At 64.3% G+C, this 114508-nt stretch carries 97 protein-coding genes and 2 tRNA genes (2 of these 99 only partly in view); 55 read left to right on the top strand and 44 right to left on the bottom strand.

Annotated features, from left to right (window positions below):
• Positions 1-60 carry the 5' end (the start) of a rhamnose ABC transporter substrate-binding protein gene (gene rhaS, locus PVE73_RS22685; RefSeq protein WP_277364422.1) on the bottom strand. Its footprint begins 936 nt before the window's first position, so only the first 60 of its 996 coding nucleotides appear in the window; it begins with the start codon at positions 58-60; its stop codon lies off the left edge, out of view.
• Between the two features lie 40 nt (positions 61-100).
• Complete coding sequence (locus PVE73_RS22680; RefSeq protein WP_277364421.1) at positions 101-910, bottom strand: DeoR/GlpR family DNA-binding transcription regulator; 810 nt, start codon at positions 908-910, stop codon at positions 101-103.
• A 187-nt stretch (positions 911-1097) separates the two neighbouring features.
• Between PVE73_RS22680 and PVE73_RS22675 the strand changes: the two genes are divergently transcribed.
• From PVE73_RS22675 to PVE73_RS22665, 3 genes are all read left to right on the top strand, one after another.
• On the top strand, positions 1098-3200 hold the full coding sequence (locus PVE73_RS22675) for a bifunctional rhamnulose-1-phosphate aldolase/short-chain dehydrogenase (RefSeq protein WP_277364420.1): 2103 nt from the start codon (positions 1098-1100) through the stop codon (positions 3198-3200).
• 44 nt (positions 3201-3244) lie between these two features.
• Positions 3245-4534 (top strand): L-rhamnose catabolism isomerase, encoded by a 1290-nt coding sequence (rhaI, locus tag PVE73_RS22670; protein WP_277364419.1) that lies wholly within the window; start codon positions 3245-3247, stop codon positions 4532-4534.
• Positions 4535-4690: 156 nt separating this feature from the next.
• Positions 4691-5245: an HdeD family acid-resistance protein gene (locus PVE73_RS22665; RefSeq protein ID WP_277364418.1), complete on the top strand. Its 555-nt coding sequence runs from the start codon at positions 4691-4693 to the stop codon at positions 5243-5245.
• A gap of 29 nt (positions 5246-5274) precedes the next feature.
• Here the strand turns inward: PVE73_RS22665 and PVE73_RS22660 are convergent, their stop codons facing one another.
• The gene (locus PVE73_RS22660) at positions 5275-6120 is read right to left on the bottom strand and encodes a purine-nucleoside phosphorylase (protein ID WP_277364417.1); all 846 of its coding nucleotides are present in this window, start codon (positions 6118-6120) and stop codon (positions 5275-5277) included.
• 52 nt (positions 6121-6172) lie between these two features.
• Positions 6173-6982, bottom strand: coding sequence for a pyrroline-5-carboxylate reductase (gene proC / locus PVE73_RS22655; RefSeq protein WP_277364416.1), 810 nt, complete (start codon positions 6980-6982; stop codon positions 6173-6175).
• A 212-nt stretch (positions 6983-7194) separates the two neighbouring features.
• On the opposite strand from proC, the gene folD reads away from it, so the two are divergent.
• Positions 7195-8091, top strand: a complete 897-nt coding sequence (gene folD / locus PVE73_RS22650; protein WP_277364415.1) for a bifunctional methylenetetrahydrofolate dehydrogenase/methenyltetrahydrofolate cyclohydrolase FolD — start codon at positions 7195-7197, stop codon at positions 8089-8091.
• A 13-nt stretch (positions 8092-8104) separates the two neighbouring features.
• On the opposite strand, the gene PVE73_RS22645 is transcribed toward folD, so the two are convergent.
• Entirely contained in the window at positions 8105-9775 is a 1671-nt protein-coding gene (locus PVE73_RS22645) for a sulfatase-like hydrolase/transferase (protein ID WP_277364414.1), read from the bottom strand.
• Between the two features lie 179 nt (positions 9776-9954).
• On the opposite strand from PVE73_RS22645, the gene PVE73_RS22640 reads away from it, so the two are divergent.
• Together PVE73_RS22640 and PVE73_RS22635 are read left to right on the top strand one after the other, a co-directional pair.
• A complete protein-coding gene (locus PVE73_RS22640; RefSeq protein ID WP_277364413.1) occupies positions 9955-10224 on the top strand; it encodes a hypothetical protein in 270 nt (89 codons plus the stop codon).
• Positions 10221-11714, top strand: coding sequence for a hypothetical protein (locus PVE73_RS22635; protein ID WP_277364412.1), 1494 nt, complete (start codon positions 10221-10223; stop codon positions 11712-11714). The genes PVE73_RS22640 and PVE73_RS22635 overlap by 4 nt, the downstream gene beginning before the upstream one ends.
• A 42-nt stretch (positions 11715-11756) precedes the next feature.
• Here the strand turns inward: PVE73_RS22635 and edd are convergent, their stop codons facing one another.
• From edd to zwf, 3 genes are read right to left on the bottom strand one after another with little or no spacing between them, the layout of a single operon-like run.
• Positions 11757-13571, bottom strand: coding sequence for a phosphogluconate dehydratase (gene edd, locus PVE73_RS22630; protein ID WP_277364411.1), 1815 nt, complete (start codon positions 13569-13571; stop codon positions 11757-11759).
• Positions 13572-13620: 49 nt separating this feature from the next.
• Positions 13621-14364, bottom strand: a complete 744-nt coding sequence (gene pgl, locus PVE73_RS22625; RefSeq protein WP_277364410.1) for a 6-phosphogluconolactonase — start codon at positions 14362-14364, stop codon at positions 13621-13623.
• The gene (zwf, locus tag PVE73_RS22620) at positions 14364-15836 is read right to left on the bottom strand and encodes a glucose-6-phosphate dehydrogenase (protein WP_277364409.1); all 1473 of its coding nucleotides are present in this window, start codon (positions 15834-15836) and stop codon (positions 14364-14366) included. Before zwf ends, pgl begins: the two co-directional genes overlap by 1 nt.
• 196 nt (positions 15837-16032) lie before the next feature.
• On the opposite strand from zwf, the gene PVE73_RS22615 reads away from it, so the two are divergent.
• Genes PVE73_RS22615 through PVE73_RS22605 form a run of 3 tightly spaced genes read left to right on the top strand, consistent with a single transcriptional unit; the run spans position 16033 to position 20114 of the window.
• Positions 16033-17508: an aldehyde dehydrogenase family protein gene (locus PVE73_RS22615; RefSeq protein ID WP_277364408.1), complete on the top strand. Its 1476-nt coding sequence runs from the start codon at positions 16033-16035 to the stop codon at positions 17506-17508.
• 38 nt (positions 17509-17546) lie between these two features.
• Entirely contained in the window at positions 17547-18293 is a 747-nt protein-coding gene (locus PVE73_RS22610; RefSeq protein ID WP_277364407.1) for an SDR family oxidoreductase, read from the top strand.
• 48 nt (positions 18294-18341) lie between these two features.
• A complete protein-coding gene (locus PVE73_RS22605; RefSeq protein ID WP_277364406.1) occupies positions 18342-20114 on the top strand; it encodes an SLC13 family permease in 1773 nt (590 codons plus the stop codon).
• 9 nt (positions 20115-20123) lie between these two features.
• On the opposite strand, the gene PVE73_RS22600 is transcribed toward PVE73_RS22605, so the two are convergent.
• The 3 genes from PVE73_RS22600 to PVE73_RS22590 all read right to left on the bottom strand — a co-directional run bounded on the left by PVE73_RS22600 (position 20124) and on the right by PVE73_RS22590 (position 23489).
• Positions 20124-21410, bottom strand: a complete 1287-nt coding sequence (locus PVE73_RS22600; protein ID WP_277364405.1) for an FAD-binding oxidoreductase — start codon at positions 21408-21410, stop codon at positions 20124-20126.
• Positions 21411-21514: 104 nt separating this feature from the next.
• The gene (locus PVE73_RS22595) at positions 21515-22942 is read right to left on the bottom strand and encodes a glutamine synthetase family protein (protein WP_277364404.1); all 1428 of its coding nucleotides are present in this window, start codon (positions 22940-22942) and stop codon (positions 21515-21517) included.
• A 112-nt stretch (positions 22943-23054) separates the two neighbouring features.
• Positions 23055-23489, bottom strand: a complete 435-nt coding sequence (locus PVE73_RS22590) for a response regulator (RefSeq protein ID WP_277364403.1) — start codon at positions 23487-23489, stop codon at positions 23055-23057.
• 166 nt (positions 23490-23655) lie between these two features.
• Here PVE73_RS22590 and PVE73_RS22585 point away from each other — a divergent pair, with 166 nt between their 5' ends.
• The 5 genes from PVE73_RS22585 (at position 23656) to PVE73_RS22565 (ending at position 28015) form a co-directional block, all read left to right on the top strand.
• On the top strand, positions 23656-23910 hold the full coding sequence (locus PVE73_RS22585; protein WP_277364402.1) for a hypothetical protein: 255 nt from the start codon (positions 23656-23658) through the stop codon (positions 23908-23910).
• 67 nt (positions 23911-23977) lie between these two features.
• On the top strand, positions 23978-25075 hold the full coding sequence (locus PVE73_RS22580; protein WP_277364401.1) for a polyamine ABC transporter substrate-binding protein: 1098 nt from the start codon (positions 23978-23980) through the stop codon (positions 25073-25075).
• Between the two features lie 66 nt (positions 25076-25141).
• Positions 25142-26281 (top strand): ABC transporter ATP-binding protein, encoded by a 1140-nt coding sequence (locus tag PVE73_RS22575; protein ID WP_277364400.1) that lies wholly within the window; start codon positions 25142-25144, stop codon positions 26279-26281.
• A 2-nt stretch (positions 26282-26283) separates the two neighbouring features.
• Positions 26284-27195, top strand: a complete 912-nt coding sequence (locus PVE73_RS22570) for an ABC transporter permease subunit (protein ID WP_277364399.1) — start codon at positions 26284-26286, stop codon at positions 27193-27195.
• Between the two features lies 1 nt (position 27196).
• Positions 27197-28015 carry an ABC transporter permease subunit gene (locus PVE73_RS22565; RefSeq protein ID WP_277364398.1) on the top strand — a complete coding sequence of 273 codons (819 nt, stop codon included), beginning with the start codon at positions 27197-27199 and terminating at the stop codon, positions 28013-28015.
• Positions 28016-28035: 20 nt separating this feature from the next.
• Here the strand turns inward: PVE73_RS22565 and PVE73_RS22560 are convergent, their stop codons facing one another.
• Entirely contained in the window at positions 28036-29862 is a 1827-nt protein-coding gene (locus tag PVE73_RS22560) for an AsmA-like C-terminal region-containing protein (protein ID WP_277364397.1), read from the bottom strand.
• A gap of 151 nt (positions 29863-30013) precedes the next feature.
• On the opposite strand from PVE73_RS22560, the gene PVE73_RS22555 reads away from it, so the two are divergent.
• Positions 30014-31972 carry an acetoacetate--CoA ligase gene (locus PVE73_RS22555; RefSeq protein WP_277364396.1) on the top strand — a complete coding sequence of 653 codons (1959 nt, stop codon included), beginning with the start codon at positions 30014-30016 and terminating at the stop codon, positions 31970-31972.
• Between the two features lie 247 nt (positions 31973-32219).
• Here PVE73_RS22555 and PVE73_RS22550 read toward each other — a convergent pair whose 3' ends face one another.
• The 3 genes from PVE73_RS22550 to PVE73_RS22540 form a co-directional block, all read right to left on the bottom strand.
• Positions 32220-33920, bottom strand: coding sequence for an iron ABC transporter permease (locus PVE73_RS22550; protein ID WP_277364395.1), 1701 nt, complete (start codon positions 33918-33920; stop codon positions 32220-32222).
• Between the two features lie 70 nt (positions 33921-33990).
• On the bottom strand, positions 33991-35046 hold the full coding sequence (locus PVE73_RS22545; protein WP_277364394.1) for a Fe(3+) ABC transporter substrate-binding protein: 1056 nt from the start codon (positions 35044-35046) through the stop codon (positions 33991-33993).
• A gap of 180 nt (positions 35047-35226) precedes the next feature.
• Positions 35227-38769 carry a PAS domain S-box protein gene (locus tag PVE73_RS22540; RefSeq protein ID WP_277364393.1) on the bottom strand — a complete coding sequence of 1181 codons (3543 nt, stop codon included), beginning with the start codon at positions 38767-38769 and terminating at the stop codon, positions 35227-35229.
• Between the two features lie 318 nt (positions 38770-39087).
• On the opposite strand from PVE73_RS22540, the gene PVE73_RS22535 reads away from it, so the two are divergent.
• Both PVE73_RS22535 and PVE73_RS22530 read left to right on the top strand, forming a co-directional pair.
• Positions 39088-39537: a phasin gene (locus tag PVE73_RS22535; protein ID WP_277364392.1), complete on the top strand. Its 450-nt coding sequence runs from the start codon at positions 39088-39090 to the stop codon at positions 39535-39537.
• Positions 39538-39753: 216 nt separating this feature from the next.
• Positions 39754-39830: transfer RNA gene (locus PVE73_RS22530), tRNA-His, on the top strand.
• 114 nt (positions 39831-39944) lie between these two features.
• Here the strand turns inward: PVE73_RS22530 and PVE73_RS22525 are convergent.
• From PVE73_RS22525 to PVE73_RS22510, 4 genes are all read right to left on the bottom strand, one after another.
• A complete protein-coding gene (locus tag PVE73_RS22525; RefSeq protein ID WP_277364391.1) occupies positions 39945-40388 on the bottom strand; it encodes a Dabb family protein in 444 nt (147 codons plus the stop codon).
• An 8-nt stretch (positions 40389-40396) separates the two neighbouring features.
• On the bottom strand, positions 40397-41959 hold the full coding sequence (gene xseA / locus PVE73_RS22520; RefSeq protein ID WP_277364390.1) for an exodeoxyribonuclease VII large subunit: 1563 nt from the start codon (positions 41957-41959) through the stop codon (positions 40397-40399).
• Between the two features lie 66 nt (positions 41960-42025).
• Positions 42026-42625, bottom strand: a complete 600-nt coding sequence (locus tag PVE73_RS22515) for a DUF2585 domain-containing protein (RefSeq protein WP_277364389.1) — start codon at positions 42623-42625, stop codon at positions 42026-42028.
• A 12-nt stretch (positions 42626-42637) separates the two neighbouring features.
• The gene (locus PVE73_RS22510) at positions 42638-43597 is read right to left on the bottom strand and encodes a LysR substrate-binding domain-containing protein (protein ID WP_277364388.1); all 960 of its coding nucleotides are present in this window, start codon (positions 43595-43597) and stop codon (positions 42638-42640) included.
• A 196-nt stretch (positions 43598-43793) separates the two neighbouring features.
• Between PVE73_RS22510 and PVE73_RS22505 the strand changes: the two genes are divergently transcribed.
• Positions 43794-44075: a DUF1127 domain-containing protein gene (locus PVE73_RS22505; protein WP_277364387.1), complete on the top strand. Its 282-nt coding sequence runs from the start codon at positions 43794-43796 to the stop codon at positions 44073-44075.
• A 94-nt stretch (positions 44076-44169) separates the two neighbouring features.
• Here PVE73_RS22505 and yacG read toward each other — a convergent pair whose 3' ends face one another.
• The 9 genes from yacG to PVE73_RS22460 form a co-directional block, all read right to left on the bottom strand.
• A complete protein-coding gene (gene yacG / locus PVE73_RS22500) occupies positions 44170-44382 on the bottom strand; it encodes a DNA gyrase inhibitor YacG (RefSeq protein ID WP_277364386.1) in 213 nt (70 codons plus the stop codon).
• Positions 44383-44385: 3 nt separating this feature from the next.
• Positions 44386-45015, bottom strand: a complete 630-nt coding sequence (locus PVE73_RS22495; RefSeq protein WP_277364385.1) for a Maf-like protein — start codon at positions 45013-45015, stop codon at positions 44386-44388.
• A 41-nt stretch (positions 45016-45056) separates the two neighbouring features.
• On the bottom strand, positions 45057-45275 hold the full coding sequence (gene infA, locus PVE73_RS22490; RefSeq protein ID WP_006200926.1) for a translation initiation factor IF-1: 219 nt from the start codon (positions 45273-45275) through the stop codon (positions 45057-45059).
• 133 nt (positions 45276-45408) lie between these two features.
• Complete coding sequence (locus PVE73_RS22485; protein ID WP_277364384.1) at positions 45409-45900, bottom strand: low molecular weight phosphatase family protein; 492 nt, start codon at positions 45898-45900, stop codon at positions 45409-45411.
• Between the two features lie 2 nt (positions 45901-45902).
• A complete protein-coding gene (locus PVE73_RS22480) occupies positions 45903-46388 on the bottom strand; it encodes a UPF0262 family protein (protein ID WP_277364383.1) in 486 nt (161 codons plus the stop codon).
• A gap of 8 nt (positions 46389-46396) precedes the next feature.
• Positions 46397-47689, bottom strand: coding sequence for a histidinol dehydrogenase (gene hisD, locus PVE73_RS22475; protein WP_277364382.1), 1293 nt, complete (start codon positions 47687-47689; stop codon positions 46397-46399).
• 13 nt (positions 47690-47702) lie between these two features.
• On the bottom strand, positions 47703-48146 hold the full coding sequence (locus tag PVE73_RS22470) for a DUF2948 family protein (protein ID WP_277364381.1): 444 nt from the start codon (positions 48144-48146) through the stop codon (positions 47703-47705).
• A gap of 67 nt (positions 48147-48213) precedes the next feature.
• Positions 48214-49503, bottom strand: a complete 1290-nt coding sequence (murA, locus tag PVE73_RS22465; RefSeq protein WP_277364380.1) for a UDP-N-acetylglucosamine 1-carboxyvinyltransferase — start codon at positions 49501-49503, stop codon at positions 48214-48216.
• A gap of 125 nt (positions 49504-49628) precedes the next feature.
• Positions 49629-49799: a hypothetical protein gene (locus PVE73_RS22460; RefSeq protein ID WP_277364379.1), complete on the bottom strand. Its 171-nt coding sequence runs from the start codon at positions 49797-49799 to the stop codon at positions 49629-49631.
• Between the two features lie 125 nt (positions 49800-49924).
• On the opposite strand from PVE73_RS22460, the gene PVE73_RS22455 reads away from it, so the two are divergent.
• The 8 genes from PVE73_RS22455 (at position 49925) to PVE73_RS22420 (ending at position 57548) form a co-directional block, all read left to right on the top strand.
• Positions 49925-49999 (top strand) — tRNA-Thr (locus PVE73_RS22455).
• Positions 50000-50273: 274 nt separating this feature from the next.
• Complete coding sequence (gene denD, locus PVE73_RS22450; RefSeq protein WP_277364378.1) at positions 50274-51263, top strand: D-erythronate dehydrogenase; 990 nt, start codon at positions 50274-50276, stop codon at positions 51261-51263.
• On the top strand, positions 51256-52029 hold the full coding sequence (locus tag PVE73_RS22445) for an SDR family oxidoreductase (protein WP_277364377.1): 774 nt from the start codon (positions 51256-51258) through the stop codon (positions 52027-52029). The genes denD and PVE73_RS22445 overlap by 8 nt, the downstream gene beginning before the upstream one ends.
• Positions 52030-52053: 24 nt before the next feature.
• A complete protein-coding gene (ugpC, locus tag PVE73_RS22440) occupies positions 52054-53121 on the top strand; it encodes a sn-glycerol-3-phosphate ABC transporter ATP-binding protein UgpC (protein ID WP_277364376.1) in 1068 nt (355 codons plus the stop codon).
• A gap of 115 nt (positions 53122-53236) precedes the next feature.
• Positions 53237-54550, top strand: a complete 1314-nt coding sequence (locus PVE73_RS22435) for an ABC transporter substrate-binding protein (RefSeq protein ID WP_277364375.1) — start codon at positions 53237-53239, stop codon at positions 54548-54550.
• 90 nt (positions 54551-54640) lie between these two features.
• Positions 54641-55573, top strand: coding sequence for a sugar ABC transporter permease (locus tag PVE73_RS22430; protein WP_277364374.1), 933 nt, complete (start codon positions 54641-54643; stop codon positions 55571-55573).
• Between the two features lie 10 nt (positions 55574-55583).
• A complete protein-coding gene (locus PVE73_RS22425; protein ID WP_277364373.1) occupies positions 55584-56474 on the top strand; it encodes a carbohydrate ABC transporter permease in 891 nt (296 codons plus the stop codon).
• 186 nt (positions 56475-56660) lie between these two features.
• Positions 56661-57548, top strand: coding sequence for a lipid kinase (locus tag PVE73_RS22420; RefSeq protein ID WP_277364372.1), 888 nt, complete (start codon positions 56661-56663; stop codon positions 57546-57548).
• Between the two features lie 9 nt (positions 57549-57557).
• Here PVE73_RS22420 and PVE73_RS22415 read toward each other — a convergent pair whose 3' ends face one another.
• Positions 57558-58955: a PLP-dependent aminotransferase family protein gene (locus PVE73_RS22415; RefSeq protein WP_277364371.1), complete on the bottom strand. Its 1398-nt coding sequence runs from the start codon at positions 58953-58955 to the stop codon at positions 57558-57560.
• 107 nt (positions 58956-59062) lie between these two features.
• Between PVE73_RS22415 and PVE73_RS22410 the strand changes: the two genes are divergently transcribed.
• The 4 genes from PVE73_RS22410 (at position 59063) to PVE73_RS22395 (ending at position 65112) form a co-directional block, all read left to right on the top strand.
• Positions 59063-59950 (top strand): DMT family transporter, encoded by an 888-nt coding sequence (locus PVE73_RS22410; protein ID WP_277364370.1) that lies wholly within the window; start codon positions 59063-59065, stop codon positions 59948-59950.
• A 326-nt stretch (positions 59951-60276) separates the two neighbouring features.
• Positions 60277-62226, top strand: coding sequence for a PrkA family serine protein kinase (locus tag PVE73_RS22405; protein ID WP_277364369.1), 1950 nt, complete (start codon positions 60277-60279; stop codon positions 62224-62226).
• A gap of 18 nt (positions 62227-62244) precedes the next feature.
• Entirely contained in the window at positions 62245-63558 is a 1314-nt protein-coding gene (locus tag PVE73_RS22400; protein ID WP_277364368.1) for a YeaH/YhbH family protein, read from the top strand.
• Positions 63559-63564: 6 nt separating this feature from the next.
• Entirely contained in the window at positions 63565-65112 is a 1548-nt protein-coding gene (locus tag PVE73_RS22395; protein WP_277364367.1) for a SpoVR family protein, read from the top strand.
• Positions 65113-65213: 101 nt separating this feature from the next.
• Here PVE73_RS22395 and pbpC read toward each other — a convergent pair whose 3' ends face one another.
• The 10 genes from pbpC to uxaC all read right to left on the bottom strand — a co-directional run bounded on the left by pbpC (position 65214) and on the right by uxaC (position 80069).
• Complete coding sequence (gene pbpC, locus PVE73_RS22390; protein ID WP_277367551.1) at positions 65214-67262, bottom strand: penicillin-binding protein 1C; 2049 nt, start codon at positions 67260-67262, stop codon at positions 65214-65216.
• 61 nt (positions 67263-67323) lie between these two features.
• Entirely contained in the window at positions 67324-72789 is a 5466-nt protein-coding gene (locus tag PVE73_RS22385; RefSeq protein ID WP_277364366.1) for an alpha-2-macroglobulin family protein, read from the bottom strand.
• Between the two features lie 148 nt (positions 72790-72937).
• A complete protein-coding gene (locus PVE73_RS22380) occupies positions 72938-73273 on the bottom strand; it encodes a cupin domain-containing protein (RefSeq protein WP_277364365.1) in 336 nt (111 codons plus the stop codon).
• Between the two features lie 9 nt (positions 73274-73282).
• A complete protein-coding gene (gene kduD / locus PVE73_RS22375; protein ID WP_277364364.1) occupies positions 73283-74038 on the bottom strand; it encodes a 2-dehydro-3-deoxy-D-gluconate 5-dehydrogenase KduD in 756 nt (251 codons plus the stop codon).
• Positions 74035-74883: a 5-dehydro-4-deoxy-D-glucuronate isomerase gene (kduI, locus tag PVE73_RS22370; protein ID WP_277364363.1), complete on the bottom strand. Its 849-nt coding sequence runs from the start codon at positions 74881-74883 to the stop codon at positions 74035-74037. The genes kduD and kduI overlap by 4 nt, the downstream gene beginning before the upstream one ends.
• Positions 74884-74900: 17 nt before the next feature.
• Positions 74901-75689: a FadR/GntR family transcriptional regulator gene (locus tag PVE73_RS22365; protein ID WP_277364362.1), complete on the bottom strand. Its 789-nt coding sequence runs from the start codon at positions 75687-75689 to the stop codon at positions 74901-74903.
• A gap of 8 nt (positions 75690-75697) precedes the next feature.
• The gene (locus PVE73_RS22360) at positions 75698-76978 is read right to left on the bottom strand and encodes a TRAP transporter large permease (protein ID WP_277364361.1); all 1281 of its coding nucleotides are present in this window, start codon (positions 76976-76978) and stop codon (positions 75698-75700) included.
• Positions 76978-77559, bottom strand: a complete 582-nt coding sequence (locus PVE73_RS22355; protein WP_277364360.1) for a TRAP transporter small permease — start codon at positions 77557-77559, stop codon at positions 76978-76980. Before PVE73_RS22355 ends, PVE73_RS22360 begins: the two co-directional genes overlap by 1 nt.
• An 82-nt stretch (positions 77560-77641) precedes the next feature.
• The gene (locus tag PVE73_RS22350; protein ID WP_277364359.1) at positions 77642-78622 is read right to left on the bottom strand and encodes a TRAP transporter substrate-binding protein; all 981 of its coding nucleotides are present in this window, start codon (positions 78620-78622) and stop codon (positions 77642-77644) included.
• Between the two features lie 37 nt (positions 78623-78659).
• Positions 78660-80069: a glucuronate isomerase gene (gene uxaC / locus PVE73_RS22345; protein WP_277364358.1), complete on the bottom strand. Its 1410-nt coding sequence runs from the start codon at positions 80067-80069 to the stop codon at positions 78660-78662.
• 175 nt (positions 80070-80244) lie between these two features.
• On the opposite strand from uxaC, the gene PVE73_RS22340 reads away from it, so the two are divergent.
• The 9 genes from PVE73_RS22340 (at position 80245) to PVE73_RS22300 (ending at position 91044) form a co-directional block, all read left to right on the top strand.
• On the top strand, positions 80245-81726 hold the full coding sequence (locus PVE73_RS22340) for a mannitol dehydrogenase family protein (RefSeq protein ID WP_277364357.1): 1482 nt from the start codon (positions 80245-80247) through the stop codon (positions 81724-81726).
• Positions 81727-82905, top strand: a complete 1179-nt coding sequence (uxuA, locus tag PVE73_RS22335) for a mannonate dehydratase (RefSeq protein WP_277364356.1) — start codon at positions 81727-81729, stop codon at positions 82903-82905.
• Between the two features lie 10 nt (positions 82906-82915).
• Positions 82916-83941 carry a Gfo/Idh/MocA family oxidoreductase gene (locus PVE73_RS22330; protein ID WP_277364355.1) on the top strand — a complete coding sequence of 342 codons (1026 nt, stop codon included), beginning with the start codon at positions 82916-82918 and terminating at the stop codon, positions 83939-83941.
• A gap of 238 nt (positions 83942-84179) precedes the next feature.
• Positions 84180-85205 (top strand): ABC transporter substrate-binding protein, encoded by a 1026-nt coding sequence (locus tag PVE73_RS22325; protein ID WP_277364354.1) that lies wholly within the window; start codon positions 84180-84182, stop codon positions 85203-85205.
• Between the two features lie 65 nt (positions 85206-85270).
• On the top strand, positions 85271-86776 hold the full coding sequence (locus PVE73_RS22320; protein WP_277364353.1) for a sugar ABC transporter ATP-binding protein: 1506 nt from the start codon (positions 85271-85273) through the stop codon (positions 86774-86776).
• The gene (locus PVE73_RS22315) at positions 86776-87768 is read left to right on the top strand and encodes an ABC transporter permease (protein WP_277364352.1); all 993 of its coding nucleotides are present in this window, start codon (positions 86776-86778) and stop codon (positions 87766-87768) included. The genes PVE73_RS22320 and PVE73_RS22315 overlap by 1 nt, the downstream gene beginning before the upstream one ends.
• Complete coding sequence (locus PVE73_RS22310) at positions 87765-88757, top strand: ABC transporter permease (RefSeq protein WP_277364351.1); 993 nt, start codon at positions 87765-87767, stop codon at positions 88755-88757. The genes PVE73_RS22315 and PVE73_RS22310 overlap by 4 nt, the downstream gene beginning before the upstream one ends.
• Positions 88754-89788 (top strand): LacI family DNA-binding transcriptional regulator, encoded by a 1035-nt coding sequence (locus tag PVE73_RS22305; RefSeq protein ID WP_277364350.1) that lies wholly within the window; start codon positions 88754-88756, stop codon positions 89786-89788. The genes PVE73_RS22310 and PVE73_RS22305 overlap by 4 nt, the downstream gene beginning before the upstream one ends.
• An 11-nt stretch (positions 89789-89799) precedes the next feature.
• Positions 89800-91044, top strand: coding sequence for a Gfo/Idh/MocA family oxidoreductase (locus tag PVE73_RS22300; RefSeq protein ID WP_277367550.1), 1245 nt, complete (start codon positions 89800-89802; stop codon positions 91042-91044).
• On the opposite strand, the gene PVE73_RS22295 is transcribed toward PVE73_RS22300, so the two are convergent.
• Positions 91011-92075: a LacI family DNA-binding transcriptional regulator gene (locus PVE73_RS22295; protein ID WP_277364349.1), complete on the bottom strand. Its 1065-nt coding sequence runs from the start codon at positions 92073-92075 to the stop codon at positions 91011-91013. The two genes, PVE73_RS22300 and PVE73_RS22295, sit on opposite strands and share 34 nt — an antisense overlap.
• A gap of 217 nt (positions 92076-92292) precedes the next feature.
• On the opposite strand from PVE73_RS22295, the gene PVE73_RS22290 reads away from it, so the two are divergent.
• The 10 genes from PVE73_RS22290 to PVE73_RS22245 all read left to right on the top strand — a co-directional run bounded on the left by PVE73_RS22290 (position 92293) and on the right by PVE73_RS22245 (position 102841).
• Positions 92293-93018, top strand: a complete 726-nt coding sequence (locus tag PVE73_RS22290; RefSeq protein WP_277364348.1) for a 6-phosphogluconolactonase — start codon at positions 92293-92295, stop codon at positions 93016-93018.
• Positions 93011-93784 carry an SIS domain-containing protein gene (locus tag PVE73_RS22285; protein WP_277364347.1) on the top strand — a complete coding sequence of 258 codons (774 nt, stop codon included), beginning with the start codon at positions 93011-93013 and terminating at the stop codon, positions 93782-93784. Before PVE73_RS22290 ends, PVE73_RS22285 begins: the two co-directional genes overlap by 8 nt.
• Positions 93781-94932, top strand: a complete 1152-nt coding sequence (locus PVE73_RS22280) for an amidohydrolase family protein (protein ID WP_277364346.1) — start codon at positions 93781-93783, stop codon at positions 94930-94932. Before PVE73_RS22285 ends, PVE73_RS22280 begins: the two co-directional genes overlap by 4 nt.
• On the top strand, positions 94929-96179 hold the full coding sequence (locus PVE73_RS22275; protein ID WP_277364345.1) for an alkaline ceramidase: 1251 nt from the start codon (positions 94929-94931) through the stop codon (positions 96177-96179). Before PVE73_RS22280 ends, PVE73_RS22275 begins: the two co-directional genes overlap by 4 nt.
• 111 nt (positions 96180-96290) lie before the next feature.
• On the top strand, positions 96291-97613 hold the full coding sequence (locus tag PVE73_RS22270; protein ID WP_277364344.1) for an extracellular solute-binding protein: 1323 nt from the start codon (positions 96291-96293) through the stop codon (positions 97611-97613).
• Positions 97614-97693: 80 nt separating this feature from the next.
• Positions 97694-98584, top strand: a complete 891-nt coding sequence (locus tag PVE73_RS22265; protein ID WP_277364343.1) for a sugar ABC transporter permease — start codon at positions 97694-97696, stop codon at positions 98582-98584.
• Positions 98585-98631: 47 nt separating this feature from the next.
• The gene (locus PVE73_RS22260; RefSeq protein ID WP_277367549.1) at positions 98632-99462 is read left to right on the top strand and encodes a carbohydrate ABC transporter permease; all 831 of its coding nucleotides are present in this window, start codon (positions 98632-98634) and stop codon (positions 99460-99462) included.
• Positions 99459-100694: a hypothetical protein gene (locus tag PVE73_RS22255; RefSeq protein WP_277364342.1), complete on the top strand. Its 1236-nt coding sequence runs from the start codon at positions 99459-99461 to the stop codon at positions 100692-100694. The genes PVE73_RS22260 and PVE73_RS22255 overlap by 4 nt, the downstream gene beginning before the upstream one ends.
• Before the next feature lie 2 nt (positions 100695-100696).
• The gene (gene ugpC, locus PVE73_RS22250; protein ID WP_277364341.1) at positions 100697-101758 is read left to right on the top strand and encodes a sn-glycerol-3-phosphate ABC transporter ATP-binding protein UgpC; all 1062 of its coding nucleotides are present in this window, start codon (positions 100697-100699) and stop codon (positions 101756-101758) included.
• Positions 101759-101863: 105 nt separating this feature from the next.
• Positions 101864-102841, top strand: a complete 978-nt coding sequence (locus PVE73_RS22245) for a threonine/serine dehydratase (RefSeq protein WP_277364340.1) — start codon at positions 101864-101866, stop codon at positions 102839-102841.
• Between the two features lie 4 nt (positions 102842-102845).
• On the opposite strand, the gene PVE73_RS22240 is transcribed toward PVE73_RS22245, so the two are convergent.
• Positions 102846-104267 (bottom strand): helix-turn-helix transcriptional regulator, encoded by a 1422-nt coding sequence (locus PVE73_RS22240; RefSeq protein WP_277364339.1) that lies wholly within the window; start codon positions 104265-104267, stop codon positions 102846-102848.
• Between the two features lie 242 nt (positions 104268-104509).
• On the opposite strand from PVE73_RS22240, the gene aceA reads away from it, so the two are divergent.
• A complete protein-coding gene (aceA, locus tag PVE73_RS22235) occupies positions 104510-105799 on the top strand; it encodes an isocitrate lyase (protein ID WP_277364338.1) in 1290 nt (429 codons plus the stop codon).
• A gap of 20 nt (positions 105800-105819) precedes the next feature.
• Positions 105820-106059 carry a hypothetical protein gene (locus PVE73_RS22230; protein WP_277364337.1) on the top strand — a complete coding sequence of 80 codons (240 nt, stop codon included), beginning with the start codon at positions 105820-105822 and terminating at the stop codon, positions 106057-106059.
• A gap of 260 nt (positions 106060-106319) precedes the next feature.
• Here the strand turns inward: PVE73_RS22230 and PVE73_RS22225 are convergent, their stop codons facing one another.
• Both PVE73_RS22225 and deoC read right to left on the bottom strand, forming a co-directional pair.
• Entirely contained in the window at positions 106320-108719 is a 2400-nt protein-coding gene (locus PVE73_RS22225) for an aldehyde dehydrogenase family protein (RefSeq protein ID WP_277364336.1), read from the bottom strand.
• 11 nt (positions 108720-108730) lie between these two features.
• Positions 108731-109735, bottom strand: a complete 1005-nt coding sequence (gene deoC / locus PVE73_RS22220) for a deoxyribose-phosphate aldolase (RefSeq protein WP_277364335.1) — start codon at positions 109733-109735, stop codon at positions 108731-108733.
• 221 nt (positions 109736-109956) lie between these two features.
• Between deoC and PVE73_RS22215 the strand changes: the two genes are divergently transcribed.
• Together PVE73_RS22215 and PVE73_RS22210 are read left to right on the top strand one after the other, a co-directional pair.
• Entirely contained in the window at positions 109957-110733 is a 777-nt protein-coding gene (locus tag PVE73_RS22215) for an SDR family NAD(P)-dependent oxidoreductase (RefSeq protein ID WP_277364334.1), read from the top strand.
• A 2-nt stretch (positions 110734-110735) separates the two neighbouring features.
• Complete coding sequence (locus tag PVE73_RS22210; protein ID WP_277364333.1) at positions 110736-111839, top strand: hypothetical protein; 1104 nt, start codon at positions 110736-110738, stop codon at positions 111837-111839.
• Positions 111840-111858: 19 nt separating this feature from the next.
• Here the strand turns inward: PVE73_RS22210 and PVE73_RS22205 are convergent, their stop codons facing one another.
• Entirely contained in the window at positions 111859-112770 is a 912-nt protein-coding gene (locus tag PVE73_RS22205; RefSeq protein ID WP_277364332.1) for a DMT family transporter, read from the bottom strand.
• A gap of 301 nt (positions 112771-113071) precedes the next feature.
• Between PVE73_RS22205 and PVE73_RS22200 the strand changes: the two genes are divergently transcribed.
• Positions 113072-113569: a gluconokinase gene (locus PVE73_RS22200; RefSeq protein WP_277364331.1), complete on the top strand. Its 498-nt coding sequence runs from the start codon at positions 113072-113074 to the stop codon at positions 113567-113569.
• 35 nt (positions 113570-113604) lie between these two features.
• Positions 113605-114508: the 5' portion of an SMP-30/gluconolactonase/LRE family protein gene (locus tag PVE73_RS22195; RefSeq protein WP_277364330.1), read on the top strand. 11 nt of this gene lie beyond the right edge of the window; 904 of the gene's 915 nt are visible here — the first part of the coding sequence; the start codon lies at positions 113605-113607; its stop codon lies off the right edge, out of view.

The raw sequence follows: 114508 nt of genomic DNA, 5'->3' as shown, positions 1-114508 counted from the left end.
CGTGGCGATGAGCGCAGCGGTGACGGCCGCCGCCGCGAGCAATTTCTTCACGATCGACATGAGTTTCCTCCCTTGCGTTGCAAAGATCAGCGCCCCCGCCTCATGCGGGCAGCGAAGATTCCTCTTGTTTCGTTTGATTGACGCGAGCGACGATGAGTGAGACGCCGGCATCTTCCAGCATCTTCGCCTCCCGGTCTTCAATTCCCTCGTCCGTGATCACGGTCGATATGCGCGCCAGACCGCACAGGATGAGGCTCGAGCGCTGGCGGAATTTCGAGGAGTCCACCAGTACCACCAGTTCGTCCGCCTGGTCGATCAGCTTCTGCTCGGCCTGGATCAGGAGCGGGTCGCCTTCCATGAGGCCGAGCGGCCCGAGCCCTTGCGCGCCCATGAACATGCGCTTGGCATAGAAATTGCGCGTCACGTCGTTGTCGAAGGGCGAGAGAATGATGTTCTGCTCCCGATAGATCGTGCCGCCCGAGAGCATCACCGTGTTCTTGGAGTGCTTGAGCAGATGCTCGGCGATCGGGAAGGAATTGGTGAAGATCGGCATGCGCCGGTTGGCAAGGAAGTGCACCATCTGGAACGTGGTGGTGCCACCATTGATGATGATCGGCTCGCCATCCGTGCAGAGCTCGACGGCCTCGCTGGCGATGGCGCGCTTCTCCGCCGTATGCAGGGCTTCGTTCACGCGGAAAGGGCGGCCGGCTAGCCCGACCACCTGCGGCGGGTTCAGTGCTTCGGCGCCGCCGCGCACGCGCCGGAGCCGCTTCTGCACGTGGAGAGCCGCAATGTCCCGCCTTATCGTCGCCTCGGAGGACGAGGTCATCTCGACCAATTCCTGCACCGTCACGACAGGCCTTTCCTGGACGGCGGACAGGATGATCCGATGGCGTTCCTTTTCGTGCATGGCTCCTCCCATTGCGCGTATTAAGGGCATCCTCCTCACGCATTGTCAATCAAATTCGATCACAAATTTTCAGATTGCAGCGCAGCATGACCGAAATTGATCGATTATGATTGACATTGTCCCTCGGCCGGTGTGAACTGGAACTCCATTTTTGCGCCGTTCCCCAGGCGCCACGGGAGGACTCCGAATGCTCGATAAACGCCCCGCCACACGGCTCGCCGATCTCTGGGACGAGGCAAAGGCCGCCTCCATGAACGAGCCGGAGCGGCTGCTCTACCGCTCGAACCTGCTTGGTTCCGACAAGCGTATCACCAATTATGGCGGCGGCAACACCTCCGCCAAGGTGATGGAGAAGGACCCGCTCACCGGCGAGATGGTCGAGGTGCTGTGGGTGAAGGGTTCGGGCGGCGACGTCGGTACGATCAAGCTCGATGGCTTCGCCACGCTCTACATGGAGAAGCTCGAAGGCTTGAAGACGCTCTATCGCGGCGTGGAGCACGAGGACGAAATGGTGGGGTACCTTCCTCACTGCACCTTCAACCTCAATCCGCGCGCGGCCTCCATCGACACGCCGCTGCACGCCTTCGTGCCGCGAAAGCATGTCGACCACATGCATCCCGACGCAGTGATCGCCATCGCGGCATCGAAGAACAGCAGGGAGTTGACGGCGGAGATCTACGGCGACGAGATCGGTTGGCTCCCCTGGAAGCGGCCGGGCTTCGAACTCGGGCTCTGGCTGGAGAAATTCTGCCGCGAGAACCCGGACGCCAAGGGTGTCGTGCTGGAGAGCCACGGGCTCTTCACCTGGGGTGACACGGCACAGGAGTGCTACGACACCACGATCCGCATCATCAACCGTGCCATCGAATGGTTCGAGGAGAAGACGGCCGGCAAGGCCGCCTTCGGCGGCGCGGTTCGGCCGGTGCTGCCGGAAGCGGAGCGGCACGCGGTCGCTGAAAAGCTGATGCCGGCAATCCGCGGCATGATCTCGGCCGCCGAGCGAAAGGTCGGCCATTTCGACGATCAGCCTGCGGTGCTGGAATTCGTTTCCTCGCGCGACATGGAAGCCCTCGCGGCCCTCGGCACGAGCTGCCCCGACCATTTCCTGCGCACCAAGATCAGGCCGCTGGTCATCGTCTTCGATCCGGCCAATCCGGATATCGACAGGACCCTCGAAGGCCTGAGCGGGGCCGTAGGGGAGTACCGCAAAGGCTATGCAGCCTACTACGAGCGCTGCAAGAGGCCCGGCAGCCCGGCGATGCGCGATCCGAACGCGGTGGTCTATCTCGTGCCGGGCGTCGGCATGATCACCTTCGCCAAGGACAAGGCGACGGCGCGCATCTCCGGCGAATTCTACGTCAACGCCATCAATGTGATGCGCGGGGCCTCCAGCGTCTCTTCCTATGTGGGCCTGCCGGAGCAGGAGGCATTCGACATCGAATACTGGCTGCTGGAGGAGGCGAAGCTCCAGCGTATGCCCAGGCCGAAGCCGCTGGCCGGCAAGGTGGCCCTCGTGACCGGCGGCGCCGGCGGCATCGGCAAGGCGACCGCCGAACGCCTGCTTCGCGACGGCGCCTGCGTGGTGCTGGCCGATATCGACGAGACGTCGCTCGAAGAAGCCAATGCGGATCTCGGTGGCCGGCACACGGCCGACATGGTATGCAGCGTTCGCCTGGATGTCACGAATGAGCAGGGGGTGGCGGACGCCTTCTCCTTCGCCGCGCGCGAATATGGCGGGCTCGACATCCTCGTCTCCAATGCCGGGATTTCGTCGGCCGCTCCGGTGGACGAGACGGAGCTCTCCATGTGGAACCGCAACATGGATATCCTGTCGACCGGCTATTTCCTCGTCTCCCGTGAAGCCTTCCGGCTGATGAAGCGGCAGAAGACGGGTGGCGCAATCGTCTTCATTGCCTCGAAGAACGGGCTTGCCGCCTCGCCCAATGCGTCCGCCTACTGCACGGCCAAGGCGGCGGAGATCCATCTGGCGCGCTGTCTGGCGCTCGAAGGGGCCGAGTTCGGCATCCGCGTCAACACCGTGAACCCGGACGCGGTGCTGCGCGGCTCGAAGATCTGGTCGGGCGAGTGGCGCGAGCAGCGCGCCGCCGCCTACAATATGAGCCCGGACGAGCTGGAGGAGCACTACCGCAAGCGTTCGCTCCTGAAGCTCAACGTCTTGCCGGAGGATATTGCGGAGGCGGTGTTCTTCTTCGTGTCGGATGTTTCGGCGAAATCGACCGGCAACATCCTCAACGTCGATGCGGGGAACGCGCAGAGCTTCACGCGGTAGAACTGGATACCGGAGTCCCTTCGCGCCAGCTTGGGAGGAGAAGAATGACTGAGTTGATCAACGCAGGTCTTTTGGAAAACCACAACGCTTCCCGCATGCCGGCGCTCAAGCGCGACTATGAAACGCTCGGCGAGCAACTCGATCGCCGAGGCGTCTCGATCGACACGATCAAGCAGAAGGTCGCCGCCTTCGGCGTGGCGATCCCTTCCTGGGGAGTCGGCACGGGCGGCACGCGCTTCGCACGCTTTCCCGGGCAAGGCGAGCCGCGCGGCATCTTTGACAAGCTGCAGGACTGCGCGGTGATCCAGCAGCTTACCCGCGCCACGCCGAGCGTGTCGCTCCATGTCCCTTGGGACAAGGCGGATCCGCAACGCCTGAAGGAAACTGCGGAGCGCTTCGGCCTTGGTTTCGACGCGATGAACTCCAATACGTTTCAGGATCACCCCGGCGACCGCCACTCCTACAAATTCGGCTCGCTGTCGCATACGGATGCCGCCACGCGCCGGCAGGCGGTCGAGCACAACATCGAGTGCATCGAGATCGGCCAGGCGATCGGTTCGAAGGCACTGACGGTCTGGATCGGGGACGGTTCGAACTTCCCTGGCCAGAGCAATTTCACGAAAGCCTTCGAGCGGTATCTCGCGTCCATGCGCGATGTCTACGCGGCGCTCCCCGAAGACTGGCGCGTGTTCACCGAGCACAAGATGTACGAGCCGGCATTCTATTCGACCGTCGTGCAGGACTGGGGCACCAACTACCTGATCGCCCAGGAACTGGGGCCGAAGGCTTTCTGCCTGGTCGATCTCGGCCACCACGCGCCGAACGTGAACATCGAGATGATCGTGGCCCGGCTCATCCAGTTCGGCAAGCTCGGCGGCTTCCACTTCAACGATTCCAAATATGGCGACGACGACCTGGACGCGGGCTCGATCGACCCCTACCGCCTGTTCCTCGTCTTCAATGAGCTGGTCGATGCCGAGCATCGCAACGCGCCGGGCTTCAACCCCGCGCATATGCTTGACCAGAGCCACAACGTGACCGACCCGATCGAGAGCCTGATGGTCTCGGCGACCGAAGTGGTTCGCGCCTATGCGCAGGCCCTTCTCGTCGACCGCACGGCGCTCGAAGGGTTTCAGGAGGCGAATGACGCGCTGATGGCGACGCAGGTGCTCAAGGCCGCCTTCCGCACGGACCTGGAGCCGATCCTTGCTCTGGCTCGCGTGGAGGAGGGCGGTGCGGCCGATCCCGTGGCGGCCTATCGCGAAAGCGGCTATCGCCGGCAGGTCGCGGAAGAGCGCCCGGCGGTTTCGGGCGGCGGCGGCGGGATCGTATGATCATGGCTGCGTGAAGCGGCAACGCTTGTAAAAGCTTCGGAAACCCTCCGCCCGTCTCTGGTTTGACAGTTCAAGGCCGAAGTGAGAGCTTCTTCCCGGTGGACTGCAACGCGTCGGTGCGGCGGTCGCATCCATTGTCGATGAAGGAGGCTGGGGATGGTTGGCACGACGGATCTGGCTTCGGGCGGTCCGGAGCTCAAGGCGCGCTGGGGCTGGGTGGTGGCTCTTGGTGTCGTTTTCCTGATTGCGGGCATTGTCGCGTTGGGCAGCGTCGTGACGGCGACGGTGGCGAGCGTCTTCGTGGTCGGCGTGATGATGACGCTTGCCGGTGTTGCCGAGATCATCCACGGCTTTCAGATGAGGACCTGGGGCCGCTTCTTCCTCTGGATCCTGATCGGCGCACTTTACGTGGTGGCGGGCTTCATCGCCTTTTCCAATCCGCTGCTTGCATCCGTGGTGCTGACCTTGCTGCTGGGCATCGGCTTGATCGCCGCCGGTATCGTGCGCGGCATCCTGGCCGCGCAACTGCGCGGTGCGCCGGGCTGGGGCTGGATCCTGTTCTCTGCGGTGATCACTGTGATCGTCGGGGTGATGATCGTCGCCGGCTGGCCGGCCACGAGCCTTTTCGTGCTCGGCACATTCCTGGGCATCGACCTGATCTTCGCAGGCGCTGGCTGGATCGCGGCGGGGCTGGCGCTGCGCAACGCCTGACCTTTGCCGCCGTCGGGCGCGGCTGGAGCTCAGTCCAGCCGGCGGGGCAGAAGGGGCAGCAGCTCCTGCAGGATGGAGTCTATCTTCTCGCCGCTGACGGCTGTGTGGGCGAACACTTCCTCCACGGTATCCGAATGCTCGTCGGCCCAGCCACTCGCCGCGTTGGTGATGGCCGAGATGCCGACGACGCGGAGCCCCGCGTGAGCGGCGGCAATGACTTCCGTCACCGTGGACATTCCCACCGCGTCGCCACCCGCCGCACGCAGGAAGCGGCGCTCGGCGAGCGTCTCGAGCGAGGGGCCGAGAATGCCAGCGTAGATGCCGCGATGCACGGGCTGCAACGTGCGATCCGCGGCGTCCGTCGCAAGCTCCAGAAGGTCTGGATCATAGGCGCGAGCCATATCCGGGAAACGCAGGCCGATTTCGCCGTCGTTGGGACCGACAAGCGGGTTGGTGCCGGTGAAGTTCAGATGGTCCTCGATGAGCATCACATCGCCCGGCCGGTAATCCGGGTTGAGGGCGCCGGCCGCGTTGGTCACGACGAGGGTGGTGCTGCCGAGCCGGTCGAGAAGATAGATGGCAAGCGCGATGTCGCGCGGGGTCCATCCTTCATAGAGATGAAGCCGCCCCTGCATCGCCGCCACCCGCCGACCGTGCAGGGTGCCGACGATGAGCTGGCCCTTGTGGCCGGGCGCGGTCGCCACCGGAAACCCCTGAATATCGGCATAGGGGATGATGGTGGCATCCTTGATCCCCCTGGCCAGGTCTCCGAGGCCGGAGCCCAGCACGATGGCGATCTCCACCGGCGCGCCGACACAGTCTGCGACGGACTTGTGGGCACGGTTCAGGCGCTCGATTTGGCTTGCTTCTGCCATGGTTTCCTCTCTCTTCGACCGAAACGGTTCCGCAGCACCCGCCTTGCTGCCGCTATTTCCCGAGCTCGATCGAGCGCTTCCTCGCCGCGTCCACCGCGTCGGTGACGAGCGCCTGAAGACGCTCATCCCCCATCAGCACCCCGAGCGCGGCGGCGGTGGTTCCGTTGGGGCTCGTCACCTGCTCCCTCAGTTTTCCCGGTTCCTCGCCGCTTTCCTTCGCGAGAACTGCGGCGCCATAGACCGTCTGCATGGCAAGGAGCCTGGCCGTGTCGGCCGGCAGGCCGGCCTTTTCGCCCGCCGCCGTCAGGCATTCTATGAAGTAAAACACATAGGCCGGGCCCGAGCCGGACACCGCCGTGACAGCGTCCATCAGCCGCTCATCGTCAATGGTGGCGACGGCACCGCTGGCGGAAAGAAGACCGCTTACGAAATTCCTCGCTTCGGGGCTGACATTCGGGTTGGCATAAACCACCAGCATCCCCCTGCCGATCGCTGCAGGCGTATTGGGCATGCAGCGGATGACGGCGGCGTTGCTCCCCAGCAATTCCTCGAATGTGGCAATGCCGGTGCCTGCGGCGACGCTCAGGAACGTCGCGCCCGGCGCAAAGGACCGATAGGCTGGAACGACGTCGCGGATCACCTGGGGCTTGACGGCGAAGACGACGAGATCGGCGGCCGTCCGGTCCAACTCGTCCGATCGTGCCGCGACAATCACGCCATGCTTTGCGGCGCGCGCCCGCAAATCCTCGTTCGGCTCGACGACACGGATGTCGTTGGCCGCCAGCTTCCCGGCGGCAAGCCAGCCCTTCAGCATCGCATATCCCATATTGCCGCAGCCGACGAGAACGACCTGCTTACCCATCCGTACCTCCTGATGCTCGCCAAAAGGAATGGCGCGTCGAGCGCCGTGATGCAACCGTTTCGCGGGACTTTCGGCTCTTCGGCTTCTCCGGTCCCGAGAAGGGCGGTCCGGATTGCGCCGGTTGCGGCAATAGGAGGCGCGATGGCGGCATTGCGCTCGCGCCTTTTGCGGCCTATGCGGAAATGCCTGCAATCCGGAGGAGCGAGAGGTCCATGGCGCAAATTATCGACGGAAAGGCGGCCGCAGCCAAGATCCTGGAGAAAGTGACGCGCGCGGCGGAAGAACTGAAGGCAGGCGGGATCACGCCCGGCCTGGCGGTGGTGATCGTGGGAGAGGATCCGGCGAGCCAGGTCTATGTCGCCTCCAAGTCGAAGAGGGCAACGGAATGCGGCTTCCATTCCGTACAGCACTCGCTGCCCGAGAGCACGACCGAGCAGGAGCTGGTGACGCTCGTGGAAGCGCTCAACCGCGACCCGTCCATCAACGGCATCCTGGTACAGCTTCCGCTTCCGCAGCACATCGATTCGGAGCGCATCATCCACACCATCGCGCCGGAAAAAGACGTCGACGGTTTTCACATCCTCAACGTCGGTCTCCTGGGCGCCGGCGCGGTCTCGAAAGCCCTGGTGCCCTGCACGCCGGCCGGCGCCATGCTGCTGATCGAAGGCGTGCGCGGCAAGGATCTCTCGGGGCTTTCGGCTGTCGTCATCGGGCGGTCCAACATCGTGGGCAAGCCGATGGCCAACCTGCTCATGGCCGCCAATGCTACGGTCACCATCGCCCACAGCCGCACCGCCGACCTTGCCGCCGTCTGCCGCGGGGCCGATATCCTGGTGGCGGCGGTCGGCCGGCCGGAAATGGTGAAGGGCGATTGGATCAAACCGGGCGCCGTGGTCATCGACGTCGGCATCAACCGCATTCCCGCGCCGGAGAAGGGCGAGGGCAAGACGCGGCTCGTGGGCGACGTGGCTTATGCTGAGGCCGAGAAGGCTGCAGGCGCCATCACCCCTGTTCCGGGCGGGGTGGGGCCGATGACCATCGCCATGCTCATGGCCAATACGCTGACGGCCGCTTGCAGGGCCGCCGGCCGCCAGCCGCCGGTTCTTTAGACTCTCGAGCCGCTCAAGGATGCTGCGGCAGGTTCTCGACAGGCCTGGTGGCGATGTCGGGGCCGCGGACCTTGTCCGTCACATCGTGATATTCGTAGAGCCTGGAATCGTAGGGGAAGAAGAATATCCGGTCCGGCAGGATCGGAAAATCCGTTCCGAAATAGGTGTTGAACAGGACGCGATAGCTGTTCACCGGCGTGATGTCGGGGCGCAGGGCGGAGTAATCTCCGTTGGGGAAATAATACGCATTGAGGATGCCGCTCTTGACCCGTAGCTCGTTGGGAGGAGCGTCCTGCCACGGGACCCTCCCGTCGCGCTCCGGAAAAGGGCCCTCGTCCGCCTGGATGAGGATGATCGGCGGTTCGCGGTCCGGGCTCTGGAGTGCGATGACCACCTCCTCGATGATGCGGTTCGCATAGGCGATCTGTTCCAGATAGCCCTGATCTTCGCCGCGCTTGCGCGACTCCTCGATCGTGAGGCAGCGCCCGTCGTTCGTGAAATTGAAGGGACCGTGCGGCACGAGGATATGCGCGAAGACATAGACCGGCTTGTCGCGCTGGCCGAGTGCCTTGATTTCCTCCACCTGTGGGGCGATCCGCTGGCACTGCGCGTTGTCCCAGTCGAGCCGCATCGTGAGCGGCCTGTCGGGCAGAACATGGAACAGCGGGCGCAGGGCCGTGCGCCGGAGATAGAGCATCTCGAATTCACTGAAGCCGTGCGGACGATTCTCGTCGGCGGTCGGGTTGTCGTAGGTGCCGACCCACCATGAGCCGAACTGGATGAAATCGTAGCCGCGGGACTTCAGGAAACGCGCAACACGATGATCGTCCAGCATTGCGTAGATCGGGTGCCAGTTGCTGCCCTGCACGCGCGGGTCGTCCGCGAGCAGGTCGAGATAGTCCATGTAGAAGGTCGAGGCGAGGGACGGGCCGGTCTTCTGGTAGTTCGAATTGCTGTCGCGGGCGATATAGAAGCCGCGCTCTTCCAGGAAACTGCCGATACTGCCGTTGTCGACGTCGAAATGATCGCGCAGCACCCCCTCCGACGCGTAGCGATCGAAGATGAAGTGGTAGATGTCGGGCGGGCGGCTTGAACCATTCGCCTTTGCGGGTGCGATGAAGGGTTCGATCTCCGCCATCGCCTTCTCTGGCTCGTAGACGTTGCGAGCGGCGCCGTTCTGCCATTCATAGCTTGCCGCCTGCCAGATGGGGCTGATCAGGAGCACGGCGGCAATCCCGGTGAGAACGCTGTGGATCACCGCCGCCGCTCTGCGCAGGAGAACCGCCAGCAGCGTTGCCGCTGCAAGCGCGGCGAGGGCCAAAGGCAGTGTTCTCGTCATGGAATAGCCGCCGTCCACCAGCCCGTTCAAGCGGTCGAACAGACCGGCATAGAAGAGGCAGCCGATTACCCAGATGCTGGCGATCACCGCCGACACGCGGTCGAAACGCCGCCGGATCGCCACCACCGCCAGATAGACCGTAAGCGCGAAGAGGAGTGCACCCGCAAGCGAGGGCGCGACATCGGCGATGGAGGTCTGGTCGAGATTGCGCGCCATCATCACGAGCACGGAGGCGATGGCGAACAGGAATGGGTGGAGGGGATAGGAGCCGTCCCAAACGCGCGTAGCCCGTGAAGTAGGAGAAGAACCTACCGCTTCGGGGCTCGACTCCTGTTCCTCGGCCATAGAGCGCACTCCTCGCAGCCAGCAGCCATTCGCTTAAAAATGAAAGGCTTCCTCTAGCGGGTGCCTTTGACTATGACAGATTTATGACATTTTTTTAAAGACACAAGGAACGTCTGTTTCGGATCCACGTTGAACCTTGCTGGGACACGTTCGCCATTCACCAGGGAAAGGCAGTTCTGATGCGACCAAAAATTGCAGCTAATCTGTTTCCGCTGACGCTCTCATTGTTGTTTGTCGGCGCTTCCGCTTCCAGCGCGCATGCTTATCTGGACGCCGGCACGGGGAGCATGATCCTGCAGGTTCTCCTGGGTGGGATCGCGGGCCTGGCGATTGCGGGAAAGCTCTATTGGCACAAATTCCTGACGGTTATCGGCGTTCGGCGTAACGCCCCGCACGAGGTCGACACCGATAAGGAGACCATCTCCGGTAATGCGCGGGCGGAGAGGTGAACGAGCCGCGCGCGCTCAAAACGGAACCCGGCACGATCGCCGACAGCCTCGCAGGCGTGGATCACACGCTGCGCCGGATAGAACGCGAGGCCGGCTCCTACCGCGACCGGAACGGCACGATCTTCTACCGCGATGGCAGGGTATTCCGGTATCTGAGCCGGAGGGCGCTCGCCAATTGGCAGGCGCTCGACAAGGCCCCGTTCTTCCAAGAACTTCGCGACCAGGGCCGCGTGGTGGAGACGCATACGGTCGATGCGCGTGCAGAGGGGTTGGACCTGGGAGACTGGGCCGGCATCGTGGAGCACGCCCGCATCCCCTTTGTCTCCTATCCTTACGAGTGGTCGTTCGGCATGCTGAAGGATGCCGCGCTTCTGCATCTCGAGCTGATGCGAAGCGCCCTTTCCGCCGATATGATCCTGAAGGATTCCTCCGCCTACAACATCCAGTGGAGCGGAGCACGACCGGTCTTCATCGACATTCCCTCTTTTGAGCCGCTGGGCGCGGGCGAGCCTTGGGTAGGCTACAGGCAGTTCTGCGAGCTCTTGCTTTATCCGCTGATGCTGCAGGCCTATAAGGGCGTGGATTTCCGGCCGTGGCTGCGCGGCCGGGTTGATGGGATTCCGGCGGAGGAGATGCGGGCGCTCATGTCCTCGCGCGACCTGTTGCGTCCGGGCGTGCTGCTGCATGTCGCGGCCCAGGCCGCTCTGCAGAAACGCTATTCCGGCGGCAGGCGGAATGTGCGTGGCGCACTGGCCGAGGCGGGCTTCGGCAAGGCGTTGATCGAGCGCAATGTGGAGAAGCTTGCAAGGCTCGTCTCGAAGCTCGAACCGGCGAACACCAGGACGACCTGGGCCGACTATGATCGAACGCATTCCTATGAGGAGGCGGAGCTAAACAGGAAGATCGACTTCGTGCGGCGCGCCGCCGCCACGCGCCGCTGGCGCCTCGCCTGGGATCTCGGCTGTAACACGGGGACGTTTTCGCACGTCGTGGCCGAACATACCGACTACGTGGTCGCCATGGACGGTGACTGGATGGCGATCGAACATCTCTACCGGCGCGAGAAGGACCGCGGTTCCGCAGGAAACATACTGCCGCTGGTGGTGAACCTTGCGGATGCCTCGCCGAGCCAGGGCTGGCGTTGCGCGGAAAGGAAGGCGATCACGGAGCGCGGGAAGCCGGAGCTCACGCTCTGTCTCGCGCTCGTTCATCACATCGTGATTTCCGCCAACATTCCCCTGGCTGACTTCATCAGCTGGCTTGCGGGGCTCGGGACCTCCCTGGTGATCGAGTTCGTGGGCCGGGAGGACGAGATGGTGCAGACGCTGCTCGCCAACCGCGATGACCAGTATGACGATTATCACCCGGGCGTGTTCCGCGAGCTTCTGTCGGTCCACTTCGATATCCAGGCCGAGGAGCCCCTGAAAGGCGGCAAGCGGCACATCTACTTCGCAACCGCGAAGCTGGACACAATTTCCCAAGGCTCTTGATCCGCGAGGGGCGACGCACCCCGCGGAACCGTGTCCGTGAGCCTAGAAGACAGCTGCGCCCTGGTCCGCCCGCGAGACGATCTGTCGGAAGCTTGCGAAGAGCTCTCGGCCCATGCCGAAATGCTCACGCGAAAGATCGGCCGAAGCGGGCTCCCGCCGGGCGAACGTTTCCGCATCCGTCAGCATTTCGAGCGTTCCCGCCTCGGCATCGAGCCGCAGCATGTCGCCGTCTTTCACTTTGGCGAGTGCGCCGCCCTCCGCTGCCTCCGGGGTGACGTGGATTGCGGCGGGAACCTTGCCCGACGCGCCGGACATGCGGCCGTCCGTCACCAGTGCCACCTTGTGGCCGCGGTCCTGCAGAACGCCGAGCACGGGCGTGAGCTTGTGAAGTTCCGGCATGCCGTTGGCCTTGGGGCCCTGGAAGCGGATCACCGCGATGAAGTCTCGGTCGAGCTCGCCCGCCTTGAAGGCATCCTGCAGCTCATGCTGGGTATGGAAGACCAGCGCGGGCGCCTCGATGATCCTGTGCTGCGGCTTCACGGCGGAGGTCTTGATAATGGCCTGACCGAGATTGCCCTTGAGAACACGGATGCCGCCGGTTGGCTGAAAGGCCTGCGAAACCGGCACGAGTACTTTCTCGTCGCCGCTCTTGGCCGGCGCGGGCTCGCGGGAAACACCGCCGTCTTCGTCGAGCCTGGCCTCGATCGCATAGTGGCGCAATCCCGGTCCCCAGACGGTCTGCACATCCTCGTGCAGGAGCCCCGCATCCAGAAGCTCGCGGATGAGGAAGCCGAGCCCGCCCGCAGCGTGGAAGTGGTTCACGTCTGCGAGACCGTTGGGATAAACACGCGCCAGGAGCGGCACCTGCTCGGAGATCTCGGCGATATCGGCCCAGGTGAGCCTGATTCCTGCAGCCGCCGCCATGGCGATCAGATGCATCGTGTGATTGGTCGAGCCGCCGGTCGCATTGAGACCCACCACGCCGTTGACGATGGAGCGCTCGTCGATCACGCGCCCCACGGGCGTGAATTCGTTGCCGAGCGCGGTGATGGCGAGTGCGCGCTTCGCCGCTTCCTTGGTCAGCGCATCGCGCAGCGGCGTGTTCGGATTGACGAAGGAGGAGCCGGGCGTGTGCAGGCCCATGATCTCCATCAGCATCTGGTTGGAATTGGCAGTCCCGTAGAAGGTGCAGGTGCCGGGTCCGTGATAGGACTTCGATTCTGCTTCCAGCAGCGCATCCCGTCCCACCTTGCCCTCGGCAAAGAGCTGGCGGATGCGCGACTTCTCGTCGTTCGGCAGGCCGCTGGTCATTGGCCCCGCGGGAATGAAGACGGCCGGCAGATGACCGAAGGTCAGCGCCGCGATGGTGAGGCCCGGCACGATCTTGTCGCAGATGCCGAGATAGACGGCGGCGTCGAACATGTTGTGCGAGAGGCCCACCGCTGTGGCGAGCGCGATCACGTCACGCGAGAAGAGCGAAAGCTGCATGCCCGGCTGGCCCTGGGTGACGCCGTCGCACATGGCCGGAACGCCGCTTGCCACCTGCGCGACGCCGCCGATCTCGCGCGCTGCTTCCTTGATGAGCTGCGGAAAGGTCTCGTAAGGCTGATGGGCGGAGAGCATGTCGTTGTAGGCGGTGATGATGCCGAGATTGGGCACCGTGCCGCCGGAAAGGGCGGCCTTGTCCTGCGGCCCGCATGCAGCGAATCCGTGTGCCAGGTTTCCGCAGGAAAGCGTGGCGCGGTGGACGCCGCTTTCAGCGGCCTCGTCCAGCCGGGCGAGATAGGCTTCACGGCTGTCGCGCGAGCGCTCTCGGATGCGGGCTGTGACGGCTTCGATCTCTCGCCTTGCGGTCATGGTTTCCTCGTCCTGTCTTGGTCGAGCCGGGCGTGGGCTCTCGATGCCTTCAGGATGCCGACTGATCGCCCGGTGACCGTTGGGTGTCCGCCCCTCCCGGTGCCCAATAGATACCGACGGGCGCGGCCGCTTGTTCCACGGCGATGCGCACGGGCAGCTTCGCGCCGTCTTCTTCGGTAAGTGCCGCCTGGAGCACTCGGCGCTTCTCTTCGCCTTCGACGTGCAGCACCAGCACCCTTGCCCTGCACAGGAGCGGTAATGAAAGAGTGAGACGCGACTCCCCCGCGCTTTTGGCATATATGGGGAGAACGCGCCGATCCTCCACCCGGAGCTTGAGGGCGATGTCCTCGGCGTCGGGAAAAAACGAGGCCGTATGGCCGTCAAGGCCCATGCCGAGCACGCCGACGTCGAGAGGCAGCGGGAGCCTCCCGATCTCCTCGTCCGCCTTCTCGGCGGCCTCCTCGATTGTTTCCGCCTGATGGTAAAGGCCGACGAACTGCGCCTGCGCCGCCTCGTTCTGCAGGAGATGGCGGGCGGCGAGCCCGGCATTGGACCGCTCCGAGGATGGCGGCACGAAACGCTCGTCCACGAGCGTGACGGTCACGCGCGGCCAGTCGATCTTCCTGCGCGAGAGCGCGCTGAAGAAAGGCGGCGGAGTGCTGCCGCCGGAGACGGCGATCGTCGCCATCCCGCGCTGCTCCACGGCCGCCGCCAAGTGCCGGGCCACCGTCTCGGCGAGCGCTTCGGCCAAGGGCTCGCTTGCCGGAAATTCGTGCCATATCGCCTCGGCCATCAGAAGCTCTCGTGCCAGGTGCGGCCGTCGCGCTCGATGAGGGCGATGGATGCAGAGGGCCCCCAGGTGCCGGCGGTGTAGGCCTGCACGCTCTGCGCGCGCTCCTCCCAGGCGGCCAGGATCGGGTCGATCCAGTGCCAGGCCGCTTCCACCTCGTCGCGGCGCATGAAGAGCGTCTGGTTGCCGCGGATCACATCCATGATCAGCCGCTCATAGGCGTCCGGATTGCGCTCCTGGAACGATTCCGCGAAGCTCATGTCGAGCGGAATCTGCCGGAGGCGCATGCCGCCCGGACCAGGATCCTTGATCATGATCCACTGCTTCACCCCTTCATCGGGCTGCAGTCGGATGACGAGTTGGTTTGCGAAGACGCGGCCCGCCGCATCGCCGAAGATGGAGTGGGGAATCGGCTTGAATTCGATGACGATTTCGGAGACGCGCGTGGCCATGCGCTTGCCGGTGCGCAGGTAGAAGGGCACGCCCGCCCAGCGCCAGTTGCCGATTTCCGCCTTGACGGCCACGAAGGTCTCTGTATCGCTGACACCACCGGAGAGTTCGTCGAGATAGCCCTTCACGGCACCGCCATTGGAGGCGCCGGCACGATACTGCCCGCGCACGGTGGCACGTTCCGCGCTGAGCGCGTCGATCGGCTTCAGTGCGCGCAGGACCTTGAGCTTCTCGTCGCGCACCGCGTCCGCATCGAGCGAGGAGGGCACTTCCATCGCCACGAGGCAGAGGAGCTGCAGGATGTGATTCTGCACCATGTCGCGCAGCGCGCCAGCCTTGTCGTAGTAGTCCGCGCGGCCCTCAAGGCCTACTGACTCGGCCACGGTGATCTGCACGTGATCCACGTGGGCCGAGTTCCAGAGCGGCTCGTAGAGCGCGTTGGCGAAGCGCAGCGCCATCAGGTTCTGCACGGTCTCCTTGCCGAGATAATGATCGATACGGAAAATGCGCGTCTCGTCGAATACGCGCCCGATCTGATCGTTGACCTCCCGGGCGGTCTCCAGGCTGCGTCCGATCGGCTTCTCGACGATCACGCGGGAAGTCGGCGTCGCAATGCCGTGTGCGTCGATCTGGTTGACGATGTCGCCGAAGAGCGAGGGCGCCACGGCGAGATAGAAGGCGCGCACATGCGGGCTGTCGCCCACGGCCTCCTTCAGCCCGTCAAAGCCCCTGCCGGTGGTGGCATCCGCCGAGATATAGGAAAGCCGGGCGAGGAACTGCTTGAGCTCGCCTGCGTCGATCTCCTCCTTCGCCACATGCGCCTCGATCGCCTCCTTGGCGTAACCGCGAAATTGCGTGTCGCTCAGCTCGGATCGCGATGAGCCGATGATTCGTGTCGGCTCGCTGAACTGCCCTGCACGCTGACGCTGATAGAGTGCCGGCAGCAGCTTTCGCTCGGCTAGGTCGCCCGTGGCTCCGAACACCACGAGATCGAAGGGCTCGACCGGTATCGTCTGGCTCGTCATGGTTTCGCGTCAGCTCCTCGCTATGGCCGCTTCATAGTCTAATCGATTTAATAAGGCCAGAGCCCTGCCTCCGCCTTTTTGCCGCAGCGCAGCAGAGAGGCGGGCTTCCCGCAACATCGTGCAGAGGATAGGCTTGCTGGCCGGCCATGCAAGCGCAATGGCCGAACGTGCTGTTCGGGTGAAGGAAAACGGGGAGATGGACAACGGTTTGTCGAGGACGGTGGCTGAAGGGCGCGCTTTCAAGCAGGTGATCGACGGCAGGATGGTCGACGGCGCTTCCGGCGAGCGGATCGATGTCGCCTGCCCGTCCGACGGCCGGGTTTTCGCCTCCATTCCCGCCTCGAATGCCACCGACGTCGACAGGGCGGTGCGCGCCGCGCGCCGCGCCTTCGATGAGGGCCCGTGGGGCCGCATGCCGGCGGTGGAACGCGGCCGGCGCATTACGCGGCTGGGGCGACTCGTGGCGGATCGCGCGGAAGAACTGGCAGCGCTCGAATCGCGTGATACCGGCAAGCCCTTGCGCCAGGGCAGGGCGGATGTCGCCGCGGCCATGCGCTACTATGAGTTCTATGGCGGCGCGGCCGACAAGATCCATGGCGATACCATCCCCTTTCTGGAGGGCTACACCGCGCTCACCTTGCGCGAGCCGCACGGCGTGGTGGCGGGCATCGTGCCCTGGAATTATCCGTTGCAGATCCTCGCGCGTGTCGTGGGGGCAGCGCTCGCCATGGGCAATACGCTGGTGGCGAAGCCGGCGGAGGACGCCTCGCTGACAGCGATCCGCATTGCGGAACTGGCGCTGGAGGCCGGGATACCCGAGGGCGTCGTAAACGTCGTCACCGGCTATGGGCGCGAGGCGGGAGCGGCACTCTCGGCGCATCCGATGGTCGACTATGTCACGTTCACCGGGTCTCCGGTGACAGGCACTGCGATCCAGCAGGCCGCCGCACTCAACAACCGCGGCGTGACCATGGAACTCGGAGGCAAGTCCCCGCAGATCCTCTTCGCCGATGCGGATATCGAGGCCGCGTTGCCCGTGTTGGTCAATGCCATCATCCAGAACGGCGGCCAGACCTGCTCCGCCGGCAGCCGCATCCTCATCGAAAAGCCGATCTATGAAAAGGTGGTCGCCGCGCTTGCAGAGCGCTTCTCGGCGCTCACCGCCGGACCGCACGATGCCGATCTGGATCTTGGCGCGCTGATCAATCCCGCACAGAAGGCGCGAGTGGAAAGCTATGTCCGCGCGGCGGAGGAGGCGGACACTCCGATATTGTCGCGCGGCCGCATTCACGAGGACGCGCCGGGGACGGGCTTCTACTATGCGCCGGTTCTCTTTGGAAATGTCGATCCGGAATCGGCCCTGGCGACGGAAGAGGTCTTCGGGCCGGTGCTGTCGCTGTTTCCGTTCGAGGATGAGGCAGGCGCCATCCGCCTCGCCAACGGGACCGAATACGGGCTCGTGGCCGGTGTCTGGACGCGCGATGGCGCCCGCCAGCATCGCGTCGCCAAGCGTGTGCGCGCCGGCCAGGTGTATGTCAACGGTTATGGAGCCGGCGGCGGGATCGAACTGCCCTTTGGCGGCTTCAGGAAATCCGGCCATGGCCGAGAAAAGGGTTTCGAGGCACTTTACGACATGTCCGCCACGAAGACGATTGTGTTCAATCATGGCTGAAAACCCATTGCGATCGAACGGTAGGAGAGGAACGAACATTGCGGCTGAAGGATAAAGTGGCAGTCATCACCGGGGCGGCATCCGGTTTCGGCGAGGGCATAGCGAGACGCTTCGCGGAAGAGGGCGCGAAAATTGTCGTTGCTGATCTCAATGCCAAGGGAGCGAAACGTGTCGCAGGAGAGATCGGGGGCGCGGCAATCCCCGTAGCGGTCGACGTGTCCCAGAAAAGCGATATCGAGGAAATGGTCGCGGCGGCGATGGAGGCGCATGGACGCATCGACATCATGGTCAACAATGCCGGCTTCACCCACCGCAATGGCGATATGCTTCAGGTGGATGAGCAGACCTTCGATCTCATCACCGCCGTCAACATGAAGGCGGTGTACTATGCCGCCCTCGCCGTGGTGCCGATCATGGAGGCGCAAGGCGGCGGATGCATCATCACCACGGCCTCGACGGCGGGCATCAGGCCGCGGCCGGGGCTCACCTGGTACAATGCCTCCAAGGGATGGGCCATCACGGCCACCAAGTCGATGGCGGTGGAACTCGCGCCGAAGAACATCCGCGTCAACTGTCTCTGTCCGGTCGCCGGCGAGACCGCGATGCTGAGCCAGTTCCTCGGCGAGGACACGCCGGAGAGGCGCGCCCAGTTCCGAGCGACGGTCCCGCTCGGTCGCCTTTCCAAGCCTCTCGACGTGGCCAATGCGGCGCTCTGGCTCGCTTCCGACGAGGCCGAGTTCATCACTGGCGTAGCGATGGAGGTGGATGGCGGGCGCTGTATCTGATAGGCAGGATCTCCGCTCCTCCGCCCGGTCGCCACAGCCTCGCAATTCATGACTTACGAACAGATATTCCTTTTCTGCCTGCTCGGCGTCGTCTTTGCGCTGCTGGTGTGGGGCCGGGTGCGATACGATCTGGTGGCCTTCTCCGGACTGGTGGTCGCCGTCGCCGGGGGCGTCGTCCCGGCGGAGGATGCCTTCGTCGGCTTCGGCCATGAGGCGGTCATGATCATCGCGCTGGTGCTGATCGTCTCGCGTGCCATGGTGAATGCAGGAGCGGTCGAGCTTGTCGCGCGCTTCGTCATATCGGCCGGCCGCCCTCTCTCCACCCATATCGGCGTCATGTCGGTGGTGGGTGCCGCCCTTTCGGCCGTCATCAACAATGTCGCCGCCCTCGTGATGCTGATGACGCTCGATATCGAGGCGGCGAAGAAGGCGAAGCGGCCCGTTTCCCAGACGCTGATGCCCTTGTCGTTCGCCACCATTCTCGGCGGCATGATCACGCTGATCGGCACACCGCCCAACATCGTCGTGGCCCAATTCCGCGAACGCGCTTTGGGTCAGCCGTTCTCCATGTTCGACTTCACGCCGGTCGGCATCATCTGCGCGCTGGTCGGTATCGCCTTCGTCACACTGGTGGGCTGGCGCCTGATCCCGGATATCGGCCAGCGCACTTCGCTGGGGGAGGACGGCGAGCCGTCGCTCTTCATCGCCGAGGCGCGGGTGAAGGAGAGTTCGAAGGCGGTCGGAAAACCGTTGAGCACGCTCTATCCGCTGGGCGATGAATGCGACGTATCTGTGCTCGGCCTGGTGCGGCGGGGGCGCCGTCTGCCGGGCTTTGCCGCCGGCGATGAAGTCCAGAAGGGCGATCATGTGGTATTGGAAGGCGATCCGAAATCCATCGAAGCCTTCATCGGAACCGCTGGCCTGGACACGCCGGGAACGGAGAAGCATGGCGGCCTCACCGGAAAATCGCTGACCCTCATCGAGGCGATCGTGCCCGACAATGCACGCATGGTCGGCCGCACGGCGCTGGATCTCAGGCTGCTTTACCGCCGTGGCGTCACCCTGCTCGGCGTCTCGCGGCAGGGGCAGCGTTTCCGCGAGCGCGTGCGCAGGCTCCCGATCAAGCCGGGGGACGTCGTGCTTCTGCTCGGCCCGGAAAGCCGCGTGAACGACGCCGCGGACTGGCTCGGCGTGCTGCCGCTGGCGGAGAGGAGCCACAATGTCGTCCAGCGTGGGAAGGCCTTGTTCACGATCGGCGTTTTCGCGGCGGCGGTCGCCACGGCCGTCGCGGGCCTTGTGCCTCTTGCAATAGCGCTTGCGGGCGCAGTCGCGGTCTACGCTTTCTCCAACATCATGAGAGCGCGCGAGGTCTATGAGGCTGTGGAGTGGCCGGTGATCGTGCTCCTCGGCTCGCTCATCCCGCTCGGCCTGGCGCTGGAGGAGACCGGAGGCACGCGCCTCATCGCCGAGGTCATCGTGGCGCAGACCGGTGCGCTGCCTGTCTGGGCGATCCTCGCCATTCTCATGGTCGTCACGATGACACTTTCGGACTTCCTGAACAATGTGGCGACGGCGCTGATCGCCGCGCCTGTCGGGCTTTCGGTGGCGCGGGCACTGGATGTCTCGCCCGATCCTTTCCTGATGGGCATTGCCGTCGCCGCGTCCTGTGCCTTCCTCACGCCGATCGGACACAAGAACAACACCATCATCATGGGGCCGGGCGGCTATCGTTTCGGCGATTATTGGCGCATGGGCCTGCCGCTGGAGATGATCATCATCGCCGTCGGGGTGCCCGCGATCCTCTTCGTTTGGCCGCTCTAGCGTCTCCGGCTAGATCCGGTCCCGAAGCGCATACCAGTTGAGGGCCAGGAAAAGGAGCACGTGGCGCAAGCGCGTGCCGCCGGGGAAAGGCGGGATTTTGAGCTCTTCGAAGAGCTTGAGGCGGTCGCGGTTGCCTCCGACGGCCTCGGCATAGAGACGACCCATGAAATTGGCCAGCATCACGCCGTGGCCGGAATAGCCCCCGGCGGCGATCACATTGGGCATCACCTCGCGCACGAAGGGGCGGCGCGGCACGGTGATGCCGACGAATCCGCCCCAGGCATGGGTGATCTCGACATCGCGGAGGAAGGGGTAGACTTCGGCGATCTGCCGCCCGATCTGCGCACGGATTTCCTTGGGATTGCCCTTGGAATAGACCTCGCGTCCGCCGAAGAGCAGCCGGCCGTCTATCGACTTTCGAAAATACCGCACCACGAAACGTGAATCGTCTACGCTCTCGCCGCCGGGCAGAACGGAGCTCTCCGCCCCGAGCGGCACCGTCGCGCCGACGAAGGAGCCGATGGGAAGCATGTGCGCTGCGCTCGCAGGCTCCAGATCCGCGCCATAGGCATCCGTCGCAACGAGGCATTTGTCGGCGGTGATCGTGCCGCGCGGCGTCGTTATCCGCACCTTGCCGGAGGCCGCCTCGATGCCGGTTGCCTTCGTCTCCTCGAAGAGATGAGCACCGGATGAGTCGGCCACCTGCGCTGTGCCCACGACCAGCTTCAGCGGGTGGATGTGCCCCGTTCCGGTGTCGCGGACGCCGCCGAAATAGAGGGTCGAACCCAGCCGCTCCGCGGTCTCCTTCTCATCCATGAAGGTGATATGCGGATAGGAGTAGCGCTCGCGCATGATATCCGCATGCGCGCGATACGCATCGAGATAGCGTCGCTTGTGGGCCACCGAGAGATGGCCGGGCACGTAGTCGATCTCGATCCCGTTCGTCTCCGCAAATTGAAGGAGGTGCGCCTTCGCCTCCTCGGCAAGCGCGAACAGCGCCTTCGAGCGGGTATAGCCGAGCTCGGCTTCAATCTCCTCCGGCCAGGCCCGCTGCCCGGTGCCGAGCTGTCCGCCATTGCGGCCGGAAGCGCCGTCGCCCATCCGGTGCGCCTCGATGAGGGCGACGTCGACGCCCATTCGCGCGAGATGGGCGGCTGCCGAGAGCCCGGTGAAGCCGCCGCCGATGATCGCCACGTCGGCGCGCCGGTCGCCGTCGAGGGGTGGGTATTCCGGCCGGTCTCCGACTGTTGCTTCGTACCAGGAGTAGCCGGGTGAAATGGGGGATTGGTAGGTCATTGGCACAGCGCATGGTAAGTGGTGACTAGCGAATAGAAGCTCGCGCAAAGTGCTAGGCTGGCGGTCCGAATGGGATCACTACTCGCTATTCCCTATTCGCCCACTCACACGTTCAGCAGCAGATATTCCCGCTCCCACGGGCTGATCACCTTCATGAAGGTCTCGAATTCCGCCCGTTTGATCGCCGCATAGGTGCTGGAGAAGATTTCGCCCAGGATGTCGCGGAGCGCCTCGTCCGCTTCGAAAAGGGCCACGGCTTCGAGCAGGCCGCGCGGCAGATCGATCACGTCCGTGTTCACCGCTGTGCCGGCTGGAGCGTCCGGCTCGATCTTTTCCAAGATGCCGACCAGTCCGCAGGCGAGCGAAGCGGCGAGCGCCAGGTAGGGATTGGCATCCGATGAGGGGATGCGGTTCTCGACGCGCCTCGAACTCGGGTCCGAACGCGGCACGCGGAAGGCCGTCGTGCGGTTGTCATATCCCCAGCGCGTGTTGACGGGCGCGGAGCCCCCCTGCGTCAGCCGTCGATAGGAATTCACATAGGGCGCCAGCATGATGAGCGCGTTCGGGATGTGCCGCTGGAGCCCACCGAGGAAATGGCGGAAGACATCCGTCTCATCGCCCCTCTCGTCGGAGAAGACGTTGCGCCCCCCCTTCAGCGTGACCACCGACTGGTGGATATGCATGGCCGATCCGGGCTGATCCTGGATCGGCTTGGCCATGAAGGTCGCATATGTATCGTGCTTGAGGGCGGCTTCCCGGATGGTGCGCTTGAAGAGGAAGACCTGATCGGCAAGCTCGATCGGGTCGCCATGGCGCAGGTTGATCTCGAGCTGCCCTGCGCCCTCCTCGTGGATGAGCGTGTCGATCTCCAACCCCTGCGTTTCGGAGAAATGGTAGATGTCGTCGATCAGCTCGTCGAATTCGTTGACGCCGGCGATGGAATAGCCTTGCCCGCCGCCGATCGGCCGGCCCGAACGCCCGACGGGCGGTGTCAGCGGATAGTCGGGATCCGGGTTCTTGTGTACGAGATAGAACTCGATCTCCGGCGCGACGATGGGCCGAAGGCCGTGCTCTGCATATTTGGCGAGCACCCGCTTCAGCACGTTGCGTGGACTGATTTCGACGTCGCGCCCGTCCTGGTGCACGATATCGCAAATCACCTGTGCTGTGGGGTCCGACTCCCACGGTACGACCGAGAGTGTCGAGAGATCTGGCACCAGCTTCAGGTCGCCGTCGTCTTCGGGATAGGTGAAGCCGTTGCCGCTCTCCGGATACTCTCCCGAGATTGTGGCCATGAAGACGGCCGACGGCAGCGCGAGCGACGTATTCGAAGTGAACTTCTTCGACGGCATCATCTTGCCGCGCGCCACGCCGGCCTGATCGGGCGCGATGCACTCGATATCTTCGATGCCACGCCACTCGAGCCAGGCCGAGGTCTCCTTCCAGCCCTTCACGCCACGCAGATTCTTCAGGAATGCCGGTGTCCGGCGTCCGCCCCTGCTGGTGCGGCTTGCCTTCCTATTTTCTAACATCAATCACCAGAGTAGCCTTGGGTGCCCGAGTATAGCGCCGGCTGAAACCGGAAGGAAAGGGCCGCGGGGCCTCGGCATCGCGGGAAACGTCAACTGTGCCTGCGCGCAGCGGTTAAATGGCGGCGCCCTTGGAGAGTCGATCCACGATAGGCTGCAGCACTTCCGGAGTGATGGGCTTCACCACCACCGCGTCCACGATTCCGTCACGTCGCGCTTCGTTTTGCCGCGAAGCCTCAACGATCAGGACGATGCGGGGAAGTCGGGCCGTGAAAGCGCTGCGCAGCCGTGCGATCTCTTCGATCAGCGGCTCGATCAGGTCCGGTTGTCGCCCCTCGTCGATGATCACCATCATCGGGCGCTTGGCGCGAAGCGCATCGAGCGCCGTTTCCGGCGTGATCGCCATGGCCTTCAGATAGATACGTTCGACCATTCGCGTAATGACGATGCGATTGATGGGCGAAGTGGCAACGACAAACACGCCGTCATAACTTGTGCTGTCGGAAGGGGTAGTGCCGCGGCCTGACCCCCCAAGGCCGTTACGTCCCATGCTCTTCCTCGTCTGGTTTTGGCCGACGGAGCCAAAGTTTCAATGCGTGGTTGCGCTGAGCGGCGGCATACTCGTGATCGACCGGCTTATGTCAACCCGCATATTCGTACGGGTAATTAGACGAAAGAATGAGGGCTTTCGGTGTCATGCCTACCACAAAAGTAAGATGCAAAAATCGGCGCTGCGCGCGCAAAAGCGCTTGATATGGAAAATCAGCCGAGGCTTTCCTGCAATTCGTGACAAGCTGAAAAGCATCGTGTTCACGAGCAAAAAATATCCTGCGCCGCCGCCGGGGCTACACCTTGGGAATCCTCCTCCTGCCGGTGCTGCCGCATTGGGTTTTCTCTCGCGTTTGAAGGCGCGAAAAAAGGGCAGTGATGCGGGACAATTCGCGCTTGTCGCATCTTTAAAACGACAATAGGTTGCCCCGTAGAACCCGGCTCCCGAGGGCGGGAGGCGGGCCGAATGGTCGATGATGGGAGATTTTCATGAACCCCCAGGCTCCTCTGCTTTCCGCCGTTTCCATTGCCGTGGCAATGCTCGCCACCGGTGCGCCGGCACAGGAGCGTACGGTCAATGTCTACAACTGGTCCGACTATATCGACGAGTCCATCCTGGAGGAGTTTACGGCCGAGACCGGCATCAGGGTCGTCTACGATGTTTTCGATTCCAACGAGATCGTGGAAACCAAGCTGCTTGCCGGCGGCACGGGCTATGATGTCGTCGTCCCCTCCGGCGAGTTCCTCGCTCGCCAGATCCAGGCCGGCGTCTTCCAGAAGCTCGACAAGTCCAAGCTGCCGAACCTCGAGAACATGTGGGACTTCGTCTCCAAGCGGACGGCGACCTATGACCCGGGCAATGAATACTCGGTGAACTATATGTGGGGCACCACCGGGATAGGCTACAACAAGGCCAAGGTGAGGGAGGCGCTGGGCACCGACACGATCGATTCGTGGGATGCAATCTTCAAGCCCGAGATCGCATCCAAACTCGCCGGCTGCGGTATTCACGTGCTCGACGCTTCATCCGAGATCATGCATGCGGCGCTGAACTATCTCGGGCTCGACCCGAACAGCGACAGGCCGGAGGACCTCCAGAAGGTCGAAGATCTGCTGCTGGCCGTGCGGCCCTATATCCGCAAGTTCCATTCCTCCGAATACATCAATGCCCTTGCCAATGGCGACATCTGTGTGGCCGTGGGATATTCGGGCGACGTGTTCCAGGCGCGCGACCGCGCCGCCGAAGCGGATCAGGGCGTCGAGATCGCCTATTCGATCCCCAAGGAAGGTGCGCAGATGTGGTTCGACCAGATGGCTATCCCCGCGGATGCGCCGCATGTTGAGGAGGCGCACGAGTTCATCAACTATATGATGCGCCCGGAGGTCATCGCGAAGGCATCGAATTACGTCTTCTATGCCAACGGCAACGAGGCGTCCCAGGAACTGCTTGATCCGGAGATCATCGATGATCCTGCCGTCTATCCCAACGAGGAAACGCTGCAGAAACTGTTCACGGCCCGGCCCTATGATGCACGTGCACAGCGTCTCATCACCCGTCTTTGGACGAGGGTCGTCACCGGCCAGTAGCGGCGGCAAAGGCCCGGTGCCTGGCCGGGCTCTTTCGGCTTGGGATGGGCCAGGACGGAGCAGGCGATGGTTTCGCTGGGCAGCATACGCAGAAGCTTTGCGCCGTGGGAGAATCCCGATGCAAAGCCCTATATCCGTTTCGAGAACGTAACCAAGCGCTTCGGTGATTTCGTCGCCGTCGACGACCTGTCGCTCAGCATTTACGAGCGGGAGTTCTTTGCGCTCCTCGGCGCTTCCGGCTGCGGCAAGACCACGCTTCTGCGCATGCTGGCCGGTTTCGAGCACCCGACATCCGGGCGCGTCCTGCTCGAGGGCCGCGACCTGCGCGGAGTGCCGCCTTATCGCCGGCCGGTCAACATGATGTTTCAGTCCTATGCGCTCTTTCCGCATATGAGCGTGGAGGCGAACATCGCTTTCGGTCTCAGGCAGGACGGCATGCCGAAGGCTGAGATCGCCGAGCGCGTGGCGCAGATGCTGAAGCTCGTGAAGCTCGAGCAGTTTGCCAGGCGAAAACCGCAGCAGCTTTCCGGCGGTCAGCGTCAGCGTGTGGCGCTCGCCCGCTCTCTGGCAAAGCGGCCGAAGGTGCTGCTCCTTGATGAGCCTCTCGGCGCGCTGGACAAGAAGCTTCGCGAGGAGACCCAGTTCGAGTTGATGGACCTGCAGCACGATCTCGGTCTTACCTTCCTGGTCGTCACCCACGACCAGGAGGAGGCGATGACCATGGCCGACCGCATCGCCATCATGGACAAGGGCCATGTGCTTCAGGTGGCCACGCCGGCCGAGATCTACGAGGCCCCGGTTTCCCGATTCGTCGCGGGTTTTGTCGGCTCCGTCAACATGTTCGAGGGTGTGCTGGCGAAGGAGGATGCCGGCATGGCCGAAATCCGCGACAGGGGCGGAGCGGAGTTCCGGGTGGCCGGCACATCGGGCGCCGCGCCGGGTGATGCCGTGTGGCTCGCCGTCCGTCCGGAGAAGATGCATGTCTCGCGCGAGCGTCCGACCGAGGCGCAGAACGCGCTCGACGGCGAGATTTGGGACATTGCCTATCTGGGGGATATGACCGTCTACAACGTGAAGCTGGACGATGGCCGCATCGTGAGGGCGAGCATCATCAACAGTTCGCGCAGGCTGGAGGATGTCCTGACCTGGCACGACCGGGCCTGGATCTCCTTCCGCGCCGATGCCGGCGTTGTGCTGGCGAATTGACGATGCGAAGGCTTGCTCCCTCTTTAGGCAGCCGCATCGTCGTTGCCGTGCCCTATCTGTGGCTGCTCGTTTTTTTCCTTGTCCCCTTCTTCATCGTTCTAAAGATCTCTCTGTCGGAAGCGGCGATCGCCATGCCGCCCTATCTGCCGGTGTTCGGCTGGGAGGACGGCATTGCCGGTTTCCTGGAGAAACTTGGCGGCTTCTCGCTGGGTAACTATCTCTGGCTGTTCAGCGATTCACTTTATCTGAACGCCTATCTTTCAAGCCTGCGGATCGCGGCGGTCTCGACTCTTCTCACCCTGCTGGTCGGCTATCCGATCGCCTATGGCATGGCTCGCGCGCCTCTCTCCGTACGGCCGATCCTCCTGATGCTGGTCATTCTGCCCTTCTGGACGAGCTTCCTCATCCGTGTCTATGCATGGATCGGCATCCTGAAGCCCGAGGGCCTGCTCAACCAGTTTCTGATGTTCCTCGGGTTGATCGATCAGCCGCTGATCATCATCAACACGACGACCGCCGTTTATATAGGCATCGTCTATTCCTATCTGCCCTTCATGGTGCTGCCCCTTTACGCGACGCTCGAGAAGATGGACTACTCGCTCATCGAGGCGGCGGAGGACCTCGGCTGTACGCCGCTTTCCGCCTTCTGGAAGATCACCTTTCCGCTCTCGCTTCCAGGCGTGGTGGCCGGCTCGATGCTGGTTTTCATCCCCGCGGTGGGGGAATTCGTGATCCCGGACCTGCTCGGCGGTTCGCGGACATTGATGATCGGCAAAACACTCTGGAACGAGTTCTTCGCCAATCGCGACTGGCCGGTGGCCTCGGCGGTGGCAATCCTCCTGCTTCTCATCCTCGTGCTGCCGATCGTCTATTTCCAGCGCTCCCAGGCTCGGGCGCAGGAAAGGACGCGCTGAGATGGCTGGCACGTGGGGACGGTTCAACATTACGGCCCTGGTTCTGGGATTCGCTTTTCTCTACCTGCCGATCATCCTGCTCGTGATCTATTCCTTCAACGAGTCGCAGTTGGTCACGGTTTGGGCCGGCTTCTCGACGCGGTGGTATGCCGCTCTTCTCACCAATCGCGGTCTCATGGACGCCGCCTGGGTGACGGCGCGGGTCGCCTTCATCTCCGCGACGGTGGCGACTGTACTGGGCACGATGGCCGCGGTGACGCTGACCCGCTACACCCGCTTCCGCGGCCGGCTTCTGTTTTCCGGCATGGTGTTTGCGCCACTGGTGATGCCGGAGGTGATCACCGGACTGTCGCTTCTGCTGCTGTTCGTGGCGATCGGCCTCGACCGCGGTTTTCTGACGGTCACGATTGCACACATCACCTTTTCGATGTGCTTCGTCGCGGTGGTGGTGCAATCGCGGCTGATGTCCTTCGACCGGTCGCTGGAGGAAGCCGCGATGGACCTCGGCGCGACACCGGCGCGGGCGTTCTTCCAGGTCACGCTCCCCATCATCATGCCCGCCGTCATTTCCGGTTGGATGCTGGCCTTTACCCTCTCGCTGGACGATCTCGTGATCGCGAGCTTCACCTCCGGCCCGGGTGCGACCACGCTGCCCATGAAGATCTACAGCCAAGTGCGGCTGGGGGTGACGCCGGAAATCAATGCCGTCTGCACCATCCTGATCGGCATCGTGACCATCGGGGTGATCACCGCCTCTATCGTGAACAAGCGGCGGGATCTGCGGCGGCGGCGTGAGGAGCAGGCTGCGGGCGCTGCATGAAGCGCCATCCTGCCGTCTTCTTACTGTTCGGCGGGTTTCGGCAAGAACGAGGCGATGAAAGGTGCGTTCCAGGACCCCCCCACGAAGAACGGGATCGGCGATTTGAAGCGCGGGTCTGCGCCTTCCGAAGCGGAAAGCGTGCCATAGAGCGCCAGCCCCCGCCCGGCCAGGGGAACGAACCCGTCCAGCCCGACCGTGTAGGGTCCCGAATGCGCCTCCAGCGCATCGAGTTGCACCACGCCTTTGGCTGCGACGGCCTTCAACTGAATATCGTCGATCGGGAGCGACCCTTCACCAAGCGCGGAGACCGGGAAGAAATCGCCCTCCGCGCTGTGTTCCACGAAGCCGTCGATGCTCAGGCCCGGCACGCTGCCTTTTCCGATCGTTGCGGAAAGGCTTCCGTCCGCCGATTGCAGGACCGCGTCCATATCTTTTCCTTTGCCTTTCAGCATCAGCGAAAAGCTGCCCTTCGCCTGCGGCATCAGCGTCCTGTAGTCGAAGGAGTCGGCAAGCTCCCCAAGCGCGATGTCCTCACCGATCATGCTGATCTCGACGGCGTCGTCCGCACCGGTGCGGTCGCGCCGCAGCCCCAACTGGAGCATGCCGCCGAAGGCCGTGGCATCCGAGATATCGAAACTGGACAAGCCCGCACGCATCATGGCCGCGGCCGCGACGTCCGTCAGCACCACCTTGTCATAGGTGGCCGAAGCCGCGGAAAAGCGCAGGTCGAAGTCGAACTCGCTGTCGGCCTTGGGCGCATTCTGCCCGCCGGAGGTCGTCGGAAGCGGACTGAAGGTGTTGACCAACGCGCGCAGGTTGAGTGTGTCGAAAGCAAGGGTGCCGGCGATCATAGGACGGCCTCCTTCGAAGTTCACGTCGAGGAGGCCCTGGCCGGTGCTCGTATCGAATTTGAGCGTCGCATCTTCGAATTTCAGGCGGTTCCTGTCGCCGACGAGTCTGGCCGTAATGGCAAGAGGGCCGATGCGGTTCGCAATCGGGGAGCGTGAATGGGTCCATTCCGCAAGCCGGCTGAGGGACGGGGCGGAAAGCTCGACATGCCCGTCGAGGAAACCGTTACCCGAAAGGCTTGCTACGCCTTCGAAGGAGAGGCTGGCGGGAGCCGCCTCAAGAGCGAAGGTCAGCGCTGCGCTCCCGCCTCCGAAGAGGAACAGCGGTTCGGCGACGGATGCCTGGATGGAGGCGCTTTCCCCGCGCCAGATGCCAGTGGCCGCGAGCGAAGCCTGCCGGTTCAGCGCCGGCCAGTCGAGCGTTCCCGAAAGGCTGGTCACGATGTCGGTCTGGCTCGCCTCGTCCCCTGCCACGATGCGGCCTTCCACGAATTCCACCTTGCCGAACGGGTCACTCGGAAGGAAGGTGCTGTCCGGGTTTCTGGGTTCCGCCGCGACGGCATGCTTGGCCACTTCGACGGAACGCGGGACCTTGCCCCAGTCCTGTGGTGCGATGGGCTGTAGCCTGCCGGCTTCCTGGCGCATGCGCAACACAGGGCGGATGAGCCGCATCCTGGTGAAGACGATGTCCCCCCTGAGGGCGGCGAGCGCGGAAAGATCCACCTCGATGCGCTCGGCATCGAGCACCGCCTGGGCATCGGCGCCGCCGGAATCGAGCAGGGTCACGTCGTTGAGCACCGCCTGCAGCGGCCAGACGCGGATCTCCGGCGAGTCGTCGAGCCGCACGTGATAGCCGCTCCATGCGCTCATCTGATAGGCGATGCTGTCGCGTACGATCTGTGTGGAGGCGACCAGAGGCAGCACGGCGACGACCAAAGCGACCAGCACCACGATGGCGGTGATGGCCCAGATGCCTCTTTTCGCCAGCGATACCGGCATATATCCTCGCCCGCGAACCCGAACCATGAATGGCGGGTTTAAACCATGCGCCTTCTATTTCAAGTCTTTGTAGCACACTCCGCGGAGTTGCGCTTCTTGCCCGTTCCGCGGCGTCCGTGCATAAGCGGGGAGATTGATCGGGAGCAACGACATGCATCAAGCCGCGCCACTGTGGAGACCGTCTGCTGAACAGATCGAAAGCGCACCGATGACGGCCTTCATGAAAGAGGCGGCGCATCTTTCCGGCCGGCCGATCGAGGACTTCTGGGCATTGCACGGATGGTCGGTCGAAAACCGCGAGGCGTTTTGGACGCTGGTCTGGGATTTTGGCGAGGTGATCGGCGAGCGCGGCGACCGGATCCTGGTTGATGGGGATAAGATGCCCGGTGCCTCCTTCTTCCCCGATGCCAGGCTGAATTTCGCCGAAAACCTGCTGCGGAAATCGGGCCCGCACGATGCGATCGTTTTTCGTGGCGAGGACAAGGTGGAGCGGCGGCTCTCCTGGGACGAGCTGAAGGCACTTGTCTCGCGCCTGCAGCAGGTCTTCAAGGCCGAAGGAGTGAAGCCGGGGGACCGCATCGCGGCCATGATGCCGAACATGCCGGAAACCGTGGCGGCCATGCTGGCGGCAGCCTCGTTGGGGGCGATCTGGTCCTCCTGTTCTCCGGATTTCGGCGTGCGCGGCGTGCTTGACCGCTTCGGCCAGATAGAGCCGGTGCTCTTCATCGCGCCCGACGGCTATTGGTACGGGGGCAAGGCGTTCGACGTCGGGCAGAAGACGGGCGAGATTCTTGGCCAGATGCCGAGCGTCAGGAAGGCGCTCATCGTTGATTATTTGGGCAAGGCGCGCGAAGTGGCGGCCGGCGTCGATCGCGCCGTTGCGCTCGAGGATGCAATTGCGCCCCTGGAGGCCGCGCCGCTCGTATATGAACCGCTGCCCTTCTCACACCCGCTCTACATCCTGTTTTCCTCTGGCACGACCGGCATTCCCAAATGTATCGTGCATTCCGCCGGCGGCACGCTTTTGCAGCACCTGAAGGAGCACCGCCTGCATGCAGGGCTTCGGGAGGGAGACCGGCTGTTCTATTTCACCACCTGCGGATGGATGATGTGGAACTGGCTGGTCTCGGGCCTCTCCTCGGGTGCCACCCTGCTGCTCTATGACGGCTCGCCCTTCTACCCGGACGGCAATGTGCTGTTTGATTTCGCGGCTGCGGAGCGCATGACCTATTTCGGCACTTCGGCAAAATTCATCGATGCGGTGCGCAAGGCGGGGCTGGAGCCCAGGAAGACGCATGATCTTTCGAGCGTGCGGGTGATCTCTTCCACCGGCTCGCCGCTGGCGCCGGAATGCTTCGAATTCGTCTATCGCTCGATCAAGGAGGATGTGCATCTGGCCTCGATCTCCGGCGGCACCGACATCGTCTCCTGCTTCGTGCTGGGAGTGCCGCTCCTGCCCGTGTGGATCGGCGAGATCCAGGGGCCGGGTCTCGGCATGGCGGTCGAGGTGTGGGACGACGAGGGTCGCCCGCTCAAAAGCGGGAAAGGCGAACTCGTCTGCACCAGGGCGTTCCCGTCGATGCCGATCGGGTTCTGGAACGATCCGTCGGGCGAGAAATACCGTTCCGCCTATTTCGACCGCTTCGACAATATCTGGTGTCATGGCGATTTTGCCGAGTGGACGGCACATGGGGGGATCGTCATCCACGGTCGTTCCGATGCGACGCTCAACCCCGGCGGCGTACGCATCGGTACGGCGGAGATCTATAACCAGGTGGAGCAGTTGCCGGAGGTGCTGGAGGCGATCTGCATCGGCCAGGACTGGGACGGTGATGTGCGCGTGGTGCTCTTCGTGCGCCTGGCGGAGGACGTGGAACTGGACGAGGCGCTGCAGAAGAGAATCCGCGACAGGATCAGGACCGGCGCGAGCCCTCGGCATGTGCCGGCGAAAATCGTCGCGGTAAAGGACATTCCGCGCACGAAATCCGGCAAGATCACCGAGCTTGCCGTGCGCGACGTGGTCCATGGCCGCGAGGTGAAGAACAAGGAAGCGCTGGCCAATCCGGAGGCGCTGGAGCTTTACCGCGACCTCTCGGACCTGAAGAGCTGAGGCGCGAGGGTTAACGGGATCTTTCGCCGGAATTTACCGCGTCTTCGTAACGCATCATGTGGTTACGGATTTATTCTTGCCGGTAAGGTCCTGTTGAGGATTGGCTCCCGATAGTCGCCGCCAGCCTGACGGACTGCTTTTGCGGCCGGAGGGAGAACTCGCCAACGCCCATACAGCACAGCAATTCCAGGCGCCCGGTGGGCGCCTTTTCTTTGATCGTCTGCGGCAGTGCAACCCTGCCGGATGCTCAGGCATCGCGGTCGCGCATCAGCGTTCCTGAAAGCAGGATGACCGGGACGATGGAGGTGACGATGATGACGAGCGCGGCCATTGCGCCGTCCTCCACCACGCCGCGCGAGGCATTCTCGTACACAAACGTGGCCAGCGTGTTGAAGCCGAAGGGGCGCAGGAGGATGGTTGCCGAAAGCTCCTTCACCGTGTCCACGAAGACCAGGATGCCGGCCGTGAGGATCGCCGGCTTCGTCAACGGCAGGAGGACCCTCGCAGCACTCGAGGCGGCGGAACGGCCAAGGCTCCGGGCCGCTTCGTCGAGATGAGGCGGCAGCTTTTCGAGTCCCGCCTGCACCGCGCCTTCGGCGAGGGCGAGAAAGCGGATGGAGCAGGCAAGAACGACGGCCGCGGCCGAGCCGGTGAAGATGAGGCCGGTCGAAACGCCGGCATAGTCACGCGCCAGCGCATCAACGAAATTGTCGAAGCGGGCAAGTGAGATGAGGAGCCCGAGCGCGAGAATCGTGCCTGGCAGTCCGTAGCCGACGGTGGCGATGCGCACGAGCAGCGCCATCCTGCGCGTGCGGACAAGCCGGGCCGCATAGAGGAGCACCAGCGCCATGCTCACGGTGAGAATGGCTGTCGCGAGCGCGGTGAACAGGCTGGTGAGGAACGATTCGGCAAGCTTGGGGTCGGCGATCTGGTCGAGCCTGTTCAGCGCATAACGGCCGAAGACGAGAAGCGGGATGCCGAAGCCGAAGATGATGGGGAGAAGACCGAGACCTGCCGCGCCTGCGGCGCGCCAGCCGGAAAGCTGAAGACGTGGCGGCCGGGCCTTCATCTGCGTGGCTCTGGGCGCGTGGAAGCGCTGTTTGCGCCGAGCGACACGTTCTGCGGCAAGAAGGGTCAGCACCAGGAACAGCATCACCAGCGCGATTTGTGCTGCGCCCTCCAGGCTGCCGCGGTTGAGCCAGGTGGAAAAGACAGAGAGCGTGAGCGTGCGCACGCCCAGATGCTGCACCGCGCCGATATCGTTCACGGTTTCCATCAGCACCAGCGCAATGCCCGCGGCAATGGCGGGCCGCGCCACGGGCAAAAGGACACGCCAGAAGACACGCGCCGGTGCGGCTCCAAGCGTCCGCGCCACGTCGGCGATGTTGCGCCCCTGCATGATGAAGACCACGCGCGCGGTGAGATACACATAGGGAAAGGTGACGGATGTCATCACCAGCGCCGCGCCGCCCGTCGAGCGGATCTCGGGAAACCAGTATTCACCACGCGTCTGAAAGCCGAAAACCGCACGGATCGCGCTCTGCAGCGGCCCGACATAGTCGAAGAACTCGGCGAAGGCGTAGGCCGCGAGATAGGGCGGAACCGCGAGCGGCAGGACGAGCGCCCAGGCGAGCATAGGGCGCAAGGGAAAATCATAGGCGACGACGAGCCATGCGCTCCCGACGCCGACAAAGCCCGTACCAAGCGCCACGAGGAAGAGCAGCACGGCTGTGGTGACGGAGGCCTGCGGTAGAACGTACCGCATGAGATGCGGCCAGTCCGCGCCCGAACTGGAAAGAGCGACCGCGACGATTGTGGCGATCGGCAGCAGGACGACCGTCGCGGTTAGGAGCGCAACGGCAAGGGCCGCCGGATGACGCGGTCGGCGCGTTCCGCGGGTCAGGACTTCCGGCGGCGGAACCGGTTCGCGGAGAGTGAAGCTGCTCATTTGCCGAAAGGAGGAAAGCCGGACCGGCATTGCACCGACCCGGCTTTCGAGGTGGTTATGTCAAAACGGATCAGCTCGCCGGACCGTCGTCGAGGCCCACGCGGTCCACCATTTCCGAGGCTGCCTTCCGGTATTCGGCGATCTCGGAAAGCGGCAGGGAATCCGGCTTGATCTCGCCGAAGGACTGCACGACCTCGGAGACCGGGACGCCCGGCATCACCGGATATTCGTTGTTCTGCTCCGCATAGATGGCCTGCGCCTCGTGGCCGGAGAGGAATTCCATAAGCTTCAGCGCATTCTCCTTGTTCGGCGCATGTTTGGCGAGGGCCATGCCCGAGATGTTCACATGCGTGCCGCGCTCATCGGCATTGGGGAACAGGACCTTGACGGCGTTCGCCCACTCCTTCTGCTCCGGCTCCTTGTCGTTGGTCATCATGAGGCCGACATAATAGGTGTTGCCGATGCCGATATCGCACTCGCCAGCATAGATGGCCTGGGCCTGGTCGCGATCGCCGCCGTCGGGCTTGCGTGCCAGATTGGCCTTCACGCCCTTCAGCCACTCTTCCGCCTTCTCCTCGCCGTGATGGGCGATCATGGAAGCGATCAGCGCGATATTGTACATGTGCTGGCCACTGCGCATGCAGATCTTGCCTTTCCACTTGGGATCGGCAAGCTCCTCATAGGTGATCTCGTCCTGCTGGACACGCTCCTTCGAGGCATAGACGACGCGGCCGCGTGTGGTGAGCCCGAACCAATGGCCCTCGGGATCGCGGAATTCCGCCGGAATATTGGCGTTGATGGTCTCGTCCTCGACGGGCTGGGTGACACCCTTGTCCTTCACGTTCACGAGCCGTCCGATATCCACGGTCAGAACGACGTCGGCGGGCGAGTTCTGGCCTTCGGCGGCCATGCGGTCCTCAAGCCCCTGGTTCAGGAACAGCACTTCCGTTGCGATCCCCGTCTCCTCGGTGAAGGCGTCGAGCAGAGGCTGGATCAACCCGGGCTCACGATAGGAATAGATATTCACCACGCCGTCGGCCTGCGCGACAGGAGCAAGAAAGGAGGCGCTGGCAGCAAGGGCAAGGGCAGTCAGGCTCGTCTTCAATCTCGGGGCATTGTCGAACATCGGTTTTCTCCACGTCACCGGGAGGCAAGGTCCCAGGGAGGTTCATCGGCGGGTCGTGGCTCGACCCCGCCTGTCTCTATTGGTGGAAAACAGCCGCGAGCGTCAAGAGATAACCTTTACAAATCAGCAGTTTAGAATAATTCTAAACTGCTGAAGTCAACTTTACCGCCGCCGCTATGCCTATTCGGCAAGCACGCGCGTCGGAGGGAACGTGATCTCCACCAGCGTTCCCTCGCCGGGGGTGGATGCGATGGAGAACTGGGCCCGATTGGCTTCCACCATGGCGCGCGTCAACGGCAGGCCGAGCCCCGTCCCGTCGCCGCGTTTGCGCCGCAAGGCATTGATTTGCCGGAACGGTTTCAGCGCTTCATCGAGTTCGGCGGAACTCATGCCGACGCCCGTATCGCGCACGCGCAGGATCACGGAGCCGTCCTGCTCATAGGCGGTGGAAACGATGACCTGGCCTCCGGCGGGCGTATAGCGCACGGCGTTGGACAGGAGATTGATCGCGATTTGCCGCACGCTCCTGAGATCCGCCACCACGTCCGGCAGGCGGGAGGCGAGGGAAGAGCGGATGATGACGCGTTCGCTGTTTGCCTGCGGCTGCATCATGGCGACGACCTGGGCGAGCGTGTCGTTGAGGGAGACGGCCTCGTATTGCATCTCCTGCTGGCCGGCCTCGATCTTCGAGATGTCGAGAAGGTCGTTGACGAGGTCGAGCACGTGATTGCCCGAACGATTGATGTCGCGCAGATAGTCACGGTAGCGCTCGTTGCCGATGGGGCCGAATTTCTCGTCGATCATCAGCTCGGAAAAACCGATGATGGCGTTCAGCGGTGTGCGGATCTCGTGGCTGACGCGTGCCAGGAACTCGCTTTTCTGGGAGGAAGCCCGTTCCGCCTGGGCCCGCGCCTGGGTGAGTTCCTCTTCGGCGCGTTTCCAGTGTGTGATGTCGCGCAGAACGGCGCAGTAGCCGCTGCCGTTGGGAAGGCGCCCGATAGTGATGAACAGCGGAATGAAGCGGCCCTGCGCTTCTCGCCCGATCACCTGGCGGCCATCATTGAGCACGCTGGCGACCCCATTGTCCAACAGGGCGGTAAGGTAGTCCTGCACCGTGCGCTGGCTTTCGATGGCGAAGAGCGAAGTGAACGGTTTTCCGGTGACATGCTCGGCATCGAAACCGAAGAGCGCTTCTGCCGGCCGGTTGATGGAGCGGATCGTGCCGTCATTGCCGATGACGGCAATGCCGTCCGTCGCCGTGTCGACGATGGCACGCATTTCCGAAAGCCGCCCTTCGAGTTCGGCTGCTTTCGCGGCTTCCTCCGGCGTCGGCTCGCCGGGTGCAGCCGGACGCAATGCCAGCATCAGCGCCTTGCCTCTCTCCCAGTGGATCGACTGAAGATGCGCTTCGACCGCCACTTCCGCCCCTTCGGCGGTCCGCAAACGCATCCGCTCCTTCGGCGCCTCGCTCGAGACCGCTGATTCCTCGAACAGCGCGCCGATACCGCCGGCAGTCTCCAGCGCAGCGAGGTCCGTATAGCCTGTCAGTCTCAGGAATTCCCGGTTGGCATAGTGAAGCCGGTCGCCGGAATGGACCAGAACGGGAAGCGGCAGATTGGCCAGAACCGCGATCTCCGCATCCGACGCCGCTCGTTCCGCGGCGGCATGGTAGAAGGCGGAGGGGAGATAGGCTACGCGCGAAGGAATTTCCGACTGGCCGCCGGTGTCCGGGAGGAGTTCCTCCGGGGCTGCTTCCTCCTCTACCTGCTGCACAGGGGAGGTCGGCGCTTCCTCGTCGTTCTCGGGCGTGAGTGCCTTCGGCACGGGCGCTTCTGCCGCCGGCTGAGCGGGTCCGGCGTCCGCTTCCGTCGGAGGGGTCGTTTCACGTCTCTCCTCGGGGGCGGTCTCCGCCTGGGCTTCCACGTCACTCAAGCCCTGAGGCGTTGTCGCTGTCTGATCGTCTTGGGTCTCGGGGGCCTCCGCAGAAGGATTGGGCTGCTCCGCCTCCGGCGCCGCCGCTGCTTCGTCGATCTTGCTCACGTCGTCCGCAACAGCTTCCTCGCTCGCCTCCTTCCGCTCGGGCTCTTCGCCGCCGACCTCCGCCAGTGAGGGCGTATCGCCGGCAAAGGCGGCCGCAACCGGCGTTTCGTTTTCGGGAGGGGGCGCATCGGGCTGCCGGTTCGCTGGCGGCAGCTCATCGGCCATCCGGCCGGATCTCTTCTCACCGGTGCCTGCAGGCTGCACATCTTTCGTCTGCCGCAATCTCTCGCCGATCTCGCGGAACGCGATACGCTCGCTTGCCGACAAGGTCCCGTTCCACCCGCCTTCGCGATGCTCCGCGAGCCGGATGACCTTGTCGCCTGAATGGACTTTCGGGCTGGAAATGCTGATAGCCGGCCTTTCCCCGAGGAAGGGGTCGGCCTCCGGCTCGGGCTCTGCCGTCCGGGCGTCTTCGGACGGAGCGGAGCTCTCTTCGGCTACTTCTCCGTTTTCGGGAGCAGGTTTCATCGCGGTCTCCGTCGAGGGCTGCGACGGCGCGAGCACAGTACCGATGGCTTCCGCGTCCACCTCGGCTTCGCCAAGACGGGCGATGCCGAAGCCGCGGAAGCCTTCGAAGACGCGCCCGCGACCATAGATGGGCAAGGCGGCGAGATCGACGGGCACCTTCAAATCGGTGCCTTCGAGCGGCCACATCACCGTCCGCCCGGACCAGGTGTCGCGGCGCTCGAGAAGGCGCGCGACGGAGCCGTCCGTATCGAGGCCGAAGGCATTGGAGACTTCGCGGAAAGTACGTCCGATCACATCGGCTGCGTTTTTTCCCATGGCTTCCGCGAACTCATCGGAAAGTGCCGAAAAGCGGCCCTCCGCGTCCGTGCGCCAGGAGAACCGGACGGTGCGAGGTGCGGGCACTTCACCCGATGGTCGGGATTGCGTTTCGACCGCATTCGGCGCGCTGCCAGATTCGGATGGCGATGTGTCCGAAGGTGCACTGCCGCCGATGTCGTCCTCTTTCACCTCGCCCGGCTCCGGTGCGGAGCCCTCTTGCAAAGACGCTTCTTCCGGCGCAGCGGTGCCGTCGTCCACCACCACGAGAAGGTGGCGTGCCGGTTCGTCGGTAAGACGGGCGATCCCGGCAGGGATCTTCTTCCTGGCGGTGATGCGTGTCTTGACGAGCCGTGTGTTCTCCCGGCTCACGTCCTGCACGAGCGCCTGAAGCGTCTCGCGGTCGATGCCGAGTTCGTCAAAGCCGGCAGAGGCAGCCGCGACGGTGCCGTCCGCCTCCAGAAGCGCCGCGAAGTGGCCGGGTTCGTCGAAGCCTGCGATCGCCCGTTCCGCCTGCTCCTGCTGTTCCGCCGCTGGCGCCGGGAGAGCGAGGAGCAACGCCTCTTCGCCACGCGGCAGCGTGATGGTGTTCGCTTGCAGCATCACCATCCTGCTTTTGAGGCCGTTCGCCACCCTGAGTGCGATGGTGCGGTCGCGGCCGACATGCGGAAATCCGGGCGCCGCCGCGATCTGCCGCAGCGCCGTCGGGGGAAGGCGCGGCCTTTCACCGATCGCCGCCTCGATATCGGCAAAACCGAGCCAGATCGCTCCAGCCCCGTTGGCCCACAGGATTTCGTCGAGTGCGGGCGAGAGCACCGCGAGTGCATCACCCAAGGCGAAGCGCTCGCGCACCTCGTCGAGGACTACCATATCGAGAAATGAATAGGACGTGGACGCCATTCAGCCCAACCAATACCGTGCGCGGAATCCGGGTTAACCACTCGTTAATAAGAGCACGATCGACCGCCGTCCACAAACCTTGTGTTCTCGATGCACCGCGAATTGCTGCGTTGGTTAACCAAATCGGCTGTCCTCGCGTCAGCCGGAGCGCCGCAATGTGATGAGAGCATGCCTCGGTGATCCAAAAGCCGCAGATCTCCGGATCGATTATGTTGCATCGCAATAAATTTATTGCAATGCACAAAAACCATGCTATATTGAACGAAAGATGACCGCAAGCACCCTAGGCAAGGGCGCTGCAGCAAGAGGATCCGAGACATGAGCAAGACCACGAACAAAGCGACGGAAAGTGTCGAATTCCCCACTTTCGATCCTTCGGCGGCGACAGAGCAACTGCGTAGCTTTGCCGAGAAGAGCGCCGAGCAGGGCAAGGAAACCTACGAGCGGATGAGGACGGGCGCCGAGGATGCGCGCAAGGCGTTCGAGGCCTCCCTGGAGACGGTTAAGACCGTCGGCGACGAGTTCGTGCTCAAGTCGATCGCAGCCCTGCGCGCCGGCACCGAGGCCAACCTTTCCCAGGTGGAGGCTCTCGTAGGCGCCAAGAGTTTCTCCGACGTGGTCGAACTGCAGAGCTCTTTCCTGCGCAAGCAGATGGAATTCGCCATGGATCAGACGCGCGAGTTCCAGGCTCTCTCCCAGAAGGCGGCCACCGAGCTTTCCAAGCCGGTGAAGGACGCTTTCGAGAAGGCGGCCAAGCAGGCTGCCTGAGGCGGAGCGCCGCACCGCAAGCAGCGAGAACGGGCTTCAATGTCCGCCACTCATTGACCGACAGGATCGGCTCCTCCTCCCGCCGATCCTCTTGAAAGACCGGGTTCCTCCCCCCGGTCTTTTCTTTTTTTCGATGTACGCGCACTAGGTGGCGTATCGCTCTTGAAAATGGCGGGATTTGCCCGTAAGGACGCGGAGCAAGACGTCAGCGTCCGTGCGGTTGTAGCTCAGTTGGTTAGAGCGCAGGATTGTGGCTCCTGAGGTCGGTGGTTCGAATCCACCCAACCGTACCAGATACTTCCTGTACGGCACGGAGACATTTGTCACCGCGACGTTCTGGATGCCGAAGAGGGCTCCTTCTCGCGCTCCCACGGCCAACCGGCGAAGAAAACCCGGCCGGTGGACCTTCAGCGCCTAGCGGAGCTCGCCATGAAATCGAAGACCAGAACACCGTCTTCGGCGAGATAGGGTCCGACGAAATCCTTGAACTTCTGGTGTTCGGGATCAAAGAATTCCGGGTCGGATACGACCGGCGTGCCCACATAGTAGTTGCGGTCGCCTTCGGAACGGAAGGTGACGAGGAAGGCCCCCTCGAAGCCGCCGTCCACACCCTCCCCGCTCGACTGCGGTCCCGTTTCGATCGACGCGATATAGGGTTTGCCGTCGCGCACAGCCTCCTTGGCCAGCACCATGAAGCGGCGCTGGATTTCGCTACGCTGCGCTTCCGTCGTTCCATCTTTATAGCGGAACAGGACGATGTGGCGGACGGTCCCGGGCTTGAAATCGGGGTTGGTGAAGGTTTCGGTTCCTACTGCCGCGAGTTCGGATTTGAGAGCCTGTTGTGCTGACATGGCGGATTCTAGAATAGGGAGCCTTGCTTGCCGGGTTCTTTGGGAGAAGAAGATCCTTTTCGTCCCACGCCCGAAGACTTGCCGGTGGCGATCGCGCCCATGCTGTCGTCGGCGAACTGCAGGCTCAGCGCTTCGCCGGGTTTCACGTCGCCGGCCCGCTTGACGGGCCTGTCCTCCGCGTCCCGCACGAGAGCGAAGCCGCGGTCGAGAACGCTCTTGTAGGAGAGGGATTCTGCAAGCCGCGCCGTCTGGTCGAAGGCGACCCGCGCACGCTCCAACCGAAGATGGACCGCCCGGTCCTTGCGCCCGATCGCCGCCTTCAACCGTTCCGCGAGGATGGAGATGCGTTGCAGATTCGCGCGCGGGCTGATGCGCGCCGCATCGCGGTCGAATCGCGCGCGCCGATGGCGCACGAGGCTGAGATAGACGATGGGCAGCCGTTCACCGCATTGCGTGATGTCCCGCTGCGCCTGGGCCAGGCGACGGTCGAGTGTTGCGATCGAAAGTCTCATTCCGTTGAAGTGCAGGCGCTTGCGTTGAGTCGCCGTCTCCAGCGCGCGCGCGAGCCGGCCTGCAGCCTCATCGAAGCGACGGCGAGGTAGGGCAAAGAGCTGGTCGGGGGAGGGCAGCGCCCGGGCAAGGCTGCGCGACTCCTGCCGCCGCCGGTCGAGATCGCGTGAAATCGCTCCCCTGAGCCGCGCGGACAGCCGGGCGAGATTGGCCTCCAGCTCTGCCTTCACCGGAACCGCCATTTCCGCGGCACCCGTGGGCGTCGGCGCCCGTCTGTCGGCGGCAAGATCGATCAGCGTCCAGTCGGTCTCGTGGCCGACGGCGGAGATCAGCGGAATGGCGGATGTGGCGGTGGCCCGCACCACCGCTTCGTCATTGAAACCCCAGAGATCCTCCAGGCTTCCTCCCCCGCGCGCGACGATCAGAAGGTCGGGGCGCGCGATCGCGCCGTCCGGCGAAAGCGCATTGAAGCCCGAGATGGCGGTCGCCACCTCGGCACCGGTCGTCTCTCCCTGCACGCGCACCGGCCAGACGACCACGCGGACGGGAAAGCGGTCGGTGATGCGGTGAATGATATCGCGGATCACCGCGCCGGTGGGGGAGGTGATCACGCCGATCACGCGCGGCAGGAAGGGCAGGGGCTTCTTCCGCTCCTCGGCGAAGAGGCCTTCCGCCGCCAGCCTGCGCTTGCGCTCTTCGAGAAGCGCCATCAGCGCGCCGGCCCCCGCAGGCTCCAGGCTTTCGATGACGATCTGGTATTTGGAGGAGCCGGGATAGGTAGTGAGCCGACCGGTCGCGATCACCTCCAGACCCTCCTGCGGCGGAAAGCGCAGCTTGGCGAAGGTAGTTTTCCAGATGACGGCTTCGAGGCGGGCCCGGTCATCCTTGAGCGTGAAGTAGCAGTGGCCGGAGGAATGCCGGCCGCGGAACCCCGAGATCTCGCCGCGCACGCGCACATGGCCGAACGTATCCTCGACCGTGCGCTTCAGCGCGAGCGAAATCTCGCTCACCGAATATTCGGCGACATTGCTCAGCGAATCGTCTCTGCGACTTTCTTCCATGGCCTGATTGAGCCGTCTGCGCTCCCCGGGGTCAACCCGCGGCGGTCTTTTGCCGGCGGTCCCTCCTCAACTTCCCGTTTGCCATCTGGAGATGGCCTCCGTCGGATGGACGAGTTGTATGATGTTGAGGGTGAGATTGTCGCGGATCATATATGCCACGAACAACTCGGCGGCGATCAGCACCACGATGCTCACCCACACCGGTGAGACGCGGGCAAACAGGAACCCCAGGACGGCAGTCGCGGTATCCGCGAGCGAATTGACGATGCTGTCCCCGAAATACCCTTCCGCCAGGGCGGACTGGCGGTAGCGGTCGATCACCATCGGAGTGTTTTCTGCGATTTCCCAGATAGCTTCCAGCCCGACGGCAAGGCAGAGCCGCACCCAGACGGGGCTTCGCGGCGCAATCATCCAGAAGAGGAAATAAAAGATCAGCCCGTGCAGGAAGTGCGAGATCGTATACCAGTCCGTCAGGTGCTGCGAGGTCTCGGGACCGGAAGCGTCGGGATACCACAGCTTCACCTCTCCGCATGCGCATATGGGCAGCCTGCCCATAGCGGCCAGCACCGCGGCCTGCAGGGCAAGAATGGCAAGCACGACGAAGAAGCACAGCACCCAGGACCGCCGCGCATCGTGGGGCGCAGCTCGATCAGCTCTGAATTGCAAGTAGGCCTCCTCTCACCAACCGGGAAGCACGTGGTTCGGCCTCAGCCGCTTGCCGCGTTTCATCCGGTGCGTGAAGGAGGCGAAGTCGAGCCCCTCCACCTCCTCCGCCACTGTCATCGGCATCGAGATGTTGTCCAGGCTTTCGGTGATGTGACGGGCGAGCGCGTCGACCAGCTCCATCTGGTTCGTGCGCCCGCGCATGAGGCCGATGCAGCAGTCCGGCAGCGCCGGGAACCCGTCTTTCTCGTTCAGCACCCGCATGCCCGGCCTCAGTGCGCATTCCGGCAGGACGGAAATCGCCACACCGGATATCACCGCCGCGGTGATGACGGTTGCGGAGAAGCTGGTGAAAAGGATGCGGTACTCGCGGTTGATCTCCCGCAGCGTTTCGCAGCCGATGCGGCGCCAGGTGCAGGTTGGACGCCCGAAGGCCATCGGCAGCACCTCGCGCTCATGGGTGGAGTGATTGGCTGACCCCACCCAGAGCAGCGGCTCGCGGCGAACGGTTTCCGCCGTCTCCTGATCGGTCACCAGTGCAAGATCGATATTTCCCTGCCGCACGTGATGCACGAGGTTGGAGGTCGGCTCACAGAGAACGGAAAGCTCCACACGCGGGTTGGAACGCGAGAAGCGGGCCATGATCTCCGGCAGGAAGCGCTCTGCATAATCGTCCGGCATACCGATGCGCACATGGCCTTCAAGGCTTTCGTCGTCAAAGGCAGCGAGCGTTTCGCGATTGAGCCGCAGGAGCCGGCGCGCGTAGAGCAGCAGCCGCTCGCCATCCTCCGTCAGGCGGTTCGAACGGCCGTCCTTTTCGAAGAGCGGCTTTCCGATCCGCTCTTCCAGCCGGCGCATTTGCATGGACACGGCCGATTGCGTGCGGTGCACTTCGTCAGCAGCCCGTGTGAAGCTGCCAGTATCCGCGATAGCCACAAAAGTAACAAGCTGGTCGAGGTCGAGCGGCGCCGACATGACACCCTCCTATCAGTGATATTGATGGAAAAGATTAAAAACATTCGTTCGACTAATCAATACTGACGTGAGAAAACAATATCGTTCCTGAACGGAGCATGAGCATCCTGGCCGCGGCAAAATGTTGCCGCACCGACGCTCGCTCCGTCTCCGGGCGCAGCTAGTCAGCGAAATGGCTTTCTGAAGGAGATTTGCCATGCGTGCAGAACAGACTGCCTTGCCGACCGCCGCCGTCAGGCTGGGTTTCGTGCTGCGTCTCGCACGCGTGGCGGCAGACCTGAGGCGCCTCTTTTCCAATAGGCGCGCCATGCGGAAATTGAGCGACCTGTCGGATTGGGAACTCGTGGATATCGGGCTCACGCGCGAGGATATCGCGCGCGCCTACGACGGTCACGTCATGGAGGATCCGACGCGGCGCCTCGTGCAGATCATGCAGAATCGCACGAGGAACGAGGGCGTCGCGCGCCGCCAACCTTGATTGCCTCTTCTCCCATGCAGGCATTCACTCCCATCACGCCGGTTCCCCCCGGCTTGCCTGCACATTGCCCGGCTCCTTGTGAGCCGGGCTTTTTTTATTGCGATGACGATGGTTCCTCGTCGTCATCGTCGGCCGGCCGGCCGGGAATCACATAGGAGCCCGAAAGCCAGCGGTTGAGGTCGACATCCTTGCAGCGCTTGGAGCAGAAGGGATAGAACTCGCGCACGGAGGGCTTGCCGCATTCGGGGCAGGGCCGTTTCGGACGAAGCGGCGTGATCTTCGCAGGCTTGTCTGCCGGGTCCGCCATGCTTCACGCTTCCGTCGTTGCCGACCAGTTGAGATGGGCCTTGAAGCCGTCCGCCGAAAGCAGCCCGACGGTCTCGTAGAGAGGCAGCCCGACCACGTTCGAATAGGAGCCCACGAGCTTGACCACGAACGTGCCGGCAAGACCCTGGATGGCATAACCCCCAGCCTTGCCGCGCCATTCGCCCGAAGCCAGATAGCTTTCGAGCTCCTCACGGGAGATTCGCTTGAAGCGGACCCGCGTTTCCACCAGCTTGTGGCGCAGCTTGCCGGCAGGCGTGAAGAGGCACACGCCGGTATAGACGCGGTGCGAACGGCCGGAGAGGAGCCTCAGGCAGTTCGACGCCTCCTCGGCCAGTTCCGCCTTGGGCAGGATGCGGCGCCCCACGGCCACCACCGTATCGGCTGCAAGCACGAAAGCCTCGTTCGCCTCGCCCTCCCTTTGAAGCCGGGCCAAGGCCTTTTCCGCCTTTTCCCGTGCGAGCCGTTTGGCAAGCGAGCGCGGATGCTCGGCTTTGAAGGGGGTCTCGTCAATCTCCGCGGGAATGAGCCGGTCAGGTTCGATGCCGGCTTGCTGCAGGATCTGGACGCGCCGGGGCGAAGCCGAAGCGAGGACGAGTTTCTTGGGTGTGGTCATCAAGCCCTACTCTCCTGTCGATCCGGCAGGACGCCACGCAGCTATTTGAAGCGATACGTGATCCGGCCCTTCGTCAGGTCGTAGGGCGTCATTTCCACCAGCACCTTGTCGCCGGTGAGCACGCGAATGCGATTCTTGCGCATACGACCGGCGGTGTGGGCGATGATCTCGTGCTCGTTCTCAAGCTTCACGCGAAACATTGCATTGGGCAGGAGTTCGGTGACAACACCGGGAAATTCCAGGACTTCTTCCTTCGGCATCCGATACCTTCGTTCTGGCAGATTTGCCGGCCTGACCTGATGTCCGCCGTTGCAGAGCACGGGAGAAAATGGAAGCCAAGCCGAAATCGCGCGGAACCTAGCCCATCCACCGCCATTTGTGAACACGCAACTATCAGGTTTCGTCAGCAAATCGGCCGGTGCGAAATCGCTTGGTGATCTGGGCCGCCAGCGCATCGCGTACTTCCCGATAGGCGGACATGATCTGATCGCGTGTTCCCTCCACCACGGAGGGGTCGAGAGTAGGCCAGTATTCCACTTCTATCGGCATTGTGCGCGTGAGTTCGAGCGCGGCGTGATGCGCCTCGGGTGCGAGTGTGATGATGAGATCGAAATAGGAATCTTCGAGGTCTTCCATCCGCCGCGGCGACCAGTTGCCAAGCGACAGCTTCTCTTCCAGAAGAATCGCGTCCACGAAGGGATCGCGCGGGCCGATGCGCACGCCGGCCGAGGAGATGAAAACCGATCTTGGCAGGATACGTTTGGCGAGCGCCTCGGCCATCGGCGAACGGATGGAGTTCTGTCCGCACAAGAATAGAACGGAGCGCGGCAGCGCGCGCGCGGAGGTTGTTTGCGTTGGGGTCCTCTCAGTCGGCTGCGGCGTCATTTTCAGCCCCGCCAGTGCAGAACGCAGACAAGCGTGAAGAGTCGCCGCGCCGTATCGAAATCTACTGCGATCTTGCCGCTGAGGCGATCCATCAACGTTTGTGATCCCTCGTTGTGGAGCCCGCGCCGGCCCATGTCGATGGCCTCGATCTGGCTCGGCGTGGCGGAGCGGATGGCCTGGTAATAGCTCTCGCAGACGAGGAAATAGTCCTTCACGATGCGCCGGAACGGGGTGAGCGAGAGCATATGCGTGACGACGGGCTCGCCGCTTTCCCGTGTCACCGTCAGCACCAGGCGCGAATCGACCAGCGAGATCTTCAGCCGGTAGGGGCCGTCCCCGGAATCACCCACGGGCTGGAAGCTGTTTTCCTCCACCAGGTCGAAAATGGCGACGGCGCGTTCGTGCTCGATATCGGGTGCCGCGCGTCCGACCGTCTCGTCCAGCTCGACATCGATGAGGCGCGCCTTGCCGGGAGTCCGCTCGCCCATCGGCCGCCCTATAGGTTCAGCCGTATCGAGACGGAGCGGCCATGTGCCTCCAGCCCTTCGGCCTTGGCAAGGGCGATTGCCGCTGGTCCAAGGGCACGGAGCTGTTCCGCATCGAGCCGAAGGATGGACATGCGCTTGACGAAATCGAGCACGGAAAGGCCGGAGGAGAAGCGGGCAGAGCGCGCGGTGGGCAGGACGTGGTTCGACCCTCCCACATAGTCGCCGATCACCTCCGGCGTATGCCGGCCGAGAAAAACGGCGCCCGCATTGTTGATGCGCAAGAGCAGCATCTCCGCGTTTTGGATCGCAAGTTCCAGATGCTCGGGCGCGATGCGGTCGACGAGCGCCGGCACCTCCTCGAAACTGCGCACGAGGATGATGGCGCCGAAGTCGCGCCAGCTCGCGCCGGCGATCTCCGACCGTGACAGAAGCTTCAACTGCCGTTCCACCGCCTCGGCCACCGCCTCGGCGAATCGAGGATCGTCCGTCATGAGGATGGACTGCGCCGCCGTGTCGTGCTCGGCCTGCGCGAGAAGATCGGCCGCGATCCAGTCCGGGTCGTTGTCGCGGTCGGCGACCACCAGCACTTCCGAGGGGCCTGCGATCATATCGATGCCCACCTGGCCGAAAACCTGCCGCTTGGCGGCCGACACATAGGCATTGCCCGGACCGACGATCTTGCCTACGGGCGAAATGGTTTCGGTGCCATGGGCCAATGCCGCGATCGCCTGGGCCCCGCCGATGCGCAGGATCTCGGCGACACCGGCCAGATCCGCGGCCACCAGCACCAGCGGATTGATTTCGCCGCCGGGCGTGGGAGTGGCGATCACGACCCGCTCCACGCCGGCTACCCGCGCCGGCACCGCGTTCATGAGCACGGAGCTCGGATAGCTTGCGAGGCCGCCCGGCACATAAAGACCCACGGCGCCGACCGGCGTCCAGCGCCAGCCAAGTTCGACCCCGAGCGCATCCGTATAGCGCGCATCTGTTGGAAGCTGCCGGCGATGATGCGCCTCGATGCGCTCCTTCGCGAGTTTGAGCGCGTCGAGTGTCTCGCTATCGATATTCTCGTAGGCGGCCTCTATCTCCTGGCGCGAAATCCGCATGCCGGCCTTCTGGACATCGAAGCGGTCGAAGCGCTGCGTGTACTCGGCAACCGCGCTGTCCCCCTCGGCCCGCACACGGGCGACGATCTCGCGGACGGCCGCGTCGACCTCCTCCGAAACCTCGCGCTTTGTCGAGAGGAAGGCGGAGAAGCGGGCCTCGAAATCGGCTTCGGCGGTGGAAAGCCTCGTCGTCATGGGCTCAAGCCTATCATGCGCTGTGTCGGGGGCGAACCGGCGTTTCCCAGGCCGCGCCCAGGTCGCTCAGCCGGGCCTCGATGCATTCCACATCCAGATGGATCGTGGCTCCACCCGAGAAGGCGAGCTCGATCGTACCGGAAGGCGATTCGCGTGGCACGAACCGCACGGCCAGCAGCGACAGCACCTCGTCCGCCTTTTTCACGTCTATACCGGCGGCGCGGACAGCAAGCACCCGATCGAACGTGAGCGCTGCAAGGCGCCGTTCATGCGGCTGGCGGCGAAGGAAGAAGCCTTTCCTCTCTTTTTCCCATGCGAAACGCCGCATGGCGATGGAAAGTCGCTTTTCGCCTCTGAGATAGGTGATCTCCCCCGTCTTCATCACCGCGTCCTGCACATGCGCGGAGATGATGCTCAGGTCCTCCTCATCGAGCGCGGCGAGCTTCAACAGATCCATTACTCACATTCCTATTCGGCCGGCGGGAGAAGCTGAACAAGACGAGTGGGCCGCCCCCCATGGCGGTTCACCCCGAAATGCGCTCGATCTCCGCGCCGCAGCCGGAGAGTTTTTCTTCCAGCCGTTCGAAACCGCGGTCGAGATGATAGACGCGGTTGACCATCGTCTCGCCTTCCGCCGCAAGGCCCGCGATCACCAGAGACACCGAGGCGCGCAGATCCGTCGCCATGACGGGAGCGCCCTTCAGCCTGTCCACGCCTTCGACGATCGCCGTCTGGCCGGAAAGGGAGATGCGTGCGCCGAGGCGCGCAAGCTCCTGAACATGCATGAAGCGGTTCTCGAAAATGGTCTCCGTGATTCGCGATTGGCCTTTCGCCATGGTCATGAGCGCCATGAACTGCGCCTGCAGATCGGTGGGAAAGCCCGGGAAGGGATCAGTCGACACGTCGACGGCGCTGATGCCGGCGCCGTTGCGCTTGACGCGGATTCCCGTATTGGCGCGGATGATCTCGGCGCCGGTCTGTTCGAAGATGCCGAGCGCCGTTTCCAGAAGGTCTGCGCGCGCGCCCTCGAGCAGCACGTCGCCGCCTGCCATGGCGACCGCCATCGCGTAGGTGCCGGTCTCGATCCGGTCCGGGATGATGCGGTGGCGCGCCCCTGAAAGGCTGGTGACACCCTCGATTGTCATGGTGGGGGTGCCCGCGCCGGAGATCTTCGCTCCCATGGCATTGAGGCACTCCGCCAGGTTGACGATCTCAGGCTCCCGCGCCGCGTTTTCCAGCACCGTGGTGCCCTTGGCGAGCGAGGCGGCCATGATCATCACATGCGTCGCGCCGACGGAGACCTTTGGGAACCGGTAGCGCGCGCCGACGAGCCCGTTCCGGGCCCGGGCCAGCACATAGCCGGCCTCGATATCGATCTCGGCTCCGAGTGCGCGCAAGCCTTCGATGAAGAGATCGACCGGCCGCGTGCCGATGGCGCAGCCGCCGGGCAGGGACACCCGCGCCTCGCCCATGCGCGCCAGAAGCGGGCCGATCACCCAGAAGCTCGCGCGCATCTTGGAGACGAGATCATAGGGCGCGGTGGTGTCGACGATCGAGCGCGCGGTGAAGTGGATGGTGCGCGAATAGCCCTTGTCCTGGTTCTCACGGCGTCCGTTGACGGAGTAGTCCACGCCGTGATTGCCAAGAATGCGGATGAGCTGTTCGACATCGGCGAGATGCGGCACGTTCTCGAGCGTCAGCGTGTCGTCGGTCAGAAGCGAGGCGATCATCAGGGGCAGCGCGGCATTCTTCGCCCCGGAGATCGGGATGGTACCGTTGAGTTCGCTGCCGCCGCGGATGCGTATGCGGTCCATGAATGTCTCTTTCCCGGGGTGGAACGAATCCCGGCGTTGTATGGTCGCAAATCCCGCCTGTCCTAGAGCAAGGCCGCGACCGGTTCAAGAAAATGCGTCCGGTGCCCTCCGATCCGGCGCACGGCTTACTGGCCCCTGTCTTTCCTCGCCGAGGGAATGCCCTCTGCGCGCTCGTCGGCATCTCCGGCACGGCGCGATCGCGCTTGCGCCTTTCTTCGGGCAAGATTGGCCCGAAGCTCGGCGGCCAGCCGTTTCTGCCGCTCGCTTTTGGTCTCGATCTTCTCCTTTTTGGTCATCCCAGGCTCCTGTCTCGCTACGCCGGCAGGGCCCGGCGGTGCGTTCGGCTCGTATGTTCCCCACATAATGGAGCTAACGCTTGCGCTCCGGCAACCGATGTGGCAGAACGCCGCCCGAATCCGGCGCTGCGGTAGCTCAGTGGTAGAGCACTCCCTTGGTAAGGGAGAGGTCGAGAGTTCAATCCTCTCTCGCAGCACCACTCTTCCTCTAAAGAGTTCAGATTCCGTATTCATCCGGTGCGACTTCTCCGGCCGCGGGCGCTGAAACGTTTGAAATCGCGTTGACTCGCCGCTGAATGGATGCCCTACTCCAGACAGTTCTCCAGGCCTGCCGTGCTTCTGCGAAGGTCGATCAATGGAACGGTATGAGCATGGCGTCGCAAGACACCCTGCTTGTGCCACGAGGAGGAGGCGTTCCTTGGTGCTTGAGGCCGGGCGAGGCATTCTGGGGAGGCGGATGGGAGGAAAATGCGGATGCATGTGCTTGTAATCGGCGCGGCCGGCATGATCGGTCGGAAGCTGGTCGAAAAGCTTGCCGGGGAAAAAGAGATCCTGGGCGCCGAAATAAGCCGCCTCTCGCTGGTCGATGTCGTGGAACCGCCCGTACCGCCGGCGCTCGCCGATCTCGCATCAGCATCCGCGATGGACATCTCCCAGCCCGGGTCTGCGGAAAAGCTCGCCGCGATGCGCCCGGACATCATCTTTCATCTGGCGGCGATCGTCTCCGGGGAAGCGGAAGCCGATTTCGAGAAGGGCTACCGCATCAATCTCGACGGGACGCGCGCCCTCTTCGAGGCCATCCGCCTCGAAGGCCAAAAAGAACCGTACCGCCCTCGCCTTATCTTCGCATCCTCCATCGCCGTGTTCGGTGCGCCCTTTCCGCAGAAGATCGGTGACGAGTTCTTCAGCACGCCGCTCACGAGCTACGGCACCCAGAAGGCGATTTCTGAGCTTTTGCTTTCCGACTATTCGCGCCGCGGCTTCTTCGACGGCCTCGGCATCCGGCTGCCCACGATCTGCATAAGGCCGGGTAAGCCGAACAAGGCGGCCTCTGGCTTTTTCTCCAACATCCTGCGCGAACCCCTCGCGGGCCAGGAGGCGGTGCTGCCGGTGGATGAGGATGTGCGCCACTGGTTCGCAAGCCCGCGCTCCGCGGTGGATTTCTTCATCCACGCGGCTACGCTGGACCTCGAAGGGGTCGGCGCGCGGCGCAATCTGACGATGCCCGGCCTATCCGCCCTCGTGGGTGAGGAGATCGAGGCACTGCGGCGCATCGCGGGCGAGAAGGCGGTGCGGCTCATTCGCAGGGAACCGGACCCGGTGATTCGCCGGATCGTGGAGGGCTGGCCCACGGATTTCGACGCCCGCCGCGCCGAGGCACTGGGATTCCGCGCCGAGAAGAGCTTTGACGAGATTATCCGGATTCACATCGAGGACGAACTAGGCGGGAGAATTCATGGCTGAACAGAAGTCGGGCGAAGGAAAGATTGCGCTGGTGACGGGCGGCGGATCGGGCGTGGGCCGCGGTATAGCGGAAGCGCTGAGCGCCGAGGGGTTTACGGTCGTGATCACCGGCCGGCGTGCCGAAGTCCTGGAGACGGCCGTCCGCGAGATCGGAGCGGAGACCGGCGGAAAACTCAGGGCCGTTGCGGCCGATATCGGCGACCCGGCCTCGGTGGAGGCTCTGTTCGCAGAGGTCCGGGAGGCTTTCGGTCGCCTCGATCTCCTGGTGAACAATGCCGGTACGAATCTTCCCGCCGTTCCGATGGAGGAGATCACATTCGATCAGTGGAGCACGATCCTGGCCGCCAATCTGACCGGGGCTTTCCTGTGCACCCAGCAGGCCATGCGGCTCATGAAGGCGCAGACGCCACGCGGCGGGCGGATCATCAACAACGGATCCATTTCCGCCCAGACGCCGCGGCCCCACTCCGCCCCCTACACGGCGACGAAGCACGCCATCACCGGGCTCACGAAATCGACAGCGCTGGACGGCAGGCCCTTCGACATCGCCTGCGGGCAGATCGATATCGGCAATGCGTCGACCGACATGACATCCAGGATGAGTGTCGGCGTGCTGCAGGCGAGCGGGGAAACCGCGGTGGAGCCGACGATTCCGGTGGCGCATATAGCGAAGGCAGTGATCTATATGGCGAGCCTGCCGCTCGATGCGAATGTGCTGACCATGACGGTGATGGCCACGAAGATGCCGCTTGTCGGGCGCGGCTGAGGGCGGGAATCTGGAGGAGGAGCAATGGCGGAAGTCCAGTTTGTTGACGTGAAGAAGTCCTTTGGGGCGGTTCCCGTTATCAAGGGAGTGAATATAGGCATCGATGACGGCGAGTTCGTCATTCTCGTCGGCCCCTCGGGCTGCGGGAAATCGACGCTGCTGCGCATGCTGGCGGGCTTGGAAAACATCTCCGCGGGGGCGATCCGCATCGGCGACAGGATCGTCAACGCCGTGCCGCCGAAGGACAGGGACATCGCCATGGTGTTCCAGAATTATGCCCTCTACCCGCATATGACCGTGGCCGACAACATGGCCTTCTCGCTAAAATTGAAAGGAGCAGCCAAAGAGGAGAGGGACAAGCGCGTCAACGCCGCGGCCGAGATTCTCGGCCTTTCGCATCTGCTCGACCGCTATCCGCGCCAACTCTCGGGCGGTCAGCGTCAGCGCGTCGCCATGGGGCGGGCGATCGTGCGTGATCCGCAGGTCTTCCTCTTCGACGAGCCTCTGTCGAACCTCGACGCCAAGCTGCGCGTGGCGATGCGGGCGGAGATCAAGGAACTGCACCAGCGCCTGCAAACGACGACGGTTTATGTGACGCATGACCAGATCGAGGCGATGACCATGGCCGACAAGATCGTGGTCATGCATGACGGCATCGTCGAACAGATAGGTGCCCCGCTCGATCTCTACGACAGGCCGGCCAATCTGTTCGTGGCGGGTTTCATCGGCTCGCCGGCCATGAACATGATCCACGGGCGTCTGGATCCCGAAAACAGGACCGTCTTCGTGGCCGAAGACGGCACGCGGCTGCCGGTCGCGGACCCGGGTCAGAACGCGGTCGGGCGCGATCTCGTCTATGGCGTGCGGCCGGAGTTCATAAGCCTCGATCCCGCCGGCTTCCCTGCCGAGGTGATCGTGACGGAGCCCACGGGTTATGAGACCCATATGATCGTGAGGCTCGGTGGCGGGGAGGCGAACTGCGTCTTCCGCGAGCGCGTGCAGGCGCGCCCCGGAGAGACCATCAATCTCGCCATCGATGCCGATCGTGTTCATCTTTTCGACAGGGAGGCAGGCCAGAGGCTTTCGGCTTGACGGCCGCGGCGGGGACGGAGGAGGCCGTCCCGCCGCGTGCCGATGTCTCGGCACCCGCTCCCCGGGGCAGCGGGTGCCGGCACGATGACGTCCCGGAATTCACGTGGAGGAAACAATGACCATAAAGCGACGCGATTTTCTGGCAGGATCGGCAGGTCTGGCGGGCATGGCAGGGCTCGGCGCCCTGGGGCTGCGCCCGGCATTCGCCGAATCCGAGCCGACCTACACGCCGGAGGAAGGAGCGAGCCTCAGGCTCCTGCGCTGGGTGCCGTTCGTGAAGGGCGACGAGGAAGCCTGGAACGCCAACACGCAGAAATTCACCGAGCAGACGGGCGTTCAGGTGCGCGTCGACCAGGAAAGCTGGGAGGATATCCGCCCCAAGGCGGCCGTGGCCGCCAATGTGGGCAGCGGCCCGGACATGGTGATGGCCTGGTTCGACGATGCGCACCAGTATCCGGACAAGTTGGTGGATCTGACCGAGCTGGCCAATTATCTCGGCGAAAAATATGGCGGCTGGTATGACGGCCTGCGTGGCTATGCCACGCGCGGCGACCAGTTCATCGCCATGCCGCTGACGGCGATCGGCAATGCAGTCTGCTACCGCGACAGCCATATGAAGGCAGCTGGCTTCAGCGAGTTCCCGCAGGATACGGACGGCTTTCTGGAGCTTTGCAAGGCGATGAAGGCAGCCGGCACGCCGGCGGGCTTCCCGCACGGCAAGGCCGTCGGCGACGGCAACAACTATGCGCACTGGCTGCTCTGGAGCCATGGCGGCAAGATGGTGGACGAGCAGGGCAGGGTCACCATCAACAGCCCTGAGACCATCGAGGCTATCAACTACGCCAAGGCGCTCTACGAAACCTTCATTCCCGGCACGGAAAGCTGGCTCGACATCAACAACAACCGCGCCTTTCTGGCCGGCCAGATCTCGCTGACCGCCAACGGCGTCTCGCTGTACTACGCCGCGAAGAACGATCAGGCCTTGCAGGAAATCGCCGAGGACATCCGCACCACCAACTTCCCCATCGGTCCCGTGGGCGAGAGCGCGGAGCTGCACCAGACGAGCTCCATACTCCTCTTCAACCACTGCCAGTATCCGGAAGCGGCGAAGGCCTATATCAAGTTCATGATGGAAGCCGACCAGATGAACGCCTGGATCGAAGGCTCCAGCGCCTATTGCTGTCAGCCGCTCAAGGCCTTTGCGGATAATCCCGTCTGGACGGCGGACCCGGTTCACGCGCCTTACGCCCGTGCTTCCGAAACGCTCCGGCCGAACGGCTATGCCGGCCCGCTGGGCTATGCCTCGGCCGGGGTCATGGCGGACTACGTGCTGGTCGACATGTTCGCTTCCGCCGTCACCGGGCAAACGACGCCGGAAGAGGCGGCCGCGGAAGCAGAGAGAAGGGCAAACCGGTATTACCGGATTTAGCGGCAGCCTTCCTGCGAAGCCCTGATCGGGTCTGCACCGGCATCCCCTTGGATGCCGGTGCGCCGACTTCCAATCCGGCCGGAGAATGCGATGTCCACCATATCGCCCGAAGCGCCTCGCCTTACGCTTTCCGCCTTCATGCAGAATGGCAACGTGCTTGCCTTCCTGTTCATGCTGCCGGCGGCGGTTTTTCTCGTCTGTTTTCTGACCTATCCGCTCGGCCTCGGGGTCTGGCTCGGCTTCACCGACACGCGCATCGGCCGCGACGGCATCTTCATCGGGCTGGAGAATTATGAGTTTCTCTCGCGCGATTCCGTCTTCTGGCTGTCGGTCTTCAACACGCTTCTCTATACGGTCGTGGCCTCGGTGTTGAAATTCGGGCTGGGCCTCTGGCTGGCTTTGCTCCTCAACGAGAAGCTGCCCTTCAAGTCCATCCTGCGCGCCATCGTCCTGCTGCCATGGGTGGTGCCGACCGTTTTATCGGCGCTTGCCTTCTGGTGGATCTACGATTCCCAGTTCTCGATCATTTCCTGGTCGCTGATACAGCTCGGCATCATCGACAGTCCGATCAATTTCCTCGGCAGTCCGAACAACGCACGGGCCTCTGTGATCGCCGCCAATGTCTGGCGTGGCATACCCTTCGTCGCCATCTGCCTGCTGGCCGGGCTCCAGACCATCCCGCAGTCTCTGCAGGAGGCGGCGTCGCTTGATGGCGCCACGGGTTGGCAGCGCTTCCGCTATGTGACGCTTCCCATGCTCACGCCGATCATCGCGGTGGTGATGACCTTCTCGGTTCTCTTCACCTTCACCGACTTCCAGCTCATCTATGTGCTCACCAAGGGCGGGCCGGTGAACGCCACGCATCTGATGGCCACGCTCTCGTTCCAGCGCGCCATACCGGGCGGTCAGCTCGGGGAAGGGGCGGCCATCGCGGTCGCCATGATCCCGTTCCTGCTCGCAGCCATCATGTTCAGCTTCTTTGGCCTGCAACGCCGCAAATGGCAGCAGGGCGGCCAGGATTAGGAGGCGGCAAATGTCGCAATCGCAGACCGAAGTCCTGACCGACACCAGTGAGGGCATGAGCTATCTGAACCGGCTGCCGCGTCGGCTTGTGGTGCTTTATCTTCCGCTGGCGCTCTTCGTCTTCGTGCTCCTGTTCCCGTTCTACTGGATGGCGATCACGGCCATCAAGCCGAACGCGCAGCTGACCGACTACAGCAATTACAGCCCGTTCTGGGTCGTGCGGCCGACGCTCGATCACATCCGCTATCTCTTTTTCGAGACCTCCTATCCGGGTTGGCTGGTCAACACCATGTATGTCGCGGTGGCCTCGACGGTGCTTTCGATCGCGGCCTCCGTCTTCGCGGCCTATGCGATCGAGCGCATCCGCTTCACCGGTGCGCGGCCGGTCGGGCTGCTAATTTTCCTCGCCTATCTGGTGCCGCCGTCGATTCTGTTCATCCCACTCGCCTATATCGTCTTCAAGTTCGGTATCTACGATACCAAGCTGGCGCTCATCTTCACCTATCCGACCTTCCTCATCCCCTTCTGCACCTGGCTGCTGATGGGCTATTTCCGCTCAATTCCCTTCGAGCTTGAGGAAAGCGCGCTGGTCGACGGCGCCTCGCGCTGGCAGATCCTGACGAAGATCATCCTGCCGCTGGCCGTTCCCGGCCTGATCTCCGCTGGCATCTTCGCTTTCACTCTCTCGTGGAACGAGTTCATCTATGCGCTCACCTTCATCCAGTCCTCGGAAAACAAGACCGTGCCGGTTGGCGTGCTGACGGAGCTCGTGCGTGGCGATATCTTCGAATGGGGGGCACTGATGGCGGGCGCGCTCTTCGGATCGCTGCCGGTGGTGATCCTCTATTCCTTCTTCGTCGACTACTACGTCTCCTCGATGACAGGAGCCGTGAAGGAGTAGAAGCACCGGCTGAACCCGTGCCGGAGCGAAAATCTCGGCCGCTGCCGCTGCGGGGACTTCCGGCTGCGGTCCTCTGTTCATTACGAAGAATTAATCTCAGGCGCCCCGGAATCGGCTTCATCAATGTCGAAATCGGCAACACGGCACCCTATTTGCGCTGCGCTGCAATGTTGATGCCGGGGATAAATGGACAAGACCGAGAGAAGACGCGCCCTCCTTCTGATCAACACCAAGTCGCGCCGCGGTCAGGAGGCGATCGATCCCGTCATAGGCAGGCTGGAACGGGCGGGCCTTTCGGTTACGCTCGAACCCTTCGAGGCGCTTCCCGAGATCGCCCGCGACATCGTGCGCCTGCGCGACCGGGCGGATCTGATCGTCGTGGGCGGTGGTGACGGCTCCGTTTCCTCGGCGGCCATGGCGGTGATGGAAAGCGGCTTGCCGATGGGCATCATCCCGCTCGGTACGGCGAACGACCTTGCGCGGACCCTCGACATTCCGATGGAACTGACGGGGGCGGCCGACGTCATCGCCCGCGGCGCTACGCGCCTGGTGGATATGGGCACCGTGAATGGGCATGCCTTCTTCAACGTGGCGAGCATCGGGCTCAGCAGCGATCTCGCCCAAGACCTCGACCCGATGCTCAAGAAGCGCTTCGGCCGTCTCGGTTATGCGTTGGCCGCACTCAAGGTGCTCGCCAAAGCCGGGCACTTCAAGGCGCGAATTTTGGAGAAGGGACTGTCGATCGAAGTCGACACCTACCAGATCGCGGTGGGCAACGGGCGGCACTACGGGGGCGGTAACGTCGTGCAGGAGAACGCCGAGATCGATGACGGCCATCTCGATCTCTACAGTCTGGAAATGAAGAACCTCTGGAAGCTGGCGTTGATGCTGCGCTCCTTCCGCTCCGGAAAGCACGGAGCGTGGAACGAGGTCCGCACCGCGAAGTGCGTGGAGTTCGACATCGAGACGGCTGAGCCGATGCCCGTCAATGCCGATGGGGAGATCGTCACCTCCACGCCGGCGCATTTCAAGGTGCACCCCAAGGCGATCTCGGTGTTTGCTCCGGAGGAGTAGGCGTCCTCCTCAGAAATGCATGGCCCTCTGGAGAACCGCATAGATTCGCTCGTCGGATGACTGAGCCACATTGAAGCGCAGGAACCCGCCGGCCGATTGCGAAAGGCTGAAAGCGTTGCCGGGCGCAAGCACCACGTTTTCCGCCAGGGCTCGCCGCGCCACCGCCCTGGCGTCGACGTCCTCGGGAAGCCTGCACCACAGGAAGAGCCCGGCCTGAGGTTTCAGCCACGGCCGGATGCCCAACGGCTCGAGCCGTGCGATGGTGTCTTCCATGCCATGGGCAAGGCGCAGACGCAGGGCTTCGATATGCTTGCGATAGGTGCCGTCGCGGAGCAGGGCGAGCACGAGTTCGGCCGCGAGCCGCCCGCCGCCGAAGGTCGTGGCGACCTTCAGATCTGCCAGATCTTCGACCCAGTCACGCGGTGCCGCGATGAAGCCGCAGCGCACCGAGGCCGAGAGAGTCTTGGAAAAGCTGCCGATATGGACAACCCGCTCCAGCCCGTCGAAGGCGGCGAGCCGCGGCGCGGGACTGATCTCGAAATCGGCGAAGATATCATCCTCGATGATCGTCAGCCCCGCCTCCTCCGCCAGCTTCAGGACGCGATGGGCGACCACCGGGGAGAGCGTGGCGCCCGTCGGATTCTGCAAGGCGGAATTGGTGATGTAGAGCCGGGGCCGGTGTTCCCGCACTGTCTGGGCGAATAGCGCCACGTCGGGGCCTTGCGGCGTGAACGGGACGCCGATCACCTTCGCCCGGTGCGCCCGCAGCAGGGCATGAAAATTGAAGTAGCAGGGGTCGTCGACGATCACCGTGTCGCCGGGCTCGATCAGGAACCGGCAGAGAAGGTCTATGGCCTGGGTTCCCGATTCGGTGAGGATGATCTGCTCCGGTGCGGCTTCGATGCCGTGCTCCGCCATGCGGCGGGAGAGGAGGGTGCGCAAGGCCGGCAGCCCGAGCGGGGTGCCATAGTCCGTGAGTGTGGATTCCTCTGCGCGGGAAAGGCCCCGCAGCGCCCGGCGCAACCCTTCCCCCGGCATCCATGACGCTGGTAGCCAGCCGCAACCCGGTTTCAGGACCTCGTCGCTCGTCTGAAGCGACTGACGCGAAATCCAAAGCGGATCGATCTCGCGGTCGAGTTTCGGGCCGATCTCCGCGAGCGAAAGCGGCGCCACGGGAGCCGTCACAAAGAACCCGGAACCCGGCCGCGAGCGGATGATGCCTTCGGCTGCGAGCCGGTCATAGGCTTCAACCACCGTCGATTTCGAAACCTGCATCGTCCTGGCGAAGGCCCGGACTGAAGGAAGGCGCGCGCCCGGCAGGAGGGTGCGCGCGGCGATGCGGCTCTTGATCGTCTCCATGACGGCGGCAACGAGCGTAGCGCTGCCTTTGGTGAGGCGCTGGTCCATTCCGTACGGCTCTGGCGGGCATAACAGTTTTCTTGAATTGTACTGCCCTGTCTCTGGAAAAGCCATCGCCCGCGTCCCATTGGGAGGAAAGCTTTCGGAGCGTGCGGATGGACAAGGCTGCCAGCGGCTGGATCAACGGATTTCTCGGCGTCCTCATTTTCAGCGGCTCGCTGCCTGCCACGCGTGTCGCCGTGATGGATTTCGATCCGGTTTTCCTGACGGTCGCACGGGCGGCCATCGCCGGCATCCCGGCCGCGGCGCTGCTTCTCGCCTTTCGCGAGAAGTGGCCGGCAAAAAGCGATCTCCAGTCACTCATGATCGTGGCTTTCGGCGTGGTGCTTGGCTTTCCCTTGCTCACGGCACTTGCGCTGGAACATCTCACCTCCGCCCACTCCATCGTGTTCATCGGCCTGCTGCCGCTCATGACGGCGATCTTCGGCGTTCTGCGCGCGGGCGAGCGACCCCGCCCCGCCTTCTGGATTTTTTCGGTTCTCGGCACGCTCCTCGTCTTGGGCTTTGCGGTCGCCCAAGGGTTTTCCGCGTCTCCGGCGGGCGATCTGTTGATGCTTGCCGCCATCATCGTCTGCGGTCTCGGCTATGCGGAGGGGGCGAAACTCTCCCGCAGGCTCGGGGGCTGGCAGGTGATTTCCTGGTCCCTGGTCCTTTCGCTGCCGGTCATGATTGTGCTGGCGGTCTATACACGACCGCCCACTTTCGAGGGAATCGGCGAGCCGGCCTGGATCGGCCTCGCCTATGTCTCGCTCTTCAGCATGCTCATCGGCTTCGTCTTCTGGTACCGTGGTCTGGCGCAGGGTGGCATCGCCGCTGTCGGGCAACTGCAGCTGCTCCAGCCATTCTTCGGCCTCTGCATGGCCGGCGTTCTCCTTGGAGAAACGGTAACCCCGCTGATGCTTGCCGTGACCTTCGGGGTGATCCTCTGCGTGGCGGCCGCCAGAAGAACGGCGCGGAGACGGCCATCGAACCTGTCGAGGTGATTCGACCGGCGGGCGCGAAAGGCAGCGTAAGATAAAGCGCAATTTTAATCGAAGAAATTTGCCGTAGCCGCATTCGCGTCAAAGATTTCGGGATAATAATGGGGGACAACCGCACCACGTAAGTGCGGGGGTGCTAAACGGCCGAGCTTCAATCGTTGGGGCGTGTTATCGTCTGACTTCAATGGCGATCGCCTACGGCAATGCACGGATAGCTGGCTTTCGAGGTTCCACAAGGAACTTTGGGTGGGGGAAACCGTTCACTCCAAGCAGGAGCCGACAGGCAGCGATCTCCGTTGCAACCAACCGGCCTGTCGGGAGAAGGTGCGATGCACAGGAGCGAATCTGACGTCTTTGATCTCTTTTCGGAGATTTACACCAGCACGGCTCGAGAGGAGATGAGCCTGCAAGAATATCTCCTCGCCTGCCGAGATGACAAATCCATGTATGCCACCGCCGCCGAGCGGATGGTGGATGCGATCGGGGAGCCCACTCTGATCGACACCAGCGCGGACGAGCGGCTGGGCCGGATTTTCGCGAACCGGACGATAAAGATCTATCCGGCCTTCGCGGATTTCTACGGCATGGAAGACACGATCGAGCGGATCGTGGGCTACTTCCGATACGCCGCCCAGGGGCTGGAGGAACGCAAGCAGATCCTCTACCTGCTGGGTCCGGTGGGTGGCGGCAAGTCGTCGCTTGCCGAGCGGCTCAAGAAGCTGATGGAGCAGCGCCCGATCTATACACTCTCCGTTAACGGCAAGGTCAGCCCGATCTTCGAATCCCCGCTCGGGCTCTTCCATCCCGATCGCATGGCCGATCTTCTGGAGGACAAATACGGGATCGCCCGGCGAAGGCTGACTGGCCTCATCTCGCCATGGGCGGCGAAGCGCCTGGATGAAGTGGGCGGCGACATCTCCAAGTTCAGCGTGGTCAAGCTGGCGCCCTCGCGGCTGCGCCAGATCGGTATCGCCAAGACCGAACCGGGCGACGAGAACAACCAGGACGTCTCCTCGCTGGTCGGCAAGGTCGATATCCGCCAGCTCGAGAACTACAGCCAGGCCGATCCGGACGCTTACTCCTACAGCGGCGGCCTGAACCGCACCACGCAGGGCCTGCTCGAATTCGTCGAGATGTTCAAGGCCCCGATCAAGGTCCTGCACCCGTTGCTCACCGCCACCCAGGAAGGCAATTACAATGGCACTGAGAATTTCGGCGCCTTCCCCTACCAGGGCATCGTGGTGGCCCACTCCAACGAATCGGAGTGGCTGCAGTTCAAGAACAACAAGAACAACGAAGCCTTCCTCGACCGCATCCTCGTGGTGAAGGTTCCCTATTGCCTGCGGATCACCGAGGAGAAGCAGATTTACGAGAAACTCCTGCGCGAAAGCGAACTCGCCAGCAATCCCTGTGCGCCTGAGGTGCTGGATATCCTGAGCCGCTTCACCGTCTCCACCCGCCTAAGCGAGCACGAGAACTCGCCGCTCTATACCAAGATGCGGGTCTATGACGGCGAGAATCTGAAGGACATCGATCCCAAGGCGAAGTCGGTGCAGGAGTACCGCGATGCCGCAGGTGTCGATGAAGGCATGACTGGCGTCAGCACGCGCTTCGCCTTCAAGGTGCTTTCGGAGACATTCAACTACGATACCAAGGAGGTGGCGGCCGATCCTGTCCACCTGATGTACATCCTGGAGCAGGCGATCAAGCGTGAGCAGTTTCCGAAGGAGAAGGAAACGGCCTTTCTCGACTTCATCAAATCGGAGCTCGCCTCGCGCTATGCCGAGTTCATCGGGCACGAGATTCAGAAGGCCTATCTGGAATCCTACAGCGAGTATGGGCAGAATCTCTTCGACCGCTACATCGCCTATGCCGATGCGTGGCTGGAGGACCAAGACTTCAAGGATCCCGACACCGGCCAGATTCTCAACCGGCAGGTGCTCGACAGCGAATTGTCGCAGATCGAGAAGCCGGCTGGTATCGCCAATCCGAAGGATTTCCGCAATGAGGTGGTGAAGTTCACGCTGAGGGCGCGCGCCAAGAACAATGGACGCAATCCATCCTGGACGAGCTATGAGAAATTGCGGGAGGTGATCGAGAAGCGGATGTTCGGCCAGGTCGAGGATCTGTTGCCGGTGATCAGCTTCGGTTCTAAAAAGGATTCCCAGACCGAAAAGCAGCATGCGGAATTTGTCCAGCGCATGGTCGAGCGCGGCTATACCGAACGACAGGTCAGGCGCCTTGTCGACTGGTATATGCGGGTGAACAAGGCGGGCTGATGATGCGCGGGTTACCTGATGCCGATTTATATCGATCGCCGGCTTAATCCCAAGGACAAGAGCCTGGGCAACAGGCAGCGTTTCCTGAAACGGGCGCGGGAGGAACTGAAGCGGACGATCAAGGAGCAGGTGAAGGCCGGCAAGATCGCGGATGTGGATACCGAGCACCGGGTGCCGATGCCGGCGCGCGGCACCAGTGAGCCGACCTTCCATCCCGACAGGGCGAGCGGCGAGCGCCAGTACATCCTGCCCGGAAATAAGGAGTTCTCTCCGGGCGACCGTCTGCCAAAGCCCGGCGCCTCCGGCGGCGCCGGCCGTTCCGGAGCGGGCCAGGGCGGGAGCGACGACGATTTCCAGTTCGTGCTTTCGCGCGAGGAGGTCCTCGACCTCTTTTTCGAGGATCTGGAGCTTCCCGACATGGTGAAGCTCAACCTGAAGGAAGCCATTGCCTACAAGCCGCGTCGCGCGGGCTTCGCCACGACGGGGGCGCCGACGAACATCAATGTCGGCCGCACCATGCGCAACAGCTATGGCCGCCGCATCGCTCTCCACCGGCCCCGGCGACAGGAGGTGGAGCGGCTGGAGGAGGAGATCGCCGGACTGGAGGCCAAACCCAATCAAAGGGCAGTCGAGCAGCGGCTCGAAGCGCTCCGCGAAGAACTGGAGAGGCTGGAGCGCAAGCGCAAGCGCATCCCTTATGTCGATCCGATCGACATCCGCTTCAACCGCTTCGAGCCGCAGCCTCTGCCGAATGCCAGTGCCGTGATGTTCTGCCTTATGGACGTATCGAGTTCCATGGGCGAACGTGAGAAGGATCTCGCGAAGCGTTTTTTCGTTCTGCTGCACCTGTTTCTCAAGCGGCGATACGAGCGTATCGACATTATCTTCATCCGCCACACACACGAGGCGCGGGAGGTTGACGAGGAGACGTTCTTCTATTCAACGCAGAGCGGCGGCACCGTCGTCTCGACGGCGTTGGAGGAGATGCAGCGCGTCATCGCCGAGCGCTATCCTTCCCGGGAGTGGAACATCTATGCCGCCCAGGCTTCCGACGGCGACAACATTGCCGGCGACTCGGAACGCTGCGCCTCGATGCTGCGTGACGAGTTGATGCAGCTTTGCCAGTATTATGCCTATGTGGAGATCATCGACGAGCGGGAGACGGAGATTTTCGGGGCGACAGACAACGGCACCTCGCTCTGGCGCTCCTATCGCACGGTGGGCGAGGCGTGGCCGAATTTCCAGATGACGCGGATCGCCAGGCCCGCGGATATCTATCCGGTGTTCCGCAAGCTTTTTGCCAGGCAGTCGGCCTCACAGACACGCGGGTGATTGGACATGTCCGCCACCAAGACAGCAGATTCGAAGCTCCTCTTCAGCGGCTCCGATTGGAATTTCGCGACCCTGTCGCGCACCTACGATGCCATCGAGGAGATTGCGCTCGAGGAACTGAAGCTCGACGTCTACCCCAATCAGCTCGAGATCATCTCCTCCGAGCAGATGCTCGATGCCTATTCCTCGGTCGGCATGCCGCTGATGTATCAGCACTGGTCCTTCGGCAAGCGCTTCGTCTTCGAGGAAAACCTCTACCGCTCAGGCCGGCGGGGCCTCGCCTATGAGCTTGTGATCAATTCCAGTCCCTGCATTGCCTATCTGATGGAGGAGAACACCATGGCGATGCAGGCCTTGGTGACGGCGCATGCCTCCTTCGGTCACAACCACTTCTTCAAGAACAACTATCTGTTCCAGCAGTGGACCGATGCGAGTTCCATCCTGAGCTATATGGAGTTCGCCAAGAAATACATAGTGAAGTGCGAGGAGCGCCACGGCACCCCGGCGGTCGAGGCCATTCTGGATTCCGCCCACGCGCTGATGGACCAGGGGGTGTTCCGTTATCGCCGCCCGCCGCGCCTCTCCTCCGAGCAGGAGCGCGAGCGTGCCCGTGAGCGGCTGGAATATGAGGAACAGACATACAGCGATCTCTGGCGCACGCTCCCTCCAAAGAGTTCCGGCGAACCCGCCGACGAGGACGAGGAGCAAACGGCCGAACGGAAGAAAAGGCTGAATCTGCCGGAAGAGAACCTGCTCTATTTCCTGGAGAAGAACAGTCTCATCCTGCAGCCCTGGCAGCGGGAACTCCTGCGCATCGTGCGCGTGATCGCACAATACTTCTATCCTCAGCGCCAGACCAAGGTGATGAACGAGGGCTGCGCCACCTTCGTCCACTATTACATCCTGAACAGGCTTTACGATCAGGGGAAGATCACGGAGGGGGCCATGCTGGAGATCCTCCAGAGCCACTCGAACGTCGTTTTCCAGCCCGATTTCGACGATCCGCGCTTTCCCGGGATCAATCCCTATGCGCTGGGATTCGCCCTTATGCGCGACATACAGCGCATCTGCGACGATCCCACGCCCGAGGACCGCGACTGGTTCCCCGAGATCGCCGGAACGGGGAATTGGCGCGACACGCTGCTCGATGCCTGGGCCAACCATCGCGACGAGTCCTTCATCCTGCAATATCTGAGCCCCGCGATGATCCGCAATTTCCGGCTTTTCCTCTTGAGGGACAAGTCGAGCGATCCCTATTGCGAAGTGGCATCCATTCACAATGAGCAAGGCTACGGGGCCATCCGCGCAGCTCTTGCCCGCAGCTACGATATCGGCGTGAATCAGCCGGATATCCAGGTGGTGGATGTGGATCTTCTGGGTGACCGCCAGCTACGCCTGCAGCAGAACGTGAAGCACGGGGTGCTCCTGGAAGAGGAGAACCGTGATGCGACGCTGCGCCATGTCTGCCGCCTTTGGGGCTACGACGTAAGCCTCGTCGGGGTGGACGCCGCCACCGGGGCCACGCTCTACGAGACCTCGGCACGGTCGGGTTAGGGCATATTCGACGCAGGTGGAATCACCTGCCGTCGCACGAGTGCGTGCTGAGGCAAAGAGATAGAGCGGAACGCGTGAGCCAGGCGAACGCATTCCGCTCGCTATTCCAGGAAAACGCGGACACTGGCGGTTCGCCCGGCGGCATCGATGACGGTGAGCGTCGATGTGCCGCCGCCGTCGGGCTTCCATGACGCCGTACGGCGGCGGAAGGTCTCGGCGAGCGGCCTGCCATTGGCTAGCCACCGGAAGGGAGCCCGCCCGCCGATGATCTTGAGGGCCAGGCGTGACGCGTCGGTGCCGCCGGAAAAGCCGAGGTCGATGCGCGCGCCTTCGGGCGGAAACACGATCTCGGGAGCGGCTTCCACCGGCGCGCCGGCCATCGGCGTGACATGGGGTGAGGAGAAGCGGCGAAGGGAGAGGGGCAGTTCGGCGGCCGCCAGCCGGATTGCGCCGGCGGGCGCGGGCGGCAACGGCGTGATGCCGGTGCCGGAGCGGGAAAAGGCCTCGAACAGGATCGGCGCGGCGGCGAGATAGCCGGTGAGGCCGGGCACCGAGCCCCCGTCCGGCCGGCCCACCCATACCCCCAGCACGTGGCGGCCGTCATAACCTACGGCCCACGCGTCGCGATAGCCGTAGGACGTGCCCGTCTTATAGGCGATGCCCAAGCGCGGCGCGCCCTGCGGCGGGGCCACGCCGGAAAGCATGTCGGCGATTTGCCACGTGGCCTGCGGGGTCAGCACCGCCGCGGAAAGGGGCGTGTCACCGGATTCCTCCGCGGAGTAGCGAAGCGCCGATGCTTCGCCGCGATCGGCGAGCGCGGTATATGCCTGCACGAGCGCTTCGAGCGTGAGGCCCGCACCGCCGAGCCCGATCGCAAGCCCCGGCGCCTCGCCCTTGGGAAGTGCGAGCTCCACGCCCGCCCGCCTTAGCCGTGAAACCAGCCGGGCAGGCCCCACCGCGTCGAGCAAACGGATCGCCGGCACATTGAGCGACATCTGCAGGGCCTGTCGAACCGTCACGTCGCCCTGGTATTCCATGTCGAAGTTCCGCGGCCGGTAGCCGTGGAAATTGCCCGGGCGGTCCTCGATCATCGTCGCCTGCATCACGAGGCCGTCTTCCATGGCAAGCCCGTAAATGAAGGGCTTCAGGGTGGAGCCCGGTGAGCGTTGCGCCACGCTCATATCGATCCAGCCGGCACGCGCGCTGTCGAAATAACCCGCCGATCCCACCCGCGCGAGCACCGCTCCGGAGCGCGCATCGGCCATGATCATGGCAACGGAAACTTTCTGCCCCAGCCGCTGCGCTCCCTCCCGGGCGACGGCCTCGAGGGCGGACTGTGCGCCTCTGTCGATGAGCAGCGGGATGCGCCGCCTCTCCGGCGCGGTTCGCAGCGCTGCGTCGGCCAGATGCGCGGCAAAGGCGGGCATCGGCAGGCGCCGCGTCGCGATCTGCGCGCGGGAGGCGCGTTCGACCTCTCCTTCGGCGATGATCCCCGCCTTCGCCACACGGGCAAGCACCCTGTCGCGGGCCGCTTCCGCCATTTCCGGATGGCGGTCGGGACGTCTCGCCTCCGGTGATTGTGGCAAGGCGACCAGAAGGGCCGCCTCCGAGAGCGCAAGCTTCTGCGGCTCCTTGCCGAACCAGGCGAGGCTCGCCGCGCGCACGCCTTCCAGATTGCCGCCGTAAGGCGCAAGCGTCAGATAGCGCTCGAGGATCTCGCGCTTTGCAAGCCGCCGCTCGATCTGCAGCGCACGCGCGATCTGGCGGAATTTCGCGGAGAAGCTCCGTTCCTCCCGCGGCTCGATGAGGCGCGCAAGCTGCATGGAAAGCGTGGAGCCGCCCGACACGATGCGCCCATTCACGAGAAGCTGAACGGCCGCGCGAGCGAGCGCTGCGGGATCGACCCCCGGGTGCGACCAGAAGCGGCGGTCTTCATAGGTGATGAGCATCTCGACGAACTGCGGGTCGAGCCTGTCGATATCGGCCTTCAGCCGCCAGCGCCCGTCGGATGCCGTATAAACGCGCAGCAGTGCTCCATTGCGGTCCACCACCTCGTGCGAGAGCGCGCTTACGTTTTCAAGCGGCGGCGGATAGGCCTTGTCGAGGTGATCGAGGGAAATTGCACCGATGGTGAGCACGACAGCCAGCACGGCGCCGGTGATGCCTGCACGCTTCGCCCATGCCCGCCAGGCGCCTCTCCGGTCCACTGCCCTACTTCCCCTTGATCTCCATAAAGCCGGTTGCAGTGCGTGCGGAAAGCTGCGGGCGGTACATGTCTTCCACGCTTGCGGCAGGGTGGATATAGATGCCCGGCGCGACCGCGCGCACCACATAGGCCAGCCTGAAGGAGCGTTCGCTGTCGGCGTCCCGGTCGAACGCGGCGATGAAGCGGTCGTCCCGGAACTCCGTATGCACCGCATCGATCTCGCCGAGCCACTCGAAGTTTTCGAGCTGCGCGCTGTCGACGAGCCGCGGATTGTCGATTTCGAAGCCGGCGGGCAGAAGGTCGGAAACGAGCACGCGCGACGGCCATGCATTGTCTTCCGTGATTTCCAGAACGGCCACGAAGCGTTCGTTCTGCCGGGCCTCCGACACATTCGCCTCGGCACCGTCCAACCGGTAGTAGGTGCGCTTGATGGTGAAACCATCACCGCCGGCGGGCAGGGGAACCTGGGGAGATGCAACCACCGTGACGATCGCATCGATCGACTCCGCACCCCTGTTGGCGACGGTGATGGGTGTTACGGCAATATCCTCGCCGGAGAGCCGGTGGGCGAAAGCGCCGGAATGAGGGGCACCGTCGACCGCGAGGCTGATGTCGCTGCTTGCCTCCTTGAGCGCACGGGCGGCAAGAAGCATCCAGGCTTCGTCTTGCGTGCTCAGATAATTGGTCCGGCTGCGGATTTCCGAGACGAGGCTGATCATTTGCGGAACGAGCACCGGTTCAGGCCGGCTTTCGGCGGCGAGCGCCAGCATGGCGGCCCCGTCGCGCAGGGCCGAGCCGTAGTCCGAACGGGCGCTCAAGGCGTTATCGGATGATTGCGCAAGCCGCAGGGCTGAGCCGAAGGCGGTCTCCGCGCGCTGCACATCGCCGTAAAGTGCGAGTGCGGCCGCAAGCTGAGCACGGGCGATCGGCGTCGCAAATTCATCGAGCCGTGTGTCGACATAGTAGCGCAGGTCACCCGCCGATGCCCTTCGGTTGCGCGCGAGCACATAGTGCGCATAGGCGATCTCGTTGCCGTTGCCGGCGACATCGGTGTCGTAGGCCAGCGAGTTCTGCAGGTTCTGCAACGCCTGGTTCATGGCGAGGTCCGGCACCGCAAAACCCTGCTCGCGCGCCCGCGTCAGGAAGTCCGAGACATAGGCGTCGAGCCAGAGATCGCCGGAGCCAGGCCCCCACAGCCCGAAACTGCCGGATGAGGACTGAAAGGAGAGCACGCGCTTGATCGCGTCGTGGATGCGGCCTTTGAGTGCTGGATCGTCCTCGATGCCGGCTGCCTTGGACAGTTCGCTGACATAGAGCAGTGGGAGCGCCCGGCTCGTGGTTTGCTCCGCGCAGCCATAGGGATAACGGTCAAGCGACATCAGCAATGCGGGAATGTCGAATGCCTCCGCCCGCGAGACGTTGACGGCGACCGATGAACCCTCGACGAAGCTGCCTCCCAGCAGTCCGCCGTCGATCTTCAGGCTACCGCCATTGGCGGCGAGCGTTATCGTCTGCCGCGTGGTAACCGGCGCGGTGCCCGGCCGCACCGGAAACGCCAGGGACTTCTCCACCCTCAGTCCCGATTCATGAGAGAGCGAAAGGGCGATGCTGCCTACGCCCGGCTCACCTGCGGAGAGGGGGAGGGAAAGACTCGTGTTTCCGCCGGCCGCAAGCGTGATGCTCGCCGGCACCGCCTGCGTGTCGACTTCCACCGCATCGCCGCCCGTGACACTAAGCGTATAGTCCCCGGCCGGTCCGTCCGTGTTGGCGATTTCGAGGAGCAGGCGTGACTGGTCCCCCGGCGCCATGAAGCGCGGCAGGCTCGTCGTCAGCACGACGGGATCGCGGATGATGATATCCTTCGTGGCACTGCCGATGCCGGCCTTCGACCAGGCGACCCCCATTATGCGCGCAGTGCCGCTGAACTGAGGCAGGTCGAACGAGACCTCGGCCTTTCCTTGATCGTCCAGCCGCACGACGCCGGAGAAGAAGGCGAGCAGCTTTTCGGTGGGCGGGCTGCCGGAGGTGGTCATGCCGCCGCCGTCGCCGCCGGTCCGCAGCCGCCCCGCAGCACCCAGCGAGCCGTCGATCAGCCGGCCGTAGATGTCACGCATCTCGACCCCCAGCATCCGCTGCCCGAAATACCAGCCCGCCGGATCCGGGGCTTCGTAGCGCGTAAGGTTGAGGATGCCGACATCGACGGCAGCGACCGTCACATAGGCTTCTTCGTCCGCAGCAAGCCCCTCGACGGAGACGGGAATCCTCAGCGTCTCGTTGGGCCGCACCTTTTCGGGCAGGGTGAGATCGACGGAGAGCTTGCGCTCGCCGGGATCGACCTTCAGCCAACGCGTGCCGATGGCTCGCATGGGCAGACGGTTGTCGGCCTCTTCGCCCGGTCGGATCAGGGTTGCGGTCACATAGGCGCCGGCGCCCAGGTCCTCCGTCACCGGAATGTCGATGGTCGTGCCTTCGGCCGGCACATGCGCCGTAAAGGTCTTTTCGACGCTCTCGACGCCAAGGGTTACGAGCGCCTCGCCGGCGAAGCGCGGCGAGATCTTCAGCTTGGCGGTATCGCCTATTTGGTAGGATTCGCGGTCGAGCGCCACCTCGAGACCATCGGGCGTCTCGGTCGAAGTCGCCTCCACAAACCAGCCGGCGTCGAACTCCACGCTGGTCACCGGCCCGCCGGGATCAGCGCCTTCCACCTCCAGCCGGTAGCGGCCCCAATTCACCGGCACGCTGATCTGCGGTTCCGAATCAGGCTGCGCGGAGACTGTCCCCTCCTCGATGAGGCTGGTGGAGATGATGGGCTCGTAGTTCCATGAGCCGTTGCTGCGGTACCACTGGTAATTGCGCTCGATGCTGTAGAGCGACCATTTGAGACCGGCCATGGCGATACGTTGACCCGAGGATTCGGCAGCAATGATCCGGAAGCTCGCGGTTCCGCCCTCCGGCACTTGCCCGCCGGAGAATTCGGGCCTCAGCCCGATCATGTCGCCCTCCGGCTCGATGGCGATATCGATCGAGCGCTCCACCGCGCGGCCGCCGGCCTCGCGCATCTGTACGCTCACATTGGCATTGAGCAGCCTTGTCGTTGCAGGCACGCTGTCGACGAAGACGTCGAAGGTCGCCTTGCCGTCCGCGTCCGTCTTGGGAAGGCCGGCAAGCGGCACGCGCACGGTTTCGGCGTCCTCCTCGTCCTCGAGACCGAACACATAGCCGGGAAATCGCGGCCATTCGCGCGTGGTGCCGATCGTCAGCTGGCCCTCGAGGACCAGGTCCGCGGCCGGCGCGCCATAGAGATAGCGCCCATCCAGCGATACCTGTACGGAAGAGCCGATTGCCACCGTATCTTCTGCAGCCTTCAGTTCGAATTCCGTCCGATCCGGCACGAAGTCCTCGACCAGGAACATCTTCTCGGTGATCGGCGCTTGCTCCGGGTCCGTGTGGACGCGCAGCACCCACGTTCCGCGCATGGCATTCTCGGGCAGCGCCAGATCGACGGCATAACCGCCGAGCCCTGCGCTTTGCGAGACCATGCGACGCTCCTCCACGCCGTCCGGACGCTGAAAGATGAAGGTGAGCGGCAGATCGTCGGCCGCCTCGGCGGACGGATCGCGCAGAAGTACCGCCGCATGCACCGTCTCGCCCGCGCGATAGATGCCGCGTTCCGTCCAGGCGAATGCATCCAGTGGGCCGGGCGCGGGGCGGCCGGCGACACCGCGATCAGAAAGATCGAAGCCTGCACGCGTCATGTCGAGAAAGACGAAGTCCTCCTCACCCTTCTGCGCGACAATGGCCGCGGGCGAGAGCCCGGCTTGTCCGCGTGCGAGGCCGGGCGCGAACCGCACCGCGCCCTCGTCGTCGGTGACGGCCTCCCCCAGCACCTCGTTGTTGCGTGCAAGCAGTCGCACCCGCAGGCCGGCGATGGGAGCGGCCGTTTCAAGCGAGCGCGCGAAGATGGAGATCCCGTCATCGCCGGTGAATGTCGAAAGCCCGATATCGGAAACGAGGAACCACTGGGTGGCCCGGCTGCTCCAGTCATCGCTGACATCGTCCTCGGGCACCGCCGCCAGCATGTATATGCCGGGCTTGCGTTCCGGCACCACCTCGTCCACCGGAATGCTGGCGACAACGTCCTTGTTGAGCTCGGAGGCGATTTCGACGGAGCCCTCCCAAACGGCTTCACCGAGGTCAGTGCCGACCTCGTCGATTTCGTAGTCGTTGAGCTGGCGAAGGAATTTCGATTCCGTCAGAATCCTCGTCAGCGAACGATCTCCAACGCGATAGAGCGACAGCTTCGCGCGCGGGGTGTTCACGGAAACGATGGGGATACCTCGCCGGGCGCTGGTCGGCAGCACGAAGTTCTCGCCGGTGAAACGCACCGAAGGCGAGCGGTCGCGGATATAGACCTCGAGCGGCACCGGCTTCTCGATCACTTCTCCAATGGCCGAGGGCAGGCCCTGGCGAACGACGATCCGGTATTGCTGCCCGTGCTCGAGCCCGCTGACGCAGAGCTCCTTGGCGCCCCGGTCGATCGCGGCCGAACGGGCGTTGTCGACGGTCATGTACTGCGCATAATCGACCCCGCTCTTCACCAGTTCTTCCGAGAACTGGACGCAGACGCGCGGCGTCACACTGTCGGAATCGATGGAATGGTCCACGATACGGAAGCCGTGGGTGCGCCGGAGTTCGGTATAACGCGCCTCCACCTCGGGCGAGGTCTCCAAGGCGAGGCTTGCCTCATAGGCGCTGATGGCCGGCCGGAACAGGCTGCGCTGCTGCAGCGCGTCCCCAAGCGCAGCGAGCGCGCCCGCCCGATCCCGCACCGTACGCGACAACTCATAGGCGATCACGCCGGCGGATGTGGCGGCCGCCTGGAGATCGTACCGGCTCTCGTTCTGGTCGGGCTCTGCGGCGGTTGCGGCGCGGGCAAGCTCCGCCCAGAGTTCTGAATTCTTGGAATCAACCGCGACGGCCGCTGCGTAGCCGCGCATTGCGTTCCTGGCATCTCCATTGACCATCGCCGCCGATGCCGCCGAGGTGAGCGCCGCCAGCCCTTCCTGGCCTGGTTCGGCGGCCTGCGGAAGCGTGCGCCGATACCGCTCGGCCTCTTGCAGGACATGGCCGGGTACGAAGCTGAGCGGCGGCGGCGCGCCGATATCCGGCGCGCTGCTGGCGGTCACCACTTTCCCGGCGATCGCCCCCGGAAAGCGGTTGAGCGTGCCGAAGTCGGACTTCAGGAAACACCAGCGCGCCTTCGTATTGTAGGTGAAGGCGCGGCATTGCGGGTCGCCGAGACAGGCGCTCTCGCATTCATCCAGCGATAGCTCCTGCTCGCTGCGCAGGTCGAAACCGAAATAGTCGCTGTCCTGGGTGGTGACGATGCGCCGGGTGTCCTGCGCTGCGGCCGGGATGACGAAGGCGAGCAGGGCGATGAAAACAGCAGAAAACAAAGGAGCCGTGCGCATTGAGATCCCTCCCGGCCGAATGAACATTGCGCCATTGGGGGATATTGGCCCAGCTTTGTGAAGCCCTGTCAACGGGGGCCCGGAACCTCCAAGCGCTCGCCACAAGCGTCGCTGCGGAACGGGCGGTACCGATGGGCCCGAAGCGCTTTTACAGGAAGTCCGCCCGCTTCGGGGTAAAACTGTCCACCAGTCGACCCGCCTCCAGCGCTTTGACGCCGTGGACCGTATTCGAAGGCACGATGAAGGAATCGCCCGCCGAGAGGAGCGTGGTCTTGTCGCCTACCGTGACCTCGAAACTGCCTTCCGCCACATAGCTCGCCTGCACATGCGGGTGGGAATGCGGCGCGCCGATGCCGCCCTCCTCGAAGGCGAATTCCACCATCATCAGCTCGTCCGTATGGAGCAGAACCCGGCGGCGGTTGCCGCCGCCGAGATCGGTCCATTCGCCCTCCGTCTTCCGCGCGAAGAGTTTGGTGTCAGACATGATATTTCCTCAACGAGCCAGCCAGCCGCCGTCGACCGGGATAACGGCACCATGCATGTAGTCCGAAGCGGGCGCGAGCAGGAACACGGCCGCGTCGCCGATATCCTCCGGCCGGCCCCAGCGCGCCGCCGGAATGCGGCCGAGGATGGCGGCGCTGCGCTCCGGGTCGTTTCGCAAGGCTTCGGTGTTGTTCGTCTCGATATAACCGGGCGCCACGGCGTTGACATTGATGCCCTTCGCCGCCCACTCGCAGGCGAGCAGCCGCGTGATGCCCAGGACGCCGTGCTTCGAGGCCGTGTAGGAGGCGACGCGGATGCCCCCTTGGAAGGAGAGCATCGAGGCGATGTTGACGATCTTGCCGCGCCTGTCGCCGGTGATCAGCTTACGCCCGAAGGCCTGGCACAGCGTGAAGAGCGTCTTCAGGTTGATATCCATCACCTCGTCCCAGTCGACCTCGGTGAAATCGACCGCGTCGGCGCGGCGGATGATGCCCGCATTGTTGACGAGGCCGTCGATGGGCCCATGTTCCCAAGCCTGGTCGAACATGGAGCGCGCCACAGCGGCATCGGCAAGATCACAGGAAAGCGCCGTGAACTGTGCTCCCTCCGCTGCCACGCGCTCCGCCGTCTCGTCCATGGACGAACGGCCGATTCCCAGCACACTGGCGCCGGCACGGGCGGCGGCCACGGCGATGCCCTGGCCGATGCCGGTATTGGCGCCGGTGACCATGATCCTCCGGCCGGAAAGGCTGAAGGTCGACGTCATCGCATGGTCTCCAGCGGTACCGGGTCGACGTCCGTATAGTCGACATTGTCGCCGGCCATCGCCCAGACGAAGGTGTAATTGGCGGTGCCGCAGCCCGAATGGATCGACCAGGGCGGTGAGATCACCGCTTCCTCGTTGGCCATGACGATGTGCCGTGTCTCCGCGGGTTCGCCCATCAGATGGAAGACGCGGGCATTCTCGGGCAGGTCGAAATAGAGATAGGCCTCCATGCGCCGGTCGTGCACATGGGGAGGCATGGTGTTCCAGACGGAGCCCGTGCCGAGCGTGGTCATGCCGACCACGAGCTGGCAGGTCCTGGCGCCTTCCGGATGGATGAACTGGAAGATCGAGCGTTCGTTCGAGGTTTCCTGGCCGCCCAGGTCGAGGCGCTTGGCATCGCCGATGCGGATCAGCTTGGTTGGGTGCTTAGAGTGCGCGGGAGCGCTCAGAAGATAGAATTTGGCCGGGTTGCCCGGATCGTCGGAAGCAAAGGCCACGCTGCTTCCCATGCCGGCATAAAGCATGTCGCGCGTGGCGAGCGAATGCGTCTCGCCATCGGTCGTGATCTTGCCCGCGCCGCCGATATTGACGACGACGAGTTCGCGCCGGTCGAGGAAGTTCGGGGTCCCCGTGGGCTTGATCGTCTCCAGAGCCAGGGCAGTACCGGTCGGTACGGCGCCGCCCACGATCATCCGGTCGTAGAGCGTATAGGTGAGGTTGATGCGGCCGGCCTCGAAGAGCCCAGGCACATGGAAATTGGTGCGCAGCTCTTCCGTGCCCATGCGCGCCGCCGCGGCCGGGTCGATGGCATGGCGGATCGAATAGTTCATATGGCTCTCGCTCATCGGGCTCTCCGCTTTTGTTAACTGTCCTGATTGTCCGTCGGGGCCAGCGGGCGGCTGAAACGATAGTCCGCCTGCTGGCCGTTGAGGCGTGTGCGATAGCGCTGCTGGCTCGCCGTCAGATGGTGCCGCATCGCCTGCCTGGCCGCCTCGGCATCCCCCGCCGAAATCGCCTTCAGGATTGCGAGGTGCTCGACCTGGAGCCCTTCCTGGTATTCCCGCGAAAGCACGCTGTCGGTGCCCCAGGGAGAGGTGATGTCGCAGGGGATGGCGCGCATGCCCAACGCATCCAGCACCTCCACATAGAATGGATTGTTCGTGGCCACCGCGATGGCGCGATGGAACTCGAAATCCGTCCTTCCGGTCGCTTCGCCGATGGCGAGCAATCGGTCGAACTCGAAAAACGCCTCCTGGATCGCGGCCTCCTGCGCGCCGTTGCGCCTGAGCGCAGCGAGCCCGGCGCTCTCGATCTCCAGCCCCATGCGCACTTCGATGACATTGAGCGCGTAGGAGATCTTGTTGCTGATCTCGGCCGTGATGGAACTGAAGGCCATTGCCGGCCGCTCGCGCACGAACACGCCGGCTCCCTGCCGCGATTCGACCAGCCCGTCGGCTGCGAGCGTGGCGATCGCCTCGCGCACCACGGTCCGGCTGACGCCGAAAAGATCGGTCAGGCGGCTCTCCGTCGGCAGCTTTTCGCCGGGGCGGTAGTCGCCGGAGAGGATTTGCGCCCGCACGGCGGCCACCACGCGCTCGGAAAGCTTGGGCTTGCGTTGCAGCCTTATGTCGGCTGAGGGGTCCAGGGCCATCGTTTCTCCTACCGGAACACGCTTGGCAGCCAGAGCGAGATGGCGGGCACATAAGTGACGAGCCCGAGAACCACCAACCCCGCTAAATAGAAGGGCCAGATGCTGCGCATGGCCTGCCAAACGCTGATCTTCCCCACCGCGCAGGCGACGAACTGGACCGCACCCACCGGCGGCGTGTTGAGGCCGATGCCCAGGTTCAGGATCATGATCACGCCGAAATGGACGGGGTCGATGCCGTAGGACGAGACGACCGGCAGGAAGATCGGCGTGGTGATGATGATCATCGGCCCCATGTCCATGAAGGTGCCGAGGAAGAGCATCAGGATGTTGAGCAGGAGCAGGATGACCAGCGGGTTCTGCGAGATGCTGTTGAGGAAGTCGGTCAGCTCGGCCGGTACCCGCAGATAGGCCATGAGCCAGGAGAAGGAGGCGGCCGTGCCGATGATCAGGAGCACCATCGCCGTGGTCCGTACCGCGCCCAGCGTGGCGTGAAGGAAGTTCTGCCAGCTCATCGAACGGTAGATCAGGAGGGTGACCAGCAGCGCATAGAATACGGCGATGCATGAACTCTCCGTCGCGGTGAACACACCGGAGCGGACGCCGCCGAAGATGATCCCGATGAGGAGCAGTCCGGGCAGGGAATTGATGAAAAACCAGCCTACCCTCGAAAAGCCCGGAAAGGCTTCCACCGGATAACCTCGGCTGCGGGCGACCAGATAGGCGGTCGTCATCAGCGCGACGGCGAGCAGCAGGCCCGGTATGATGCCGGCGGTAAACAGGTCGGCGATCGAGATCTTGCCGCCGGCCGAGATCGAATAAATGATCATGTTGTGGGAAGGCGGCAGGAGCAGCGCGATGAGCGCCGCCATGGAGGTGATGTTGACGGCGTAATCGGCGCCGTAGCCGCGCGCCTTCATCTGCGGGATCATCAGCCCGCCGACGGCGGCGGCTTCCGCGACCGCCGATCCGGAGATGCCGCCGAAAAGAGTCGATGCGGCGATGTTCACCTGGCCGAGGCCGCCGCGCATATGCCCCACGAGCGAACCTGCGAAGGCGACGATGCGTTGGGCGATGCCTCCGCGCACCATGAGATCGCCGGCATAGATGAAGAAGGGAATGGCGAGCAGCGTGAAAACGCTCATGCCCGAATTCATCTGCTGAAAGACGACGAGCGGCGGCAGGCCGATATAGAGGACGGCCGCGAAGCTCGCGACACCCAGGCAGAATGCGATCGGCGTGCCGATGAGCATCAGGGTCGCGAAGGTACCGAAAAGGATCCAGCTCGCCATCAGACTTCCCTTGCTTCAGCCACGGTGGAGATATCGTCCGCGTCGTGGAGGTCCTGGTCGACATCCACGCCGGACCAGCGAAGCGCGATCCGTTCGGCGGAAAAGAGCAGGATGAGCACGCCGCCTGCTGCGAGCGGCAGGTAGCGGAAAGCGCCGGAAATGCCGAGGGCAGGCATCCGCTCGTTCCACTGCAGGTTCATGAGCTGCCAGCCATAGAAGATCATGCCGGCGGAGAAGGCGATCACGACGAGGTCCGAGATGGTGCGCAGCACTTTCTTGCTGCCCTTCGGCAGCACATACAAAAGCACGTCGAAGCCGAGATGATAGTTCTCCCGCACGCCCACTGCCGCGCCCAGGAAGATGAACCAGCTCATGATCAGGATCGCGGTCAGTTCGGTCCAGCTGTTGTTCCAGTTGAGGATGAAGCGGACGATGACCTGCCAGAGGACGATGACCGACATGGCCACGAGGCCCGCGCCGGCGATATAGAGCGCGGCGTCGGAGAGCCGGGACAACAGCCGGGTGATCAGGGGCAGATCGCGTTGCCGGTTTGTCGACGAATCGCCGATCGGTTCAGGCATTTCTTGTTCCTTGCCCTGCGAAGAGGCCGCGGGGATTTCGGGCGGACCGAAGCGTCGGCCGGTCCGCCCCATTTTTTTCGGATCAGCCTTCCGTTTCCTGGATGCGCTTCACCAGGTCCTGGAGTTCGGGCGTATTCACATATTTGTCGTAGACGGGCTTCATCGCGTCGATGAAGGGTTGCTTTTCGGGCGTCGTGATCACGGAACCCGCGTCCTCCACGATCTTGCGCGATTCCGCCACGCGTGCGTCCCACAACTCCCACTGCCGCTCCATGGACTCACGGGCGGCCTGCTTGAAGATCTCCTGATCCTCGGGCGTGAGCCTGTCCCAGGCGGTTTTCGACATCACGAAAACCTCCGGCACGATCGTATGCTCGTCGAGCGAGTAATATTTCGCCACCTCGAAATGCTTGGCGGATTCATAGCTCGGGAAATTGTTCTCCGCGCCGTCGATGACGCCCGTCTCGATCGCGGAATAGACCTCGCCATAGGGCATGGGCGTTGCCGACGCGCCGAGCGCGGCAACCATGTCGACGAACACGTCGGACTGGATGACGCGGAATTTCATCCCCTTCAGGTCCTCCAGCGAGTTGATCTCCTTCCGGGAGTTGTAGAAGGAGCGTGCGCCGCCGTCGTAATAGGCCAGAAGCACCACGCCGTGCTGCTCGAAACCCTCGGCGATCTCGTCGCCGATCGGGCCGCTCATCACGTTTCTGGCGTGTTCGGGCGAGCGGAAGAGATAGGGCAGCGACGGGATCAGCGTTTCAGGAACGAGGCTGTTCCACGGCGCCATGGAGACGCGGTTCAGGTCGATCACACCCGAGCGCACCTGCTCGATCGTGTCTGCCTCCTGGCCGAGCTGGGCGGAATGGTAGACCTCCACCTCATAACGGCCGTCGGTGCGCTCCTTGACCAACTCTCCAAAATATTTCACCGCCTCGACGGTCGGATAGCCGTCGGGATGGGTGTCGGATGAGCGCAGCACCGTCTGCGCGCTGGCCACTCCCACCATCATCATGGCTGCAGCCGACGCGGCGGCCGCGATCTTCGAGAAATGCAACATCGTCTTTCCTCCCGTTTGCATTCGGGCCATGTGCCCGTCAGAGCCGATACGCCTTTTTTGCGAGCGTATAGGCAAGTTCCTTGGCCAGTTCGAAAGCCTCGTCCTCCCTGAGTCGGTGTTCCGACACGAGGCGCGCGAGAAACGCGCAGTCGACGCGCCGTGCGATGTCGTGCCGGGCCGGGATCGACGGAAAGGCCCTCGTGTCGTCGTTGAAACCGACCGTGTTGTAGAAGCCGGCCGTCTCCGTGGTGAGCTCGCGAAAGCGGCGCATGCCTTCCGCGCTGTCGTAGAACCACCAGGCCGGCCCGAGCTTGAGCGCGGGATAGACGCCGGCGAGCGGCGCCAACTCCCGCGAATAGGTGCTTTCGTCGAGCGTGAAGAGGATGACCGTCAGGTCGCGTTCCAGACCGACCGCGTCGAGCAGCGGCTTGAGTGCCGCGACATAGTCGGTACGAGTCGGGATATCGAAGCCCTTGTCGCGGCCGAAACGCGCCATCATGCCGGGCGAATGGTTGCGCCAGGATCCCGGATGGATCTGCAGGACGAGCCCGTCGTCGAGGCTCATCTTCGCCATCTCGGTCAGCATCTGCGCGCGGAAGCGGTTGCGCTCGGCGGCATCCGCCCTGCCCGTGCGCACGCGGTCGAAGAGGGCGGCCGCCTCGGAAACGCTCAAATTCTCCGTCGCCGCGTTCGGGTGCCCGTGGTCCGAGGACGTTGCACCGAACGTCTTGAAGAAGGCGCGGCGCTTGCGGTGGGCATCGAGATAGCCCTGCCATGTACCGGTATCCTCGCCGGTGATCTCTCCGAGCTGGTCCAGGTTCCCTGAAAAGCCCTCGAAATCCGGATCGACGACGGCATCGGGCCGGTAGGCGGTGACGACCCGGCCTTTCCAGCCGCTCTCGCGGATTCGTTTGTGCCAGGAGAGATCGTCGAGGGCACCTTCGGTGGTGGCGATGACCTCGATATTGAAGCGCTCGAAGAGCGCCCGCGGCCTGAAGGCAGGTTCCGCAAGGTGTTCGGCGATTTGGTCATAGGCCCTGTCGGCGGTCGCGCCAGAAAGCGGCTCCTCGATCCCGAACAGCTCGGAAAGCACATAATCCATCCAGAGGCGGGTCGGTGTACCGCGGAAGAGGAAGTAGTTCTCCGCGAAGAGCCGCCAGATCCGCCTTCCGTCCTGCTCCACCAGGCCGCCGTCGTGCCGGGCGACGCCCAGATCCTCGAGCGCGATGCCCTGGCTGAAGAGCATGCGGAAGATGTAGTGATCCGGGACGATCAGAAGCCGTGCAGGATCGGGGAATGGCTCGTCCAGAGCATACCAGCGCGGATCGGTGTGCCCGTGCGGACTGACGAGAGGCAGGCCGGCGACGGTGTCGTAGAGCGTGCGGGCCAGCGAGCGCACCTTCGGTTCGGCCGGAAAAAGCACGTCGCGGTCGATGAGTGAAGCCATCGCTTGCCGGTCCTCCTCCCATTCGGCTGTCTCGCCATATCGCTAGAAGGCAGGAAAGGCCATGTCAACATACAAAAATGTTGTGGTTGTATGATGAATTTTGGATTGCGCCGCAGGGACGCCCGTTGTAGTGGGGCAGCGGGCCTATCGCCAACGGCTTGGAGGAGGAGAATCCATGGGCCTCGACCGGCTCTCGATGAAAACATTGCAGTCCGCAACCGGTTGCGATCTCCCGAAATACGACGTGGCGAAGGTCGTTCCCGGTATCGCCCATCTCGGCGTCGGAGCGTTCCATCGCGCTCACCAGGCGGTCTATGTGGATGATTGTCTGGCCGCCGGCGAGACGGAGTGGGGCATTGTCGGAGCCTCGCTCCGCAGTGCCGACACGCGCGATGCGCTCAGCCCCCAGGATGGGCTCTATACGCTGGCTGTGCAGGATGCTTCCGGCGAGAGGCTGCGGGTAATCGGCTCGCTTCGGGCACTGCTCGTCGCGCCGGAAAACCCGGCGGCGCTGGTCGCCCGCATGGCCGACCCCGCCACCCGGATCGTCACCCTGACCGTGACCGAGAAGGCGTATCTGCGCAATGCGGCGGGCGATCTCGATCTGGCCAATCCGGATGTCGCGGCCGACATCACCGGTCTTTCCAATCCGCGCACCGTCCACGGCTTCCTCGTCGCCGCTCTCGTTGAACGCCGTCGGACGGGAGTCCCACCCTTCACCGTGCTCTGCTGCGACAATCTCCCGTCGAATGGCGAGACGGTGCGGCGGCTGGTGCTGCAGTTTGCAGAGGCCGTCGATCCCGAACTCTCTCGCTACATCGAGCAGGAGGTGGCTTTCCCCTCCACGATGGTCGACCGCATCGTACCCGCCACCACGGATGAGGACCGTGCCCGTGTTTCCGCCACCATCGGCCTGGACGATGCCTGGCCGGTGAAGACGGAGCCCTTCATGCAATGGGTTGTGGAAGACCGTTTCACCCTCGGCCGGCCCGCATGGGAGCGCTCTGGCGTCACGATGGTGAGCGATGTCCGGCCGTTCGAGGACATGAAGCTCAGGCTGCTCAATGGCGCCCATTCCGGCCTGTCCTATCTCGGTCTGCTCTGCGGGCGCGAAAGCGTGTCCGAAGCCTTTACGGATCCGGCGATTCGCAGCTTCGTCGATCGGCTCTGGGCGGAAGCGATCCCCACCCTGCCGAAGAATGCCGGGCTGGACCCGGATGCCTACACAGCCGCCTTGGCGGAGCGCTTTTCCAATCCGGCTCTCGTGCATCGCACGGCGCAGATCGCCAATGATGGCAGCCAGAAACTGCCGCAGAGGATCCTCGCGACGGCGCGCACGCGGCTTTCCGAGGGAGGTCCGGTCACTCATCTGATGCTCGCGGTCGCCGCATGGATCACCTGCTGCGAGGCGCGCGGGGAGGCATTGCCTTCGGGGCATTTCACCGATCCGTTGGACAGGGATTTAGGTGCAATATTTGCCGGCAAACATTCGGCAGAGGAAGCGGTCCGCCGGATCTTCGCCGTGGCCGGTTTCGATGCGGTGACCGGGGAAGCGGGCGAAGGACTCGTGAAGACAGTGGCCCGCCACCTTGAAAACATCCGCCAGAAGGGCGCGCAGGCCGCAATCGAACTGGCGTCGCAAGAAGGAGTGAACTGAATGAAGCAGACCTGGCGCTGGTTCGGACCCGACGATCCGGTGACGCTGGCGCATGTGCGCCAAGCGGGGGCAGTGGGCATTGTCAGCGCGCTGCATCATTTGAATGACGGACGTGCCTGGCCCGCCGACGAGATCGCCAGACGCAAGGCGATCATCGAGGAGGCAGGCCTCGATTGGGATGTGGTTGAAAGCATCGTCGTCCACGAGACCATCAAGACACGGACGGGCAATTACCGGGAATATCTTGATAACTATAAAGCGTCGATCCGCGCGGTCGCGGCGGCCGGCATCCGCACCGTCTGCTACAATTTCATGGCGATCACCGACTGGACGCGCACCGATCTCGATTATCCGATGCCCCACGGCGGCACTGCGTTGCGCTTCGATGCGGTGGAGTTCTGCGCCTATGACGTGCTGGTTCTGAAACGCCCCGGCGCGGAAGCCGACTATACGGCCGAGCGCATCGAGGCGGCCGCCAGGCGGCTCGCTTCCATGAGCGAGAGCGATCTTGCCCGCCTCGAACGCAACCTCATCGAGTGGGTGCCGGCGCGCGAATTCGTCTATGACCGCGAGAGTTTCCGCCGCATGCTCGACGTCTACCGCGATCTTACGGTGGAAGGCTTCCGCGAGAGCCTCTTCGCCTTCCTGCGCGAGATCGTGCCCGTGGCCGAAGAGGCCGGCGTGAAACTGGCGATCCATCCGGATGATCCGCCTTTCCCCATCTTCGGATTGCCGCGCGTCGTCTGCAGGGCGGCCGATGCCCGAGCACTCATCGACGCGGTGAAGTCGCCGTCCAACGGCATCACGCTCTGCACCGGTTCCTACGGGGCGAACCGCGAGAACGACCTGGTCGCCATGGCGCGGGAGTTCGCATCAGACATCCACTTCGCGCATCTGCGCAACGTGAAGCATGAGCCGGACGGTTCCTTCCATGAGTCGGAGCATCTCGGCGGAGATGTCGACATGGTCGGCGTCGTGTACGAGCTCCTGAAGGAGGAGCGCCGGCGCGCGGCCGAGGGGCGCGCGGATGCGACGATTCCGATACGGCCGGATCATGGACATCTCATCGTCGACGACATCGGCAAGAAGGTGAATCCCGGCTATTCTGGCATCGGAAGGCTGAAGGGCCTCGCTGAGCTGCGCGGGGTCATGACGGCGGTGGAGCGTTACGCATTCTAGGGAGGAAGCCTTGAGGAGGAAGCGCATTGCAGTCATCGGCCTTGGCATGGCATCCACGCCCCATGCCAAGAGCCTGCTCGATCTGCAGGACCGCGTCGAGGTGGCGGCCGCCTACAGTCCCACCGAAACACGCCGCAACGCCTTCTCCGAGCTCTGGGGTTTGCCGGTCGTCCATGAGATCGATCCGGTCTTTGAGGATGGCTCCATCGATGCGGTGATGGTGCTGACACCGCCCAACGCGCATCTCGATCTGGCGGAGCCGGCGGCGAAAGCCGGCAAGCATGTGCTTGTCGAGAAGCCGCTGGAGATCTCGACGGACCGTGCCCGGCGGATGGTCGAGTCGGCGGAGCATGCGGGCGTCAAGCTCGGGGTCGTGCTGCAGCATCGCTTCCGGCCGGTAAACACCGCGCTTGCCCGGCTGATCGCGGAGGGCAGGCTGGGTGACCTGGTCGGAGCATCCGCCAAGCTCGCGAACTGGCGCCCCCAAAGCTATTACGACGAGCCCGGCCGCGGCACCAAGGCGCGCGACGGCGGCGGCGTTCTGCTCACCCAGGGCATTCACACGCTCGACCTCCTGATTTCGCTCGCCGGGCTTCCGGAGGAAGTCACTGCATACGCAGTCACCACCCCCGTCCACCGCATGGAGACGGAGGATCTCGCCGCCGGCGCGTTCCGCTTCGCCAATGGTGCGATCGGCACCATCAGCGCTACCACCTGCGCCTATCCCGGCACGCCGGATTCGGTCGAGTTGATCGGCACGAAGGGGACCGCCCGCATCGAGGGAACGGCGCTGCTCGCACAGTTTCACGACGGCACGGAGGTGCGGCAGGATGACGGTGTGCCAGGCGGCGGCGCGGGTGCTGATCCCATGGCCTTTCCGCACGATCATCACCGCGCGGTGCTCACGGATTTCCTCGATGCGATCGAGGAAGACCGGCAGCCGAAAGTGAGCGGGCGCGAGGCCTTGAAGGTGCACCGTCTGATCGACGCGCTGCTCCGCTCCGCCGAAACGGGCGGGCGCGAGAACGTGGTCTAGGCCGACGAAGGTGCCGGAACTGCGCGATTTGTTCCGCGGCCCTCCCCGCGAGGCGCAGGCAAACGCATATGCCGGCGCAGTCCCTCACTGATCCATCCGCCGAAAGCGGATGCTCGGGGAGCGCTGGAAGTTGTGCCGCGGCAGGTGGAAATCCTCCGTCTTCCTCTGGAACAGCGCTTCGACTTCTGCTACACAATCTCTATTGAAATCGATTTCATCGGGCTCAGTGGAGGAGAAGATGACCAAGAAACCCGCAATTCTTGCCGCGGCTGCCGGCGCTTTGATGCTTTCGGCGTTCGGCGCCGGCGCGCAGGACTTCACGATTGGCCTCTCGAACGGCTGGGTGGGCAGCGAGTGGCGCACGCAGATGATCGAGGAGGCGCAGGAAGCCGCCAAGAAGTGGGCGGAACGGGGCGTGAATGTCGAGGTGGTCGTGCAGAGCGCCAATGTCGACGTGCCCGGCCAGATCGCCCATGTGCGCAATTTCATCAACCAGGGCGTTGACGCCATCATCATCAACCCGAACAGCCCGACGGCGTTCGACCCTGTCTTCGCACAGGCCAAGGAAGCGGGGATCCTGGTGATCTCCACGGATGCCGAGGTCTCCTCGCAGGACGCGATCTATGTTGGAATCGACCAGACCGCCTGGGGTGCGGCCGGCGCCAAGTGGCTTGCCGAGACGCTCGGCGGCGAGGGCGAGGTGGTCGCCATCAACGGCGTCGCCGGCCATCCGGCGAACGAGATGCGCGTTGCCGGCTATCGCAGCGTCTTTGAGGAATACCCCGACATCAAGGTCGTGAACGAGGTGAACGCCAACTGGGATCAGGCGCAGGGCCAGCAGGCCATGCAGAACATCCTCGCCACCTATCCGGATATCGACGGCGTGTGGGTGCAGGACGGCATGGCGGCGGGCGCCTGGCGCTCGATCATGGATGCCGGAAAGACGGACCAGATCGCCGCGACGGGCGAGATCCGCAAGGACTTCATCGATCTCTGGGTCGAGAACGACTTGAATTCCGGCGCTTCGGTCAATCCTCCCGGCGTGATGGCGAGTGCGCTGAACGTCGCCGTCTTCATGCTGCAGGGCCGCGAGCTCAAGGAGCCGGCGGATGCCGGGCAGTACGGCAACGCGCTCTATCTGGATATCCCGTTCATCGACAAGGACAATGTGGAGGAGATCCACGCCGAGCTCGAGGGGAAGCCGGGTTATTATTCCTATACGGACTCGCTTTCCATCGAAGAAGCCGAGGCGCTCTTCAAGTAAGCTCCTCCTCCGAAGCGGGAGCGCGCTCGTTTGCGGGCGTGCTTCCGCGTCCCAGGTGTCCGCCCATGTCTAAACTCACGATTCGCGGCGCGCGCAAAACCTACGGCGCGACCGTTGCGCTCAGCCGGGGTGATTTCGACCTCAGGGAAGGCGAGGTCCACGTGCTCATCGGCTCGAACGGTTCGGGCAAGAGCACGCTCTGCAAGATCGTCGCCGGCAGCGTGCGTCCCGATGCGGGCGAGGTGCTGATCGACGGCAAGCCGGTCTCCATCGACGGGCCGCGCGCTGCGCGGGCACTCGGTATTGCGACCTTCTATCAGGAACTGAGCCTTGCCGCCCACCGCAGCGTGGCGGAGAATATCGGTCTGCCCGAACTGCCGGGCAAAGGCAGCATTTTCGTCGACCGCGACCAGCTGAACACGGTGGCCGAGCGCTATATCGCCCGCTTTGCGGATGTGGCCGGCGAAGGCTTCTCGGCAGACATGCCGGTGGAGCATCTGCGTGAGGACCAGCGCCAACTCGTCGAGATCATGAAGACGCTCGCCACCGAGGCGCCCATTCTCATATTCGACGAGCCGACCTCCTCCCTCGACCGCTCCCAGGTGGAACGGTTCTTCGAGGTCCTGCGCGCGTTGAAAGCCGAAGGCCGGGCCATCGTCTTCATCTCCCACCGCATGGACGAGATCTTCGCCATCGGAGACCGCGTGACCGTCATCCGCGACGGCGAGACGGTGGCTACGTCATTGATTTCCGAAACCGATCCGGCGAGCATCATCCGCTTGATGATCGGGGAAACCGGCGGGCCGGCGGAAATCGGTGGCGCTCCGCCTGAAGCCGCGGAGGCGGGGGGCGAGGTCGTGCTCTCCGTAAAAGACTTGGGCGGGCAAGGCTTCGCCGGTGTCGGCTTCGAGGTGCGGCGCGGCGAGATTTTGGGTCTCGGCGGCCTGCACGGTCAGGGCCAGTCGGCCTTGCTGCGCTCGATTTTCGGCATCAGCCCGGCCGCCCAGGGCACGATCCAGGTGAAGGGTGCAGTGCGGACGCTGCGCTCTCCGCGCGAGGCGATCCGCTGCGGGCTCGCCTATGTCTCCGGCGACCGGGGGCGTGATGGCGTGGTGCATGGCAGACCCATCCTGGAGAACGTCACACCGATCCATTTCCTGCGCAACAAGCTCTCGCTGGTGCGGCCGGGGAGCCTGCGCGAGCGTGCGGCAAAGCCGCTTTCTGCCCTTAAGACGCGCTTTGCCGGCTTCGATCAGCCGGTGAACGCCCTCTCAGGCGGCAACCAGCAGAAGATCGTCATCGCCCGCTGGCTGATCGACCGGCCGGATGTGCTTTTGCTCGACGACCCCACGAAGGGCATCGATCTGCAGGCCAAGAGCGACCTCTTCGTGCTGATCCGCTCGCTCGCCGCGGAGGGCATGGGCATCGTGCTCTATTCGTCGGAGGATGCCGAACTGCTCGCCAACGCGGACCGCATTCTGGTTTTCAACAGCGGTTCGGTAAGCCGCGAGCTCAAGGGCGCGGACCGCACCCGCTACAATCTCTATCACGCCGCATATGAGGCCGCCTGATGAGCGCGACCGAGACGATAAGGCGGGGGTCCTCCCGTTCCGGCCTTGCCGGGTTGGTGGAGCGCTTCCCGTTCCTGCCGGCATTGATCATCCTCGTCGCGCTCCTGGCGCTGAACGGCTGGTTCCAGCCGAACAGCCTCGGTTTCCGTGCGATCACCGGACTGATCAGCACCTATCTCGCGCTGATGCTGCTTGCGGTCGCCCAGACCTATGTCGTCTATGCGGCCGATATCGACCTGTCCGTGGGGGCGATCCTCTCGCTCGTCAACTGCGTCATCATTGTTCTCATGGAGCAGTGGGGCGGCGGCGGGATAGCCGTGCTCGCGGCCTGTGCGGTCGGGGTCATGACGGGGCTGGCCTGCGGCCTCCTGAACGGCTTTGTGGTGGCGGTGCTGCGCCTGCAGGCGATCGTCGCCACCTTCGCCACGAGCATTCTCTTCACCGGGATGGCGCTCTATGTGCTGCCGGTGGCCGGCACGCCCGCCCCGGACGCCTACTGGCGGACCTATGGCGGCCGGTTCTTCGAGATCCCCTTCGTCTTCTATGTGGTGGCCGCCCTGGCGGTCATCCTGGTGGCCGCCACCCGCACCAGGCTGGTGGTGCAGATGCTGGCCGTCGGCGACGACGCGTTCAAGGCATTCCAAGGCGGTCTGCCGGTCACGGCGATCCGCGTCAAGGGATATATGCTCTGTGGCCTGTTCTCGGCCTTGGCCGCGCTCTGCATCACCGGCGACACGGCAAGCGGCGATCCGCTGGTGGGCGGCGCGATGACGCTTTATTCGGTCGCCGCCGTCGTACTTGGCGGTACGGCTCTTTCCGGCGGACGCGGCTCGGTCCTGGGGTCGGTGCTCGGGGCGCTGATCATCGGGCTCATCAGCTCCCTCGTCTTCTATGCCGGCACGCCCTCCCAGTGGCAGAATCTGGTCCAAGGGCTCGCGATTCTCATCGCTCTGATGCTGGGCATCATGGTCACGCGGAGGGCGCGGGCATGAGCGTGGAAGCGGCGGGCAGGGAGGAAGCGTCGCGCATTTCGCCGGCGAACTTGATGCGGCAGCCGCTCGTCGTGGCACTGGTGCTGATCGTGCTCCTGCTTGCACTCGGAGAGGTTCTGTCGCCGGGCTTCGCCTCGCTGCAGCAGATCCTGCGTCTTCTGATCGTGGCGGCGCTCCTGGGCATCGTGGCGGCGGGGCAGAATCTCGTGATCCTTGGCGGGCGCGAGGGCATAGACCTTTCCGTGGGCGGCGTCGTCTCGCTGAGCGCGATCCTTGCCGGCAATGCGATGAGCGGCTCGGATGCCGGCATCCTGCCCGCGATCTTCGCCTGTGTTGCGGCAGGCGCGCTCGTCGGCACCTTCAATGGGATCGGCGTGACGCTGCTGCGCATTCCCCCGCTCGTGATGACGCTCGGTATGCTTGGCGTGCTGCAGGGTCTGCTTGTCGTCATCCGCCAGGGCGTGCCGTCGGGGCGGGCCGCACCTGCCTTGTCCGAATTCGTCACCCGGCCGTTTCTGCTCGGGCTGCCGGGCATCATATGGCTCTGGGTGCTGATCGGCCTGGTGATGGCTTTCCTCCTCAGGCGCACCGTCTTCGGCTACCGCGTTTATGCCGTAGGCTCCAACGAGCAGGCCGCCATGCTGGCCGGCGTTCCGGTGCGGCTCATCCGCATCTCGCTCTTTGCCCTTTCGGGCGCCTTCGCGGCTCTGGCCGGGCTCTGCCTGATCGGCTATGCGGGCACCTCCTTCGCCAATGTGGGAGAGCTCTACATGCTGCCCTCCATCATCGCCGTGGTACTGGGCGGTACGCCCCTTTCCGGCGGCAAGGGCGGCTATACGGGCACGATGGCGGGCGCCGTGCTGCTCGTCATCCTCCAAAGCATCCTCACCACCATCAACATCGACGAATCAGGGCGCCAGATGATCTTCGGCGTCACGCTTCTTATCCTCATGATGTTCTATGGTCGCGGGCGGGCCATGCGCGCATGAGCAGAGCCAGGATCAAGGACATCGCGGCAGCGCTCGGCGTTTCGCCGGCGACCGTGTCGCGCGCGCTGAGCGATTCCGGGCTGGTGGCGGAGCCGACGCGCAGCCGCATCCGTGAAGCGGCCCGGCGCCTCAACTACCGGCCCAATGTCAGCGCCCGCAATCTGCGCACGCAGCGCTCGATGGCCGTTCTCCTGGTGGTGCGCGACGTCGGTAACCCCTTCTATCTCGACATCATGAAGGGTGTGGAGGCGGCCGCGCGCGAGGCCGGCTATTCCGTGCTCATGGGCAATACCGAGAACAACCCCGAGCGCGAGATCGAATATTTCAACATGCTGCGGGACGGCCACGCGGACGGGATGATCCTCATCACCGGCAAGCTGCCGGAGGATGACGTCCTGCCGCAGGACCTGGCCGCGCTGCCTGTCGTCGTGGCGCTGGAGCCGATCGAGCACAGTGGCTTTCCGCATGTCATGATCGACAATACCGGGGCTGCTCGCGAAGCGGTGGAGCACCTGATCTCGCTCGGCCACAAGCGCATCGCCCATATCGCCGGGCCCGTTCCGGAAACCATGGCCACGCTGCGGCGGGAGGGCTACCGACGGGCCATGGGCGCGGCCGGTTTGAAAATCCCCGCGGGCTACGAGGTCATTGGCGACTATCTCCTTCCCTCCGGCGAGCGGCTCTGCCGAGAGCTCTTCTCCTTGCCGGAGCCGCCGACCGCGATCTTCGCCGCCAATGACGAGATGGCCTTCGGCGCCATCAATGAATTGAGGGTGATGGGGCTTGGCGTGCCGGGTGACGTTTCGGTCGTGGGTTTCGACGACATCTTCCTGAGCCAGGCATTCTATCCGCCGCTCACCACGGTGAGCCAGCCGCGCATCGCGATCGGCCGGGAAGCCATGCGCCTCCTTCTCGAGGTCATGCGCGGCGAAAGCCACGTCGGCGAAATCATCATGATGCCGACTGCCTTTCAGACGCGGGGCTCGACGGCGCCGATGCGCGGCCGGCGCAGCCACCGGAAATCAGCATGAGGGAGAGGAAGATGACGGACCTGTCGAAGGAGAAGCTCAGGATCGGATTTGTCGGCTCCGGCTTCATTGCCCAATTCCATCTGCGCTCCATGGTCGGCGTGCGCAATGTGGAGGTGACCGGCGTCTACAGCCGAAGCGCCGGGAAGCGTGACCAGATCGTCGCCATGGTGGACGAACTGGGGCTCGGCGCCTGCACCGCTCATGAAAGCCTGGAGAGCCTGTTCGGCGCCGAGGACGTCGATGCGGTCTGGATTCTCTCGCCCAATCACACCCGCCTCGATGTCATGCGCTCGCTGCACGAGGAGGTGAAGGCAGGTCGCAGCAAGGTCTTTGCCGTCGCCTGCGAGAAGCCGCTTGCGCGGACTGTCGCGGAGGCCCGCGAGATGCTGCGCCTGGCGGAGGATGCGGACCTCGATCACGGCTATCTGGAGAACCAGGTCTTCTGCACGCCGGTCCTGCGCGGCAAGGAGATCATCTGGCGCCGCGCAGCCTCCACCACCGGCAGGCCTTATCTCGCCCGGGCCGCGGAAGAGCATTCCGGTCCGCATGAGGCCTGGTTCTGGAGGGGCGACCAGCAGGGCGGCGGGGTGCTTTCCGACATGATGTGTCATAGCGTGGAGGTGGCGCGCCACCTGCTGACCGCGCCGGGCGCCCCGCGCGACTCGCTCAAGGTCAAGGCTGTCAACGGCACGGTTGCCAACCTCAAATGGACGCGCCCGCACTATGCGGATGCGCTCCGCCAGCGGTATGGCTCGGAAGTGGATTACCGCAACCGTCCGTCCGAGGACTTTGCGCGCGGCACGGTGGAGCTCGAAGACGAGAACGGCAACGAACTGATGATCGAGGCCACCACGTCCTGGGCCTATGTGGGGGCCGGCCTGCGCATCCAGCTCGAGCTGCTGGGGCCCGAATATGCGATGGAGTTCAATTCGCTCGGCACCGGGCTCAAGGTCTTCATGTCCCGCGCCGTCACCGGTTCGGAAGGCGAGGATCTGGTGGAAAAGCAGAATGCCGAGCAGGGCCTGATGCCGGTCCTGGAAGACGAGCCCGGCGTCTACGGTTACACGGACGAGAACCGTCACATGGTCGAGTGCTTCCGCAAGGGCGAGAAGCCGCTTGAGACGTTCCATGACGGCGTGGCGGTGGTGGAGATCCTGATGGCGCTCTACCGCTCGGCGGAGCTGGGGCAGACGGTGCGCTTCCCGGCGCCGGAGCTTGAGGACTACGTTCCGCCGGTCGCCCGCCCGCCCGCCTGATCGGCGGAGGCCGCCGCAGGCGGCCGATGCCGGGCTTCTCGTGCTCCGTCGGTGGTCCCTCTGACGACGAGATGCGTCTCCAGCACATAGGAGGCGTCGGTGAGAGCCCGCGACTGCAGCATCTCCATGAGCAGGGAGACGGCGAGCTTGCCGGCTTCCACCGACCTGCTGGATACGGTGGTCAGGGGCGGCAGCACCAGGGGACCCAGCGCATCGTCGCAGCCGACAACGGAGAAATCCTTCGGCACGGCCACGTCCCGCGCGGCCAAGCCCGCCAGGATGCCCTGCGCCATGACGTCGTCGAAGGCGATCGCAGCCGTGGCATTTCTGGCGAGGATGGACGGCACCGCCTGCAGCCCCGCTTCGAAGCTCGGCACCGAGGCCGAGAGGATGCCGAGCTCCAGCCCGAGTGCCGCGGCCGATTTGCGCACGGCGGCGCGGCGCTGCTTGTTCGACCAGGATGCCGATGGCCCGCTGACATAGACGATGCGCTTGTGGCCCAGCTCGGCGAGATGTCTTGCGGCCTCCGCCACGCCGATGCCGCTGTCGATGAGGACGCGCGGAATGCCTTCCACATTGCGGTTGATCAGCACCATCGGCTTCAGCGAGGCATGCGCGAGAATGCGGTTGTCGGAAAGACGGGGGGAAGCCAGAATGACGCCCTCCACCTGGCTGGAGAGGCGCCCGAGCAACTTGTCCTCCTTCTCGGGATCTTCGTCGGAATTGCCGAGGAAGACGCAGAAATCGAACCGGTCGGCCTCCACCTGCGCCGCCCGGATCAGCGGAGGGAAGAAGGGGTTGGCCACATCGGGCACGATAAGCGCGATATTCCCGTTGCGCCCCGTGCTGAGCGCGCGTGCCGTGTGATTGGGCACATAGCCCATGCGCTCGGCCACCGCCTTGATGTGCTCGACCGTCTCCGGGCTCAGCATATGCGGCTTGGTGTAGGCACGCGACACACTGGAACGCGCCACCCCGGCGGCCTCCGCCACCTGGCTGATCGTCACCCCGCCTTTTCGCTCGAGCGGCAAAGCTCTTCTCCGCAGTTTCCACTGTACCGGAAGCAGAATGCATGAGGAAAGCGCCGACGCAAGCCGTTGACATGCAACCGGTTGCACATAATAGTGGGCGTACCGGCGCAAGATCGCCTGCCGGAACCTGTAATCAATGCCGGAGTTTCGCTTGCATTCTCCTCGACCAGATTTGTCACCTTCGCCCGATTCCGCCCGCCGGGTGGAAAACCTTCTTGTGGAAACCTATCGGGACCGGGAGAAGATGGGCGCGGCCGCGGCCGCTGCCGTGGCGGCAGCGCTTGCCGAGCGCCTGCACCACCAGGACCATGTACGCATGGTTTTCGCCGCCGCGCCAAGCCAATCCTCCATGCTCGAGCAGCTTTGCGCGGCGGAAGGCGTGGACTGGCGCCGCGTCAGCGCATTCCATATGGACGAGTTCATCGGTCTCGCGCCCGAAGCGCCGCAACGCTTCGCGAACTGGCTCGACCGGCATCTCTTCGGCAAGGTTCCCTTCAAGGCGGTGCACAAGCTCGCGCCCGAGCCGGACCCGGAGGAAGAGGCCCTCCGTTACGCACGGCTCCTCGACGAAGCGCCCATCGATTTCGTTTGCCTCGGCATCGGCGTCAACGGCCACATCGCGTTCAACGACCCGCCCGTGGCGGATTTCGACGATCCCCGGGACGTGAAGGTGATCGAGCTGGACGAGATCTGTCGCCGGCAGCAGATCGACGACCAGGGCTTCGCCAGCATGGAGGAGGTGCCGCCGAGCGCGATCACGCTCACCATCCCCCGGCTTCTGCGCGCGGACCGTCTGTTCTGCATCGTGCCGGGAGCGCACAAGAGAGACGCCGTCCGCGGCGCCCTGCGGGGGCCGGTGACCACCGCGTGCCCGGCGAGCATCTTGCGCCGGCACCCCGATTGCACTCTGTTCCTGGACAAGGAGGCAGATCCCGATGCCTGATACCATTGATGCCGATGCGCTCTGTGCGGGCTATCTGAGCCAAGCCCATGCGCTGATGCAGCGTATTCTCGACGAGGAGCGCGAGCCGATGGATGCCGCCGCTGCCAGGCTGGCCGACCAGATCGCGGCGGACAGGCTGGTGCACATTTTCGGGCCCGGCGGCCATTCGAACCTTGCGACGCAGGAGGTCTTCTTCCGCGCCGGCGGGCTGATGCATATCAGCGCCATCCTGGACGAAGGCACGCTTCTTTCCAATGGCGCGCTTCGCTCCATGGCGATGGAGCGGACGCCGGGATACGGGCGCGTGGTCATCTCCAATGCGCGGCTGGGCGAGGCGGATGTGCTGATCCTCGCCAATGCCTACGGCATCAACGCGGCGCTCATCGATGCGGCACTGGAGGCGCGCTCGCGCGGCGCCTTCCTGATCGGGGTGAGCTCACGCGGGCATGCGGAGAACACGGCGTCCGACCACCCGGCGCGCCACCCGAGCAAGCAGAACCTGCACCACGTGGCGGACATCGCCATCGACACGAAAGTGCCGATCGGCGACGCGGTGGTCCGCGTGCCGGGCATGGGCGAAGGGATCGCGGCGATCTCCACCTTCGCCAATGCCTTTGCGCTCAATTGCCTCGTCATCCGCACCGTGGCGAAGCTGGTGGAGCGCGGCATCGAGCCGCCCGTCTGGCGCAGCGGCAACGCGCCGGGGGGCGACGAAGCGAATGCCCGCTTCATCGCCCGCTTCCGTGACCGGGTGCGCGCCCTATGACGAGCGGGACCGTGATCACCGGCCGTGACCCGGCCACGGGAGAAGGCATCGCCATTTCCGTGCGGGACGGGATCATCGCCGGGATCGCACCCGAGAAAAATGCCGGCGAGGCCTACATTGCGGCGGGCCTTATCGATCTGCAGGTCAATGGCTATGTCGGGATCGACCTCAATGACGGGAAGCTCACGCCCGAGCGCGTGATCGAACTCACCCGGACCTTGCTCCGCCTCGGCGTGACCTCCTATCTGCCGACGCTGATCACCGCGTCGAGGGAGGCGTTGGTCTCCGCGTTGGTCGCAATTGCGGAAGCCTCGCGCGCGGATGCACTGACCGGGCGGGTCATCGCAGGCATCCATATGGAAGGGCCGAGCGTCTCGCCGGCGGACGGGCCGCGCGGCGCGCATCCGGCCGCCCATGTGCGTCCGCCCTCGCTGGAGGAGTTCGCGCAGTGGCAGAAGGCGGGCGGCGGCCTTGTGCGTCTGGTCACCCTGGCGCCCGAGCATGATGGCGCGCCCGCCTATATCCGCGCCGTGACGGCGCAGGGCGTCCATGTGGCTCTCGGTCACTCGGCCGCCAGCCCGGAGCAGGTTTTCGCGGCGGCGAAAGCGGGTGCGTCACTTTCCACCCATCTCGGCAACGGCGTCGCCGCAATGTTGCCGCGCCACCCCAACCTCATCTGGGCGCAGCTTGCCGAGGACCGGCTTTCGGCAAGTTTCATCGCCGACGGCCACCACCTTCCTGCCGAGACCTTCAAGGCGATGCTGCGGGCGAAGGGCCTCGAGCGCGCGTTGCTCGTTTCCGACAGTGTGGCGCTTGCCGGCATGGCGCCCGGCACCTATTCCCAGGCGATCGGTGGCGAAGTGGAAGTGCGGGCGGATGGCAGGATCGGCATCGCGGGTACGCCCTATCTCGCCGGCGCCGGGCTTCCGCTGGTCGCCAATGTGCCGATCGCCATGCGCATGGCGGGGCTTTCGCTCGCGGAGGCGCTGCGCCTTGCGACGGCCAATCCCGGACGCTTCCTCGGCGGGCGCGGGCGCCTTGCCGTCGGAGAAAGCGCGGATCTCCTGCGCTTCTTCCTTGGCGGGCCGGACGAGCCTCTCCGGGTCGATGCCGTGTGGAAGGCCGGAGAGGAGGTCTTCCGCGCATGATCCGTGCCGGGGTTGCCGCCGTCGACGTCACCCCGCCTGCGGGGCTCGCCATGTCCGGTTTCGCCGCGCGGACCCTACCGGCGCGCGGTGCCCACGATCCCTTGACGGTGCGGGGGCTCGCGGTGGAAGACACCGCGGTCGCGGTGGCCGATGTGATCGGCCTGCACCACGAGATGAGCGCGCGCATCCGCCGCCGGTGCACGCTGCCCGACGAGCGCGTCATCGTCGCCGCGCTCCACAACCACGGCGGCCCGGTCTCGATGCCGGGGCGGCTCGGCGCCAAGGCGGATCCGGACTATCTCGCTTTGCTTGAAGATGCCTGCGTGCGGGCCATAGACGAGGCGGTGGCGAGCCAGCGTCCGGCCCGGCTCCATGCAGGCTTGGGGGCGGACCCGGGCGTCGCCCGCAACCGCCGCCACTCCGACGGGCCGCTGGACCGGTCCCTGCCGCTGCTGAAGGTTTGCGGCGAAGATGGAGAGGTGTTTGCGGTGATGACGGGCTATGCCTGCCATCCCGTCGTTCTCGGCGCCGACAACACACTCTGGACCGCCGATTACCCGCACTATGTACGCACCGCCCTGGAAGAAGCCCATCCGGGAGCGGTCGCGATCTTTCTCACTGGATGCGTGGGTGATGCGAATACCGGCCATACCGCTCACGCGTCCATGACTCTCGCGTCCAATCCGGATCGCAGCTTCGCGGCTGCGGAGCGGATTGGCCGGGGTATCGCCGCAGCGGCGATGCAGACCCCCTCTGCATTGCCGCTCGGCGATCACGTTCACGCGGCGAACGCGCAGGTGTATCTGCGCTTCGAAAGCCGCGAGAGGGAAGCGCCAGAGGCGCTCGCGGCGGCCTGGCGCGAAGAACTCGCCGGTGCCGACCCGTTGCGCGCCGCGCTGCTCAAGCCCTGGATCGGCTGGGCCGAGACCGTCGCGGGGCGCGACATGCGTCCGCTGCCCGCGCGCGTGACCCTGCTCGACTGGGGCGGGTTGCCCGTCATCGGCCTGCCGGGCGAGATCTTTGCCGCCACCGCGCTTTCGATCCGGCAGGCATTCGGCTCGAAGCCGCTCTTCATCGCCGGCTTTGCCGAGGACAATCCCGGCTATATCCCGCCGCGCGAGGAATATGCCCATGGCGGCTACGAGGTGGACGAGGCGCATCGCTATTACGGCATGCCGGCCACCTTTGCGCCCGGCTGTGCCGAAGTGCTGGCAGGGACTGCGATCAGCTTGGTCGGGCAGCGCTGAGGCCGGAGGAGCGGAGAATAATCGCCTCTTGCTTCACTTGACGCGCAACCGGTTGCATGGCAGGTTTTCATCAGGGAACACGTCCGCTCAAAATCAAAGGGAGAGCAAAAGATGAGAGCGCAGAGGGCACGCAATTCACGATCCTTCATGGCGAGCTTCACGGGAACGCCGCTGGCGCTCGCCGTGGCGGCGGGACTTTCCATCACAGCCACGGCGGTGAGCGCGCAGACCATCACGGTGTGGAGCGGCTATCCCGAGATGGCTCCCTTCTATGAGCACGTGGCGGAATCCCTGAAGGATGAATATCCCGACCTGCAGGTGAACGTGGAAGCGATCGCCCTGCGCGAGCACGAGAAGCGGATCGCGCTGGGGCTCACCTCCGGCTCCGCCGGCGTCACGGTCATCGAGCTGGCTGGCTCCACCGCCAGCCGCTATATCGAGAACGATCTGCTGCCGGCCGCGCCGGAGAACGTGGCCTCCTTCGTGAGCGACCCGGCCAATTTCGACGCCTTCTTCGTCGATACGGCGGGGAAGGGCGGTACGGTCTATGGCGTCCCGCTGTTCCGCGGCCAGGGCGCGCTCTTCTACAATGTCGACATGTTCGAGGCGGCGGGGCTGACGGAGCCGCCGCAGACCATGGAAGAGTACACCGATTACGCCGAGAAGCTCACCCAGCGGGATGCGAACGGCAACCCCACCGTTTCCGGCTGGAGCCTGCGGCTTTCCGGCGGCGGGCAGGGGATCGCGGAGAAGTTCTGGATCAACCTTTTCCAGTATGGCGGCTCGGTGATCGAGGAAGCGGGCGATGGCAAGTGGCGCGCCAATTACGCCAATGAGGCCGGCCGCAAGGCGCTGAAGCAGTATCTGGAAAACGTCCATGTGCTGAAGACCGTCACGCCCGAGATGCCGGCCGATGCGGAGGCCTTCGAGCGCGGGCAGACGGCCATGTTCATCCGGGAATCCTGGGTGATCGGCGACATCGCCGCCAAGGCGCCCGACCTCAATTACGCGACAGCTCCGCTGCCCCGCGGCTCGATCGCCCTGCCGACGAATCTATACGTGAACTCCGTCGAGGGCGAGGATGCGGAGGCCGCCTGGGCTTTCACGCTTGCCGCCAACGAGCCGGAGAACCTCATCTGGCTGCTGGACAACGTAGGCTGGCTGCCGAACCGTTCCGGCGTCGACTATTCGGTGGTCACGGACCGTGTTCCCGCCTTCGCTGCGTTCGTGGACTATCCGGAAGGCTACGAGTTCTTCACGTTGCCGGCCATTGGCCCGATCGAGGAAGTGCTGACGCGGCTTGCGGGCCAGCTCACCAACGCCTTCGGCAATGCGAATCTGGCGAAGGACGATGCGGCGATCGACGCCTTCCTCGCCTCGGCCGCGGAGGAAACGAACAACATCCTCAGCCGCGAGGGCTTGCTGGCCGAATAGCCGGCCTTCGATAACGAGATCGTTCCAGGGCGGCCGTCCGGCCGCCCTGGCCGTAACGGGTCACCTTCACGGGAAAGCACATGCTGCAGCGGAAACGATGGCGCTTCGCGATGCTGGCGTTCCTGCCGACGCTCGCGATCTTCGCCTGGGTGCGCATCTATCCGATCGGAGAGACGCTGCGGCTGAGCCTGCACAAATGGGACATCCTGTCCAAGAACAAGCCGTTCATCGGCCTCGACAATTTCCGTGAGCTCTTCCACGACCGGCTGTTCCTTGACGCGCTGGTGAACACCTCGATCATCGCCTTCGGCGTCCTGGCGGTCACCATCCCGCTGGCGCTGGTTATTGCGGCCCTCATCCACCACCGGACGCAATCGCGCTTCTCCGGTTTCTACGAGACCGCGATCTTCATTCCCCATGTCGTCTCGCTGGTGCCGGCGGCGATGGCCTGGAAATGGATCTTCGACGCCAAGCTCGGGCCGCTGAATGCGCTGCTTCAGTATTTCGGCATCCCGGCGCAGGCCTGGCTCTTCGATCCGGTGTTGTCGGTGATCTGCATCATCGTTCTCTGCTCCTGGCAGGCGCTGGGCTATGCGGTGCTCATCTACCTGGTCGGCTTCAAGAACCTGCCGCTCTCTCTTTTTGAGGCGGCCAAGCTCGATGGCGCGACCGGAATCCAGCGCTTCTGGCACGTCTCGGTGCCGTTGCTGAAGCCGATCACGCTCTATGTGTCCGTCGTTACCCTGATCTCCGGGTTCAATGTCTATGCGCAGGCCTTCGTGCTCGCCTCGGACTCGCAGGGCGCGCCGGGCCGCCAGGTGCGGGTGCTCGTGCTCGACATGCTGGAGAACAGCTTCCGCAACTACCGGGTCGGCTATGCGGCCTCGGAGGCCGTGGTGCTCCTTGCGATCGTGCTTGTGCTGACCCTCATCCAGTTCGGCCTACTGCGCGAGAAGGGAGGGCGGTCGTGACGGCGGTGAGTGCCACCAGCGAAACGGGCGTGAAGGCGAGGGGAGGCATGCGCGCACGCGGCCGGCTCGTCAATCTGGCGATCGATATCTTTCTGTTCGCCTTCTCTCTTCTCATGCTCCTGCCGCTCGTCTTCCTGGTCTCGAATGCGTTCAAGACGCCGCAGGAACTGCTCGTCTGGCCGCCGACCGTCATCCCGGCGGACCCGACGGTCGAGAACTTCCGCGCTGTCCTGGCCGACACGCCGCTGGCGCGCTGGATCTTCAACAGCCTTGCCTTTGCCGTGCTCTCCATGATCGCCATCGTGGCGACCTCGGCGATCTCCGGCTATGTGCTGGCGAAGTTCCGCTTCCGCTCGCTCAACGTCATCTTCGTGATCATCCTCGCAACGGCCATCGTGCCCTTCGAGGTCTATATGATCCCCCTCTATTTCCAGGCGCAGATGCTGGGCGTCCTGAACTCCACCTGGGGCCTTCTGCTCGGCTATCTGGTGATGAGTTTCGGTATCTTCCTGATCCGCCAGAACGTCGTGCATTCCATCCCGGACGAGCTTCTGGAGGCGGCACGCATCGACGGTGCCGGCGAGTTCTGGATCTTCTGGCGCATCGTCCTGCCGCTCCTGCGCGGCGCGTTGGGGGCGCTTGCCGTGCTGGCCTTCTTCCAGGCCTGGACATCCTTCGCCTGGCCCATGATCGTCACCACCACGCGCGAGAGCTACACGATCGAGGTGGGGCTGGCGCTCTTCCAGACCGGCTTTACGGTGGACCTGGGGCGGCTCAGCGCGGCATCCGCCACGGTGCTGGTCCCCTCCATCACGCTTTTCGTCATCCTGCGCCGCAACTTCGTGCAGAGCGTGGCAAGCACCGGGCTGAAGGAATGAGCGAGGCTTTCCTGAAGAACGCGGCCCGGCGCTACGAAAGCGCCAATGCCGGCACGCTCGGCTGGATGCTCGACCGGGAACCGCTCGGCCGCGGCTTCCTCGACACGAAGCTCAGCAGCCTCACGCTTGCCGATTACACCCGCGCCGACGGCCTGCGCGGGCCGGACTTTACCTATGGCTGGATCCAGGGGCGCGGGTTGGAGGCGATCGCCACCCACGCCGCCTTCTTCGCCGACCGCCAGCCGGAGCTCGCGCAGAAACTCGATGAGACGGGGATGCGGCTCTATGGGCTCCTGAAGGAGCTTCAGAGCGCCGACGGGCATATCTATTTCCGCTACGATGCGGACATGCGGCCCCTGCGCGCGGAAGGGGACGGCGCAGTCGTCGGGCAAAAGCCCGCGGGCGGGATCTTCACCTATTCGGATGCCTTCGCGGCCAAGGGGCTGATCGCGGCGGCGCACCGTTATCGGCCCGACGACCTGCCCGGCCATCTCGATTATTTTCACCGCGTGATCGCCGCGATCGAGGAGGGCCGGTTCCAGATGAATGAACAGGCCGAGCTCGGCCCTGTCGCGCTGGAGACCCAAGCGGACGATTTCGGCCCGCGCATGATCCTGCTCGGCGCGGCCGGCATGCTGGAGCGGCTGGACCTGGGTGGTCACGCGGCATTCGCGGAGCGCTTCATCGCCCATGTGATCGAGCGGCATCTCGATCAAGCGACATACCTGCTGCGCGATGCACCTGGGGACGACCGCTGCAATGTCGGGCACGGCATCGAGTTCGCGGGCTTCGCCCTGGATTACGCGCCGACCTCCCGCGACCCGCAATTGGTGCGCGCTCTGGAGCAAATCCTGCTCGCCTCGCTCCGATTCGGTTTTGCCGAGGCAGGCCTGTCGCTGACGGTCTCGATCTCCACCGGTGAGAAGCTCAGCCCCTACCAGCCCTGGTGGTCGCTGCCGGAGGCGATCCGCACCGCGGCACTCGCCTGGTCGCTGACCGGAAATCCCGAAAGCATGGCCGCCTGGCGGCGGGCCGATACGGCCTTCTTCCGGCACTACTGGCGCGGCGACCCGCCGATCGCCTTTCAGACGATGACGGCCGAAGGGCCTGTGGACTACGTACCGGCCACACCCGATCTCGACCCCGGATACCATACTGGACTAAGCCTGCTTGCAGCCATCCGCGTAGCGGGGGCCAAGGCTGCCCACCCATTCGCTGAGCATACGAGGTAGACATGGCATCGGTCGAAATCCGCGACGTGCGGAAATCCTTCGGCAAGCTGGAGACCATCAAGGGCGTTTCGGTCGACGTGCCGGATGGTGCCTTCGTCGTCCTCGTCGGCCCCTCCGGATGCGGGAAGTCGACGCTGCTGCGCATGATCGCCGGTCTCGAGGACATCACCGGCGGCACGATCAGCATCGGCGGGCGGGTGATCAACGATGTGGAGCCCAAGCACCGCGATATCGCCATGGTGTTCCAGAACTATGCGCTCTATCCGCACATGACCGTTGCGGAGAATATGGGCTTCTCGCTGCGCCTTGCGAAAACGCCGAAGGAGGAGATCGCCGTCCGCGTCCGCGAAGTGGCCAAGATCCTCGGCCTGTCCGATTATCTCGAGCGCTATCCGCGGCAGCTTTCCGGCGGTCAGCGCCAGCGCGTCGCCATGGGGCGGGCGATCGTGCGCAACCCGCAGGTCTTCCTGTTCGACGAGCCGCTCTCCAACCTCGATGCCAAGCTGCGTGTGCAGATGCGTGCCGAGCTGAAGGATATCCATGCCCGCATCCGTACCACCACGGTCTATGTGACGCATGACCAGATCGAGGCCATGACCATGGCCGACCGGATCGTGGTGATGCGGGACGGCATCGTGGAGCAGGTGGGGGCGCCGCTCGAACTCTACGACCGGCCGAACAACACCTTTGTCGCGAGCTTCATCGGCTCGCCGGCCATGAACCTGCTGGAAGGCGAAATGGAGCAGGGCGCCGTGCGCCTTCCCGGCGGAGCGGTCCTCCCCGCCGGGATCCGGAGGGCGGGCGGAAAGGTGGTCTACGGCATCAGGCCGGAGCACATCGGCTTGGGCGAAGGAGACGATGGAATCGAGGCGGTGGCGACCAATGTGGAGCCCACAGGCTCGGAAACCTTCATCCAGGCCCGCATCGGCGAGCAGGTGATCTCCGCACAGCTTCGCGATCGCGTCGCGATGCGCACCGGCGATCGGTTGAGACTACAGGTCGCCGCCGAGAAGGCTCATCTCTTCGATGCCGCAAGCGGGCAGCGCATCGCTCCGCCTCACTGATCCGGCGCCCGGCTTCGTCCGGGAAGGGAGATGACAGAGCCCGTGCTTCGCGATAGGCATGGTGCGCCTGCCTGACTCACGCTCCATCTCAAGGATTGCGGACCCATGACCGATATCGCCATGATAGAAGCCGCACGCACCCGCCTTGCCGGGCGTGCGCGCTGCACGCCGCTTCTTGCCTCGCCCTTTCTTGACGAGATCGCTGGGCGTCATGTCCTCGTCAAGCCCGAATGCCTTCAGCACACCGGCTCCTTCAAGTTCCGTGGCGCGTGGTCGGCGATCTCGGGGCTCGATCCGGCCGTGCGGGCGAAGGGTGTCATCGCCTTTTCCTCGGGCAATCACGCCCAGGGCGTGGCGCTGGCGGCGCGCATGCACGGCATTCCGTCCGTCATCGTCATGCCCTCGGATGCTCCGAGGCTGAAACTCGAAAACACGCGCGCCTATGGCGCCGAGGTGGTGCTTTATGACCGCGCCACGGAGGATCGCGACGCGATCGGCGCGCGGCTGGCCGCAGAAAGAGGGCTGACGCTGATCAAGCCCTTCGACGAGCCGCTCGTGATCGCGGGCCAGGGCACGATCGGGCTGGAGCTGGCCGAGCAGGCGATGGAGGCCGGCGTGGACCGGGCGGCGGTGCTCATCCCCTGCGGGGGTGGCGGCCTGATCTCCGGCATCGCGCTGGCCCTGGAGGCGCGTGCCCCCGGGCTGAAGCCGCGCCCATGCGAGCCCGAGGGCTTTGACGACGTGACCCGTTCGCTCGCTTCCGGCGAGATCGAGCGCAACCCGGCAATGGCGGGCTCGATCTGCGACGCGATCGTCACGCCCTCGCCGGGCAGGATCACCTTCCCCATCATGAAGCGGCTGTGCGGCGCGGGCATCGTCGTCACCGACGAGGAGGCCCTGCACGCGATGGCGCTCGCCTTCGACCGGCTCAAGATCGTGGTCGAACCGGGTGGTGCGGTGGCGCTCGCAGCCGCGCTCTTCCATGGCGGGGAGGTCGAAGGAGATACGGTGATCGTGGTCGCCTCGGGCGGCAATGTCGACGCCGCGCTGTTCCGCCGGGCGCTCGAACGGTTTGCCGGCTGAAGCCTCACTGGAAATCGTAGACGCTGAACCCCGTCACCATCTCGTCCAGTCCCAGCGGGCGGGTAAGCGGCGGTTCCGCGCGCTCGAGGCATCCCTGGCGCTCGCAAAGCCTGCAGGCAGGGCCGACGGGCGTCGCCAAATTCGCGTTTGCGGGAAGGGCGGCGCCATAGACGACGCGGTCCTTGTGGGCGAGGCTGCAGCCGATGAGCAGGGCCGTGCGGCGCGGCCGCTCGGCATATGCGGCCTGCGGGCCGTCCACGGTGCGCGCCAGCGTCAGGAATGCATCGCCATTCGGCATCGCGACGGCCTCTGTCAGAACCTGGCCGGGCTGGGCGAAGGCGGCATGGGCGGCAAGCTTCGGGCAGCCGCCGCCGAAGCTGCTGTGCGGGAATCCCTGCGCGCCCGCGCGCCGCAATCTGTTTCCCGCCGCATCGATCTCGATCAGGAAGAAGGGCACGCCCGCCGCACCGTTTCGCACAACCGTGGTGAGGCGGTTCGCCGCCTGCTCGAAAGAGACCTGGAAACGCGCGGCAAGCACGGCGATGTCGTAGCGCGCCCGTTCGGCTGCCGTGAGAAAGGGCTCGTAGGGCATCATCAGCGCGTGCGCTGCATAGCGGCCAAGCTCGAAACGGGCGAGCCGTTTCGCCTCGTCCGTGTTGAGCTTGAGAGCCTCGACCTCGATGGCGACCGCCGCGCGCATGCGGATGAGCGATCCCTCGATGGCGATCTCGCGCAACTGGTCGGCCGGCGACAAGCGTTCGGAGATGAACAGGCGTTGCGAATGACGGTCGTAGCGCCGGCGCCAGTTCGGCATGGTTGCCGCCGGCAGCACCCGCACGCTGATGCCGTGCTCGCGGGAGAACCAAGCCTTGAGCGCGGTGGAAAGGTCCGCCGAGGAGTCGAGCAGGCGGTGAAACGCTTCCGCCTCCTCCTCGAGAGCGGGGAAGTGGTTGGGGCGCCTCTCGAATGCGTCGCGCACCTCGTCCACCGGCAGGCGCGCGGCGGAAACGGCGGCCGAACGACCCTCGCGCGAAAGCATCTCGGAAAGGTCCGACAGGCGGGCCGTCTGCTCGCGATAGGCCCGGTAGAGCTTGATCAGCGCCGCTGCGGCATTGGGGGCTGCGTCGGCCAAGTCCAGCAATTCGCTTTCGCCGGGGAGTTCGCCTGAAAGAAGCGGATCGGAGAAGACCTCCCGCAGGGCGGCGAGAGAGGCGCCGGTCTCCGCCTGCAGCTCGTCCGGATCGACCTTGTAGACCGACACCAGCTTGAGGATGAGCTGCACCGTCAGCGGGCGCTGGTTGCGCTCGATGAGGTTCAGATAGGAAGGCGAGATGCCCAGCCCCTCTGCCATGGCCGTCTGGCTGAGGCCCTTGGCGAGCCGGACCCGCCGTATGCGCGCGCCTGCAAAGATTTTCTGGGTGCTCATCGACGTCCTCGCTTTACAGCCTTTTACAGCGCTTCGCGGCACTCGGGAATCGCTTTTACATTTTTTACAAGTTTACCGCCGCCGACAGTGAAATTCCGGACAAATTCACCCGAAATCCGGGAAATCTGGCGATGCGCCGCTATGCTTCTCCGGAGTTCCTGCCGTAAATCCTGTCATAGAGAGCAACGCGCTTTCCGGCGCTGGCAGCCAACCAGTTCGACAAAGAATAAATGGAGATCTGAATGACTGATTTTTACAATCTGGTTCCCTCGGCGCCGCAAGGCCGTTTCGACGGTATCGAGCGGACTTATACGGCCGAAGATGCGCGCCGGCTGCGCGGCTCGGTGGCCATCAGGCACACGCTGGCGGAGGAAGGTGCGAACCGGCTCTGGAAGCTGCTCCGCGAGGAGGAGTTCGTGAATGCGCTGGGCGCGCTTTCGGGCAATCAGGCCATGCAGATGGTTCGCGCCGGGCTGAAGGCGATCTATCTTTCCGGCTGGCAGGTGGCGGCGGATGCCAACACCGCCTCGGCCATGTATCCCGACCAGTCGCTCTATCCCGCCAACGCCGGGCCGGAACTGGCGCGGCGCATCAACCGCACGCTCCAGCGCGCCGATCAGATCGAGGCGGCGGAAAGGAAGGGGCTCTCGGTCGAGACCTGGTTCGCGCCGATCGTTGCGGACGCCGAAGCTGGCTTCGGGGGGCCGCTCAACGCCTTCGAGATCATGAAGGCCTATATCGAAGCCGGCGCGGCAGGCGTGCACTTCGAAGACCAGCTTGCATCGGAAAAGAAGTGCGGCCACCTTGGCGGAAAGGTGCTGATCCCCACTGCAGCCCATATCCGCAACCTGACGGCGGCGCGGCTCGCCGCGGATGTGATCGGCGTGCCTTCACTGATCATCTGCCGCACGGATGCGGAGGCCGCGAAGCTCATCACCTCCGATATAGACGAGCGCGACCAGCCATTCGTGGATTATGAGGCGGGGCGGACAGTCGAAGGATTCTACCGCGTAAAGAACGGGCTGGAACCGTGCATTGCGCGGGCTGTGGCCTATGCGCCCTACAGCGACCTCATCTGGTGCGAGACCTCGAAGCCGGATCTGGAGCAGGCGCGGAAATTCGCCGAGGGCGTGCACAAGCACCATCCGGGCAAGATGCTGGCCTATAACTGCTCGCCATCCTTCAACTGGAAGAAGAACCTGGAGGACGCGACGATCGCCAAGTTCCAGCGGGAGCTTAGCGCCATGGGCTACAAGTTCCAGTTCATCACGCTCGCCGGATTCCACCAGCTCAATTACGGCATGTTCGAGCTGGCGCGCGGATACCGCGACCGGCAGATGGCCGCCTATGCCGAATTGCAGGAGGCCGAGTTCGCCGCCGAGGCGCGCGGCTACACGGCTACGAAGCATCAGCGCGAGGTGGGCACGGGCTATTTCGATGCCGTGTCGCTGGCGATCACGGGAGGCCAGTCCTCCACGACCGCCATGCACGGCTCCACCGAGCATGACCAATTCACCGAGGCCGCTGAATAGCGGAACGAATGGAGACAGGTATGAAAATTTCTGTCAAGGAGCGCGTCGAGGCCCAGGCGACCACGATGGACGATGCGCAGCAGGCGGCAATGCGCCGGGTTGCGAACGACCTGCACCGCCTCAACCAGGCAGTGGTGGAGGCGGTGCAGGCGGGCCTGTCGGTCGAACTCATCCGCACCGCCCGTCACCACGGTGGAAGCGGCAACTGGGGTGACCTGCTGACGCCGATCATCGTGAGGAATGTCGGGTCACCGCAGTAGCGCCTGATTGCCACACGGTGATCGCCTCCCGCCCTGCGGGAGGCGAATCTCATTGCCAATAGCCTTGCCTTGACCGTTGTGCCCTTTGGACCGTTCAGGCATGGATCCTCGGGTCAAGCCCGAGGACGACGATTGCAGGCCAATCGCCAACGCTGGGGATATGCGGAAACCTCTCCTCCTCGTCATCCCCGGGCTTGACCCGGGGATGACGCCTGAACATGTCCACACCACCAGCGGTCAGATGTATGTGCCCGTAGGCTTCATTCCCCGTAGGGCACCCAGATGTTCTTGACCTGTGTGGCCCGGCGCAGGAACTCGCGCCCCTTGGCCTGACGGTCGTCGAGCCAGTCGCGCGTCTTGCCGCCGCTCACCCATGTGGCCTTGAGGTTGCCGCAGGAGGCGCGCTCGACCATGGCGCCGCCTTCCTTGGAGCCGAAATACCACATGGCCGCGACCTCGTCGTGCTCGGCGAGCGTCTTCGCCAGCACGTCCTTCTCGCCGGTGACGATGTTCACCACGCCGCCCGGCACATCGGACGTGTCGAACACCTGGTAGAGATTGGTGGCGATCAGCGGATGCCGCGTGGAGGGGATCGCGACCACACGGTTGCCCATGGCGATCGCCGACAGCACGAGCGAAACGAAGGCGGCGAGCGGCGCCTCCTCCGGCGCGACGACGCCCATCACGCCCCAGGGCTCGTTCATGGCGAGCGTCACGTGCCGCGACTTCGTGGCATGCACCGCGCCGTCATATTTGTCGGCTTGCGCTGCGTAGTAGAAGATGCGCCTGAGCGCCACGTCGAATTCGGCCGCTGCCGCCTTGGCGTTCTGGCCCGTGCTCGAGGAAAGAAGCAGGATGAACTCCTCGCGCCGGGCGTCGAGATTCTCGCCCACATAGTAGAGCACCTGCGCGCGGTTGTGCGCGGTGACACCGCCCCATGAGCCGGCCTTTGCCGCCGCCTCGACGGCGTTGCGGATGTCCTTGCGGTTGCCGAGCGGCGCCTGGCCGATGACAGCGCCGCCTTTGCCCGGCACGTCATAGGAATAGCCGCCGTCCGGCCGCGCCTGTTTGCCGCCAATATACATCTTCGCCGTGCGGTCGATGCGGTCAAGGCTAGCGAAGCGCCGTTCCTCCTCCGCCGCGCCGTGCGGCTTGAAGGGAGCCGGCTCCTTGGCCGGCTTCAGCGCTTTCTCGACATCGCTGACGAGATATTCATAAAGCCCCTCGCGTGCGCCTTCACGGCCGAAACCGCTCTCGCGATACCCGCCGAAGCCCGCGCCCGCGTCGAGCATGTTGGTGCAGTTCACCCACACCACGCCGGCCTTCACCTTGGCGGCCGTGTCCAGCGCGAGGTTGATGTTCTCCGACCAGATGGAGGCGGCGAGCCCGTAGCGCGTGTTGTTGGCGAGCGCCACCGCCTCGGCCGGCGTGCGGAACGTCATGGCGACGGCCACAGGGCCAAAAATCTCCATGTTGCACACGGTCGCCGCCGGATCCACCTCGGTGAAGAAGGCGGGCGGGAAGAAGAAGCCCTTTTCCGGCAGTGCACCTTCGGCGCGCCAGAGCGTGCCGCCTTCCTCCTCGCCCTTTTTCACGAGCGAGGTGATGCGCTCAAGCTGCTCCGCCGACACGATCGCTCCGACATCGACGCTCTTATCGAGCGGCGAGCCGACACGCAGCGTCTCCATGCGCCGGCGCAGCTTGTCGTAGAAGCGCTCGGCAACGCCTTCCTGCACGATGAGGCGCGAGCCCGCGCAGCAGACCTGGCCCTGGTTGAACCAGATGGCGTCCACAACGCCTTCCACCGCGCCGTCGAGGTCGGCGTCCTCGAAGACGATGAAGGGCGACTTGCCGCCGAGCTCCAGCGACAGCTTCTTGCCCGAGCCTGCAAGCTGCTCGCGGATGATGCGGCCCACCTCCGTCGAGCCGGTGAAGGCGATCTTGTCGATGTCCTCGTGCTCGCAGATCGCCGCACCCGTGCGCCCGTCGCCATCGACGATGTTGACCACGCCCGCAGGCAGCCCCACCGCAAGGCACACCTCCGCGAACGCGGCGGCCGTGAGCGGCGTCAATTCGGCCGGCTTCAGCACCACCGTGTTGCCGGCGGCGAGCGCCGGGGCGATCTTCCAGGCGAGCATCAGGAGCGGGAAGTTCCACGGGATGATCTGCCCGCAGACACCCACCGGCGAAAAGCCCTCGAACTCGCTTTCCACCATCTCCGCCCAGCCGGCGTGGTGGTAGAAATGGCGGGCCGCAAGCGGGATGTCGATGTCGCGCGTCTCGCGGATCGGCTTGCCGTTGTCCATGCTTTCGAGCACGGAGAAGAAGCGCTCGCGCTTCTTGATGTGCCGGGCGATGGCATAGAGATAGCGCGCCCGCTCGTGGCCGGAGAGTGCTGCCCATTTGGGAGAGGCTGCGCGCGCGGCCTTCACAGCGGCGTCCACATCGGCCGCCGTGCCCCGTGCCACCCGCGCGAGCTCCGCCTCGGTCGCCGGGTTGATGGTGACGAAGCTTTCTCCGCCCTTGGACGAGGTGAATGTCCCGCCGATGAAGTGGCCGATGCCGGAGGCGCGCGCCTTGAGCCAGGCCGTCACATCCTCGTTTGCTTCCGGGGCCGGCCCGTACTCCATCGTGCGCATGATATCCCTGATCTGCTCCATGGACTGCTGCCTCAAGCCATCGGATGCCGGTAGGACGCGGAGTAGCGCCCGGTGGCGAAGTGTTCGAGCTGCCTTTCGATGTCGGCCAGCATGGAGCTGGCGCCCAGGCGGAAGCGGTCGGGCATGGTCGAGGCGGTCCCCAGTTCCTCCTTCATGAGGATCAGCCAGGCGAGCGCGTCCTTGGCGGTCCGCATGCCGCCCGCCGGTTTGAAGCCTACGACCTCGCCGGAGAATTCCTGATAGTCGCGGATGGCGCGCACCATGGTGAGCCCGACGGGCAGGATGGCATTCACCTCCTCCTTGCCGGTGGAGGTCTTGATGAAGTCGGCGCCGGCCTGCATGGCCACCATCGAGGCGCGATAGACATTGCGCAGCGTGGCGAGGTCACCGGTGGCGAGGATGGCCTTCAGATGCGCATGCCCGCAGGCCTCGCGCATGGCGCGCACTTCGTCGTAGAGCGCACGCCAGTTCTGCGTCAGCACGTGCTCGCGGGTGATCACGATGTCGATCTCCTCCGCTCCTTGCTCCACAGCGTAGTGGATTTCTGCAAGGCGCTGGGGCAGGGGCGTGAGGCCTGCCGGGAACCCGGTCGCGACGGAGGCGACCGGGATGCCGGACCCCTGCAGCGCCTTCACCGCATGGGGCACCATGGTGGGATAGACGCAGACCGCGCCCACGGTGATGCGCTCCTCGGCAAGGCCGAGCGCCGCCTGCAGTTCATCGGAAAGCGGCTTTTTCGCCTTGGCGCAGAGCCGGCGCACGCGGCCGGCCGTATCGTCGCCGGCAAGCGTGGTGAGGTCGACGCAGGTGATGGCCCGCACCAGCCAGGCCGCCTGCCATTCCTTCTTCACCGTGCGCCGCGTGGTCAGCGTCGCGGCCCTGCGCTCGGCGGCGGACAGGTTCACCGCCGCATCCTCGAACCATTCGGGCTTCAACGCCGTGCCGCGGTTTCGCGTCTCTTGGCCCTCGGACGCCGGCACGGCTTTGATCGTCGGGCGCTTCTCCGGCAGGATCATCCGCGACTCCTCCTCATGCAAAGAAATGATTGAGCAAGACGGTGATGGCCATGATAAGGCCGCGCCTCGCCATTTGGTAGCGTGGAAACGCAGATGTCTCCCGATCACTCGATTGTTCCGTGTTGACCGACTCGCGGTCGGCGCCGATAGATGGGTATGCTGAACCATGGGCGGAATCGAGCGGACAACTCGCGGCTGAAGGCTGTCAGGGAGAGAAGATCATGAGCGGCAAGGAACTCGCCGGACGGGTGGCTCTGGTAACCGGGGCGGCGATGGGCATCGGCAAGGCCTGTGCGCTCGCCCTTGCCCGCGAAGGCGCGGCGGTCGTGATCGCCGACATCGATACCGAAGCCGGGGAGCCCGCTCATCGGGAGGTGGAGGCTGCCGGCGGCAGGGCGGCTTTCGTAGAGACCGACGTCACCCGCTACGCCGACATGGAGAAGGCGGCACGCACTGCGGTGGATGCGTTCGGCGGCATCGACATTCTCGTCAACAATGCCGCGCGCGGCATCCGGGGCGTGGTGGACGAGATCGACGAGGAGAACTGGAACACGGTGATCGACACCAATCTCACCAGCGTCTGGCGCGGCATGCGCGTGTGCATCCCCGAGATGCGCAGGCGTGGCGGGGGATCGATCGTCAACATGTCTTCCGTGCAGGCCCTGGCAGGCTTCAAGGGCTGGGCCGCCTATGCGGCTGCCAAGGGCGGCATCAACGCGCTCACCCAACAGGCTGCCGTCGAGCTTGCACCGCACAAGATCCGCGTCAACGCGGTTGCGCCGGGCACGATCATGACGCCGCTCAACGAGAAGGTCTTCGCCGAGCATCCCGATCCGCAGAAATTGATCCAGACCTGGAACAACGCCCATCCGCTCGGCCGCTTCGGCCAGCCGGAGGAGGTCGCCGAGCTCGTCCTGTTCCTCGCGAGCGACCGCTCCTCCTTCATCACGGGCGAGATCGTGCGCGTTGATGGCGGTCTGATCGTCCGGGGGGAATAAGCGTGGAGCGGTTCTGCAGGTTCGAGGCCGAGGGGATCGCCGTCACGGTCGATCTGCGGGTTGGCCATATTCGTGAATTCTCCATAGAGCAGAACGGCCGTACGATCCGGCCGCTGCACATTGCGCCTTGGGTTGATGACGACGGGACCGCGCGGGATGAGGACATCCCCGCCAATGTGCGCTGGCTTTCCGGGGATTTCTTCTGTGCTCCCTTTTCGGCGAGCGACCTGGAGCCGGGACCGCCGCACGGCTGGCCGGCAAACAGCGAATGGGACCATCTTTCGACTGGGCGAGGGGGCGATACGGTGACCGCGCGCTTCGCTTTGAAGCGCGACATCCTGGGAGCCCGGCTGGAAAAGCACTTCACCCTGCGCGATGGCCACGCCTTCCTCTACGAGCGCCATATCTTCATCGGCGGTGAGGGGCGAATTCCCGTCGCCAACCACGCCATGACGCGCTTCGGACCTGCCGGCGGGCGGCTCTCCTTCTCGCCCAAGGCTTGGGGCGAGACGCCTCCGAAGCCGCTTGAAGGGGATCCGGACCGCGGCCGTTCGGCGCTCGCCTATCCCGCCCGGTTCGAGGAGCTTACCGCCCTTCCTCGCGCGGACGGCCGCCTTGTCGATCTGCGCGAGTATCCGCCGGCGGAACGCCACGAGGAGTTCGTCATGCTCGTAGAGCGGCCAGGCAACGCGCTGGGCTGGGCGGCGGCGGTGCGCCGCGACGCGGGGGAAATCTTCCTGAGCCTCAAGAATCCGGCCGAGCTTCCCGTAACCATGCTGTGGTTCTCCAATGCCGGGCGTGACTATGCGCCATGGAACGGGCGCCACGTGGGCGTGCTCGGCATCGAGGAAGGGCGCAGCTTCGGCGGTGCCGGCCATCGCGGCTCGATTGCGGAGAACCCGCTGTCGCGTGCAGGCATTCCGACGGCATTGGACCTTGTGCCTGGCGGCTCCGTTTCCGTGCGCAACGTCATCGGTGGCGTCGCCCTGCCGGAAGGATGGCGTTCGGTGGAGGCGGTCGAACCGACCGGTACGGGCCTGCGGCTCGTGAGCGATGCCGGCAACTCGGTCGAAATACCCTGTGACACGGGTTTTCTGCGGGGCTGAGCGGCCGGATGCCTCGGTCTTAATGCTCCGCCACCACGGGAGCCGTCACCTTCCTCTCGCGGAAGAAGATGAACAGGCCGGCGGCCACGATGATCGCGCCGCCGATCAGGATTTCCAGGCGCGGGATGTCGCCGAAGAACGCCCAGCCGAACACGACCGCCCAAAGCAGCAGCATGTATTGGAACGGCGCGACGGTGGCGGCATCGGCGAGTTTCATGGCCCGGTTGACGCCCACATGCGCCAGCATGGCCACGACGCCGAGCAGGGCGAGCAGAAGAAAGTCCGTGCCCGTCGGCGTGACCCAGCCGAAGGGGGCGGTGACCAGGCCGATGAGCCCCGCGCCGACGATTTGCCAGAAGACCAGCGTCCTGTCCGGTGTGGCGCGTAGCGCGCGCGAGGAAAGAAGCATGAAGGCGAAGGCGAAGCTGCCGACAATGGAGATGACGGCCGGGGGCGTAAGCGCGGCGGCCGAGGGGTCGAGCGCGATGATCACGCCGACGAACCCGACGAAGATCGCCACCCAGCGTCGCCAGCCGACCCGCTCGCCCAGAAGAAGGGGCGAGAGCGCTGCGACATAGATGGGGGCGGCGAGCCAGTAGGTCATCACGTCCGCGAGCGGGAGATAGGCGACGGCGAAATAGAAGCCGTAGACCTCGCCGGTGGAGAAGAGAACGCGCAGGAACTGGAGGCCGGGCCGCTCCACCTGGACCAGCGGGCGCAGTCCACCCTTCCAGAGAAAGGGCGCGAGAATGGCAAGCGCGGCCGCGCTGCGGATGAGAAGCACCTGGCCGATTGTGTAGGTCGCGACCAGCCACTTGCCCATCGCATCGTTCAGCGCGAAGAGCAGGATCGCCACGATCATGACGATGATGCCGAGCCGTGTGGTATCGGATGCCGGGGCGAGCGGCGCGGTGCTGGTCTGGGCTGTCATGTCGGTGCTTTCGAAACCGTGGCTGTAGCCGATGCCGGGTCGCCGGCAAACTGGATCGGCATCATGCCTCTATATGATCGGCACTGCCGGCAACAAGGGCGCTGCAAGGTCGATCACTTGGGCCAGACGCCCTGCCATTCCCAGCCGCCATGGTCTTGCCTTCCAATGCTGGATTCGCGGCGCCGTCTTCTCTATCGTGTCGCCGCGATGGAACGGGCGGATTCGGTACCGAAGCCCGCGATTCCTGCACTGCGCGAAGGGGAGGGGACCTCTGGATAACGGAACACCGCCGGCGGTGGTCATGGGCGTGACGGGCTGCGGCAAAAGCTCGGTCGGATCCGCGCTTGCCGCGGCGCTGGGTGTCGCCTTCGTGGAAGGAGACGCGCTGCACCCGCCCGAAAACGTCGCCAAGATGGCAAGCGGCCAGCCTCTGACGGATGAGGACCGCGCCGGCTGGCTGGAAGCGGTCGGCCGCGCGGTCGCGGCGAATTCCAGCGGCAACCAGGGTGCGGTCGCCGCCTGCTCGGCACTGAGACGCCGCTATCGCGACCAGTTGCGGCGCCTCAATCCTTCTCTTGTCTTCATCCATCTGGCGATCGATCGCGAGACGGCCTATCGGCGCGTCGGCAACCGCGAGGGGCACTTCATGCCGGCGAGCCTGGTCGAAAGCCAGTTCGCCGCGCTGGAGACGCCGGGAGAGGACGAAGCCGCGGTTTCGCTGAACGGGCTTCTGCCGGTGGACGAGCTCGTCGCGGCTTCGATTGCCTTCCTGCGGCGGAAGAAGAAGAGCGAACCTTGAGGGGCGCGAGCGGGCGCCCGGTTTGGGAGGAAGTCATGTCCGAAAGCATCTATGAGGTTCTCGATCCGCGCTTCAACCGGCTCTTCAGCTCGAATGCGCGGCTGGAATGCCTTTACACCGGCTGTGCCTGGGCGGAGGGGTCGGCCTGGTTCGCCGCCGGCCGCTATCTTGTCTGGTCGGACATCCCGAACGACCGGATGATGCGCTTCGACGAGACGGATGGCGGCGTCAGCACCTTCCGGCAGCCGGCCGGCTATTCCAACGGCAACACGGTCGACCGGCAAGGGCGGCTCGTCACCTGCGAGCACGGCAATCGCCGGATAAGCCGCACCGAGCATGACGGAACCATCATCACCATTGCCGATCGCTGGCAGGGCAAGCGGTTCAACTCGCCCAACGACGTGGTGGTGAAGTCGGACGGTTCCATCTGGTTCACCGATCCTGCTTACGGCATCGACAGCGATTACGAAGGTCACAAGGCCGAGAGCGAGATCGGTGCTTGCCATGTCTATCGCGTCGATCCCGCTTCGGGGGCCGTGGAGGCGGTGGTGACCGATATGGTGAGGCCCAACGGGCTCGCCTTTTCACCGGACGAGAAGAGGCTCTACGTGGTGGATACCGGCCGCACGCATGGCGCGGAGAATCCCGCTCATATGCGCGTGTTCGATGTCGGCGAGAACGGCAGGTTGTCAGGCGGCCGGGTCTTCGCGGACTGCACCGCCGGCCTCTTCGACGGTTTCCGCCTGGACGAGGACGGGCGCATCTGGACAAGCGCGGGCGACGGGATCCACTGCTACGATCCGGACGGCACGCTGATCGGCAAGATACGCGTGCCGGAGGTGGTGGCGAACTGCGTCTTCGGCGGCGCCAAGCGCAATCGCCTTTATATCGTGGCCACCACCTCGCTTTACCGGGTGGCGCTGATGGTGAACGGCCTCA

It is taken from the genome of Chelativorans sp. AA-79, assembly GCF_029457495.1.
Lineage (GTDB): Bacteria > Pseudomonadota > Alphaproteobacteria > Rhizobiales > Rhizobiaceae > Chelativorans.
This window is presented reverse-complemented; position numbering and strand designations above follow the sequence as displayed.

Excerpts from the sequence above, each read along its gene's own strand:
- PVE73_RS22680 (WP_277364421.1), bottom strand. The coding sequence starts at position 910 with ATGCACGAAAAGGAACGCCATCGGATCATCCTGTCCGCCGTCCAGGAA.
- PVE73_RS22675 (WP_277364420.1), top strand. The coding sequence starts at position 1,098 with ATGCTCGATAAACGCCCCGCCACACGGCTCGCCGATCTCTGGGACGAG.
- rhaI (WP_277364419.1), top strand. The coding sequence starts at position 3,245 with ATGACTGAGTTGATCAACGCAGGTCTTTTGGAAAACCACAACGCTTCC.
- PVE73_RS22665 (WP_277364418.1), top strand. The coding sequence starts at position 4,691 with ATGGTTGGCACGACGGATCTGGCTTCGGGCGGTCCGGAGCTCAAGGCG.
- PVE73_RS22660 (WP_277364417.1), bottom strand. The coding sequence starts at position 6,120 with ATGGCAGAAGCAAGCCAAATCGAGCGCCTGAACCGTGCCCACAAGTCC.
- proC (WP_277364416.1), bottom strand. The coding sequence starts at position 6,982 with ATGGGTAAGCAGGTCGTTCTCGTCGGCTGCGGCAATATGGGATATGCG.
- folD (WP_277364415.1), top strand. The coding sequence starts at position 7,195 with ATGGCGCAAATTATCGACGGAAAGGCGGCCGCAGCCAAGATCCTGGAG.
- PVE73_RS22645 (WP_277364414.1), bottom strand. The coding sequence starts at position 9,775 with ATGGCCGAGGAACAGGAGTCGAGCCCCGAAGCGGTAGGTTCTTCTCCT.
- PVE73_RS22640 (WP_277364413.1), top strand. The coding sequence starts at position 9,955 with ATGCGACCAAAAATTGCAGCTAATCTGTTTCCGCTGACGCTCTCATTG.
- edd (WP_277364411.1), bottom strand. The coding sequence starts at position 13,571 with ATGACCGCAAGGCGAGAGATCGAAGCCGTCACAGCCCGCATCCGAGAG.
- pgl (WP_277364410.1), bottom strand. The coding sequence starts at position 14,364 with ATGGCCGAGGCGATATGGCACGAATTTCCGGCAAGCGAGCCCTTGGCC.
- zwf (WP_277364409.1), bottom strand. The coding sequence starts at position 15,836 with ATGACGAGCCAGACGATACCGGTCGAGCCCTTCGATCTCGTGGTGTTC.
- PVE73_RS22615 (WP_277364408.1), top strand. The coding sequence starts at position 16,033 with ATGGACAACGGTTTGTCGAGGACGGTGGCTGAAGGGCGCGCTTTCAAG.
- PVE73_RS22605 (WP_277364406.1), top strand. The coding sequence starts at position 18,342 with ATGACTTACGAACAGATATTCCTTTTCTGCCTGCTCGGCGTCGTCTTT.
- PVE73_RS22600 (WP_277364405.1), bottom strand. The coding sequence starts at position 21,410 with ATGACCTACCAATCCCCCATTTCACCCGGCTACTCCTGGTACGAAGCA.
- PVE73_RS22595 (WP_277364404.1), bottom strand. The coding sequence starts at position 22,942 with ATGTTAGAAAATAGGAAGGCAAGCCGCACCAGCAGGGGCGGACGCCGG.
- PVE73_RS22590 (WP_277364403.1), bottom strand. The coding sequence starts at position 23,489 with ATGGGACGTAACGGCCTTGGGGGGTCAGGCCGCGGCACTACCCCTTCC.
- PVE73_RS22585 (WP_277364402.1), top strand. The coding sequence starts at position 23,656 with ATGCAAAAATCGGCGCTGCGCGCGCAAAAGCGCTTGATATGGAAAATC.
- PVE73_RS22580 (WP_277364401.1), top strand. The coding sequence starts at position 23,978 with ATGAACCCCCAGGCTCCTCTGCTTTCCGCCGTTTCCATTGCCGTGGCA.
- PVE73_RS22575 (WP_277364400.1), top strand. The coding sequence starts at position 25,142 with ATGGTTTCGCTGGGCAGCATACGCAGAAGCTTTGCGCCGTGGGAGAAT.
- PVE73_RS22570 (WP_277364399.1), top strand. The coding sequence starts at position 26,284 with ATGCGAAGGCTTGCTCCCTCTTTAGGCAGCCGCATCGTCGTTGCCGTG.
- PVE73_RS22565 (WP_277364398.1), top strand. The coding sequence starts at position 27,197 with ATGGCTGGCACGTGGGGACGGTTCAACATTACGGCCCTGGTTCTGGGA.
- PVE73_RS22560 (WP_277364397.1), bottom strand. The coding sequence starts at position 29,862 with ATGCCGGTATCGCTGGCGAAAAGAGGCATCTGGGCCATCACCGCCATC.
- PVE73_RS22555 (WP_277364396.1), top strand. The coding sequence starts at position 30,014 with ATGCATCAAGCCGCGCCACTGTGGAGACCGTCTGCTGAACAGATCGAA.
- PVE73_RS22550 (WP_277364395.1), bottom strand. The coding sequence starts at position 33,920 with ATGAGCAGCTTCACTCTCCGCGAACCGGTTCCGCCGCCGGAAGTCCTG.
- PVE73_RS22545 (WP_277364394.1), bottom strand. The coding sequence starts at position 35,046 with ATGTTCGACAATGCCCCGAGATTGAAGACGAGCCTGACTGCCCTTGCC.
- PVE73_RS22540 (WP_277364393.1), bottom strand. The coding sequence starts at position 38,769 with ATGGCGTCCACGTCCTATTCATTTCTCGATATGGTAGTCCTCGACGAG.
- PVE73_RS22535 (WP_277364392.1), top strand. The coding sequence starts at position 39,088 with ATGAGCAAGACCACGAACAAAGCGACGGAAAGTGTCGAATTCCCCACT.
- PVE73_RS22525 (WP_277364391.1), bottom strand. The coding sequence starts at position 40,388 with ATGTCAGCACAACAGGCTCTCAAATCCGAACTCGCGGCAGTAGGAACC.
- xseA (WP_277364390.1), bottom strand. The coding sequence starts at position 41,959 with ATGGAAGAAAGTCGCAGAGACGATTCGCTGAGCAATGTCGCCGAATAT.
- PVE73_RS22510 (WP_277364388.1), bottom strand. The coding sequence starts at position 43,597 with ATGTCGGCGCCGCTCGACCTCGACCAGCTTGTTACTTTTGTGGCTATC.
- PVE73_RS22505 (WP_277364387.1), top strand. The coding sequence starts at position 43,794 with ATGCGTGCAGAACAGACTGCCTTGCCGACCGCCGCCGTCAGGCTGGGT.
- yacG (WP_277364386.1), bottom strand. The coding sequence starts at position 44,382 with ATGGCGGACCCGGCAGACAAGCCTGCGAAGATCACGCCGCTTCGTCCG.
- PVE73_RS22495 (WP_277364385.1), bottom strand. The coding sequence starts at position 45,015 with ATGACCACACCCAAGAAACTCGTCCTCGCTTCGGCTTCGCCCCGGCGC.
- infA (WP_006200926.1), bottom strand. The coding sequence starts at position 45,275 with ATGCCGAAGGAAGAAGTCCTGGAATTTCCCGGTGTTGTCACCGAACTC.
- PVE73_RS22485 (WP_277364384.1), bottom strand. The coding sequence starts at position 45,900 with ATGACGCCGCAGCCGACTGAGAGGACCCCAACGCAAACAACCTCCGCG.
- PVE73_RS22480 (WP_277364383.1), bottom strand. The coding sequence starts at position 46,388 with ATGGGCGAGCGGACTCCCGGCAAGGCGCGCCTCATCGATGTCGAGCTG.
- hisD (WP_277364382.1), bottom strand. The coding sequence starts at position 47,689 with ATGACGACGAGGCTTTCCACCGCCGAAGCCGATTTCGAGGCCCGCTTC.
- PVE73_RS22470 (WP_277364381.1), bottom strand. The coding sequence starts at position 48,146 with ATGGATCTGTTGAAGCTCGCCGCGCTCGATGAGGAGGACCTGAGCATC.
- murA (WP_277364380.1), bottom strand. The coding sequence starts at position 49,503 with ATGGACCGCATACGCATCCGCGGCGGCAGCGAACTCAACGGTACCATC.
- PVE73_RS22460 (WP_277364379.1), bottom strand. The coding sequence starts at position 49,799 with ATGACCAAAAAGGAGAAGATCGAGACCAAAAGCGAGCGGCAGAAACGG.
- denD (WP_277364378.1), top strand. The coding sequence starts at position 50,274 with ATGCATGTGCTTGTAATCGGCGCGGCCGGCATGATCGGTCGGAAGCTG.
- PVE73_RS22445 (WP_277364377.1), top strand. The coding sequence starts at position 51,256 with ATGGCTGAACAGAAGTCGGGCGAAGGAAAGATTGCGCTGGTGACGGGC.
- ugpC (WP_277364376.1), top strand. The coding sequence starts at position 52,054 with ATGGCGGAAGTCCAGTTTGTTGACGTGAAGAAGTCCTTTGGGGCGGTT.
- PVE73_RS22435 (WP_277364375.1), top strand. The coding sequence starts at position 53,237 with ATGACCATAAAGCGACGCGATTTTCTGGCAGGATCGGCAGGTCTGGCG.
- PVE73_RS22430 (WP_277364374.1), top strand. The coding sequence starts at position 54,641 with ATGTCCACCATATCGCCCGAAGCGCCTCGCCTTACGCTTTCCGCCTTC.
- PVE73_RS22425 (WP_277364373.1), top strand. The coding sequence starts at position 55,584 with ATGTCGCAATCGCAGACCGAAGTCCTGACCGACACCAGTGAGGGCATG.
- PVE73_RS22420 (WP_277364372.1), top strand. The coding sequence starts at position 56,661 with ATGGACAAGACCGAGAGAAGACGCGCCCTCCTTCTGATCAACACCAAG.
- PVE73_RS22415 (WP_277364371.1), bottom strand. The coding sequence starts at position 58,955 with ATGGACCAGCGCCTCACCAAAGGCAGCGCTACGCTCGTTGCCGCCGTC.
- PVE73_RS22410 (WP_277364370.1), top strand. The coding sequence starts at position 59,063 with ATGGACAAGGCTGCCAGCGGCTGGATCAACGGATTTCTCGGCGTCCTC.
- PVE73_RS22405 (WP_277364369.1), top strand. The coding sequence starts at position 60,277 with ATGCACAGGAGCGAATCTGACGTCTTTGATCTCTTTTCGGAGATTTAC.
- PVE73_RS22400 (WP_277364368.1), top strand. The coding sequence starts at position 62,245 with ATGCCGATTTATATCGATCGCCGGCTTAATCCCAAGGACAAGAGCCTG.
- PVE73_RS22395 (WP_277364367.1), top strand. The coding sequence starts at position 63,565 with ATGTCCGCCACCAAGACAGCAGATTCGAAGCTCCTCTTCAGCGGCTCC.
- PVE73_RS22385 (WP_277364366.1), bottom strand. The coding sequence starts at position 72,789 with ATGCGCACGGCTCCTTTGTTTTCTGCTGTTTTCATCGCCCTGCTCGCC.
- PVE73_RS22380 (WP_277364365.1), bottom strand. The coding sequence starts at position 73,273 with ATGTCTGACACCAAACTCTTCGCGCGGAAGACGGAGGGCGAATGGACC.
- kduD (WP_277364364.1), bottom strand. The coding sequence starts at position 74,038 with ATGACGTCGACCTTCAGCCTTTCCGGCCGGAGGATCATGGTCACCGGC.
- kduI (WP_277364363.1), bottom strand. The coding sequence starts at position 74,883 with ATGAGCGAGAGCCATATGAACTATTCGATCCGCCATGCCATCGACCCG.
- PVE73_RS22365 (WP_277364362.1), bottom strand. The coding sequence starts at position 75,689 with ATGGCCCTGGACCCCTCAGCCGACATAAGGCTGCAACGCAAGCCCAAG.
- PVE73_RS22360 (WP_277364361.1), bottom strand. The coding sequence starts at position 76,978 with ATGGCGAGCTGGATCCTTTTCGGTACCTTCGCGACCCTGATGCTCATC.
- PVE73_RS22355 (WP_277364360.1), bottom strand. The coding sequence starts at position 77,559 with ATGCCTGAACCGATCGGCGATTCGTCGACAAACCGGCAACGCGATCTG.
- PVE73_RS22350 (WP_277364359.1), bottom strand. The coding sequence starts at position 78,622 with ATGTTGCATTTCTCGAAGATCGCGGCCGCCGCGTCGGCTGCAGCCATG.
- uxaC (WP_277364358.1), bottom strand. The coding sequence starts at position 80,069 with ATGGCTTCACTCATCGACCGCGACGTGCTTTTTCCGGCCGAACCGAAG.
- PVE73_RS22340 (WP_277364357.1), top strand. The coding sequence starts at position 80,245 with ATGGGCCTCGACCGGCTCTCGATGAAAACATTGCAGTCCGCAACCGGT.
- uxuA (WP_277364356.1), top strand. The coding sequence starts at position 81,727 with ATGAAGCAGACCTGGCGCTGGTTCGGACCCGACGATCCGGTGACGCTG.
- PVE73_RS22325 (WP_277364354.1), top strand. The coding sequence starts at position 84,180 with ATGACCAAGAAACCCGCAATTCTTGCCGCGGCTGCCGGCGCTTTGATG.
- PVE73_RS22320 (WP_277364353.1), top strand. The coding sequence starts at position 85,271 with ATGTCTAAACTCACGATTCGCGGCGCGCGCAAAACCTACGGCGCGACC.
- PVE73_RS22315 (WP_277364352.1), top strand. The coding sequence starts at position 86,776 with ATGAGCGCGACCGAGACGATAAGGCGGGGGTCCTCCCGTTCCGGCCTT.
- PVE73_RS22310 (WP_277364351.1), top strand. The coding sequence starts at position 87,765 with ATGAGCGTGGAAGCGGCGGGCAGGGAGGAAGCGTCGCGCATTTCGCCG.
- PVE73_RS22305 (WP_277364350.1), top strand. The coding sequence starts at position 88,754 with ATGAGCAGAGCCAGGATCAAGGACATCGCGGCAGCGCTCGGCGTTTCG.
- PVE73_RS22300 (WP_277367550.1), top strand. The coding sequence starts at position 89,800 with ATGACGGACCTGTCGAAGGAGAAGCTCAGGATCGGATTTGTCGGCTCC.
- PVE73_RS22285 (WP_277364347.1), top strand. The coding sequence starts at position 93,011 with ATGCCTGATACCATTGATGCCGATGCGCTCTGTGCGGGCTATCTGAGC.
- PVE73_RS22280 (WP_277364346.1), top strand. The coding sequence starts at position 93,781 with ATGACGAGCGGGACCGTGATCACCGGCCGTGACCCGGCCACGGGAGAA.
- PVE73_RS22275 (WP_277364345.1), top strand. The coding sequence starts at position 94,929 with ATGATCCGTGCCGGGGTTGCCGCCGTCGACGTCACCCCGCCTGCGGGG.
- PVE73_RS22270 (WP_277364344.1), top strand. The coding sequence starts at position 96,291 with ATGAGAGCGCAGAGGGCACGCAATTCACGATCCTTCATGGCGAGCTTC.
- PVE73_RS22265 (WP_277364343.1), top strand. The coding sequence starts at position 97,694 with ATGCTGCAGCGGAAACGATGGCGCTTCGCGATGCTGGCGTTCCTGCCG.
- PVE73_RS22260 (WP_277367549.1), top strand. The coding sequence starts at position 98,632 with ATGCGCGCACGCGGCCGGCTCGTCAATCTGGCGATCGATATCTTTCTG.
- PVE73_RS22255 (WP_277364342.1), top strand. The coding sequence starts at position 99,459 with ATGAGCGAGGCTTTCCTGAAGAACGCGGCCCGGCGCTACGAAAGCGCC.
- ugpC (WP_277364341.1), top strand. The coding sequence starts at position 100,697 with ATGGCATCGGTCGAAATCCGCGACGTGCGGAAATCCTTCGGCAAGCTG.
- PVE73_RS22245 (WP_277364340.1), top strand. The coding sequence starts at position 101,864 with ATGACCGATATCGCCATGATAGAAGCCGCACGCACCCGCCTTGCCGGG.
- PVE73_RS22240 (WP_277364339.1), bottom strand. The coding sequence starts at position 104,267 with ATGAGCACCCAGAAAATCTTTGCAGGCGCGCGCATACGGCGGGTCCGG.
- aceA (WP_277364338.1), top strand. The coding sequence starts at position 104,510 with ATGACTGATTTTTACAATCTGGTTCCCTCGGCGCCGCAAGGCCGTTTC.
- PVE73_RS22230 (WP_277364337.1), top strand. The coding sequence starts at position 105,820 with ATGAAAATTTCTGTCAAGGAGCGCGTCGAGGCCCAGGCGACCACGATG.
- PVE73_RS22225 (WP_277364336.1), bottom strand. The coding sequence starts at position 108,719 with ATGGAGCAGATCAGGGATATCATGCGCACGATGGAGTACGGGCCGGCC.
- deoC (WP_277364335.1), bottom strand. The coding sequence starts at position 109,735 with ATGATCCTGCCGGAGAAGCGCCCGACGATCAAAGCCGTGCCGGCGTCC.
- PVE73_RS22215 (WP_277364334.1), top strand. The coding sequence starts at position 109,957 with ATGAGCGGCAAGGAACTCGCCGGACGGGTGGCTCTGGTAACCGGGGCG.
- PVE73_RS22205 (WP_277364332.1), bottom strand. The coding sequence starts at position 112,770 with ATGACAGCCCAGACCAGCACCGCGCCGCTCGCCCCGGCATCCGATACC.
- PVE73_RS22200 (WP_277364331.1), top strand. The coding sequence starts at position 113,072 with ATGGGCGTGACGGGCTGCGGCAAAAGCTCGGTCGGATCCGCGCTTGCC.